Raw genomic sequence first — 112681 nt, 5'->3', positions numbered from 1 at the left:
GGCCAGCACCACCGGCTGCCGCAGCGGCAGGTTGAGCACGTTGCCGGCCAACCGGATCCGGCTGGTCGCCGCCGCCAGGTAGGACATCAACGTCCAGGTGTCGAGGAAACCCGGCTGGTAGGGGTGGTCCTGGAAGGTGACGAGGTCCAGGCCGACCTGCTCGCAGAGCCTGGCCCGGGCGACGACCTGCGCCGGCTGCCGGGCGTCGGGGGTCAGGAAGCCGCCGAACAGCAACTCGTGTCCGTAGTCGGTCATGACGCTGCCGTCACCTGATCCCCTCGTCGCGTTCCGGCGTCGCCCGTCGGCGCGTACCCCGTCGGGACGCGGCCACGGCGGTGGGCCGGGGCGACCGGCCCACCGTAGCGTCGTCCCACGGCGCTCTGCCGGGCGGTCGCGGAGTTCGGGCCGGTCAGGGTAGCAGCACCGGGCCGGTCAGCCGTCGATGACAAGGTGCTGCCGTCCGGCGCGCGACGATCACGACTGGCGGAAGTTGCGGCAGCTTGCAAGGCTGGGTGCCGTGTATGACTACGACCTGTTGGTGCTGGGCTCCGGGCCCAGCGGTCAGAAGGCCGCGATCGCCGCCGCGAAGCTCGGTAGGCGGGTCGGCATCGTGGACCGCCGCGACATGATCGGTGGGGTGTGCATCAACACCGGCACCGTCCCCTCCAAGACGCTGCGGGAGGCCGTGCTCTATCTGACCGGCCTGAGCCAGCGGGACCTCTACGGCAGCAGCTACCGGGTCAAGGAGGAGATCACCGTCGCCGACCTGGCCGCCCGGACCCAGCACGTGATCGAGCGGCAGACCGACGTGATCCGCAACCAGTTGTCCCGTAACCGGGTCGCGCTGATCACCGGCACCGGTCGGTTCGCCGACCCGCACTCGATCTGGGTGGACGGCGGCTCCGGACACGACACCCGGATCACCTTCGACAAGGCCGTCATCGCCGCCGGCACCCGACCGGCCCGGCCGGACAGCGTCGACTTCGACGACCGGACGATCGTCGACTCCGACGGGGTGATCAACCTGCGGGCCGTGCCGCGCAGCATGGTCGTGGTCGGTGCCGGCGTGATCGGTATGGAGTACGCCTCCATGTTCGCCGGGCTGGGCACGAAGGTGACCGTGGTGGAACGCCGCGACCGGATGCTCGAATTCTGCGACGAGGAGATCATCGAGTCGCTCAAGTACCACCTGCGTGACCTTTCGGTGACGTTCCGCTTCGGCGAGGAGGTCGCCGCGGTGGAGAAGCACCAGAACGCCGCGCTGTGCATCCTCAAGAGCGGCAAGAAGATCGTCGCCGACACGGTGATGTACTCCGCCGGCCGGCAGGGGCAGACCGACGACCTGGCCCTGGACGCGGCGGGCCTGGAGGCCGACAAGCGCGGCCGGATCTCGGTCGACGAGCACTACCGCACCAGCGTGGAACACATCTATGCGGTGGGTGACGTGATCGGCTTCCCGGCGTTGGCGTCCACCTCGATGGAGCAGGGCCGGATGGCCGCGCAGCACGCCTGCGGCGAGCCGGCCCGCGAACTCCAGGAGTTGCAGCCGATCGGCATCTACACGATTCCGGAGATCAGTTTCGTCGGCAAGACCGAAGAGGAGCTGACCAACAGCTCCACCCCGTTCGAGGTCGGCATCGCCCGGTACCGCGAGCTGGCCCGGGGGCAGATCGTCGGCGACTCGTACGGCATGTTGAAACTGCTCGTCTCCCCGCAGGACGGCCGGCTGCTCGGGGTGCACGTGTTCGGCACCGGCGCGACCGAGATCGTCCACATCGGGCAGACGGTGATGGGCTGCGGCGGCACGGTCGACTACCTGATCGACACGGTCTTCAACTACCCGACCCTGTCCGAGGCGTACAAGGTCGCCGCCCTGGACGCGGTCAACAAGATCCGCAACATCACCCGGATCGACGGCTGACCCGACGCCCGGTGCGGGCTCCGCGACCCGCGGGGCCCGCACCGGTGGGTGGGGACGGTCACCGGCCGGGCGCGCGAGGTGACGCACGGCGGCAGCGGCAACTACGCTCGACGGGTAGTCCGCCGCCGATCGACAGGGTCCGCCTCGTGATGCCGAAGAGTCCGACCGTGGACGGGCAGTCGGCGGGTGTCAGCCGTCGCCGGAGCCTGAGCGCCCTGCTGCGGCGGGTGCACCTCGGCGGCCCGGTGTCGCGCGCCGGGCTGGCCGAGTGGCTGGGTGTCAACCGCAGCACGGTCCTGGCGCTCACCACCGACCTGGTCGCGGCCGGCCTGGTGCGGGAGGGTTTCCCCGAGCTGACCGGGCGGGCCGGTCGACCGTCCCTGGTGGTCCGGCCGGCGACCGACCGGGCCTACGTGCTCGCCTTCGACATCGCGGTGGACCGGCTGGTGGCCGCCCGGGTCGGGCTGGGCGGGGAGATCCAGGACCGCCGGGAGGCGCACCGGGCCCGCGCGGGCGTCGATCTGGACACCGTGGTACGGGTGCTGGCCGACTTCGGGCGTGACCTGCACCGGACGGCGACACCGGGGGCGGTCTGCGTCGGGCTCGGCGCGTCGTACTGCGGGATGATCCGGCCCGGTGACGGGATGGTGCGGTTCGGTCCCGACCTGGGCTGGGTGGACCAGGCGTTCGGCGCGGAGCTGGGGCGTCGGCTCGATCTCGGCCTACCGGTCCTGGTCGGCAACGAGGCCCACCTGGGCGCGCTGGCCGAGCACCAACGCGGGGTGGGCGTCGGGGTGCGCAACCTGGTCTACCTGCACGGCGACGTCGGGGTCGGTGGCGGGATCATCGTCGGCGGCGAGTTGCTCGGCGGTGACGGCGGGTACGGCTCCGAGGTCGGTCACATGCTCGTCAACCCGTACGACGGGAGGCCGTGCGGGTGTGGCTCGCGCGGCTGCCTGGAGGCGGAGGTCGGTGAGCGGGCGCTGCTCGACGCGGCCGGTCGCCCCGCCGACCTGATCGGCCGTGACGCGGTCCGCGAGGTGGTCGAGGCGGCCGATCGCGGCGAGCCGGCGGCCCGCGACGCCCTGCGGACCGTCGGCGACTGGCTGGGCATCGGGGTGGCCAACGTGATCAACCTGTTCAATCCCGGCATGGTGATCTTCGGTGGCGTGCTGCGGGAGGTGTACCGGGGCGCGGCGACGCACGTCCAGGAACGGATCGCCGCCAACGTCCTGCCGGTCTCGCGTACCCGGGCGCAGCTGCGGGTCTCCGCCCTCGGTGACGACGCCACCCTGGTCGGCGCGGCGGAACTCGGCTTCGCGCGGTTGCTCGCCGATCCGCTGGGCGTGCGGGTCGGCTGAGCGCCCGGCCGACCGGAAAACCGGTTGGCGCGACCGGTCCGGCGGGCCATGCTGGTGGGCATGACGTTCTGACGGACACCACCCCCTTGTCCCCGCAGGCCCGTGACGCCGCATAGCGCCGTCACGCCGTCCGTCGACTCCCCGTTCCCGAAGTGAGCGTCCGTGCCCGAGCACCACCCCCGGCAGGGTTCCCTGCCGCAGCCGACCATGGCCACCGTCACCGTCTTCGCCTCCCCCGAGAGCTGGATCGAGTCCGACGCCGTCCGGCAGTGCCACCAGGTGGCCGCCCTCGACGGCATGCGCCACGTCGCCGCCATGCCCGACCTGCACCCGGGCAAGGGCGCCCCGATCGGCGCCGCGATGGCGTCGACCGTGCTCTACCCACATCTGGTGGGCTCCGACATCGGGTGCGGCATCGCCGTCTTCCCGATCAGCCTCAGGCGCGCCGTACCCGAGCGGCTCGCCGCCCGCTTTCCCGACCTGGACCGGGCGCTGGACCCCGCGCGGGACGCCGACGATCCGGCCTGGGCCGTCGCGGCCGGCGATCCGCCCGCCGGCCACGTCGAGGGCCTCGGCACGGTCGGTCGGGGCAACCACTTCGTCGAACTGGCCCGGATCGAGACCGTCTTCGCGGCGGACCACGCGCGCCGGCTCGGGCTCGACGCCGGCGACCTCGTGCTCATCGTCCACAGCGGATCCCGGGGCCTGGGCGAGCGGATCCTGCGGGCACACACCGAGGCCCACGGCGCGGGGCCCGCCCCCGATCCGGCCGCCTACCTGGCGCGGCACCACGACGCCGTCCGCTGGGGTGCGCTCAACCGGCGGCTGCTGGCTGCCCGGGTCGCCCACGCCCTGGGGGCCGAGCCCACCGCGCCGATCGTCGACCAGTGCCACAACCTGGTCGAGGTCCGTGACGGCGGCTACCTGCACCGCAAGGGTGCGGCTCCGGGCGACGGCCGCGACGTGCTGGTCGCCGGCACCCGGGGCACCCGGTCCTTCCTCGTCGCCGGCCACGCGGGGCCGGCGGCCAACCACTCCGTGGCGCACGGCGCGGGCCGCAAGATGTCCCGCGCCGACGCGCTGCGTCGGGGCCGGGCCAAGCACACGGTCGCCCAGTTGCGGCGGACGCCGGTCGGTTCGCTGGTGGTGTGCGGCGACCGGCAGTTGCTCTTCGAGGAGGCACCGACGGCCTACAAACGCATCGAACAGGTGATCGCCGACCTGGTCGACCACGACCTGGCCACTCCCGTGGCGAGCACCGTCCCACTGGTCACCTACAAGACACCCGACCTCGGGTCCGACCTGCGACCGGCACGTCGGGACGAACGTCGGCGGCGAGGTCGGACATGAGCGTCCACCTACTCCTGTCGGCCGGGCGGGGCCCGCAGGAGTGCGCCTGGGCGGTGGCCCGGCTGCTGGACCGGCTGGCGGCCGACGCCACCCGGCACCGGGTGACCACCCACCGGGTCGAGACCGTCGCCGGTGACCGGCCCGCCACCTACCGGTCGGTCCTGGTCCGGCTCACCGGGGCCGACGCGGAGGCGGTCGCCGCCGCGTGGACCGGCACCCTGTGCTGGCAGGCCCCCAGCCCGTACCGGCCCGCGACGGGTCGGAAGAACTGGTACGTCACCGCCCGGCCGTGCCGGGTGGACACCCCGGCCACGACGTTCACCGAGGCCGACGTGCACATCGTCGCCTGTCGCACCGGGGGGCCCGGCGGCCAACACCGGAACAAGGTCAGCACGGCGGCACGGGCGACCCACCGGCCCTCGGGCCTCGTCGTCGTGGTGGACACCGAACGGCAGTTCAGCCTCAACCGCGCCGCTGCCCTGCGGTTGCTGCGGCAGCGTCTCGCCGACGGCGACGTACGCGCCGGCCGCGCCGTCACCGCCGCCCGCCGGCGCATCCACGACGAACTCGTCCGGGGCGACGCCGTCCGGGTCGAACGTCCGCACCCATCCGGAGGATCGGCGGCGGCGACCGGGGCGCGGGTCAGGAGCCGTCGCGCAGGTCGGCCAGCCGGTCGCGGGTGAAGTGGATGTCGTCGAAGGTGACCCGGCAGCCCTCCCCGGTCGGCGACTGCGCCTCGAAGCCGATCGTGGTGGCGGTAGCCGCGCCGTCGACGGTGAAATACCTGACCATCCGCCAGGTCTGCCCGTCGACCGAGGCGTGGTAGGCGAAGGCGTGGTCGATCCGGGACACCCGCAGCCACACCGTACGGGCGTCGACGACGAAGGCGTTGGCGTCGTCGGCGACACCCCGGCCGACCACCGAGACGATCATCGGCTCACCGTCGGGGGAGAACTCGAAGCAGAGCTTGCCCCAGTGCCGCTCGTCGACCCAGAGCAGCAGCACCCCGGCGTCGTAGGTCGCCGCGAAGTCGACGGTGACCCGGGCGCTGAACTGGAAGTCGCCGTCCGGGGGGAGGCCGAGCAGGGTCGCCGCGGTGAGCGTCGGCTCGGCGTGGAGCGGGTCGCCCGCCGCCGGGTCGATGAAGATGTCGCTGCGCGGGGCCGCCGACCCGGTCACCACACCGTCCGCCTCGGCGATCGTCCACGCCTCCTCGGGAGACGGTGACAGGACGAACGGCAGACCCGGGACGTTCCAGGTGGTGGTCATGGCGTCCATTATCTGCCCACGCCCCGACGCGCGGTGGCCCGGCGGTGCATCCGGGTGCGTCGGTACGCGAGCGGTGGAACACCCGGACCGGCCGACGACACCGACGCTCCGGGGCGGGTTGTCCGGGCGGCGACGATCGGCCGAGGCCCGGCTCCCCCACCGGGCCGGTACCGACCGTCGTCGGTCGGGACGCCTAGGGTGAGGACATGGCTGAGCGAGGTCTGACCCTGATGGCGGTGCATGCGCACCCCGACGACGAGGCGACGAGCACCGGTGGCGTGCTGGCCCGGTATGCGGCGGAGGGCATCACCACGGTGCTGGTGACCTGCACCGACGGGCGGTGCGGCGACGGTCCCGGCGGGGTCAAGCCGGGTGAGCCGGGGCACGACCCGGCGGCGGTGGTGGCGATGCGGCAGGAGGAGTTGGAGGCCAGCTGCGCGGCGTTGAAGGTCAGCCACCTGGAGACGCTCGGCTACGCCGACTCCGGGATGATGGGCTGGCCGAACAACGAGCTGCCCGGCGCGTTCTGGACCACGCCGGTGGTCGAGGCGGCGGACCGGCTCGCGGAGCTGATCCGCCGCTACCGGCCGGACGTGGTGGTCACCTACGACGAGAACGGCTTCTACGGCCACCCCGACCACATCCAGGCCCACCGGATCACCATGGCCGCCGTGGCGATGACCGACATTCCGGCGAAGGTCTACTGGACCACCATCCCGCACACCGCGTTCGCCGAGTTCGGCCGGGTGATGAAGGAGCTCGGCGTCGAGTGGGCCGAGCCGGACGCGGGGGACGCACCGGGGCCGCAGCTCGGTCTGCCCGACGACGAGATCACCACCTGGGTGGACACCAGCAGTTACGGCACGCAGAAGTTCGACGCGCTGGCCGCCCACGCCAGCCAGACCGAGAACATCTTCTTCCTGCGGCTGGGCCGGGACCGGTTCGTCGAGCTGATGGGTCGGGAGACCTTCGTCCGGGTCCGCGACACCACCGGGGCGGCGCTGCCCGAGGACGACCTGTTCGCCGGATTGCGCTGACGGCGCGAGCGGGTGTTGCCGGGGTGTTCCGTCCGTAACAGGGATGGAACACCCCGGGCACAACTCGTCGGTCATAACATCGCCCGGATGGGCAACTCGGTATGAATAGCCATCGACAACCGTCTTCCCAGACTCTCCACAGCCGACGATGATCTCGATATCGATGGATGCGAGAGCATCTCGGATTGGGGAGGTCAGTTTGAGATCAGCCCTAGCGCTGGCCGGCGTCACCATGCTGGTCGGCAGCGGTCTCGTGGTCACCACCACGAGTGTGTCCGCAGCCCCACCATCCACCCCGGGGCCGGCGCTGGTCGCCGCCGCCGACACCGCCCTCAAGGAGCACGCCGGAGCCGTCAGGTCCTCGGCGAAGGACCGCTACGCCGTGCACAGCAGCCGGCGGGACGCCAAGGGCGGCGGCGCGGTCCGCTACACCCGCACCTACGACGGGCTGCGCGTCTACGGCGGGGACTTCGTGATCCGCACCGAGGCCGACGGCGACTACGCGGGCAGTTCGGTCGGCCTGGCCGCTCCGTTGACCCTCGCCACCACCCCGAAGATCAGCGCGGCGAAGGCGCGCAAGGCGGCGACCACCGCGTTCTCCGGCAAGGTCACCGACACCGGGGCGGCGGAGCTGTTCGTCGACGCCAGCAGCGGCACCGGCCGACTCGCCTGGGAGACCGTCGTCACCGGCTGGGCCCCGGACGGGCAGACCCCCTCCAAGCTGCACGTGATCAGCGACGCGCTCACCGGCGCCCGGATCGGCTCGTACGACGAGATCGAGTCCGTCGTCGGCACCGGCAACAGCGTCTACTCCGGCCCGGTCGCGGTCAACACCACGCTGTCCGGCTCGACCTACAGCATGATCGACCCGGCCCGGGGCAACGGTCGGACCTGCGACATGAACAACGGCACGTCGACCTGCACCACGTTCACCGACGCCGACAACGTGTGGGGCACCGGGGCAGCCTCGAACCGGCAGTCCGCCGCGGTCGACGCGCACTTCGGCGCGGCGGCGACCTTCGACTACTTCACCAACGTGCACGGCCGCAACGGCATCTTCGGCAACGGCACCGGCGTGCCGAGCCGGGTGCACTACGGCAACGCCTACGTCAACGCCTTCTGGGACGGCGCGCAGATGACCTACGGCGACGGCGCGGGCAACGCCAAGCCGCTGGTCTCGCTCGACGTGGCCGGCCACGAGATGTCCCACGGTGTCACCGAGAACGTGGTGCCCGGCGGCCTGACCTACTCCGGCGAGTCCGGCGGCCTGAACGAGGCCACCAGCGACATCTTCGGCAACATGGTGGAGTTCTACGCCAACACCACCGCCGACCCGGGCGACTACCAGGTCGGCGAAAAGATCAACATCAACGGCAACGGCACCCCGCTGCGCTACATGTACAACCCGACGCTGGACGGCTCCTCGCACGGCTGCTGGTCGAGCAGCACCAACAGCATCGACGTGCACTACTCGTCCGGCGTGGCCAACCACTTCTTCTTCAACCTGGCCGAGGGCTCCGGGGCTACCTCGTACGGCACCTCACCGCTGTGCGGCTCGGCCCCGCCGGTGACCGGGATCGGCCGGGGGAAGGCGGAGAAGATCTGGTTCCGCGCCCTGGACGCGTACTTCGTCTCCAACACCCGCTACGTGAACACCGCCCAGCCGACCAACACCGCGCGGCTGCACACCCTGTCGGCCGCCACCGACCTCTACGGCCTGTGCTCCACCGAGTACAAGGCGGTGATGGCCGCCTGGACCGCGGTGAACGTGACCGGCACCGAGTCCTGCGCCGCCAACGACTTCTCCGTCTCGGTCGCCCCGACGACGCTCACCCTCAACCCGGGCACCTCGGGCACCGCCACGGTCTCCACCACGGTCGTCCGGGGCACCGCCGAGACGGTCACCTTCTCGACCGGCCCGCTGCCGGCCGGGGTGACCGTCTCGTTCAGCCCGACGTCGGTCACCGCGGGTGGGTCGACCACGGTCACGGTCAGCGCCGCCGCCACTGCCGGCAGCGGCACGGTGGCGATCACGGTGGTGGGCACCTCGCCCTCGATCGCCCGGACGGCCACCCTGAACCTGACGGTGAACGGGCTGCCGGGCTGCTCCGGCACGAACGGCACCGACGTCCCGATCGCCGACAACACGACGGTGGAGAGCGCGATCGTGATCAGCGGCTGCGCGGCGACCCCGTCGACCGCGAGCAAGGTCGAGGTGCACATCGTGCACACCTACATCGGTGACCTGGTGGTCAGCCTGGTCGCCCCGGACGGCAGCGTGTACACGCTGCAGAACCGCTCCGGTGGCAGCACCGACAACATCGACCAGACGTACACCGTGAACCTCTCCTCGGAGGCGGCGAACGGAAGCTGGCGGCTGCGGGTCCAGGACACGGCGAGCCTCGACACCGGTTACGTCAACAGTTGGAGCCTGAACCTCTGACCGTGACACAGCGGGCGGGTCATCCGGGTTCCCGGGTGGCCCGCTTCGCGTTGCCGGCACGGAGTCGACCGCCCCGCACCCCGCTATAGTCATGGTTGTCGATTTGTGCCGCCGTCGGTGACGCCGGGCAGGTCACCCCACCACCACCCCCACCACCGAGGAGGTCCGGATGACTCCGTACCGCTCCCGCCTGCGGGCCTGGGCCGTCGCGTTCCTCGCGGCGGTCGCCCTGCCGGCCGCCCTGCTCGGCCCACCGGCACCGGCGGCGGCCGCGAACACCCTGACCATGCTCGGCGCGGACGTCTCCTCCGTGCAGCGCAGCCTGGACCTCGGGGCGCGGTACTACGACGCCGGCGGCACCGCCCGCGACCCGCTCGACATCCTCAAGGGCGTCGGCGTCAACTACGTCCGGCTGCGGGTCTGGAACAACCCGGCCAGCGGCTGGAACAACAAGGCGAAGGTGCTGGCGTACGCGAAGACGGTCAAGGCCAAGGGCCTCAAGCTGATGATCGACTTCCACTACTCCGACACCTGGGCCGACCCCGGCAAGCAGTACAAGCCGGCGGCGTGGGCCAACCACGGCATCGGCCAACTCCAGACCGACGTCTACAACTACACCTACGACGTGTGCACCAGCCTGCGCAACCAGGGCACCACACCGGACAGCGTGCAGATCGGCAACGAGATCAACGTCGGCATGCTCTGGAACGACGGCAAGGTCGTCAACAACGACTTCACCAACCTCAGCCTGCTGCTCAAGGCCGGCTACCAGGCCACCAAGCAGTGCAACGGTGGCACCCAGGTGATCATCCACACCGCCAACTCGGACAGCATGGACCACGCCCGCTGGTTCTACGACGGCATCCGGGCCAAGGGCGTGCAGTGGGACCTGACCGCGCTGTCCTACTACTGCATGTGGCACGGCACGCTGACCAACCTCTACAACGTCATCACCGACGTCCGTTCCCGGTACGGCAAGCCCGTCGTGCTCACCGAGACGGCGTACCCGTTCACCGCGGCGAACGCCGACAACGAGGCGAACGCGATCAACGGTGGCGAGCCCTGCGCGGGCCACCAGGCGAGTTGGAGCGGCCAGGCCACCGAGTTCTCCTGGGTGCAGGACACCGCCCGCAACGCCGGCGCGATCGGGGTCTTCTACTGGGAGCCGACCTGGTACGCGGTGCCCGGCAACGGCTGGGACCCGGCGAACATCAACGGCACCGGCAACCAGTGGGACAACATGGCCATCTTCAACTGGACCGGTCGGGTGAACCCGAGCATCCGCTGGCGGCCGTAGGCGTCACCGGCACCGGCCGGGGCGCTCCGTCCCGGCCGGCACCGGCCACCTCGGCGTCCCGCCGGGTGGCACGTGCCCACTGAGACGGACGTGGTGATCGTCGGGGCCGGGCACTACCCTGGCGCGGTGCGATACCACGAGTGCGAAGCGGCCATCCGCGAGTTGGTCGACGCGGCCGGCGAGGACGACCTGCGCACCTTCGGGTTGTCGACCATCACCCGCCTGGTTCGGGCCGATCTGCTCGTCGAGGCCGGTGAGGATGACCTCGACGAGGACGCCTGGGCAGCGCTGACCACCGCCCGGGAGCACATCGCCTCGGCCGACGCGACCGAACTGCGCGCCCACCTGGACCGCATCGACGAGGGCATCCTCGCCGAGGGCGACATGGACCCCGGACTGTTGATCGTGCTCTCGGCGCTGGAACACTGGACCACCTACCGGGAGGAGCAGCGGCGGGGCGAGCTGTACGAACTCGCCATCCGCTCCCTCGAGGAGGTCGACTACCGCGTCCCGGCCGCGCTCGACGACTTCCTGGCCACGCCGGAGATGGCCGCCGAGTACGCGCGGATCACGGAGTCGCTCCCCGCATGACGCGCGGTAGCCGCACCTCGTCGACCGGTCCTTCTGGATCACCGGGGGTCGGCACGGTCAGCGCCGCCCGGGCCACCGACCGGCGTGCCGCCACCCGGCGGACGGCAGCACGCCGGTGCGGACCCCGCTGTGGCCTGTTCGGCTCCGACCGGCACGTCCGCCACCTGCCGGTCGGAGCCGACGGTCACCGGCCGCAGGTCAGCGTCAGCCCGCCGGTCACCGCGCTGGTCCAGACGAGCATGCCGAACGTCGTGCCGCCACCCGGCGTCAGCGTCCCGTTGTAGGAGGCGTTGCGCACCGTGACGTCGGCACCGGAGGTGCTGGCCACGCCGTTCCAGAGCGCCGAGATGCGTTCGTCACCGGACCACCGCCAGGTGACCTGCCAGCCGTTGAGCGTCTGCTGGGACGTGTTGCGGACGCTGACGGTGGCGGCGTATCCGCCGGTCCACCGGTTGTCGATGGTGACCGTCGCCTGACACGCCGCCGACGAGACGGCGAGGGTCCGTACCGGCCCGCTGATCACGTACGGGTCGTGCTTGTCCCCGGCGCTGAACCGGAACCAGTACTCGCTGTCCGGGGTCAGTCCCCCAACGGTCAGGTCCCCGTACCGTTCCGGTCCGGACACCGCCGAGGCCACCGGGTTCCGCCACGCCGTGGCGTCCTCCCGGCTCGCGAAGAGGACGACGGTGATCGGCGGGTCGTATCCGCACGGCGGGCTGAGGATCATCGAGTACCTGATGGTGATGCTCGTGGTGGTGGCCGACAGGAACTGACCGGAGACCGGCAGCGCCGGGGGACACGTGTAGGTGGGACCGGGCGTGGGGGTGGCCGCCGGGGCCGGTTGCGCCTGGGCGCCGGTGAGCGTGCCGGCCCAGCCGGCCAGGGTCAGGGTCGTGGTAGCCAGCACCACGCCGAACGTGCGGAGCATCCGTACCTCCGAGGGGTTGCGGGGGCACCGGCGGCCGGGACAGGCTTGAGGTGCCGGATTCGGGACTGTCGTGAGGTGCTGCGCGACCGTCGGCTGTCGTGGCCGGGTGGACGCCGGACGACCACGATCGATGGACGAGGGCGACCTGCCCGACGGCGGCCCCCACCGGTGGTCACCGTCGCGGACTGCCCGGCGCGGGGTGGCGCGGCCACCTCGCGTGTCCGACGGATCGGCGCACGAGTGGTCACGCTGGCTCCCGAGCGTGACGACGCCAGAACAGTCTGGCATTCGATGACTGTCGATGCAATGCCGTCCGATCGGGCCGCCCGGGCCGTCCGATCGGCCACGACGCACCGCTCCCGGCGACGATCGGCCGACCGCAGACCCGGGTCGGATCGGATCGGATCAGCGGCTACCCGGTGCGGCGGCGCTGTCGCGGACGACCAGATCGGTGGCGAGCTCGACGCGGGGGCTCTCGATCGTCTCACCCCGGGCCAGCCGCAGCACGGTACGGGCGGCCAGCATGCCCATCTCGGCCAACGGTTGGCGGATCGTGGTCAGCGGCGGGGAGCACCACCGGACCTCCGGCAGGTCGTCGAAGCCGACCACGCTGACGTCGTCGGGCACCCGCAGGCCACGCTTGCGGACCGCCTCGTAGACCCCGAGCGCCATCTGGTCGCTGGAGGCGAAGATGGCGGTGGGCGGTTCGGGCAGGCCCAACAGGTGCATGCCGGCGGTGTAGCCGGACTCGTGGTAGAAGTTGCCCGGCCGGACCAGCCGGTCGTCGACGGCGAGGCCGGCGGCGTCGAGCGCGGCCCGGTAGCCGTCCATCCGGGCCCGGCTGCACATCAGCTGCGGAGGGCCGGCGATGAAGCCGATCCGCCGGTGGCCGAGGCCGAGCAGGTACTGGGTGGCGCGCAGGCTGCCCGCCCAGTTGGTCGCCCCGATCGTCGGGGCCTCCTGGGGGGCGACCCCGGCGGGATCGACGATGACCACCGGTAGCCGCAGCCGGCGCAGCTCGGCCTGCAACGGCGGCTCCACCATCGAGGTCACGAAGATGACGCCCTCGGTGGACCGGGTGCGCATGTTGTCGAGCCACTGCTTGGCCGACGAGGTGCGCCGGTGGATGGCCGAGACGACGGTGCCGGCCCCGCTGGCCTGCGCGACGTCCTCCACCCCCCGGATGATCTCCACGGCCCAGGGGCTGTCCAGGTCGTTGAAGACCAGGTCGATCAGGGCGGACTGGGTCCGTCGCGCCGCCGAGCGGGGCTGGTAGCCGTGCCGGGTGAGCAACTCCTCCACCCGTTCCCGGGTCTGCGGGGCGACGTCGGACCGGCCGTTGATCACCCGGGAGACCGTGGGCACGGAGACGCCCGCCAACCGCGCGATCATCGCGATGGTGACGTTTCTGCCGTTCTCGGAGCCCACGGTCGCCCTTTCGTCTGGTGGGAACTACGGTCGCAGAAGGCTATCGCAGCAGGTCGGCGTCACCCCTTCACGCTGCCGGACAGACCACCGATGAGCTGACGTTCGGCGATGGCATAGAAGCCCAGCGCCGGGATCATCGACAGCACGACGTACGCGAGCACCTTCGCGGTGTCGTCGGAGTACTGGCCCTGGAACGCCTGGACCCCGAGCGGAAGCGTCCACCAGCTCTGGTCGGTAAACACCACCAGCGGCAGCATGAAGTTGTTCCAGCTGCTCACCAGGGCCAGCACCGAGACCGTGGCCAGGGCGGGACGGGCCATCGGCAGCAGGACCCGCCAGAAGAACCCGAAGGGACCGCAGCCGTCGAGGGTCGCCGCCTCCTCGACCTCGCCGGGAATGGTCCGGAAGAACTGCCGCAGGATGATGATGGTGATCGGTAGGCCGAAGGCGGCCTGGGGCAGGATCACCCCGAGCGGGTTGTCCAGCAGCCCCATCCCGCGCAGCAGGATGAACAGCGGCAGGATCGCCACCGCGAACGGGAACATCAGCCCGATCGCGAAGATGGTGACCAGGAACTCCCGCCCCCGGAAGGCGAACCGCGCGAAGACGTACGCGGCCATCGCCGCCGCCGCGACCACGACGAACGTGCTGGCCACGGCGATCAGGACGCTGTTGCCCACGTTGCGCCAGAACACCTCGGCGGTGAAGATCTCGACGTAGTTGCCGGGCACCCAGGGGTCGGGCAGGCCGAGCGGGTTGGTGGAGAGCTGCCCGTTGTCCTTGAACCCGCCGATCACCCCGAACCAGACCGGCACGACGATGAGCGCGCCGACGACGATGCAGACGAGGTGCAACACGAGGCGGCGGGCCCGCTGGGCCGGGTTCGCCGGGCTGGTCATCGCTGGTCTCCTTGGACGGTGAGAGCGCCCTCGGTGTCCCGACGCAGGACGACGCGCTGGTAGATGAGGGCGAAGACGAGGCTCAGCAGGAACATGATGATGCTGATCGCGCTGGCGTAGCCGACCTCGAAGCGGCGGAAGCCGAACTGGAACATCGTCACGGCCATGGTCTCCGAGGCGTGGATCGGGCCACCGCCGGTGAGCACCCAGACCATGTCGAACAACTGGATGGTGCCGATGACCGACAGGAACACGCTGATCCGGATGGTCGGACCGAGCAGCGGCAGGGTGACGAGCCGGAACGCCTGCCACGCGTTGGCCCCGTCGGTGACCGCCGCCTCGTTGAGCTCCTTGGGGATGTTCTGCCGGGCGGCCAGGAAGAGAATCATGTAGAGGCCGAAGTACTTCCAGGAGACCACCAGGAAGACGGCGTACAGGACGGTGTCCGGGTCGGCGAAGACGGCGCCGGCATCGGCCCCCAGGAACCGGGAGATCGCGTCACCCAACCCCCGGTTGGGCGAGAACACCAGGTTGAACAGGACCGCGGTGGTGACCTCGGAGAGCACGTACGGGGCGAAGAAGATCACCCGGTAGATGGCGCGTCCCCGCAGCGGCTGGTTGAGCAGCATGGCCAGGCCCATCGCGACCGGCAGCTGGACCACCAGGGAGAGCACGATCAGCACGAGCCCGTGCCACAGGTCGCCCCGGAACACCGGGTCGCCGAACGCCCGGGTGTAGTTGTCCAGCCCGATGAAGTTCTCGGGCAGGCCGAAGCCGTTCCACTTGTAGAGGCTGGCGTAGCTGGCCACCACGATGGGCGCCAGCACCAGCAGCAGGAACAGCAGCAGGGACGGGGTGAGGAAGACGGCCAGGGCCCGGCGTCGGCCCGGCCGGGGCCGGCGGCCGGTACGGCGTACGCCGCCCGGCCCCGGCTCCGACGGGTCGGTCACTCGGCCGCCGGGTACCGCATTCGACACGGTCGATGGCGTGGTCATGCCTGCTCCACTCAGTTCTCGCCGGCGGCTGGTGATCGATGGGGTGGGGACGTCACTACTGGGTCTTCGCCACCTGGGTGATGTCCTTGAGGATCTGTGCCGGTGACTTGCTGCCGGCGACCAGGGCGGCGACGCTGTCGTTGACCTGCTGGCCGACGGCCGGCGGGTAGGCCTGGTCGAGGTAGAGCTGGAAGCCGGTGGCGGCGGCCAGCGTCTGGGCGACGACCTTGTTGTTCGGGTCGGCGACGGCGTCGGTGGCTTCCTTGACCGTCGGCAGCACCGCGCCGGTCTTGGTGCTCCGGCGCTGCACATCGACGCTGAGCAGGGTCTTGAGGAAGTCCAGGGTGGCCGGCGGGGCGTCCTTGCCGACGGCGAAGCCGTTGCCGCCACCGAACACCTCGGTGGCCGAGCCCTTGCCACCGTCGACGGCCGGGAACGGGAAGAACCCGAGCTTGTCGCCGAGCCCCTTCTTGCTGGTGGAACTGGACGCCTGCACCGACGGGGCCCACTGCCCCATCAGCTCCAGGGCGGCACGGCCGTTGCCCATCGTCGCGGCCTGCCCGTCCGGCGAGCCGTACTCCGCGCCCAGGAAGCCCTTCTGGAACGGCTGGAGGTCGACCAGTTCCTTGAGCCGCTCACCGGCGGCTACGAAGTCGGGGGTCTCGAAGTTCTTGTCCTTGGCGGCCTGCTGGAGCGCGCCGAGCCCGCCGATGCGCATGGACAGGTAGGCCCAGTAGAAGTGGGCCGGCCACTTGTCCTTGCCGGCCAGCGCGACCGGGGTGATCCCGGCGGCCTTGAGCTTGCGGACCACGTCGAGCAGCTCGGCCCAGGTGGCCGGCGGCGCGGTGATCTGGGCCTGGGCGAAGAGGTCCTTGTTGTACCAGAAGCCGACCATGCCGATGTCGAACGGCACCCCGTAGATCTTGCCGTCCACGGTGTAGGGCTCCAGGGACAGCGGCAGCAGGCTGTCCTTCCAGGGGGCCACCGTCTCGGTGAGGTCCTTGACCAGACCCGCGTCCACCTGCTGCTTGAGCACCCCACCACCCCAGGACTGGAAGAGGTCCGGCGGGGAGCCGGCCTGGGTCGCGGTGGTCAGCTTGGCCTTGAACGCCTCGTTCTCCAGCGGCTGGATCTCGATCTTCACGTTGCTGTGTGCGCCCTGGTACTCCTGGGCGACCGCCGCCCAGACCGGCAGCATCGGCTCGGTGTTCTGGATGTGCCACCAGTTGATGGTCTGCGGGGCGTCCGGGTCGTCGGAGGCGTCGTCGCTGCAACCGCTGAGCAGGTACGCGCCGGCACCGGCGCCGACGAGGCCGAGCAGCGATCTGCGGGAGAGGTGCGCGGTCATGATCAATCCCTTCGGGGGACTCACGAGGTGCTCGGGTGCCGGTCGAGCCGGCGATTTCGAAACGTGTATCTCCGGAACTTTCAGAGCGTCGCCGGTATTACCGATCGATGGCGGGCACGCTACGAGTTGTTTCCGCGCGGGTCAAGACCTCTGTCCTATCGCGAGGAAAACGGCTAGCGTGTGCAGGGCTTCACCGACCATGGCCATGATTCCGAAAGTTTCGAGAGCTGCCCCGAGGAGTGCCCGTGTCGACCGACACCGCTGAAGTGGCGACCGCTGCCCGGTCGATCCGCAATCCCGTCCTCGCCGGATTCCACCCGGATCCGTCGATCCTGCGCGTCGGCGACGACTACTACCTGGCCACCTCGACCTTCGAGTGGTACCCGGGGGTGCGCCTGCACCACTCGCGCGACCTCGTGCACTGGCGACAGCTGGGCGGGATCATCACCGACCGCCGCCTGCTCGACCTGCGCGGCTGCGGCGACTCCAACGGGGTCTGGGCGCCCGACCTGACCTACCACGACGGCCAGTTCCACCTCGTCTACAGCGACGTGGCCAGCTTCGCCAGCGGCTACTGGGACCCGCAGAACTTCCTGATCACCGCCCCCGACATCACCGGCCCCTGGTCCGAGCCGGTGAAGTTGCACGGGCGCGGCTTCGACGCCGCCCTGTTCCACGACGACGACGGCACCAGCTGGCTGCTCGCCATGAGCGCCGACTGGCGACCCGGCCGGGACCGCTTCGGCGGCATCGAGATCCAGCAGTACGACCGGGCCGCGCGCCGCCTCGTCGGCCGGCCCCGCATCCTGTTCACCGGCACCCCGGTCGGGGTCACCGAGGGTCCGCACCTCTACCGCCACGACGGCTGGTACTGGCTGATCACCGCCGAGGGTGGCACCAGCTGGGAGCACCAGGTCACCGTGGCCCGGTCCCGGGAGCTGTTCGGACCGTACGAGGTGGACCCGGACGGCCCGCTGCTCACCTCCGTGGGTCGCCCCGACCTGCGGTTGCAGAAGGCCGGCCACGGCAGCCTGGTGCGCACCCCGGACGGTGGGTGGTATCTGGCCCACCTGGTCGGCCGCCCCTACTCCCCGCTGGGCAGCTGCGTGCTGGGCCGGGAGACGGCCATCCAGCGCGTCGAGTGGCCGACGGACGGTTGGCCCCGCATCCCCGGCGGAGTGCCGGCGGACGAGGTCGTCGCGCCCGACCTGCCGGCGCACCCGTGGCCGGCGGAGCCCGCCACCGACGACTTCGACGCCGCCGAGCTGGGCCCGGCCTGGTCGACGTTGCGCCGACCGGCCACCCCGGACTGGATCGACCTGCGGTCCCGCCCGTCGCACCTGCGGGTGCACGGTGGGCAGTCCCCGGTGGGCCGGCAGGCCCCCAGCCTGGTCGCCCGGCGGGTCGGCGCGACGCGGTGCGCCCTCGACACGGTGGTCGAGTTCGACCCGGTCGACCACCGCCAGTTGGCCGGGATCACCGCCTACTACAACACCCTCAACTGGCATCACCTCTACCTGACCAGGACGGACGACGGGCGCACCGTCCTGGAGCTGCTCAGCTCCGACAACGGCCGGCGCACCGCCCACCCGGAGCTGACCGTCGACACCGACGGCGTCACCCGGGTCGGCCTGCGGGCGGAGTTCGACGGCCCGGTGGTCCGCTTCGGCTACGACCTGGGCGCGGGCTGGCAGCAGCTCCCGATCGACCTGGACGCGACCATCCTGTCCGACGAACACGCCGCGCTGATCATCGACGGTGAGCCGGCGGCCTGGGGGTTCACCGGGGCGTTCCTCGGGCTCTGGGTCCAGGACCTCGGCGGCGACGGCGGCCACGCCGACTTCGACCGGGCCACCTACCGGGAGCACTGACCGTCCCACACCCACCACGACCGGCTCCGGGTGGAGCCGGTCGTGGTCGTGCCCGGGGGCAGCATCCGATCGATTCTCGAAACTGTTGCGATGATCGATCAATGGGGTTGACCAGGAGTTCCGGAAGTTTCGATGGTTGACCCCGGGGGCTCGCGCTCGTAACGTTCCAGGCGGCTTCCGGAAATCGATGTTCAACTATCGGACGCTCCGGTGCGACCGGCCACCCCCACGGTGCCGGTGCCGCGCCCCTCCCCCACCCTCGCCGCCGTCGACCCGTCGACGCGCCTCGGGAAAGGACCGCAGATGATGCTCAGACGGTGGATGGCTGCCGGGTTGGTCGCCGTCGCGACCGCCGGCGTGTTGAACGCCGTGCCGGCCACGGCGCAGCGACCGTACGACCCGACCGCGCAGAGCCTGCGCGCCCTGGGCCAGCGCCACGGCCTGTACGTCGGCACCGCGGTCGACATGGCCGCCCTCGCCGACCCCGCCGAACCCCGCTACCGGGAGATCGTGCGCGACGAGTTCTCCTCGGTCACCGCGGAGAACGTGATGAAGTGGGAGTCCCTGGAACCCACCCGGGGCAACTACGACTGGTCGGCGGCCGACGAACTGGTCGCCACCGCCCGACGCAACGGCCAGAAGGTCCGGGGCCACGTGCTGGTCTGGCACAGCCAACTGCCGAAGTGGCTGACCGACGGGGTGGCCGACGGCTCCATCGACAACGCCGAGCTGCGGTCGATCCTGCGCCGGCACATCACCACCGTGGCCAGCCGCTACCGGGGCAAGATCTGGCAGTGGGACGTGGTCAACGAGGCGGTCAGCGACCCCTGGGACACCCCGTCCACCCTGCACTACAAGGGTTTCTGGGCCGAGCACCTCGGCCCGGGCTACGTGGCGGACGCGTTCCGCTGGGCCCGCGCCGCCGACCCGACCGCCCTGCTGTTCTACAACGACTACAACATCGAGGCGTTCGGCTCCGGCGACCCGGCCAACGACAAGACCCAGTTCGTCTTCGACATGGTCAAGGGCCTGCTGGGCCGGGGCGTGCCGATCGACGGGGTCGGCAGCCAGGGCCACCTGGGCACCCAGTACGGCAACTACGACACCCTCCAGGTCGCCGACGCGCTGCACCGGTTCGCCGGGTTGGGGCTGTCCACCGCGTTCACCGAGGTCGACGTGCGCAGCCGGTTGACCGACGGGGTGCAGGCCGGCGACTCCGAGGAGATCAACCCGCGGCTGCAGGCGTCCGCCGCGAACTTCCACGTGCTGTTGCAGGCCTGCCTGGCCGAGCCGCGCTGCCTGTCGTTCACCGTCTGGGGTTTCACCGACCGGCACTCCTGGGTGCCCGGCACCTTCGACGACCCGCCGCAGGGCCTGGCCACCATCTACGACGAGAACTACCAGCCCAAGCGGTCGTACCAGCTGATGAAGGCCGACCTGATCTACGCCGGCCCGCCCTACGTGCGGACCCGGGCGACGCCGAAGCCGCGCCGGTAGGCCGGCGGTGAGCGCCGACATCGTCGACACGGCCCGGGGCGGCGGACGGACGGTCAGCTTCACCTTCGACGACGGCCCCAATCCCACCGACACGCTGCGGCTGCTCACCGTCCTACGCCGGCACCGGATCGCCGCCGTGTTCTTCCTCTGGGGCGACCACGTCAGCGCACACCCCGAGGTGGTACGAAAAATCGTGGCCGACGGCCACCACCTGGGCAACCACAGCATGCACCACGACGACATGACCTCCTGGTCACCCGACCGGATCGAGGCGGATCTGCGGGCGACCAACGAGGCCATCCGGCGGGCCGTACCAGCGGCTCGGATCCGGTACTTCCGCGCGCCCTACGGGGCCTGGGGGGCGAGTCCCGCCGTGTCCGCCGCGCTGGGCATGCAGCCGCTCGGCTGGCGGCTGGCCGTCGGGGACTGGGAGCCGCCGGGCACCGACGAGCTCGTCCGTCGACTGCTCGACGGGGTCACCCCCGGCGCGGTGGTGCTGCTGCACGACGGCGGCGGGGACCGCAGCCAGACCGTCGACGCGGTCGACCGCGTCGCGCCCGTGCTGAGGTCCCACCGCTGGCGGTTCACCCTGCCGGGCAGGCAGACCTGACCGTCCGGTCCGCCTGCCCGGCAGGGCGTCGCCCGGGTGCGCCCACCGCCGGTACGCCTGCGGCCCGGTGTGCCGCCGCATCACCTCGATGACGCAGCGGCACACCGGTGCCGACGGGTTGCGGCAGAGGCTCCTGGCCCAGGTCGACGTGCAACCGCCAGGGTCCCCGGTGTCCCAGCACCAGGGGCAGGACCGCCGGCAGTGCGGCACGGTTGCCGTTACCGAGGGTACGCAGCGCGATGACGGAGAGGTGCTCCCGCTGCCCATCGACGGGTGGCCCCACCACGTTGTACCGGCCGGTCTCGGCGGGCACCGCACGCGCCGGCCCCGCCGCAACCACCGGCGCGATCCCGACCAGCAGCACCGTGCCGCAGGCCAGCAGCACCGCGACTAGGCTCGCCGCATCCCCACCATCGCTCTCCACACCCTCGATCCCACCGACATCCTCCTGTCCCGACCCCCTCATACGAACCGGGGTGCCGACGGTTCGACCCGAGCGGAATCGGCCTGCGCGACGGGGTGGTCCAGCGGTGGCGTCCCACCCCCGTCGGTCGTACGTCGCCCGCGCGGACCGTGTCCGGGGGCCATGCCAGGATGTGGCGGTGTCGTATCCCCCTCAGCCCTCGTACCCGGCCGCGCCCGGCGGCGTCACACCGATGATCGCCTACCCCCACCCGATCCCGCCGCCCCCGGGGCACGCGGTGCTGACCGTCTCGGTCAATCGGGGGCCCTACCTGGTGCCCGCCCCGTCCACCAGCCGGTTCAAGGTCGACGGTCGGTTGGTGGCGATCCCCGGCGAGGGCACCTGGTACGTGGCCGTGCCGGCCGGGCCGCACGATGTGCGCTACACCGACTTCATGGGCATCCCCGTCATCACCACCGCGCTGGTCACCCAGCCCGGGGTGGTGTACCCGTTGTCGTTCCGCTTCGGTGGCTGGCGCAACCGGGTCCACGACGGGCAGGGCACCGACGTGACGAAGTTCGGCATGTGGTCGAACTACAGCATCCTGCTGGTCACGCTGGTCGTGCTGGGGGTGCTCTGCTGCGGTGGCTTCGGTCTCGTCGCCGCGCTCTCGACGTCCCCCTGACCGTCGGCGCCCGCCCGGCCGGGACCCGGTAGCGTCGCCACCGATGCCTCCTGCGCCCGGACCGGCCGGTCTGACCACGACGGAACGTGCGGTCGATGCCCGCTTCCGCGCGGTCCTGGCCCGGCTGCCCCGACGTGGACCGGCCGGCTGGCTGGTGGAGTTCCTGGTCTTCGGGCTCAAACAGGCCTGGGCGTGTGTGTTCGGAGGGGCGATGCTGGCCGTCATCCTGGCGGCCCGGCTCTGGTATCCGCAGGACGCCGCCCTCGCCCGCAACGACCTGCTGACCGCCGCCGCGGTCGCCATCCAGGTGGCCATGCTGGCCGGACGCCTGGAAACCCTGCGGGAACTGCGGGTGGTGCTCCTGTTCCACCTGGTCGGGACGGCCATGGAGTTGTTCAAGACGCACGTCGGCTCATGGTCCTACGCCCCGGACGGCATGCTCCGGCTGGGCGCGGTGCCGCTGTTCAGTGGCTTCATGTACGCCGCGGTCGGCTCCTACCTGGTACGGGTCAACCGACTGTTCGACCTGCGTTTCGCCCGCTATCCCCGGCGTGGGGTGACGGCCCTGGTGGCGGTCGCGATCTATGCCAACTTCTTCACCAACCACTACCTTCCGGACGTCAGGTGGCCGCTCATCGCCGTCGTCGCGATGGTGTTCGGCCGCTGCGTGATGCACTTCCGGGTCTTCCGGTTCCGGCTGCGGATGCCGCTGCTGTTGGCCTTCCTCCTGGTCGCCTTCTTCATCTGGCTGGCGGAGAACATCGCCACCTGGTCACAGGCCTGGCTCTACCCGGGCCAGGTGGCCGGTTGGGACCCGGTGTCGCCGACGAAGCTCGCCTCGTGGTTCCTCCTCATGATCATTTCAGTGGTCCTGGTCACCTGGATCTCGCCACCGCGATCACCGGAGCCACCGCGACCACCGGGACAGGAACGGCCGTGGGAAGGAGAACGGCCGGGAGAGCCGGAACAGCCAGCGCCACGGGAACCCCCCGCAGGGGCCGGGCCCGCGGTTCCCGCCGGCACGCAACGATCTGGTGGCGACCGACCGGAACCCTGACCGGGGCTACCCGTGGACGGGGTCACGGGCCGGGGGCGGGGTCGACGCCGGGGTCCGGTCGCGGGTGCGCTGGATCAGCACGACGCTCACCAGCACCAGCAGGGCGGCGCCGAGTGAGGCCGCCGGGACGCGCTCGCCGAGCAGCAGCGCCGACCAGAGCAGGGTGAGCACCGGCTGGGCGAGCTGGAGTTGGCCGACCCGGGCGACCCCGCCTCGGGCCAGGCCCGCGTACCAGGCGAAGAAGCCCAGGAACATGGAGACCACGGTCAGGTAGCCGAACGCCGACCAGGCTGAGGCGTCCGCCTGCGGCGGGTGGGCCACGGCGGCGACGAGGGTGGCCGCACCGGTGACCGGCAACGCGTAGCGCAGCGCCCAGCAGATCGTCCGGGCGCCGCCCAGCTCGCGGGCGAGCGCGCCGCCCTCGGCGTACCCCAGGCCGCAGAGCAGGACCGCGACGAGCAGGAACAGGTCCGACGGGGCCAGCGCGCCGCGCACCGCGCCGCCGACTCCGAGGAAGAACAGCACCGCCAGCAGTCCGCCGCCGCTGGCGAACCAGAACAGCGGCGGCGGGCGTTCGCCGCTGCGCAGTACCGCGAACACGGCCGTCACGGCGGGCAGCGCGGTGATCACGACGGCCCCGTGCGCGGCGGTCCGGTCGATCAGCGCCAGCGAGGTGAACAGCGGGAAGCCGACCACCACGCCGAGGGCGACGACCGCCAGTCGCCGGCGTTGGGCGCGGGTGGGCCGTGGTGCGCCGGTGAACCGTAGGCATACCCAGGCCAGCAGCCCTGCGCCGACGGCCCGGCCGAAGGCGACGAACCACGGGTCGAGCTGCTGCACCGCGACCCGGGTGGCCGGTAGCGACATGCTGAAGGCGAGCACGCCCAGCGCGCCGAGGGCGAGGCCGGTCAACCGGTTGGCTGTTACCGCTGTCGGTGCGGTAGCGCTACTGTGGTCTCTCATGGATGACGGTAACGCAGCTGATCGTGTTATCCAAGATCTGCGCCGGTTGGTGGCCGCCGCCGATCCGGGTGCGCGCCTGCCGTCGGTGCGGGAGCTGACCGCCCGGCACCACGCCTCCCCGGTCACCGTCGCCGCAGCCGTCCGGCACCTCGTCGCCGAGGGCCTGATCGAGGCGCGCGCCGGTCGGGGCACCTTCGTGGCCGCCCCGCCCCGGCAGCGACACCTCGCCGACCTGTCCTGGCAGACCGTGGCGCTCGGCCCCGGACAGCCCGGCGAGGACGAGATGCAGGCGCTGCTGGCGCTGCCGCCCGCCGGAGCGATCGCGCTCTCCGGTGGCTACCTGGACGCCGACCTCCAGCCCGCCGCCGCGCTCGGCGCCGCGCTCACCCGCGCCGCCCGGCAGCCCGCCTCCTGGCAGCGCGGCCCGGCGCACGGGCGGGCGGACCTGCGCGCCTGGTTCGCCCGGGAGGCCGGGGGCGGGCTGCGCGCGGAGGACATGGTGATCTGCTCGGGTGGGCAGGCCGCCCTGTCGTCCACGCTGCGGGCCCTCGCCGCGCCCGGCGACACGCTGCTCGTGGAGTCGCCGACCTACCTGGGCGCGTTGGCCGCCGCCCGGGCCGCCGGGCTGCGGGTGGCCCCGGTGCCCGCCGACCCCGACGGGGTACGCCCCGACCAGCTCGCCGGCGCGTTCGCCCGGACCGGCGCGCGGTTGTTCTACTGCCAGCCGTTGTACGCCAACCCGCACGGCGCGACGCTCGCGGCCCACCGCCGGGCCCGGGTGGCCGAGGTGGTACGCGATGCCGGGGCGTTCCTGATCGAGGACGACTACGCCCGTGACCTCACCATCGACGGGCCGGCCCCACCGCCGTTGGCCGCCGACGATCCCGACGGACACGTCGTCTATCTGCGTTCGCTGACCAAATCCGCCGCCCCGGGGCTGCGGGTGGCCGCGATCGGCGCCCGTGGCCCGGCCGGTCACCGGCTGCGGGCGGCCCGGCTGCTCGACGACTTCTTCGTCGCCGGGCCGCTGCAACAGGCCACCATGGAGTTCGTCACCGCACCCGCCTGGGAGCGGCACCGACGTGCCCTGCGTACCGCGCTGCGCGCCCGCCGTGAGGCCCTGCTGACCGCACTGCGCCGGCACCTGCCCGCGCTCGACGGGCCGCCGGTCCCGCGCGGCGGCCTGCACCTCTGGATCCGCCTGCCGGACGGGACCGACGACGTTGCGGTGGCCGCCGCCGCAGCCGCCGCCGGCGTCATCGTCTTCCCCGGCCGCCCCTGGTACCCCGCCGAACCCCCGGCCCCGCACCTGCGCCTGAGCTACGCGTCCGCCCCGCCCGACCTGATGGACGAGGCCGTCCGCCGGCTCGCCCGCGCCCTGCCGGCCGGTGGGCGCGACGGCACGCCGGTCACCGCCGGCCGGTGAGGACACACCGGCCCGCGCGGTGGTCACCGCGACGGCGCGGGCCGGCCCTGCCGGCCAGGATGACGGCCAGGTCGCCGCGCCCGGCGTCGGGCGTTGTCGTGGCAGGACCTGCACCCGCCACGACCGGCGGCCGACTGGGTGCCTCCCGCCCCGGCCGGCCCGTCAGCGCAGCTTGCGGGCGGTGAACCGGGCCGGCGGGTCGGCGATGGCGTCCTGGGCGGCGATCAACTGGATCTCCCGGGTGCCCGCCGCGAGGGTCCGCTCCAGCACGGTGAAGACCGAGGCGATGGTCCGCTCCAGCGCCGTCGCGGGTGAGCCCGTGGTGCGCAGGTGGGCGAGGTAGAGCGCGGCGGTGACGTCACCACCGCCGTTGGGGCTGATCGGCAGCAGGGGCGTGGTCACCGCCCAGGCACCCTCGTCCGAGACGGCCACCACCTCCAGCGAGCCGTCCGGCACGTCGCCGTGCAGCACGCTGGTGACCAGGACGTCGTGGGGCCCGGTCGCGCGTACCACGTCGACGGCGTCCAGCACCTCGGTCAGCGTGGTGGTCGTCCGGCCGGCGAGGAAGTCCAGCTCGAAGTGGTTCGGGGTGATGATGTCGGCGCGCGGGACCACCACGTCCCGCAGGTACTCCGGGATACCGGGCCGGACGAACATCCCCCGACCGGTGTCGCCCATCACCGGGTCGCAGCAGTACACCACGTCCGGGTTGGCCGCCCTGATCCGGTCCACCGCGTCGAGGATCACCGCGCCCATCGCCGGGTCCCCCTGGTAGCCCGACAGCACCGCGTCGGCCGTGCCGAGCACCCCACGGTCGGCGATGCCCTCGATCACCTCCGCCACGTCGGCCGGGGCCAGCAACGGCCCACGCCACGCGCCGTACCCGGTGTGGTTGGAGAAGTGCACGGTGAGCACCGGCCAGACCTCGTGTCCGAGGCGCTGCAGGGGGAACACGGCCGCCGAGTTGCCGACGTGGCCGTAGGCGACCGAGGACTGGATGGACAGGATCTTCACCGGCCCATCATGGCCGCTCCCACCGACACCCCGGGTACGGGCCCACCGATTCACCCTGCCGACCCTGCTGGTTCATCCCGCCGGCCCGCCTCCGCCAGCCCGCCCGGCGCGGCCCCGGTGCACGCGGGCCCGCCGGGGGGACACGGGTCCCCCCGGGATCGCCGGGTACGGGTCGCCGGGACCGGCACCCAGGTCACAGGTCACAGGTCGAGGGTGTACTGCGCGGTGTGCACCTTCCCGTCGACCTGGAAGTCGAAGAACGCGCGGTAACGGCCCGTGCTCGGGGCGGTCAGCCAGAACCGGACCGTCCCGTCCACCAACTCCTGCTCCGGGTGCACGTGCACGTAGCCCAGGTCGCCCTCCCGCACCACGACCAGGTGCCCGTACGCCCCCAGGTAGCGCTCCAGCCGGGCCGGCTCGACGCCGTCGGGCCGGAACGACAGTGGCACCGTCACGCCCACCGTCGGCGTACCGGTCATCGTCACCGTGAACGGCCCGGCCGTGGACCGGGGTGCGGCCGGCGGCAGCGGGACCGGGGTGTGCGCGCCGGGCACCTGGTGGTCGACGCCCAGGACCAGCGGCACCGTGCTGCCGTCGGCGGCGGTTACCGAGAAGTCGGCATAGATGCGGTAGCCGCCCGGCCGGGCCAGTGTCAGTGGGACGGTCCAGGTGCCGTCCGCCGCCATGGTGGGATGCAGGTGCTGGTAGCCGCTCAGGTCGCGACCCACCACGACCAGGTGCAGTTGCTTGTCGTGGACGACGGCGAAGCGGGTCGCCGGCTGCCCGTCGGTGCCCACGATCCGGAACCGGTAGTCCGCCCGTACGCCCGCCGGCTGGGTCCTGGCCTCCGGCTGCACGGTGTAACCGCCGGCGTTCACCGACAACCCGGTCACCTGCGCCGCGCCGTCACCGGGATGGGTGTGCGCTCCGGTGCCGGGCCCGTGCTGATGCCCGTCCCCCGCCGACACCGCCGCCCCGGTGACCGGCGGCGCTGCGGCGGTGCGGTCGACGGGCCGGGTGCCGGAGCCGAGCCGACCGAGCCCGAACCCCGCCAGCAGGGCCACCACCAGCCCTCCGACGAGCAGTGCGAGACCCGTGTTGCCCAGCCGCGACCCCCGGGCCGGCGCGATCTCGGCCACAGCGGCTGTCGTCCCGGTCGTGGTGGCTGTCGTCCCGGTCGTGGTGGCTGTCGTCCCGGTCGTGGTGGGTGCGGCCTCGGTCACGACGGGTGCCCCCACCCGTTCGGTGACCACCGCACGCGGGGCGGCGGCGGGACGGGTCACCCCCTGGCGACCGCCCGCCGACTTCGACCGTCCGACCCGGGCACCGGTGCCGGACCGGGCGACCGCCCCCTGGCCGCGCGGCCGGCCACCGGCGCGGCCGGCGGGCCGACCGACGGGCCGGGCGGCCGGGACGGGGCGACGACGCCAGGCCGCGAAGCCGACCGCCGCCACCACCAGCACCGCGCCGCCGGTCCAGGCCAGCCACCCGAGTCCCCCTCGTCGTCGCCGGGGGCGGCGGCCGACGGGGAGGCCGCCGCGGCGGCCGTCGAGGGGGCCAGCGGGACGGCGGAGGCGGTCGGCCCGCCCGGTGCCGCGCCGCCGGAGTGGCCGGAGGTGGCGTGCTGCTCGGCGGCGGCCACCAGTGCCGGGTCCGGCTGGTCGACCGGTGGCCGCCAGCCCTGCGGCGCGGCGGTCGCCCGTCCGCTGTACCGGAAGCTCATGGTGCCCCGCACCGGTTCTCCGTCGGAGGCCACCGACAGGTAGCTCACCGCGTACTGCCCCGCCGCCGGCAGGTGGGCCAGCGTCACCACCGCCGGGAACCCGGTGCTGTACTCCTTCGGCTCGAACTTCCCGTTGACCAGCAGGTACTCCCGTACCGGCTTGTCCAGGGGGCGGGGCGAGCCCTGCCGCCAGCCGTTGTCGACCCGACCACCACCGGGCCCGGTGACGGTGAAGTAGGCGTTGGCGGCGACCTGCTCGGTGAAATAGAGCTCCACCGTCGTCAGCGCCTCGGTCACCGTGGCGTTGGCCGCCGGGATGGACATCGCCAGCGTGCCGTGCGCCTGCGCCGGGCGGGCGGTGGGGAGCAGGACGACCGCCGAGGCGAGCACGAACGCGAGGAGGGCCGCGAGGGCACGCCCGGTGGGCCCGGTGGCTGGAGGGGAACAGCGCATCGGATCATCCTCACGAAGAGTGGACTTCGATCAATAGTTCACCAACTTTTTACGCAGATGGCAAAAGTTTTGGCTACAGCGTCCCAACATGAGGCCGATGTGCTCAAAGCTCACCCACGGCTCCGGACCCCGCACCCGACGGAGACCGGGCGGATGCTCTCCGCCGTGGATACGGTGATCCGCTGGCGGTTTCCGCCCGTACCAGTGGGCGAGGGTGACGCCGGATATGCCGTACGCTCGCCCGGACCTACTACACCCCGTCGTGACCGTTGACGGGCGGCGGAACCGGACACGGAGGTGGGCAGGTGAGCGACGACGACGCGGAGGTCACCGCGTGGGCGTTGGCCGCGGGTCGGGGTGACCGGGAGGCTGCGGCCCGGTTCATCCGGGCGACCCAGCAGCACGTACGACGGTTCGTCGCCCACCTGATCAGCCCGGCCGAGGCCGACGACCTCACCCAGGAGACCTACCTGCGGGCGATGCGGTCGCTGCCGTCGTTCGCCGCCCGTTCGTCGGCCCGGACCTGGCTGCTCGGCATCGCCCGCCGCACCGCCGTCGACCACGTACGGGCCGCCACGTCGAGGCCGCGTACGGTGCCGTTGTCCGAGTGGCACGACACCCCGGACCCCCGGGGCAGCGGCTTCGACGGCGAGGTGGTCCTCAACGACCTGCTGCGGGCCCTGCCCGCCGACCGGCGGGAGGCGTTCGTCGCCACCCAGGTCCTCGGCCTGTCCTACGCCGAGGCGGCCGAGGTGTGCGGCTGCCCGGTCGGCACCATCCGGTCCCGGGTCGCGCGGGCCCGGGAGGATCTCGTGGTGGCGGTCGACGGCAACCCCCGGTCGATCCGACGCAGGCCGGGAAGCGCCGCCGGCTGACCGCTGACCTGGGCCGCGACGGCAGCCCGGGGGAACTTGCGGGAACCATGACGCTCTGCGGTACGACTACCGCTACATGGGGTGTGAGCAGTGGCGTGAAATCCTGTCGGCGCAGCTGGACGGCGAGGAGAGCACCGCCGAGCGGATCGCGGCCGACGCCCACCTGGACGGGTGCGCGGGCTGCCGGGAATGGTGCGACCGGGCCGCGACGGTGACCAGACGGTGCCGCCTGACCCTCTCCGCCCCCGGTCCCGACCGGCAGCGCCTCACGCTGGCCGTCCCCGGCCCCGACCCCCGCCCCGACCTCGCCGACGTCGTCCTGGCCGCGCTCCCCGCACCCCGCCGGCTCCGGGACCGGGTCGTGCTCACCCTGCGCACCGGGCTGGCCCTCATCGGCGCCCTGCAACTGGTGCTGGGGCTGACCCAGGTCGGGCGGGGCCCGGCGGCCGGCCACGCCCACGGCCCGCTCGACACGCTGGCGTCCGGGCACCTGTGGCACGAGTCCGCGGCCTGGAACATCGCCGTCGGCGCCGGTTTCCTCTTCGTCGCGACCCGGCGCACCCCGACCAGCGGGCTCCTGCCGACTCTGAGCGCCTTCGTCGGGGCGCTGGTGCTGCTCTCGGCCAACGATCTGGTCACCGGTCGGGTGGAGCCGGCCCGGCTGGTCAGTCACGGTTTCCTGCTCACCGGTTACCTGATCGTGGTCGCCCTGTCCCGACCCCGGCTGCGACCGGACGGTCCGGCGGGGCGTGGCCAGCGCGACCGTCCCGCGTGGCGGCTGACCGTGCACGACGTGCCCACCGCCACGCCGACGCTGCGCCTGGTGCCGCCGCATACCGGTTCGGCGCGGGTCCGCGACCGGTCGGCGGCCTGACCCACCACGAAACGACGATGCCGACCGGCCGGAACTTTCGGGGCCCGGTGACCGACCAACGGGACAGAGCACCAGCACAACGGAGGAAGAACCCATGCGCCCCACCGGTCCACTCGGCTCGAATCGACGCCCGTCAGTCGTCCTCGCCACCGCCGCAGCGCTGCTGGCGCTCGGCATCGCCGGCTGTGGCCCGGCCGATCCGGCCGCAGCTCCGCAGTCGAGCGCTTCGGCCCCGGCGAGCGCGGTCGCCGGGGTGGTCGACATTCGTGACCCATGGATGAAGGCGGCCGACAAGGGCATGACGGCGGCCTTCGGGACCCTGGTCAACGACAGCGACGCCGACGTGACGCTGACCGGCGCCACGACGTCGGTGTCGTCGATGGAGCTGCACGAGATGACCATGAAGGACGGAAAGATGGTCATGCGGCAGAAGGAGGGGGGCATCGTGATAAAGGCGAAGGGCACCCATGTCCTGGAGCCCGGCGGTGACCACCTGATGCTGATGGATCTGCGTCAGCCGGTGAAGGCCGGTGACGCCCTCACCGTGACCCTCACCTTCGGCGATGGTCGGACCCAGCAGTTCACCGCGGTGGCGAAGCCGTTCACCGGGGCGCAGGAGAGCTACGCCCCCGGCCACGGCGCGCCCATGCCGAGCATGAGCGGGCAGCCGACGGCGAGTCCGGCGTCGTGACCGCGACCCCGACCGCCCGGGTGGTGAGCCGGCGGGGTCTGCTCGCCGGCGGGGCGTTGGCTGCGGGCGGGGCGGTGACCGGTGGGGCGGTGGTCGCCGCCGCCACCGGTGACCGGGAGGCCGGTGGCCGGCCGGCGGTGGCCGCGCCCAGCCCGGTGGCGGCCGTCGGTGCGCTGGTGGAGCCGTTCCATGGTCCCCGGCAGGCCGGGGTCACCACCGAGCCACAGGCGCACGGAGCGTTCGTCGCGTTCACCCTGCGACCGGGGACCGACCGGGCGGCGCTGGGCCGGTTGCTGCGGCTGCTCAGCGACGACGCCGCCCGGCTCACCCAGGGCCGGCCGGCGTTGGCCGACACCGAGGCGGAACTCGGGTTGCTGCCCGCCCGACTCACCGTGACCTTCGGTTTCGGCCCCGGCCTCTACCGGGCCGCCGGTGTCGACGACCGCCGGCCGCCGTCGGTGGTGGACCTGCCGGCGTTCCGTGTCGACCGGCTCCAGCCGGCCTGGTCCGGTGGGGACCTGCTGGTGCAGATCTGCGCCGACGACGCGGTCACCGTCGCCCACGCCCAACGGGTGCTGATCAAGGACAGCCGGCCCTTCGCCACCGTCCGTTGGGTGCAGCAGGGTTTCCGGCGCAGCCCCGGCGTCGAGCCCGCCGGTCACACCCAACGCAACCTGTTCGGTCAACTCGACGGCACCGCCAACCCCCGCCCCGGCCCCCCGCTGGACACCGCCGTGTGGGTGCCCGACGGCCCGGCCTGGCTCAAGGACAGCAGCACCCTGGTGGTCCGCCGGATCAGCATGAATCTGGAGACCTGGGACCTGCTCGGCCGCACCGACCGGGAACTCGCCATCGGCCGTCGCCTCGACACCGGCGCCCCGCTCACCGGCACCGCCGAACACGACGAACCCGACTTCGCCGCCACCGGCGACGACGGCCTCACCGTCATCCCGGACTTCTCCCACCTCACCCGGGCGCACGTCACCGACGACCGGCTGAAGATCCTGCGCCGTCCCTACAACTACGACGGCACACCCACCCCGCAGGGGCACGCCGACAGTGGACTGATCTTCGCCGCCTACCAGGCCGACATCACCACCCAGTTCCTGCCCATCCAACGACGACTCGCCGACCGGGACCTGCTCAACGAATGGACCACCCCGATCGGCTCCGCCGTCTTCGCCGTCCCGCCCGGCTGCCCATCCGACGGCTGGATCGGCCAGCAGGTGCTCGGATGAGCCGGCCCCGCGGAGCGTCATGATCACCTCGACCTGCCGGCCCGCCGTCGTCCGGCCCGCCGTCGTCCGGCTCGCCGCCGCACTGCTGGCCGCCGGACTGGCGCTGCTCGTCGCCGCAACGCCGGCCTGGGCGCACAACAGCCTCAGCTCGGCCTCCCCGGCTCGGGAGGCGACCCTGTCCCGCGCGCCCACCGAGATCACGCTCGAGTTCCTGGCCCGGCTGGACCCGGCCTTCACCACCATCGTGCTCACCGACGGGACGAAACGGCGCGTCCCCACCGGCGATCCGGTGGTCTACGGGACGAAAAGCACCGTCCAGGTGACGGACACCCTGCCCAACGGGACGTACACCGTCGCGTACCGGGTGGTGTCCGCCGACGGGCACCTGGTCCAGGGGTCGTACCCGTTCACCGTGGCCGACCCCGCCGACCGCGCCGCGCCGACCGTCGCCCCCACCACCGTGTCGGCTTCCCCGGCCGCCGCCACGGCCGGGGACGACGGCGGCGGCCGGGGCACCGTCCTGGGCGTGGCCGGTAGCGCGGTGGTCGCCCTGGCGGTGGCGGTGGGCGCGCTCTGGTGGCGACGCCGGTCGCTGCGCCGCTGAGCGCGGGCCAGCGCGACGCCGGTCGCCGCGCCACCGAGGGCCGGTCGTCCGCCGGCACGACGACGGACCGTCCAGTGTCGACCCCGGTCGCTGTCGGCCGGCACCGTCGCCGCCGGTGCCGGAAACCCCTGCCGACACCGACACCGGCGGCGACGGTGGTCCTGCGGCGTCGCGTCCCGTCGGGACATTCCCGGGAACCGTAGGGGCGTCCGCTCCGACTATCTCACCGGGCGACGCCGGCACCACGAACGCGGGCTGACCCGTCCGTAGGCACGGGGCGACCATCGGGTACATCCCGACTATTCCGATCGGATGAGTATGTCTGTCACTGAGTTGCCCGGCACGTCGAGGCCGGAACCCGCGCCACCCGCCGACCCGCCCATCCGGCCGGCCCGTGGCGGCTCCCCGTTCGGCGCGTTGCTGCTGCGGCTGCACTTCTACGCGGGTGTGCTGGTCGCGCCGTTCCTGGTGGTCGCCGCGCTGACCGGGTTGGCGTACACGGTCGCGCCGCAGGTGGACGGGGTGCTCTACGGCGACCGGATGACGGTGACCGAGGTGGGTGAGCGGCCGCTGCCGGTGGCCGACCAGGTCGGGGCGGCCCGCAACGCCCACCCCGAGGGCAGTGTCGCCTCGGTGCAGCCAGGAGCGGGCGACCAGGCCACGAGGGTGGTGTTCGCGGCCCCGGAGTACGGGGAGAAGCAGCACACCGTGTACGTCGACCCGTACACGGCACGGGTGCAGGGGCAGCTGACCACCTGGTTCGGCTCCACGCCGGCCACCACCTGGCTGGACGACCTGCACCGCAACCTGCACCTGGGGGTGGTCGGCCGGCACTACTCGGAGCTGGCCGCGAGTTGGCTGTGGATCATCGCGCTGGGTGGGGTCGTGCTGTGGTGGCGACGCCGCCGGGCCCCCCGGGCCACCGTGCGGCACCTGCTCGTGCCGGACCTGTCCGCCGCCCGGGGTGTCCGCCGGACCCGGGGCTGGCACGCCACCCTCGGGGTCTGGCTCACCGTCGGCCTGTTGTTCCTCTCCGCGACCGGGTTGACCTGGTCCCGGTACGCCGGAGCGAACTTCGGCGCCGGCCTCGACTCCCTCGACGCCCGCGCCCCGCTGTTGTCCACCGCCCTCACCGCGACGCCGAACGGCCCGGCCGACACCGACGGCGGTGGTCATCACGGTGCGTCCGGGGCGGGCGGGGTGGTCGAGTCGGCCGCCTTCGACCGGGTGCTGACCGCCGCCCGGACGGCCGGACTGGCCGGCCCGGTCGAGATCGCCCCGCCCGCCGAGCCGGGCTCGGCCTGGACGGTCACCCAGGTCGACAACACCTGGCCGGTCGCGAAGGACCGGGTCGCCGTCGACCCCGCCACGGCCACGGTCACCGCCCGCAGCGACTTCGCCGACTGGCCGCTGCTGGCCAAGCTCAGCGGCCTCGGCATCCAGGCCCACATGGGTGTGCTCTTCGGCCCGATCAACCAGCTCCTGCTCGCCGCGCTGGCTCTCGGACTGCTCTGCGTCATCGTCTGGGGCTACCGCATGTGGTGGCAACGCCGCCCCACCCGCACCGACCGGCGCGCCCTCGCCGGCACCCCGCCGACCCGGGGCGGCATCCGCGCCCTACCGTGGCGGGTCCTGCTCGTCGGCGTGCCGTTCACCGCGGCGATCGGCTGGGCGCTACCCCTGTTCGGACTCACCCTCCTCGCCTTCCTCGCCATCGACACCGTCGTCGGGGCGGCGGCCCGACGGCGACGTCGCGCCGCCGCCCCCATCTCACCGGTGCCCGCCGGTCGATGACGTGCCGTCCCCGCCGGGTGTCTCACATTCGGCGGGGCCGGCGATTGACCGGTCGGGGGTCGCGCCGCTACGGTCGAGCCACTATCTGCGGCGTCGCGAGGTAAGCCGGTGAGATTCCGGCGCGGTCGCGCCACTGTGAGCGGTCCCGTCATCGACGGGTCCGCGAGCCAGGACGCTCGGTCGTCCGCAGCCTTGCGATGGGGACGCGTCATCCCCGGGAAGGTTCGTGTCCCATGTCGAGTTCCACTCCCGCCCAGCCGTTGGTCCACCCCGTCGGGTCGGCCCGCGTGTGGGGGACGGCTCTGGCCGTCGTCGGCGTACTCCTCCTGCTCACCTACCTGGTCGCCTTCGACCAGGGCGCGGTCTCGCGCAGCGGCATGTACCTGCACGAACTCATGCACGACGGCCGGCACCTGCTCGGTGTCCCGTGCCACTGACCACCACCCACAACCCACCCACGTTCGCCACCGTCCTGCTCCGCGGTCTGCTCGCCGGTCTCGTGGCCGGCCTGCTCGCGGGGGCGTTCGGCTATCTCGTCGGAGAACCGCGCATCGAGGCGGCCATCGCGATCGAGGAGGCGGCCACCCACACCGGTCCGGTGGCCGACGACCACCACGCGGACGAACTGGTCGGTCGGGACGGTCAGCGGGCCGGCCTGTTCCTGGCCACCGGGCTGTTCGGGACCGCGATGGGTGGTCTGTTGGCGACCGCGTACGTCCTGCTGCGCCGTCGCCTGCGTGCCACGGACGACGGCCGGTCGGCGCTGCTGCTCGCCGGCGGCACCCTGCTCGGCGCGGTGCTCGTGCCGTTCCTGAAGTACCCGGCCAATCCCCCGGCGGTCGGCGATCCCGACACCATCGATCAACGCACCGTCGCCTACCTGGCGCTGGTGGTGCTCGGCCTGGTGGCGGTCTGGGCGGGCACCCTCGGCTACCGGTCGGTCCGCGCCGACGCGCCGGTCTGGCAACGGTTCGGTGCCGGCATCGGCGGATTCCTCCTGGTCACCGTCGTCGGCTATGTGGTCCTGCCGTCGTTCCAGGAGGTTCCGGACGACTTCCCGGCGACCCTGCTGTGGAATTTCCGGTTGGCCTCCCTCGGTACCCAGGTGGTGCTGTGGGCCGCGATCGGCCTGCTGTTCAGCGCCCTGATGAGTCGGGGCGGCGGACGGCCGGAGAGCGCGCGGCACGCGGACGACCGCTCCGGCGAGCCGGCGATCGGTCAGGGAACACCGGCCCACCTGTGACCGCGACCAGCCTGCGGCTGGTCGCGCACGCGCACACCGCCGCCCTGCGGCGCGCGGTGTTCGGCGCGGGTGACGACGACCTGGACGAGGGCGGCCGGCAGGCCGCTCTCGCCCTGGTCGGCACCGGCCGCCACGCCACCCTGGGCAGGGTGGACGTCTGCCTGACCAGCCCGTCCCCGGCGGCGGTGCAGACCGCGTACGCCATCGGGCTGCGCCCCACGGTCGAGGCCGCGCTGGCCGACTGCGACTACGCCGGCTGGGCCGGGCGGAGCCTGGCGGACGTGGGGGCGCGGGAGCCCGAGGCGTTACGGCAGTGGTCGGGTACGCCGGAGGCCGCGCCGCACGGCGGGGAGTCCCTCGCCGCGCTGCGCGACCGGGTCGGGGGCTGGCTCGACGATCAACTCGCCCCGGGCGTCCGGATCGCTGCCGTGACCCATCCGATGGTGGTCCGGGTGGCGATCGTGCACGCGTTGCAGCTTCCGATGGCCGCGTTGCCCCGACTGGACGTCGCCCCGCTGGCGGTGGTACGGCTCAGCCGGCACGGCTCCCGGTGGCAGCTCCAGTTCACCGCGCCGCAGGTCGGATCGGGTTCGGAACGCCGGCCGCCAGGGTGATCACCCGGGCCGCCGGTCCCCGGCCGTGCTCCGGGAACTGCGCGGCCGGGGGCCGCGCCCACCACTGGTCCGCCGCCATTCCCCGTGTCGCGCAGTCCGCCGCCATTCCCGGTGGCGCAGTCCGCCGCCTTTTCCGGTGCCACGGTCCGCCTGCCTGGTCGGGGTGTGCCGCCAGGCGGGCGACCGCCGGCAAATCCGGGTGGCGGCCCGGGACGGTGGTTGCGAGACTTCGACCTGTGCGAGAGCCCGACCGTTTCCGCGCCGCCGTCGACGCCTGGGCGGCCGGCGGCGCGGACGCCGCGGGGGCGGCGGTGACCGCCCGCCGCCTGGCCGGTGACGGGGTGGCCACGGTCGTGCTCGTCGAGGGGGTCAGCGACCGGAGCGCGGTCGAGGCGTTGGCCGTGCGGCGTGGCCGCGACCTGACCGGCGAGGGCGTCTGCGTGCTGTCGATCGGGGGCGCGATGAGCGCCGGCCGGTTCCTGCGGCTGCTCGGCCCGCCGGGTCTCGGCCTGACCGTCCGGGGTCTCTGTGACGAGGCCGAGGAGGGCTGGTTCCGGCGCGGCCTGGAGCAGGCCGGCCTCGGCGTCGACCTGAGCCGGACCGCGATGGAGGCGCTCGGCTTCCCGGTGTGCGTCGCCGACCTGGAGGACGAGCTGATCCGCGCGCTGGGTCCCTCCGGTGTCGAGGACGTCCTCGCCACCGAGGGCGACCTGCCCAGATTCCGGGTCTTCCAGAACCAGCCCGCCCAGCGCGGTCGGTCCGTCGAGCGGCAGCTACGCCGGTTCCTGGGCACCACCAGCGGCCGTAAGGCGAGGTACGCCGCCGCACTGGTGCACGCCCTCGATCTGGACCACGTCCCCCGACCGTTGGACCGGCTGCTCCCCGGCGGCGGGTAGGGTCGCGGAGGTGACGGGTGACCTCCTGCTGCTCGCGGTCGACGATCCGCTGGCGGTCACGGTGACCGGGGCGATCCGCACCGGCGACCTCACCACGCTGCGGCGGCTGCTCACCGCACACCCGGGACTGGCCACCGCGCGTCTCGTCGACCGCACCGGCGAGGCGCCCGGTGCGACGTCCCGCACGCTGCTGCACGTCGTCACCGACTGGCCGGGCCGGTTTCCGCACGGGGCGGTCACCGTGGCCACCCTGGTCGCCGCCGGCGGCGACGTCGACGCCCGGTTCGCCGGACCGCACCGGGAGACCCCGCTGCACTGGGCGGCCAGCTGCGACGACGTGGACGTCGTCGACGCGCTGCTGGACGCCGGTGCCGACATCGAGGCGGCCGGTGGCGTGATCGCCGGCGGTACGCCGCTCGCCGACGCGCGGGCCTTCGCCCAGTGGCGGGCGGCGTACCGGCTCGTCGTCCGGGGGGCCCGCACCACCCTCACCGACGCGGCCACGCTCGGCCTGCTCGACCGGGTGGAGCGGGCCTGCACCGGCGTCGTCCCGCCGTCGGCGGACGAGATCGACGCGGCGTTCTGGGGCGCCTGCCACGGCGGCCGGCAGTCCTGCGCCGGGTACCTGTGGGAGCGGGGCGCACGGCTCAACTGGATACCGCCGTGGGAGCACCGCACCGCCCTGGACGCGGCCGTCCGGCGCGGCGCCACCGAGCTGGTCGTCTGGTTGCGGGCGCGGGGCGGCGTCACCGCCGCCGAGCGGGACCGGCAACCGCCCGGACCAACCCCCTAGCCGGTACGCCGACCGCGTCGCCGCGCGGACCACCGGCCGGACCGGCACCACTCGACGACGGTGGCGCGGTGTGCCACCTGCGGGGACGACGGCCGAGGCGGCCCGCGCGGGGCGCGGCTACTCTCCTGCGGGCAGTTGCTCCTTGACCTCGTCGTAGCCGACCGTGGCGGGCGCCTCGGCCGGCGTGTAGACCACCCGGATCACCCCGGTCGGGAACACCTCCGCCGTCGTCACCCGCAGGTGGTAGGGCGCGTCACCGTCGTCGAACAGCTTGCGGCCCTTCCGCGCCGCCACCGGGTGCACCAGCAGCCGCAGCTCGTCGACCAGTCCGGCGGCGAGCAGCTGCTGCACCACGGAGATCGACCCGGGGATGAGGACGCCACCGATGCCGGTGTCGTTCCGGAGCGCGGCGACGACCTCGAGGAGATCGCCGTCGAGCAGCTCGGAGTTGCGCCAGGGGAACTCCCGGGACTTCCGCGACACGACCACCTTGCGCAGGTCACCGAGCTGCTTGGCAAAGGGCGCGTCGTCGCCGCCGGCGCTCTCCCGGCCGGGCCACGCCCCGGCGAAGCTGTCGTAGGTCTCCCGGCCGATGAGCAACACGTCGGCGGTGTCGTAGTCCTCGCTGACGGCCCGGCCCATGTTGTCGTCGAAGTACGGGAAGTGCCAGTCGGGGTCGATCTCGGCCACACCGTCGGCCGAGATGAAAAGCGTGGAGATGACCTTTGCCATCGGAAAGGTCCCTTCGAGTCGGATGGATCACCTGCTGGACCGTCACAGCATCCCAAAGTCGCCGGCCGGGCACCGCCCGTCGGCCGGCACCGCGTGTCGCGCCGCAGGCCGTCGGCCCTACCCGTACAGCGTGATCCGGTAGCGTCGGGTGGGACCGAACCGGGTCTCCCCGATGCCCTCGAAGACTCCGCCGCACCGCTCGATCGTCCGTGCCGAGGCGACGTTGCCGGTTGCGCAGACGACCAGCAACCGGTCCCGCCCGAGCGCGCGCGCCTCGTCGAGCATCCGGCCCAGCGCCCCACTGGCCAGCCCACGGCCCCGTGCGGACGGGCGGCCGGGCGGGCATGCGGGCCTGACGCCCCGGTCCCGCCGCCAGGACGATGTCGGCGGTGTCGAAAAGATCGTGGGGTGGGGCTGAAACCTGGCGGCCGCGCCGAACGTCCTGAAAGGTGAGTCGGGCAACGACGTCGGCACCGGACCGGTGCGACGGCGGACCTGCCGACCACGTCCCCAGGTGGAGGAGCGGACAATGTCGATGAAACGATGGCTCGCGGGTGCCGGGTTGCTGGCACTGACCGGAGCACTGGCGGCCTGTGCGGTGGACACCCGGCCCGGGGCCGACGCCGCCCCGCCGGCCGTGGCGGGGCAGGACGTGACGGGCGTCGCGGACAGCGTCCCGGTGGGGTTGTCCGCCACGCCGCCGAAGACGAGCAGCGCCCCGAGAGGGTTCCCGGGCAACCGTCAGTACACGATCGTCCGGGTCGGCGCGTTCGAGAGCGGCCTGTCGCTGCCCGACTCCGGTCGGCTGGCCGAGGTCGACGACGACCAGGGCCGACAGCTCTTCGTGCCGACCCCGCTGGGCGGGGGGAAGTACCTCATCAAGGCGTATTCGCGGGCCAGTGCCGGCCCGCTCTGCTGGCGGGTGCATAATCCGGGCGACACCCGACCGCTGGAGGTCCGGGCTGCCACCTGCAAGACCGACGATCCCCGCCAGCAGTTCGAGATCGTCGCCGCGACCAGCACCACGCCGTCCTACCTGATCAGCAACGCCGGGGCGTTCCTGCGGGACTCCGCACGCTCCGGCCTCATCCTCGAGGAGCTGGGTGACGCCCCGCCGACGAGCAGCTTCCGGTTCAACGACAACGGACCGGCGCCCGCCAACCGCTGACGGCAGGCCGGTCGGACCGGGCGGGAGAGCGACCCCGTCCGGTCCGACCGGGCCGGCGCGGGGCAGGGCGGTACCCGGGCCGGGTGGGGCGGGATCAGAGCCGACCGGGCGCTGGGAGAGCGTGACCGATGCGTGACGCCGAGGAGTTCGACGCCTTCTACGCCTCGTCGGCGCAACGGGTGCTGGGGCAGGTGTACGCGATGCTCGGCAGTCGTACCGAGGCCGAGGACGCGGTGGCCGAGGCGTACGCCCGGGCCTGGAGCCGGTGGTCGACCGTGCGGGAGTGCGACAGCCCCGAGGCGTGGGTACGCAAGGTCGCCTACCGGGTGGCGGTGAGCGCGTGGCGCAAGGCGGTGAACCGGGTCAAGGCGCACCGGCGGGAGGCGACCGGGCAGGAGGTGGAACCGGTCTCCGTCGATCACGTGGTGCTGGTCGACGCGTTACGGCACATCCCCACCGAGCAGCGCCGGGCCATCGTGTTGCACCATCTGGTCGGCCTCAGCGTGGCCGAGATCGCCGCGGAGACCCGGGCGAATCCGAACACCGTCAAGACCCGGTTGGCCCGGGGCCGTCAGGGCCTGGCCAGATACCTGACCGGTGACGGACATCAGACGACGGCCGGGAGGAGCCATGGGGCCTGACGACATGCTCGACGAGGCCCTGCACGGGCTGGCCCGACACGCCCGACAGACCGGTCGGCTCACCGCCGTCGCCGAGGTCCGTCGACGCGGTGACAGCAGGCGTCGGCGTCGGCACCTCGCGACCGCCGCGCTGGGTGTCGCCCTGCTGGGGGCGGTGGGGGCCGGCGCCACCGTGGTCCACCTCGCCGGGCCTGCGCGCACCACCCTGCCCGCCGGCCCGAACAGCACGACGCCAGGCCCGTCACCGCAGTCCCCGTCCACGGGGCCGACCCCGGACACCCCGGAACCGACGTCCGGCTCGCCCAGCGCCACGCCCAGCGCCACGCCGAGCGCCACGCCCGACGCGCCGAAGAGTTCGGCGCCCACCGATCCGCTGCGGCTCGGCGGGCGCCGGTACGTCCTCCTGCGGCCAGCCGCGATGGAGTCCGTGGTGTCCCTGCTCGACGACGGCAGCCTCGGCGAGGTCGACGGCGACGAGGGCCGTCGCCTGTTCGTGTTCGTGCCCCAGGGGTCCGGCACCTACCTGGTCCGCACCGCCGAATCGAACGCCGACGGTGACCGGGACTGCTGGCAGGTCCGGTCGGCGGGTTCCGACCCGCTCACCGTCGTCGCGGCCGCCTGCTCGCCGGACGAGCCGAGGCAACTGTTCTCGATCGTGGTGCACGGCTCGGAGGGGGGCCAGCGGACCTATGCCCTCAGCAACAACTCCGCCTATCTCCAGTACTCCGACCAGCGCGGGCTGATCCTGGAGGAACTCGGCGACGCCCCCCTGGAAACGGTGTTCCGGTTCGTCGACAACGGCGCCGCGCCCAAACAGTGACGGGCCGGGGCGCGGGGGCGTCCCGGCCGCTCACCGTCGGGGCAGGGCGGCCAGCCAGCGCGAAAGCTCCGTCGGGGAGCGGAACAGCAGCACCGGCGGCCCCGACGGGTCGGCCTGCCAGGCCCGCATCCGTCGCCGGGCCCGACCGAATGCGCTGATGTGCCACAGCAGGACCGAGTCCCGGGACAGCACGCTGCCCAGTGACTCGCGGTTGCCGTTGCAGATCTCCTCCCCCGTGACCAGCCGGCGGAGGGTACGCCGCAGCAGCCGCCCGAAGGAACGCCAGCGGGGGTAGTCCAGGGCGACGACCAGGTCGGCGCGGTCCAGGGGCACGTCCCGCCACCCGTGGTACGCCCCGTCGAGGATCCACCGGTCGCCCCGGCAGACCTCGATGATCCGGCTGCGCTGCTCGGCGACCGGCACCTCGACCCAGCCGGGCTGCCACAGCAGGTCGTCGACCGGGTGCCACGGCAACCGCAGCCGGTCGGCCAGCACCGCCGCGAGGGTCGACTTGCCCGCGCCGTACACCCCGTAGACCAGGATGCGGGACGGTGCGCTCATCCGGGCAGCCTACGCAGCCGGTGCGGGGGCCGCTCGTCGTCCCCTGGCGTGGTTCCGGCCGCGGGTGCGCCGACCGGTGCGCCGCCGCGACGCGGGGTGTGCCACCGGCACCGGTACGGCGGCCATCGATGCCTCTTGTCGGAATCTCCCGCCGTCCATTAGTTTGTTTAACATCCAGACCAACTAGCTCCACCCCCAACCTGCGAACCCACTACCTAGCCCTTCTCGAAGGGGGACCGATGACACCCCAGAAACCCGGCTCGACAGCCTCGCGCCGACACTTCCTCGGCCTGGTCGGCCTCGGCACGGCCGCCGTCGCCGGCGGCCCGCTGCTCGCCGGGTGCTCCGAGAAGCCGGCCGGCTCCGGCGCCGCGCAGAACCTGGACGCCTACGCCGATCTGCTGCCGACGCACAAGGACCTGGCCCAGAGCACCAGGCCCGACATCATCGGCACCCGCCCGGTGCCCGACGGCTACACGAAGTACCCGACCTCGCTGGTCGACGCGATCACCGAACGGCCCGGCACCAGCGGCAAGCAGGTCACCGCGATGACCCCGGCGTGGGGTCCGGCCCCGCCCGGGGTAACCCAGAGCGCCTACCTGCAGGCGGTGAACGCCGAGCTGGGCACCCCGGTCGACTTCACCATCCAGGACGGCAACACCTACGCCGACAAGCTCAACGCGATGCTCGGCGCCCGGGACGTCCCGGAGCTGCTCTGCGTGCCCCAATGGGAAGTGGACAAGATCCCGCGCTTCTCCGAGGCGATCAAGGTGCTCTTCGAGGACCTCACCGACTACCTCAAGGGCGACGCGGCCAACGCGTACCCGATGCTCGCCTCGTTCCCGACCGGCGCCTGGCGCAACTCGCTGTGGAACGAGCGGCTGGTGGCCGTTCCCAACCCCACCGACGGGCCGTTCCCCTGGGCGCTGTTCACCCGCAAGGACCTGCTCGACGCCCGTGGGCTGGCCGTGCCGGCGTCGCTCGACGACCTGCTCTCCGTGGCCAAGCAGGTCACCGACCCGGCCAAGAAGGTGTGGGCGTTCGACAACGTCTTCGACATGATCCAGATGTACCACAAGGTGCCCGCCTCCAAGCAGGGCTGGCGGCTGAAGGCCGACGGCACCCCGGAGTTCAAGTACGAGACCCCGGAGTACCGGCAGGCCGTGGAGGTGATGGCCAAGATCTACAAGGACGGTCTGGTCCACCCCGAGATCATCGCCAGCAGGGGCGCGGACAACGCCCAGCTGTTCGCCAAGAACGGCGCGATCGTCTTCACCCGCAACGGTCTCGGCTTCTGGCAGGGCGCCCAGGCCGAGCACCAGAAGGTCAACCCCAAGCTGAACATCCAGCCGGTGCCGATCTTCTCCGCCACCGGCGGCGACCCGCTGGTCTGGGGGGACGACGAGCCGATCTCCTTCACCTTCGTCAAGAAGGGGCTGGGCAAGGAGCGGGTCGAGGAGTTGCTGCGGATCATGAACTGGTGCTCCGCGCCGCTGGGCTCGCAGGAGGCGCAGCTGCGTGACTACGGGGTGGCCGGCAAGCACCACACCAGCACGCCGAACGGGCCGGTCAAGACCGACCTGGCGTTCAAGGAGATCGCCAACCAGTACTTCTTCATCAGCGGTCGCAACCCCACCATCGGCCCGTACCCGGAGACCCCGAACTACGTGCCGGACCTGCTGAACTACTCCAACAATATGGTGAAGTACCTGGAGAAGGACCCCTGGGACGGGGTGAAGCTGGAGATGCCGGCCACGTACAAGGCCAACCAGGTGCCCACCGAGGACAAGATCACCGACATGCTGCGGGGCCGCCGGCCGCTCTCCGACATCGACGCCATCGTGCAGGAGTGGAAGGCCAACGGGGGCGAGGAAGCACGGCAACTGCTCGCCAAGTCGCTGCCCAAGGCCGGGCGATGACCACTCGCGACACCACCGTCGTGGCCGGGTCCGACCGGACCCGGCCCGACGGCCCCACCCGGGCGAGGCACCGCCAGCGCCCCGCCCGCCGGCGGCGGGTGCCGCTGCGCACCCGGCTCGCCCGGGACTGGCAACTGCTGGCCATGGTGACGCCCGGCTTCCTCGTCCTGTTGGTCTTCAGCTACCTGCCGATCCTCGGCAACGTCATCGCCTTCCAGGACTACAACCCCTACCTCGGGGACAACCCGTTGCAGGCGTTCACCCGCAGCAACTGGATCGGTTTCGGCCAGTTCCAACTGCTCTTCGAGGACTCGGCCTTCTGGGAAGCGTTCCGCAACACCCTGGCGATCACCGCCTTCCAGCTGGTCTTCTTCTTCCCGCTGCCGATCTTCCTGGCGATCATGCTGCACAACCTGCTCTCCAGCCGGTGGCGCGGCTTCGTGCAGACCGTCGTCTACCTGCCGCACTTCTTCAGCTGGGTGCTGGTGGTCAGCTTCTTCGTCGCCATGCTCGGCGGCGCCGGCCTGCTCGCACAGACCATGCGCGAGGCCGGCATGCAGCCGTGGAACGTGATGACCAACCCGGACACCTTCATCATCCTGGTCACCGCCGAGGCGGTCTGGAAGGACGTCGGCTGGGGGACCATCGTCTTCCTCGCCGCGCTGTCCACCATCGACATCAGCCTCTACGAGGCGGCGGCGGCCGACGGCGCCGGCCGATGGCGGCGGCTGTGGCACATCACCCTGCCCGGCCTGCGCCCGGTGATCATGCTGCTGCTCATCCTGCGGCTGGGCGACGCGCTCTCGGTCGGCTTCGAACAGTTCCTGCTGCAACGCGAGGCGGTGGGCCGGCAGGCCGCCGAGGTGCTCGACACCTTCGTCTACCACTTCTCCATCGCCACCGGGAACTACGGCTACGGCGCGGCGGCCGGGCTGTTCAAGGCCGCGATCGGGCTCGGCCTGATCCTGGCCGCCAACCGGGTCGCCCACCTGCTCGGCGAACGGGGGATCTACTCGAAATGACCGAGACCGTCGCACTGCGGGCCCGCACCGGGCGCGACCGCCGGCCCATCTGGGAGGAGCCACCGACCCGCATCGGCCAGGGGCTGAAGGCCACCTTCCTGACCCTGCTCGTGCTCAGCGTGCTCTTCCCGCTCTGGGTGATCCTGGTGACCAGCCTGTCCTCCCGGGAGACCCTCGCCGAGGCCGGCGGCATCGTCGTCATCCCCCGGGGCATCGACACCTCGGCCTACGAGACGATCTTCGCCGGTGGGGCGGTCACCCGGGCGTTGTGGATCAGCACGCTGGTCACCGTCATCGGCAGCGCGCTGGCGTTGACCGTGACCGTCCTCGCCGCGTACGGGTTGTCCCAGCCGCGTTCGGTGGGCTACCGCTGGCTGCTGATCTACTTCCTGGTCCCGTTCCTGGTCTACCCGCCGTTGGTGCCGAAGTACCTGGTGGTGACCGGGCTGGGCCTCAAGGACACCATCTGGGCGCTGATCCTGCCGCCGGCGATCAGCGTCTTCAACCTGGTCGTGGTGCGCGGCTTCTTCCAGGCCATCCCGCAGGAACTGATGGACAGCGCCCGGGTCGACGGGGCCAGTCACTTCCGTACCCTGGCCCAGATCGTGCTGCCGCTGTCCCGGGCGGTCATCGCCGTGGTGGGGCTGTTCTACGCGGTGAGCTACTGGAACGTCTGGTTCGACGCGCTGCTGTTCATCGACCGCAACGACATGTACCCGATCCAGCGGGTGTTGCAGAGCTACCTGCTGGCCGGCCAGGCCCCGCACACCTCCGGCGGCAGCGGCGGCGTCACCATGCCACCGACCGAGGCGATCAAGATGGCGGTGGTCGTGCTCACCGTCGCCCCGATCGTCGCGGTCTATCCGTTCATCCAGCGGCACTTCATCAAGGGTGTGCTGATCGGCGCCGTGAAGGGCTGACCGTCCCGCCGGGCCGAGCCGGGTCGACGGCCGTACCGGCCCGCGTGCGGCAGTGGGCAGTGGGCAGCACACTTGCCGTACGCGGGCTGACCCGCCGGTTCGGCGCGCTGGTCGTCCTCGACGACGTGCGCTTCCAGCTCGACGCGGGGCAGGTCGCCGTCGTCGTCGGGCCGAACGGCTCCGGCAAGACCACCCTGCTGCGCTGCGTCGTCGGGGCGGACCGCCCCGACGAGGGTGAGGTCCTGCTCGACGGCCGACGCTGCGACGAGACCGACCCCCGGGTCCGCGCGGCGGTCGCCGCCGCCCTCGACGACATCGACTTCTTTCCGGACCTGTCCGTCGTCGAACACCTCGAACTGGTCGCCTACGCCCACGGCGGCACCGCCGACCCGGTCGTGCTGGTCACCCCCGCCGCCCAGACCTGGCTGGTCAGCTCTCCGGTGGACCGCCGGGCGTGGCTGCTCCCCCGGTTCGGCGGGCTGGTCGGCGGTGTCACCGTCGGGGCGGGCCTGCTGGCGGTGGCCGCCGCCTTCGCCGGTGGCCACGACCGGCCCGCCGACCTGGGCTGGGCGGCGTTGGCCGGCCTCACCTGCGGGGCCACCGCGACCGGGTGGGCCGTCGTCGCCCAGAGCGCCCGCAGCACACCCCGCTGGGCGGAGCTGCCGCCCTCGGTCTGCCCGCCGCCGGTGCCGCGATCGCGGTGCTGATGGTGCTCGGGCACGCCGTCGGATGGTCCCTCCCACTGCCGCCGGTGCCGCTCACCGCCGGCGTCGGCCTGGCGTTGCTGCCCGTCGCGGTGGCGTCGACCGTCCGCGCGCACCGGCGTCTCCCCCGGGTGGACCGGGCGACGCTGACCACGGGGGCGCAGTTCGCCAACGCCGCCACCACCACGGCCGTACTGCTGGACCCGTCGCTGCTCGCCGCGCTGGTGGAGAGCCGCCGGTGGCGCGCGATCGGACTGGTACGCGGCCGACGGTTCCGCGCCGGCGGCCGGTTCCCGGCCCGCTCGACGCGGTGCTGCTGCTCGGGATCGTGACGGCCGCCTTCTGGGCCGGCACCCGCCCACCGATGCGCTACGGCGGGGCGATGGTCAACACCCCCTTCGCGATGGTGCCGGTCGACCTGGTCCGTCAGGTGCTGCGCGGCCCGGACCTGGTCGCCGTGCTGGTCGTCGTCCACCTGCTGTGGGGTTGACGCGGGGTCCGGGTCGGCGGACGGCGTGACGCGGCCGGGCCGGACGGTCATCCCGCCGGCAGGCAGACCTTGCCGGTGAACGCCGGATCGGGCTGCCGGTTGCCCGCCCAGGCCGGATTCGCCTCGATCGGCAACGGTGGCGCCTGCCAGGCCGCCGCGAAGCTCTGGAGCAGCGGATACTCGGCCCGGGTCTGCGCGATCGGCCTGCCCAGGAGGAAGTCGATCAGCCGATCCTGGACCAGCCTGCGGTCCAGCAGCCCGCCGTGCACCCCGGGGATCTGGAACACCGGAATCCGGCTGTACTCGCCCGGCGGCGCCTCGGTGGCCGTCGCGGTGGGCAGGAAGGCCACGATCCGCACCCCCGGCACGGGACACATCAGCTGGTTGCGGTAGAACGGCGCGTCGTCGAGCAACGAACGGATGAACGGCTCGTCCGGACCGCCGCCGACGTCGGCCAGCCCGAAGATGGCCCGTAGCTGCCAGCCGGTGGCCACCCCCCAGCCCCGGTCGTGGTGCGGCGGCGGGTAGTAGGCCCGGCCGGCGTAGATCAGCGGGCTGAACATGACGAGGGTGTCGACCACCGGGTCGGGGCGTCGGGCGAGGTACGTACGGGCCACCAACGCCCCCTCGCTCTCGCCGATCAGCGCCACCCGCCGCCCGGTGCGCCGGTGCAGCCGCTCCACCTGTCGGGCGAGCAGCGACACGCTGTCCGCCATCGACTTCGTGGTGTCCGACGACCGGTACGCCAGCGGTCTCCCGTCGGGGTCGAGCCCCCGGTAGGAGAACCGTTGCACCCGGGGGTCGGCCGGCTGCTCACCCCCGTAGTCCGAGCCGTAGCCGGTGAGCACGATCACCGCGTGGGTGACCTCGGACGGCAGCGGTCGTTCCAGCACCGCCGTCCTGATCCACTGCTCGTTCCCCGGGACCAGGTCCGTCACCGGTGGGATGACCAGCGGTACGGCGACCGCCAGCAGCGCCGCCAGCGGCGTCACCGGCACCCGGGCCCAGCGCACCCGCGACGGCAGCAGCGCCGCCCGGACCGTCCGGTTCCACAGCAGCCCGTTGAGCACCCCCGCCACGCCGGCGACCGGCACCGTCCACCAGCCGGGCGTGACCCAGCACAACGCGCCGGCCACCGTGAGCACCACGAAGTTCAGCAGCGACCAACCGACCAGGGAGATCGACGGCAGTCCGCGCCACCAGTGTTCCACCACGGCCACCCGTTGCAGGAACGGCGCGAGCAGGAACATCGGCAGCAGGGACGCCAGCAGCACCCAGGACAGCGCCACCACCGACGCCGCCACCGAGATCGCCGCCCAGGGCGCGACGAACACGCCGACCAGCACACCGAGCACGACGTTACGCCGCAGCAGCCACCCCAACGACGGCCGGCGCACCTCGGCCGGCCAGGCCAGCACCACCAGGCCGGTGGTGAACAGACCCCGGGCGACCAGTATGTAACACAGCCAGAGCGCGAACTCCCACCACGACCGGTGGTAGACGTAGAGCCACCGCAGATCGTGGTAGGTGTCGTACGGCCAGAGGGCGGTGACCTGGGGTGGCACCCCCTCGGCGGCCCGGAATCCCAGGATGACCAGCACGACGGCCTCGATCATCGGCATCAGGCCGGTCAGCACCAGCAGCCCGACGAACCTTCGACTCACGATCACCCCCGTGCCGCGACGGCCGTCCGCGATGGCGTCCCTCGCAGGCTCCACCGGAACGGGGGCCGGCGTCGGCGAATCGGGCATATTGCCCCGGTTCGACCGACGCCGGTCCGCCGTCGTCGACGGTGACCGCACGATCGCCTGGTCCCGGTGGGCGGTGGCGCGGCGCACGGCGGCCGACCGGTGGTGGTCCGGGCGGCCCCGGCGCGGGTCACTGGACCAGGCAGACGCCCCCGTTGAACTGGAAGGCGGCGGGGCGGGGGTTGCTCGCGCCGAAGGTGCCCTGGAGGCCGAAGCTGACCGTGCTGCTCTGCGGCAGGTTGCCGTTCCAGGCGGCGTTACGGGCGGTGACGGTGGCCCCGGACTGGGTCACCTGCGCGTTCCAGGCGTTGGTGACCCGTTGGTCGGCGCCGAAGGTCCAGGTCAACGTCCAACTGGTCACCGAGAAGCCCAGATTGGTGATCGACACTTCGGCGGTGAACCCACCGGTCCACTGGTTGGGCTGCCAGATGACCCGGCACGACACCGGCGGGGGCGTGGACGGTGGCCCGGTGGTGGGCGGGGCGGTGGTGGGCGGGGGCGTCGTCGGCGGGACCGTGGTGGGCGGTGGGGTGGTGGTCGGCGGTGGGGTGGTGTCCCTCGGCGGGAAACGCAGGATGCGGTCGTCGGTCGCCGCCGGGGTGCCCCGCCCGTCCCGGTTGCTGGTGGTGACCCAGAGCCAGCCGTCCGGACCGTACTCCACGGTGCGCAGGCGTCCGTAGGTGCCGGTCAACTCGGCCGTCGGGGTGCCGACCCCGCCGGTGCCGGTGAGCGGCACGTTCCACAGCCGGGTGCCGCGCAACGCGGCGACGAAGAGTCGGTTGCCGGCGACCGCCGCCCCGCTCGGGGACGCCTCCGCGGTCGTCCAGACCAGCAGCGGGTCCCGGAACCGGGGATCGTTGGCCCGCCCCTCGACCGTCGGCCAGCCGTAGTTGCCACCGGCCACGATGAGGTTGACCTCGTCCCAGGTGTTCTGCCCGAACTCGGCGGCGTAGAGCCGCCCCTGGGCGTCCCAGGTCAGGCCCTGCACGTTGCGGTGCCCGAGGCTGTAGACCAGGGAACCGGCCGTCGGGTTGTCCGACGGCACCGATCCGTCCGGTCGCATCCGGAGGATCTTGCCGTTGCGGCTCTGCGGGTTCTGCGCGTTGGCCGTCTGCCCCGCGTCGCCGACCCCGGCGTAGAGCATCCCGTCCGGGCCGAAGGCGATCCGTCCGCCGTTGTGGATGGTGGAGCGGGCCAGGCCGATGAGGACCGGCTCCTGGTTCTGGGGCGCGGTGAGCCGGAAGCGGACGATCCGGTTGTCCGTGGCGGTGCTCAGGTAGACGTAGACGTAACCGTCCTGGGCGTACCCCGGGGAGACCGCCAGGCCGAGCAGGCCGCCCTCGCCGGTCGCGGTCACGCCGGAGATCTGGGCCACCTGCTCCGCGGCCTGCCCGGGGCGGACCCGCACCACCTGGCCGGAGTTGCGCAGGGCCGTCAGGGCGCTGCCGTCGGGCAGGAAGTCCATCCCCCAGGGGACCGTCAGGCCGGTGGCCACGACCTGCGGACGGGTGAAGTCGAAGTCGCCGACGGCCAGGGTCGTGGCGGCCGGGGCCGGATCGGCCGGCGCGGCGCCGGCGAGCGTCGCGGTGCCGGCACCGGTGGCCGCGACCCCCGCCACGACCGCTGCCGCCACCATCGAACGGACTCTCACGTCGGGCACCTCCAGAGCAGTAAGTGACTTGCGTCAATATAGCCCGGCACGCCACGGTGATGGCGGAGTTCCGACTTCCGGTGCACTGGGCCGGGACGGCACCTGTGCCCGCGGGTCGGGCTGCTCAGCGCGATGACGTGACACCCCGACCCGGACACCCCCGATCCGTGGTCCCGTCCGGGCCAGGGTGAACGCGCCGTCGTGCTATCGGCCCAGGCCGGTGTCGCCGGACTGGGCCCACTCCTTCGCCAGCAGCTGATAGGACCGCACCCGGTCGGCGTGGTCGTGGGTGATCGTGGTGATCAGCAGCTCGTCGGCGCCGGTGACGTCCCGCAGGGTGCGCAACCGTGCCGCGACCGTCTCCGGTGCGCCGACGAACCGGGTGTCCACCCGGTCGGCGACGAGCTGCCGGTCGGCGTCGGTCCACGGCAGGGTGACGGCCTGCTCGGGGCTCGGGTAGGGGATCGCGCCGTCACCGCCACGGATGCTGCGCACCCATGACCCGTACGGGCTGCCCAGCCGACGCGCCTCGGCGTCGGTGTCGGCGACCAGCACGTCGGCGGAGACCACCAGGTACGGCTCGGCCAGCGCCGCCGACGGCCGGAACGCGGCCCGGTACGCCTCGGCCGCGTCGAGCACCGTCGCGGGGCTGACGTGGTAGTTGGCGGCGAAGGGCAGGCCCCGCACCCCGGCCAGCCGGGCGCTCTCCCCACCGCTGCTGCCCAACAGCCATACCTGCAGGTCCGCCCCCTCCCCCGGCACGGCGTGCGCGTCGAGACCGTCGGCGTCCCGGTAGTCGCCGCGCAGCAGCGCGAGGATGTCGTCGAGCTGCCCGGCGAACGCGGGCGGTTGCGCACCGGCCTGGTGCAGCAGCGCGGTGGCGAGGGCGTACCGGGGTGCGCCGACGAGGTGGGCGTAGGAGAACGGGGCGGGGATCAGCAGCCCGTCGACCACCCGGGCCCCGGTCGGTGGCGGGGTGGGTGCGGCGCGTTCCCGGGCGGCCTCGGCCTGTCGCTGACCTGACCGGCCGATGCCGAGGTCGATGCGGCCCGGGTGGAGGGCGGCGAGGGTGCCGAACTCCTCCACCACCGACAGGGCGGTGCGGTGGCCGACCTGCACCGCGCCGGAGCCGACCCGCAGCACGCTGGTGGCCGCGGCGACCTGCCCGATGAGCACGGTCGGGGCGGAGCTGGCCACCCCGGCGGCCAGATGGTGCTCGGCCAGCCAGTAGCGGCGGTAGCCGAACTGCTCGACCCGGCGGGCCAGGTCCACGGTGTGCCGCAGGGCGTCGGCGACGGTGCCGCCGGCGGACACCGGGGACAGGTCGAGCACGGACAGCGCGGTCGGTGACATGGGGTTCCCCGTTCTGGTCAGAGCGGCGCGGCGGCGGTCGCCGGCGGACGGAAGGGACGGCTGGGGATCTCCCGGCGCAGCACCGGCGCCACCTCGGCCTGGAACAGCTCCAGGCTCTGCCGGTGCTGCTCGTCGGTCAGCCCGTCGTGGTCGGCCTGGAGGTGGATGACCTCATGGCCGAGCTGCTCGTGCTGACGCAGCACCTTGTCGATGACCTGCTGCGGGCTGCCGACCAGCAGGGAGCTGCGGGCGACCGCGTCGGCGATGGTGGGGAAGACCGGTTCCACGCCGCGCTGGCGGAGCGCCGCGAGCCGGGCCGCGAAGATCGGCCGGTACGTCTCGACGGCCTCCTGCGAGGTGCGGGCGACGTGGAATCCGGCCGTGCCCGCGCCGACGAGGGCGTCGGCCGGGTCGTGGCCGTAGTGCGCCCACCGCTGCCGATAGTGCCGCACGAGTTCCGCGTACGGCTCGATGGGGTTGAGGACGTTGGCGGAGAAGATCGGGTCGCCGTGCCGGGCCGCCAGGTCGACCGACTCCCGGCTGGTGGCGCTACCGTGCCAGACCCGGATCGGTTGTTGCCGCGGACGAGGCCAGGTCTCGGCTTCGGTCAACGGCGGCCGGTAGCGGCCGGACCAGGTGACCCGGTCCTCCCGCCAGAGCCGGCGGAACAGCTCGTAGCCCTCCCGGTTGCGGTCCCACTGGTCCTCGACGGTGACGTGGAACAGTTCGGCCTGGGCGGTGCCGTTGCCCTTGCCGATGATCAGCTCCAGCCGGCCGTCGGAGAGGTGGTCGAGGGTGGCGTAGTCCTCGTAGGCACGGACCGGGTCGAGCAGGCTCAGCGTGGTGACGGCGGTGAAGAGCCGGATGGTGCGGGTCCGCGCCGCGATGTGGCTGAGCACCACCGGTGGCGAGGAGGAGATGAAGGGCCGCTCGTGGCGTTCGCCGACGCCGTACCCGTCGAAGCCGAGTTCCTCGGCGAGCACGGCGGTGTCGACGACGTCCCGGAACCGTGCGGTGGTGCTGCGCAGTCGGCCGGTGACCGGGTCGGGCAGGTGGGCGATCAGGGTGACCAGCAGGAACTTCATGCCGGGACCGGGGCCTTCCGTGGGGCGCAGGGATGGATCACCAGGGCGTAGCAACGGGAGTAGGGCAACGTGTCGTACGGCGGGAAGACCGGGACCGGCCGGTAGCCGGCCCGAACGTAGCGACGGACCGCGTCGGGCTGCCGGTCGCCGGTCTGGAGCACGATCCGGCCCGCGCCGAACTGCCCGGCCGCCTCCCGGGCGGCGTCCAGGAGCTGGTCGGCGATGCCCCGCCCCCGGTGGGCGGGCACCACGTACATCCGTTTCAGTTCCAGGTCGGGGCCGTGCCAGCGCAGCGCGGCGTGCCCGACCGGGGTGGCGTCGGCGGTGTACGCCACCCCGGTCCAGGCCATGGAGCCCGGCAGGAGCACCCGCGCCGGGGGCAGGTGGATCGGGTCGTACGGGCGGTCGGCGTAGCGCTGGCGCAGCTCCCCGGTCATCGCCGCGCGCAGCGCCACGGCCTCCGGGTCGTCCCAGCGCAGCCGGCAGACGGTGACCGGCGTCGACGCCGCCGGGCCGGTCACGCCGCACCGACCCGGGTGGCCGGTCGGGCGGGTCGCAGGCCGAGGTGCCCGCGCAGGGTGGTGGCCGTGTACTCGGTACGGAACACGCCGCGCTCCTGGAGCAGCGGGACGACCCGGTCGACGAACTCGTCGAGCCCGCCCGGGGTCAGGTGCGGCACCAGGATGAACCCGTCGGCGGCGTCGGACTGCACGAAGTGGTTCATCCGCTCGGCGACCCGCTGCGGCGTGCCGATGAAGGACTGCCGCCCGGTGACCTCGATGATCAGGTCGCGGATGCCGAGTCCCTTCTCCTGCGCCAGCGCCCGCCACTGCCGGGCGGTGCCGACCGGGTCCGGGTACATGCCGGCCCGGCCCCGGCTGATCGCGTCGGCGTCCACGTCGGGGTCCTCGGCCGGCAGCGGACCGTGCGGGTCGTACCCGGACAGGTCCCGGTTCCACAGCTGTTCCAGCAGCAGGATCGCGGTCTGCGGGCTGACCTGCTGGCGGCGGATGTGGTGGGCGCGTTCCTGGGCCTCGGCGTCGGTGTCGCCGAGCACGAAGGTCACCCCCGGAATGATCTTCAGGTCGTCGGGGGTACGGCCGTACCGGGCCAGCCGGGCCTTCACGTCCCGGTAGAACTCCCGACCCTCGGCCAGGGTGCCGTGCCGGGAGAAGATCGCGTCGGCGGTGGACGCGGCGAACTCCCGCCCGTCGGGCGAGTCGCCGGCCTGGAGGATCACCGGGTGCAGTTGCGGGCTGCGCGGCACGGTGAAGTGCCCGGCGATGTCGAACTGGTCGCCGTGGTGGGCGAAGGCCCCCGGGTCGGCCGCGCGGACGTACCGGCCGCCGGCGCGGTCACCGACGATCGCGTCCGCCGGCCACGACTCCCACAACCGCCGGGCGACCCGGACGAACTCGGCGGCCCGTTCGTAGCGCAACGACCGGTCGAGGTAGCCGCCCCGGCGGAAGTTCTCCCCGGTGAACGCGTCGGAGGTGGTGACCACGTTCCAGGCGGCCCGGCCAGCGCAGAGGTGGTCCAGGCTGGCCAACTGCCGGGCCAGCTCGTACGGCTCCCGGAAGGTGGTGTTCAGGGTGCCGGCCAGCCCCAGGTGGGTGGTGACGGCGGCGAGCGCGGCCAGCACGGTGAGGGTGTCCGGCCGGCCCACCACGTCCAGGTCGTGGATCCGGCCGCGCTGTTCACGCAGCCGCAGCCCCTCGGCCAGGAAGAAGAAGTCGAACCTGCCCCGTTCGGCGGTGCGGGCCAGGTGGACGAAGGAGGCGAAGTCGATGTGGCTGCCGGAGGCCGGGTCGCTCCACACGCTGGTGTTGTTCACGCCGGGGAAGTGCGCGGCGAGGATGATCTGCTTGGGCACGGGTCGTCTCCTGGGATCAGCGGGGGCCCGCGACGGCGTACCGGTTGGCCGGTCGGGGCAGACCGAGCAGGTCGCGCAGCGTGCCGCCGGGGTAGCCGGCACGGAACAGGCCCCGGTCCCGCAGCGCGGGCACCACCGCCCGGGTGATCGTGGTGAGGTCGTCGGGCAGCACGGCGGGGCGCAGCCGGAACCCCTGCACCCCGGCCCGCCGCCAGCCGGCGAGCAGGTTGACGAGCTGTGCGGGGCTGCCGGTGAAGCTCGCCGCGTCCGAGTGGAACTCCGCGCCGTGCCACTCGTCGAGCCGGGTGCGGCGACGCCGGGCCAGCTCCGGGGTGTCATCGAGCAGCACCTCCAGGTCGGCGAGGATCCGCAGGGGCGGGCCGGTGCGGCCGACCGTCTCCTCCGTCGCCCGCACCTCGGCGACGACGGCCTCGGCGTGTGCGGCGTCGGTGGGGGTGACGAAGACGACGTCGGCGTGCCGGGCGGCGAAGGCGTACGGCACCGTCGAGTGGACCAGCACGGCGACCACCGGCTGCCCCTGCGGTGGTCGGGGCACGATCGACGGCCCCTTGACCGAGAACCACCGGCCGGTGAAGTCGGTGTGGTGCAGCCGGTCCCGGTCGATGAACCGGCCGGTCGGGGCGTCCCGGATCTCCGCGTCGTCCTGCCAGCTGTCCCAGAGCCGGCGGACCACCTCGACGGCGTCGGCGGCCTCGGCGAACAGGTCACCGACGAGCTGTGCGGTCTGCGGTTCCCCCAGCCGGGTCGGGTCCAGCGGCGGGAGGTCCCGCCGGCCGAAGTGCCCGGCCTCGCTGCGGCGGGCGGAGACCCGGGGCCGCCACCCGGCCCGGCCGCCGCTGACGTGGTCGAGGGTGGCCACCGCGGTGGAGACGTGGAACGGCTCGGTGTGGGTGACGCTGGTGGTCGGGACCAGCCCGATGTGCCGGGTCAACGGGGCGACCCGGGCGGCGACCAGCAGCGCGTCGAGCCGGCCCCGGACCTGGTCGACCCGGCCGTCCGGCCCGTCGGGCAGCGACGACTGGAGGTCGAGCGAGTCCTCGATGGTGACCAGGTCCAGGGCGGCCTGTTCGGCCTGCCCGACCAGGGCGGCCCACCAGCGGGGAAACAGCGGCGCGGCCGGGTCGGCGTGGGACAGCCGCCAGGCGGCGGGGTGCCAGCCGAGACCGTCGAGGGCCACGGCCAGGTGCAGGGTGGGATCGGGCATGGGTTTCCTCCTACGGTCAGCCGGCGGTGACGAGCGTGGGCAACGCGTCGAGCAGGGACCGGGTGTGGTCGTGTCGGGGGTAGCTGAAGACGTCGCCGACCGGGCCCTGCTCGACCACCACGCCGCCGTGCAGGACCAGCACCCGGTCGGCGAGATGGTGCACCACGCCGAGGTCGTGGGAGATGAACAGCAGGGCGGTGCCGTCGACGGCGCGCAGCTCGCCCAGCAGGTCGAGGACCTGGGCCTGGATCGAGACGTCGAGGGCGGAGACCGGCTCGTCGCAGATGATCAGGCTGGGTCGGGGGGCGATGGCACGGGCGATGGCGACGCGCTGACGTTGCCCGCCGGACAGCGACCGGGGATGCCGGTGGAGCAGGTCCGGACCGAGGCCGACCCGGTGCAGCAGGGCGAGCACCCGGTCGGTCCGGTCCGGCCCCGGGTCGAGGTTCTCGGCGACCACCCGGCCGACGGTGTAGCGGGGGTCGAAGGAGCCCAGCGGGTCCTGGGAGATCAGTTGCAGCCGGCGGCGCAGCGGACGGCGGGTCCGCTCCGGCACCCCGGACCACCGGGCCGACTCGAAGGTGACGGTGCCGGCGTCGGCGGCGAGCAGGCCGGCGACGAGCCGGGCGATCGTGCTCTTGCCGGAGCCCGATTCGCCCACCAGCCCCAGCGTCTCGCCCCGGGCCACCCGGAACGAGACGTCCCGCACGACGGTCTGCGGGCCGTACCGCCGGGTCAGGCCGACCGCGTCGAGCACGGCGTCGTCCGGGCGGACGACGGGCCGCGCCGGCAGTGGGGTACGCCTCGGCACCGGCACCGCGCAGCCGTCGCAGACCCGGGCCGGTTCGCCGAGTCGACGCCCCCGCGACGAGGCCGACGGCACCGCCGCGAGCAACTGCCGGGTGTACGGGTGCTGCGGGGCCCGCAGCAGCCGGCCGGTCGGACCCTGCTCGACGATCCGGCCGTCCCGCATCACCAGGACCCGGTCGGCCACCTGGGCGACCACCGCCAGGTCGTGACTGATCAGCAACAGCCCCGCCCCGGTGGCCCGCCGTTCGGCGAGCAGCCGCAGGATCTGCGCCTGCACGGTGACGTCCAGCGCGGTGGTCGGCTCGTCGGCGATGAGCAGGGCGGGTTCCCCGGCGATCGCCGAGGCGATCAGGGCACGCTGCCGCAGCCCGCCGGAGAGCTGGTGCGGGTACTGCCGGGCCCGCCGTCCGGGTTCCGGCACGTGCACCTCATCGAGCAGGTGGACGACCCGGCCGGCGCGTTCCCGCCGACCGACGATGTCGTGTGCGGCGAGCACCTCGCCGACCTCCGCGCCGACGGTGCGCAGCGGGTCCAGGGCGACCAGCGCGTCCTGCGTCACCAGCCCGGCGAGCCGGCCCCGCACCCGCCGCCAGTCCCGCGGTCGGTAGCTCCGCACGTCCCGGTCGGCGAGGTCGAGCCGGGCGGCGCGGACCCGGGCACCGGCACCGGCGAGGCCGACCAGGGTACGGGCGGTGACGCTCTTGCCCGAGCCGGACTCCCCCACGACGGCGACACACTCACCGGTCCCGACGGTGAAGCTGACGCCCCGGACCGCCTCCACCACACCGGTCGGGGAGTCGAAGGTGACGTGCAGGTCCTCGACGGCGAGCAGCGGGGCCATCAGTGTTGCCGCCCGTCGAAGCGGGCCTGCCAGTGCCGGCCGACGACGGTCAGCGCCACCACCGTCGCGGTGACCGCCGCACCCGGCAGCACCGTCGTCCACCAGGCCACCTGGAGATAGTTGCGACCCTCGGAGAGCATCGCGCCCCACTCGGGTGACGGCGGTTGCGGGCCGAGGCCGAGGAAGCTGAGCCCGGCGGCGGCCAGGATCGCCTCGCCGAGCCCGATCACGGCGAGCACCGGGACCGGCCCGATCACGTTGGGCAGCACGTGCCGCAGCACCAGACGTGGCCGGGACAGGCCGAAGCTGACCGCCTGTTCGACGTAGCCGGCCCGGCGGACCAGGAGGGTCTGGGCGCGTACCACCCGGGCGTGGTGCGGGAGGGTGGCGATGCCGATGGCGACGATCAGGCTGGCCGTGCCGGGGCCGGCGACCGTGATCAGCAGCAGCGCCAGCAGCAGCAGCGGGAACGCCGACAGCGCGTCGAAGGAGCGGCTGAGCGCCTCGTCGGCGAACCGGTGGGCCAGCCCGGCGAGCAGCCCCAGCAGCACCCCGCCGGTGACCGCGATCGCGGTCGCGGCGAGCCCGATAGTCAACGAGTGCCCCGCGCCGTGCACCACCCGGGTCCAGACGTCGCGGCCGAGCTGGTCGGTGCCGAGCCAGTGCGCCGCGCCCGGGGCGGTGAGCGCGGCACGCGGGTCGGCGGCGAGCGGGTCGCCGGGGGCCAGCAGCGCCGGCACGACCGCCGCGACGACCAGCAGGATCAGGTACGCCCCGGCGGCGAGCAGTCCTGGTCGTGGCCGGCCCCTCCGACGGCGGGCCGGTGCGGGCGGGTCGGTGACGAGGGTGGCCGCCACGACGGCGGTGGGCGTGGTGCCCAGGGTGACGGTCATCGTCAGCTCCTTCGCAGGCGCGGGTCGACGAGCAGGTAGGTCAGGTCGGCGGCGGTGTTGACCACCACGTAGCCGGCGGCGGAGAGCGTCACCACGGCCAGCACGACCGGCATGTCCTTGCTGGTCACCGCGCTCAGGGTGACCTGACCGAGGCCGGGGCGACCGAACACCTGCTCGACGATGACCGCGCCGCCGAGCAGGATGCCGAACAGCCAGCCGGCGAGGGTGACCGCCGGCAGCAGGGCGTGCCGCAGGGCGTGGCGCAGCAGCACCGTCCGCTCCCGCACCCCCCGGGCCCGGGCGGTCAGCACGAACGGCTCGTCCCACGCCCGGTCCAGGCCGTCGCGCAGCACCTGGGCGAGCAGCCCGGCGATGGGCAGGGCGAGGGTGACCGCCGGCAGCACCAGGGCGGCCGGCCCCTGGTCGCCGGCGACGGGGAACAGCCCGTACCGGAAGGACAGCACGCTGAGCAGCACGATGCCGATCAGGAACGGTGGGGTGGAGACCAGCAGCAGTTCGACCCCGGAGCTGATCCGGCGCGGCCACCGCCGGCGACGGCCGGCGGTGCCGACCGCCACCGTGACGGCCAGCAGCACCCCCAGGCCGGCGGCGGTGACGGCGAGTGTCGCGGTGGGCGCGAGCTGCTCGCCGATGACCTCGGCGACCGGGCGTTGCCGCAGGTAGGAGCGGCCCAGGTCGCCCCCGGCCAGCCGCCACAGGTAGTCGAGGTACTGGGCGACCGCCGGCCGGTCCAGACCCCACTCGGCGATGATCTGGGCCCGGATCTGCGGGGTGTCCGCGCCGTCGCCCACGATGCTGTCCACGGTGTCCCCGGGCGCGGCCAGCAGCGCCAGGTAGGCCGCGGTGGCGGCGGCCCACCACACGACGAGGCCGGTGGCCACCCGGCGGGCCACCGCCCGCAGCAGGCTCATCGCGCGATCCACAGGTCGTACGCGCTGGCCGGCACGCCCGCGGTGGGCTCGAACCGCACCCCACCCACGGCGGTGCTGGCGGCGATCTGGTCGGCCGGGGCGTAGAGCGGCAGGGCGAGCGCCTGGTCGGCCACGACCCGCTGTTGCAGGTCGGCGTAACCGGCGGCCCGGCGGGTCGGGTCGGCGGTGGCCTGCCCGGCCTCCAGGAGCCGGTCGAGCTGCGGGTCGTTGATCCGGGTGCGGTTGATGCCGCCACCGGAGTGCAGCAGCAGGTTCAGCGCCGCGGCAGCGTCGGTGTCGGCGCGGGAGTTGTCGAAGACCTCGTACTCGTTGCGCGCGAACGCCTGCTGGGCGGTGCCCTGGTCGACCAGGGAGACCTTCAGGTCGATACCGGCGCTCTGTTTCACCGCCGCCTGGACGGCCTGGGCGAGCACGTCGCGGCGGTCCCGCACGTACGGGGCGGCCTGCACCAGCCGTACGGTGAGCCGCCGGCCGGCCCTGGTGCGGTAGCCGTCGGCGTCGCGGGTCGCCCAGCCGGCCTGGTCGAGCAGGCGGTTGGCCCTGGCGGTGTCACCGCCGTAGCTGCCCTCCAGCCGCTTGTCGTACAGCGGGCTGGACGGGCTGACCACGCTCCACGCCCGGGTGGCGGTGTCCCGGTAGACCGAGGCCAGCACGGTGTCGACGTCGACGGCCTCCCGGAACGCCTGCCGGACCCGCAGGTCGTCGAAGGGGGCGTGGGAGACGTTGAGGTAGTAGGAGTAGGCGGAGCCGGAGTTCAGCTGACGGCTCAGCCGTAGCCGGGGGTTGCCGGTGATCAGTGGCTGGTCGGTGGCGGGCACCCCCTCGATGAGCTGCACCTGCTGCGAGGTGAGGGCGCCGACCCGGACCGCGGACTCCTTGAGGAACCGGTAGGTGATCTCGTCGAGGTGGGCCGGCCCGGTGTGGGTGGCGGTCGGCGGCGCCCAGTCGTAGCCGGGGTTGCGCCGGTAGTGCAGTTCCTGGCCGGGGACGTAGCGGTCCAGCACGAACGGTCCGGTGCCGACGACGTCGACGCCGCCGGCCTTGAGGTTCCTGGCCTCCCGCAGCGACCTCGGGGACACCTGGGCGCCCTGCGGGGAGGCGAGGAAGTCGAGGATGAGCACGTCGGGGGCGGTCAGGGTGAGCCGTACGGTGCGCGGGTCGACGACCTCGACGGCCTTGAGGTGGCGTAGTTGCACGGCGGCGACGGCGGGTGCGTACCCGGGTTCGCGGAGCTTGTCGATGTTGGCCTTGACGGCGGCGGCGTCGAACGGGGTGCCGTCGGTGAAGGTCACTGCGGCGCGCAGCGACAGGGTGTAGCGCAGCCCGTCGGGCGTGACCTGCCAGCCGGTCGCCAGCCAGGGCACCAGTGCGCCCCGGGCGTCGTAGGTCAGCAGCGCCTCGAAGCTGTTCCACACCAGCAACCGGGCCTTGGCCTGGGCGTACTGGTGGGGGTTGAGGGTGATCGGTTCGGTCTCCACGGCCCAGGTGAGGGCGCCGCCGGAGCGGGGTTGTCCGGCGGCCTCGACGGCCGGGGTGGTGGCGGTGGCGCAGCCGGCGGCGACGGCGAGCACGGCGGCGACGGCGAGGGTCCGCAGCGGGCGGACGGACATGGCGGGGTCTCCTGTCCAGGCAGGCGGGAGCGGGTACGCCGACACCCGGCCGGGCACGGGGCACGGGCCGGTGGCGGGTGTCGGGAAAGGGGTGCGGCGGTCAGCTCGGCGGTGAGCCCCACCTCGACGGGCCGGTACGGCGCGTCGGGTCCGGGTGTGGGTGCCGGGTCAGGCCAGACAGGAACTCGACCACACCCGACCGAAGTCGATGTGGCCGCGGATCGTCAACCGCAGCTCGCTGGACATGAGGCGAGTCCACCTCTGGGGCGCCGGTGGTGTCAACGAATCGCACGGCGGATGTCGGCTATCGCACCCGGGAGTGTCGATCCGTTGACGCAATACCTACTAAGGCTATAGGATTTACGGGGATTGTGTCCCGCGCGGCGACCCGGCGCGGGATGCACACCGGGCCCAGGATGAGCGACGCCGGCGCCGGGACCAGCGGCAGGGACACCACCGGCACCCGGCGCAGCAGCCACCGGCCGCGACGCGGGCCCGGCCGGTCATCCCCGGTCAGGCCCGCGTCGGTCATCCCCGGTCGGTCAGGCGGCGGGACGGCGGGTCGCGCCGTCCGGACCACCGGCCAGGCCGGCGTAGCGGCCCCGGTGGTACAGCAGCGGCGAACCCACGTCGGCGTGCTGGATCAGCTCCGGCTCGGCGAGCACGATCGCGTGATCGCCGACGGTCACCCGCTCGACCACCCGGCAGAGCAGCCAGGCCAGGGTGTCGTCGAGAATGGGCGCGCCCTCCGGCCCGGTCCGCCACCGGGTCGGCGCGGCGAACCGGTCGATGCCGCTGGTCGCGAAGGTACGGGCCAACTCCTGCTGGTGGTGGGCGAGCAGGTGCACCACCACGTGCCGGCTCCGGGCCACCGTCGGCCAACTCGACGCGCCGAGGTTCAGACAGAACGAGACGATCGGCGGGGCCAGCGACACCGAGGTGAACGAGGTGGCGGTGAAGCCGACCGCCGGGGCACCGGGCGCGGTGACCACCACGACGGTGCTGGCCTGATGGCGCAGCAGCGTACGCAGCGCGTCGACATCGGCGTCGACCGGCGGTGGACGATGGTCGGGCGCGGTCATCTGGGAGACCTCCTACGCGCGGGTCGGCGGGTCACGGCTGCCCGGCGGACGCGTGCCGCTCGTACGGGAGCTTCTCGCCGGCCTCGACGGCGACCGGCAGCCGGTTCTCCACCGGCGGCAGCGGCCAGGTCGCGAAGTCGGTGTAGGCGCAGGGCAGGTTGGTCGCCCGATGGAGATCCGGCTGCCCGTCGACGGTGAGCTGCTCACCGTCGGCCAGGTCGACGACCACCCTGTCGTCGCCGGTGTGCCAGCGCCCCGGCAGGCCGGGGAAGCGCTGCGGCCGGGAGGTGGGCCAGTGCAGCCCGGTGACGGCGAGGAAGCCGTGCGGTGTCGCCAACGCCTCCTCGTGCCGCCGGTGCCAGTCCTGCCGGTCACGGACGAAGGGGGCGGTGTCGGGCAGTGTGTCGGTCATCGGGACTCCCCCGGTCGGACGACGAGGTCGTGGAAGAAGTGCGGGGCGGGGCCGGGCGGCCACGTGCGGGCGGGAGGGCCGCAGCCGGCCGCGCCGGCCGGCTCCGGGGCCGGCGGGAGGTGACCGGCGCGGCGGCGGTGGCACGGTCGGTCAGGCCGCGACGGGGGTACCGGGACAGCGCTGCGCGGCGACCCGCATCAGGTCGACGACCCGGCGGGAGGTGAGCAGCCGAACGGGCAGCATGGCCTCATTTTCCTATCAAAGCGATAGGATTTCAAGCCCCGGCCCGAAGCCATCCGGCCCGTGAACGCCACCTGACCCGCACCACCCTCACCTGCGTGCCCGACCCGCCCGTCGTCGGGTCACTGCCGCAGGGTGAGGGTGACGGTGCCGGTGGCCGCCCCGGACGGGTCCACCACGACGGTGTAGACACCGGTGGTGGGCAGGACGGTCGCGTCGATGCCACCGACGCCGTTGACCACACAGCCGGTGCTCACCGGTGTCCCGTCGGCGTCGCGCAACTCCAGCGGCGAACACTGGTCCGGCAGGGTGGCGTCGGTGGCCGTCACGGTCACCGACGTGCCGGCCGTGCCGGTGAACCGGTAGCCGAGCACCGCTCCGGGCCGGCCGACGGTGACGACGACCGGCGGGCCGCCGACCGAGATGTCGTCGATCCGGTCCTCGGTGGCGAACAGGCGCAGCGCCACGGTGCCGATGGTGCGGTCCACCGGGTCCACCAGCACGGTGTACGTGCCGTCGGTGGGCAGCACCGTGCCGTCGATGTCGCCGGTGCCGTTGACGACGCAGCCGCTGCTGAGCCGCTTGCCGTCCGGATCGCGCAGCTCCAGCGGCGAGCACTGGTCCGGCAGGGTGCTCTCCGGCACCTCGACGAAGACCCGCTGGCCGGCGACGCCGGTGAACCGGTAGCGGGCCTGGCCGCCCGGCGCGGTGACCGCCACGGAGACCGCCGGACCGTCCGGTCGCAGGGTGCCGGTGGTGTCCCGGGCCGCGTAGACCCGTACCGCGGCCCGGCCGGTGCCACCGGCGTCGTCGTCGACCACCACCGTGTACCTGCCGGCGCGGGTGAGGTCGGTGCGGTCGATGTGGCCGCGACCGTTGATGTTGCAGCCGCTGGCCACCTCCGTCCCGGTCGGGTCCAGCAGCCGGTACGGCGAGCAGCGGTCGGCCAGGCCGGGCGCGCTGATGTCGACGAACACGGCGTCGCCGGCCCGGCCGGAGAAGGTCAGCGGGTCGCCGCCCGGGGTCAGCGCCCCGGTGGCGATCGGGGTCGCGGCGATCGGCGCGGCGGCCGGCGGGGCGATCCGCTCGGTGCCGACGCCACTGACCGCGAACTCGGGACGGCCGGTCACGCCGACGTCGAAGACACACTCGGCGAGCTGCCAGGGGTCGGTGACACCGGCCCACCGGCACACCTGCTCGGCGCGGGCCCGTTGCACCGGGTCGAGGTCGTCGACGGTCACCGCCCGCTCCGGGAAGCCGCGATCGGTGAACGACCCGGTGTCCTGGCCGTCGGCGTAGCTGAACAGGGAACTGTCCCGGGTGACCCGCCAACTGTCCGCGTACGACGGGTAGAGCTTCTCGAACGGCACGGGCGGGGTGAGGGCTGCCCCGGACGGCGCGGCGACGTCGTCGGTCGGGTCGCCGTCGAAGTCGCCGAGCAGGCCCCGCACCTTCCCGGCCCGGCCGGGGGCCAGCCTCGTCAGCACCCGGTAGCCGTAGGGGCCGATCTGGTCGACGGCGGCGGCGGAGCCGTCGGGCCAGCGCAGGTCGTAGCCGTCGGCGGCACCGGTGTCGGAGTCGCGGCGGGTGAGCGTGCCGCCGCCGGGCAGGTCCGTCTCCCCCGGCGACGGGACCCGGGCGGCGCCGTCGACGCGGACCTCGGTGCCGCCGTCGACCAGGGTGAGGGCGACCCGGTGGTCGCCGAGCCGGAAGGCGACGGCGGAGTTGACCGACACCGTCCGCGAGTCGCCCATCGGCGTCTGTCGGACCTGCACCGCCAGCGGGTCACCCGAGGTGGAACCGACCAGCACGAACTCGCCGACGGCCTGGAAGTCGTAGTAGTGCCGGTCGAAGGTCACCAGGTGCGGGTCGCCGTTGGTGCCACCGCAGTCGGCCCCGTCCTCGCAGAGCTTGACCGGTCCCTTCGGCGGTGGGGTCTTCTTCGCGGGCTTCTTGCACTCGTCGAGGCTCTTCGGCAGGGTCTTGCCGTCGTACTCGGTGCGTGGTGGCAGGCCCTTGGCCGCGCGGTACCTGTTCTCCGCCAGGGTCGCCTTGACCTCGGCGGTCCTGATCCCGGTGCCGCCGCAGTCGCCCGGCGGCACCGCGTCGCGGGAGATGTCGTCGGAGTGGTTCAGCTCGTGGTAGAGCGCCGCGCACGGGTCCCGGGCGATCCCGTCGCCGTACGGCTCGACCGATGTCGGGTTCCAGGTCACCGTGGACGATCCCTTGCCGTCCTTGCTGCCCGGGGTCTCGAAGGACCCCGATCCGCCGGGGGTCGGAATGATCCGCACCCGGGGTGTCTTGGCGTCCTTGAGCCGGGGCAGGATGCCCGCCGGGTCACCACCGGCCGCCGCGAACCCCTGGAGGCAGCCGTCGACCGCCGCCTGGAAGTCGACGCCGCTGACCGGGACCCCGGAACTCGGATCGACCTGGTAATCGGCCCGGGCCGGCTTGCCGGTCCCCCCGACGACGGCCCCGACGCCGACGAGCAGCAGCGCCACGGCGGCGGCCGGGCGACGGCGACCACGCCGCAGGAGCAGGAGCAGGACCGTCAGCGCGCCGACGACGACCAGCAGCAGCACCGCCCCACCGAGCAGCCAGCGCCACCACACCGGGCCCGTCGGGTCGTCGCCGACGGTAAAGCGGGTGGTCCGCAGCGCCGTCGCGCCCGTACACGGGGCGTCGAGACCGGTCACCGGCAGCGCCGCGTAGCTCGCCGTCACCTCGTAGCGGCCGACTGCCCCGACCGGCCAGAGGGTGTCCAATCCCCCGCCGTCCGGGGTTGCCGCCACCGACCGCAGCACCACGGCACCGGCGTCGGCACCGTCGTGCACCCGCGCGCTGACCAGCGACACGGTCACGCTCGCGCCGGGTTCCACGATCGCCGCGCCGGCGGTGGCGGCGGCACCGATGCCGTCGCCGTAGAAGCTGCGGCCCAGGGCCGGCACCAGCTCCTGCCCGTCCCGGCGCACCGAGGTCACCTGCACGGTGCCGTCCGCCACGGTGGCCAGGCCGCAGGCCGCGCCGGTGGCGTTGGTGACCGCGAGCGTCAACCGGATCGCCGCACCCGGCGCGTATCCCGGCGCGGTGGTCCGCAGGTCCAGCCCGAGACCCCCGCCGGCCGGCGCGGCGGAGGCCGCCACCGGCCCCGCCGCCAACGCCGCCACGAGGACGGCGAACCCGCCGGCGAGTCGCACGATCAGCTTCATGCGCGGCACTCTAGGACCGGGGTGCCCGCCGTCCGCGCGACTGTCGTGGATCGGTCGCCGCCCCGGCCATTCCTGCGGTACGCGGGCCGCGCCGCCGGCCCCCGGACATCCGCCGACGCCCCACCGTCACCCGGCGATCACCGCACGCAACCGGACGGCGAACCCGGCGGGGTCGTCGGCGAAGCCGATGTGCCCGCCGGGGAACATCGTGGGTGGCACCCCCAGGGCGGCGGCCAGCGCCCGGGAACTGCGGTCGCACAACTCCCCGGCCGACTCCTCGCCGAGGCCGACCAGCACCCGGGTCGCGCCGTCGCGCAACGCGGCGACGTCCGGCTGGTAGCGGGTCGTGCCGCGCAGGGTGTGGACGTACTGGTAGCGCTCGTCAGCGGCGTCCTGCGGGTCGGGTTCGCGGCCGAACATGCCCTGGATCATCTCCTCCGGCATGGCGATGTTCGCGTTGGCGAGGAACTGCCGCCAGGCACCCAGCCGGTCCCCGCGCAGGTAGGTGGCGACCATGTCGTCCTCCCGGGCGAGGAGTTCGTCGCGGTCGTCGAGCAGGAGCAGCAGCGGCGGCTCGTGGGCGATCACGGTGTGCGCCGCCTGCGGGTGGGTGTGGGCGAGCGCCAGCACGGTGACCGCGCCGCCGCTGGAGCCGAGCACCGTCGCCGGGCCGGCATCGAGGTGGGCCAGCAGCCGGGCCAGGTCGTCGGCGCGCAGTTCCGGCGTGGAGTCCTGCTCGGGGTCGTGCAGCCGACTGCGGCGGATGCCGCGCGGGTCGGTGGTGAGCACGGTGTGGTCGGCGGCGAGCAGGTCGGCCAGCGGGGCGAAGGCCCGCGCGTCCATCGGGGCGGCGACCAGCGCCACCAGGGGGCCCTGCCCGCGCACCTCGAAGTGCAGGGTCCCGTCGGGGACGGCCAGGGTGGCGGTGGTCACCGGGATGGTGGTGGGACTGCTCATTGTGGGGTCCTCCGGGTCGTGACGTGCGGCTCTTACACGGTGCAGACTCCCGGCGTGGGGCAGAATCGTCGGTCGTGAGCATGATTCTCGCCGAGATTACGGCCGACGACCACGAGGCGGCGCTGACCCGGGCCCGGGGCGGGGACGACGCCGCGTTCACCGCGCTGGTCGCGCCGCTGCGGCCGGAACTGCACGCACACTGCTACCGGATGCTCGGCTCCCCGCACGACGCCGACGACGCGTTGCAGGAGGCGCTGCTGCGGGCCTGGCGGGCGCTGCCCCGGTTCGAGGGGCGCAGCTCGCTGCGGACCTGGCTCTACACCGTCGCCACCCGCACCTGCCTGGACCTGGCCACCGGACGCGGCCGGCGGGCGTTACCGGTCGACCTGGGGCCGGCCAGCGAGCACGCCGTGCCGGGCAGCGTCGCCGTCGAGCACGTCCGGTGGCTCGGCCCGTATCCCGACGCCGCCCTGGCCGCCGGCCCGGCCACCCCCGACACCCGCTACGAGCAGCGGGAGGCCGTCGAGCTGGCGTTCGTCGCCGCGCTGCAACACCTGCCCGGCAACCAGCGCGCCGCGCTGCTGCTGTTCGACGTGCTCGGTTTCACCGCTGCCGAGATCGCCGCCATGATGGGCACCACCACCGGCTCGGTCAACTCGGCGCTGGCGCGGGCCCGTCGGGTCGTCGCCGAACGGGTGCCGGCCCGCAGCCAGCAGCGGACCCTGCGGACGCTCGGCGACGCCCGGCTGCGGGAGATCGCCGCCGGCTACGCCACCGCCCTGGAGAACGGCGACGCCGACGCCCTGGTCGCCCTGCTCACCGAGGACGTCACCTGGTCGATGCCGCCGCTGCCGCACTGGTACGCCGGCCGCGACGCGGTGCTCGACTTCGCCCGGACGATGCCGTTGACCAGTTGCGGCAGTTGGCGGCACGCGACGGTGGCGGCCAACGGGCAACCGGCGGTGGCCAACTACCTGCGCGCGGGCGACACCGGCCCGTACCTGCCCTGGTCGATCACCGTGTTGACGGTGCGCGACGGCCGGATCGCCCAGCTCACCTCGTTCCTGGACAGCACGCTGTTCCCGGTCTTCGGCCTGCCGGCCACCCGCTGACGGCGCGGGTACGGCCGGTGGACGTGGCTGCGCCCACCGGCCGTACCCGCGCCGGGGCTCAGGCCAGCGGCGCGGTGAGGGTGAACGAGGCGTCCCCGGCGAAGGTGCTGCCGGCGGCGTACGGGTCGACCCGCAGCACGTAGTCGTAGTGCCGCAGGTAGCGGCCCGGGTGGTTCCACGACTCGAACGAGTAGCTGCCGCCTCCGGCCAGCCCGCTGCGGCTGCAGAAGGTGGCGTCCCCGGCGAAGACGGCGCTGCCGTCGTTGCCGGCGAGCCGCATCGTGAAGTCCCAGTGCCGCAGGTAGGAGCCGTTGACCGCGCGGAACGAGTAGCAGGAGGAGTTGGCGAGCCCGGCGACGATCTGGAAGGTGGCGTCCTGCCGGTCGGCGAGCGTGCTGCCACTGTTGAGCACGTCGATGCGGGCGAGGTTGTCGCGGTGGCGCACGTAGCGGTCGGGGAAGTTCGCCGAGCGCAGCGAGCGGTTGCCGGTGGGTGGGGCGGAGCTGTCCCCGACGCTCTCCCGCAGCACCGTGAAGTGCCGCACGGTGCCGGACAGGCCGGCCAGCTCGGTCTTGGCGGTGAAGCCGAACAGGTCGCTGCTGTCGGCGGAGTAGTAGCGGCCGGCGCCGTACTGGTCGAAGTAGATGCGCCAGCGGTTGTCGGGCAGCCGGACCAGGGCGGGGCCTTCGAGGCCGGAGCCCCAACCGGCCCAGTTGCCGGTGCCGACCCAGCTCCACGGGCCGGTCAGCGCGGTGGCGGTGGCGTGCTCGATGTACTTGGTGGTCTCGTTCTTCATGAAGTTGTGGTAGGTGCCGCCCACCTTGACGATGAAACTGTCGATGTGGTTGGTGCCGATGCCGCTGAGCGCCGCCGGGGCGCTCCACGCCGACAGCGCGGTGTTCGTCGCGGTGATCCGGTACGGCTGGAACTGCCCGGCCGTGCCGGTCTGCGAGACGGACACGACGATGTGCACGCTGCCGTCGCTGTCGACGAACCACTCGGGGGCCCAGGTGCTGCCGTTGGCCGGGGCGACACCGACGGTGACGTTGCGCTGGAACGTCCAGCTCAGGTAGTCGGCGCTGCGGGCGATGCCGATGGTGTTGCCGGTCCAGCCGGTGGTGTAGACGAGGTAGTAGTAGCCGTCGGTGTGCCGGATGACGCTGGGGTCGCGGACCAGCCCGGACGGCGGGGTGTACGCGTTGGCCCGCTGGAGGGTGAACCGGGTGGCGTCGGCCGAGTCGTAGACGTACATGTTGGATTCGCTGCTGTTGGTGAACGCGGTCATCAGGTAGTGCGGGACCGGCCCGGCGGCGTTGGCCCGCGCGGGTGCGGCGACCAGCAGGCCACCGAGCACGCAGAGCACCGCCGCCAGAGCGGCGTACCGGAGACGTCCCATCGACACACCTCTTCCATATAAATCGACAGTCGTCATCCTGCACTATTGCCAACGTTTTTCGTAAGTGTTGCGATAAGCCATGGCACGGACCTCCCGCGACATCCGCTCCGCCAACCGCCTCACCGTCGTCCAACAGGTCGTCGCCGCCGGCACCACCAGCCGGCAACGCCTCGCCGCCGACACCGGGCTCAGCCTCGGCACCGTCGCCACCCTGGTCGGCGAACTCACCGCCCTCGGGCTGCTCGTCGAGGCCGGCCGGGAGGACTCCGGCGGCGGCCGGCCCCGTGGCCTGGTCACCGCCGACCCGCACGGCGGACTGCTGGTCGGCGTCGACGTCGCCGAGACGTACGTGCACGTCGACCTCTTCGACACCACGCTGACCCGGCTGGCCGGGGCCGAGGAGACGCTGCATCCGCTGGAGCGCCGCCCCCACCAGGTGGTGCGGCACATCGTCAGCGGCGTCGACGCCGTCCTCGCCGGCACCGACGCCCGGGTGCTCGGCGTCGGGGTCAGCGTGCCCGGGCAGGTCGACCGGGAGGGCGGCGTGTCGGTCTTCGCGCCGAACTGGGACTGGCACGACGTACCGCTGCGGGACCTGCTCGCCGACGGCCTGCCGCTGCCGCTGCACCTGGACAACCCGCTGCGCGCGGCCGTCCTCGCCGAGCTGTGGGCCGGGGCCGCCCGGGGCCGCGACGACGTCGCCGTGATCAACCTGGGCACCGGCGTCGGTGCCGGGCTCGCCTTCGGCGGCGTCCTCTACCGGGGCCGCAGCAACAGCGCCGGCGAGTGGGGTCACACCACCCTGGTCCTCGACGGACGGCTCTGCCGGTGTGGCAGCCGGGGCTGCGTCGAGGCGTACGTCGGTGCGCCCGGCATCATGCAGACCCTGCGCGACCTGGCCCCGACCAGTCCACTGCTGCACCCCGAGGAGCAGACCGCCACCCTCGACGCCCTCGCCGCCGGGCTGGCCGCCGACGATCCCACCGCCGCCAAGGTGGTCGCCGAGACCGCCCGCTACCTCGGCGTCGCCGTCGCCGACCTGGTCAACCTGCTCAACCCGGAGGTCGTCGTGCTCAGCAGCTGGGTCGCCGACCGACTCGGCGACCGGCTGCGCGACGAGGTCCGCACCGTCGTCGCCCAGCATGCGCTGCGCCGCCCGCTCGCCGCCACCGAGATCGTCCGCTCCCCCGTCCCCGGCAACCCCGTCAGCCTCGGCGCGGCCACCCTCGCCCTGGAGGGCTTTCTCACGCAGGGAAGGTAGCTCGCCGTATCCGCGACACGGCTTCGACCCGGTGCGTCGATGCCGTCCCGGTGCCGGAGGCGGCAGCTCCCCGCCGCCCCCGGCACCGACCGGTCCGCGCCCCCGGCCAGCCGGCCCGGCCGGTGCGGTCCGGCGGGCGCAGGGTGGCGTCAGCGGCCGACGTAGGCCGCGAGGTGTTCGCCGGTGAGCGTGCAGCGGGCGGCGACCAGGTCGGCGGGGGTGCCCTCGAAGACGACCCGCCCGCCGTCGTGGCCCGCGCCGGGACCGAGGTCGATGATCCAGTCGGCGTGCGCCATCACCGCCTGGTGGTGCTCCACGACGATGACCGAGGTGCCGGCGTCGACCAGCCGGTCGAGCAGGCCGAGCAACTGCGCCACGTCGGCCAGGTGCAGGCCGGTGGTCGGCTCGTCGAGGACGTACACGCCGCCCTTGTCGGCCATCCGGGTGGCCAGCTTGAGTCGCTGCCGCTCACCGCCGGAGAGCGTGGTGAGCGGCTGGCCGAGGCGCAGGTAGCCGAGGCCGACGTCGACGAGCCGGCCGAGGACGGCGCTCGCCGCCGGGGTACGCGCCTCGCCCGCACCGAGGAACTCCGCCGCCTCGGTCACCGACATCGCGAGCACCTCGCTGATGTCCCGACCGCCGAGCCGGTACTCCAGCACGGCGGCCTGGAACCGGCGGCCCTCGCACTCCTCGCAGACGGTGGCGACCCCCGCCATCATCGCCAGGTCGGTGTAGATGACACCGGCGCCGTTGCAGCCGGGGCAGGCCCCCTCGGAGTTGGCGCTGAACAGGGCGGGTTTCACCCCGTTGGCCTTCGCGAACGCCTTGCGGACCGGGTCGAGCAGCCCGGTGTACGTCGCCGGGTTGCTCCGCCGCGAACCCCGGATCGCCCCCTGGTCGATCGCGACCACCCCGTCGCGCCCCGACACCGAGCCGTGGACCAGGGAACTCTTGCCCGACCCGGCCACCCCGGTGACCACCACCAGCACGCCCAACGGGATGTCGACGTCGACGTCGCGCAGGTTGTGGGTGTCCGCGCCGCGTACCGGGAGCACGCCCGACGGGGTGCGCACCGCCGGCTTCACGGCGGCCCGGTCGTCCAGGTGCCGTCCGGTCAGGGTGCCGCTGTCGCGCAGCCCGGCGACGGTGCCGGTGAAGACCACCTCGCCGCCGGCCGAGCCGGCACCCGGGCCCAGGTCGACCACGTGGTCGGCGATCGCGATCGCCTCCGGCTTGTGCTCCACGACCAGCACCGTGTTGCCCTTGTCCCGCAGCCGCAGCAGCAGGTTGTTCATCCGTTGGATGTCGTGCGGGTGCAGCCCGACGGTGGGCTCGTCGAAGACGTAGGTGACGTCGGTCAGCGAGGACCCCAGGTGGCGGATCATCTTGGTCCGCTGCGCCTCCCCACCGGACAGGGTGCCCGCCGGGCGGTCCATCGACAGGTAGCCGAGGCCGATCTCCTCGAACGAGTCGAGGAGCCGTTGCAGCCCGGTGAGCAGAGGGGCCACCGAGGGGTCGGCGACGCCCCGCAGCCAGTCGGCGAGGTCGCTGAGCTGCATCGCGCAGACGTCGGCGATGTTCTTCCCGCCGATCTTCGACGACCGGGCCTCCGGGCCGAGGCGGGTGCCGGCGCAGTCGGGGCAGGTCGTGAAGGTCACCGCCCGCTCCACGAAGGCCCGGATGTGCGGTTGCAGGGTGTCGACGTCCTTGGCCAGGTACGACTTCTGGATCTGCGGGATCAGCCCGGCGTACGTCAGGTTGATGCCGTCGATCTTGATCTTGGTGGGCTCCCGGTGCAGCAGGTCGTGCAGCTCGGTCTTCGTGTACCGGCGGATCGGCTTGTCCGGATCGAAGTAACCGCAACCCCGGAAGATCCGGCCGTACCAGCCCTCCATGCTGTAACCGGGGATGGTCAGCGCACCCTCGTTGAGCGACTTGCCGTCGTCGTAGAGCGCCGACAGGTCGATGTCGGTGACCGCGCCCATCCCCTCGCACCGCGGGCACATCCCACCGAGCCGGGTGAAGGTCGCCTTCTCGGTCTTCGTCCGCCCGGCACCCCGCTCGACCGTGATCGCACCGCTGGCCCGCACCGAGGGAACATTGAACGAGTACGCGTTGGGCGGGCCGATGTGCGGCTGCCCCAACCGGCTGAACAGGATGCGCAGCATCGCGGTGGCGTCGGTGGCGGTGCCCACGGTGGAGCGGGCGTTCGCCCCCATCCGCTCCTGGTCCACGATGATCGCCGTGGTCAGCCCGTCGAGCACGTCCACCTCGGGACGGGCCAACGTCGGCAGGAAACCCTGCACGAAGGCGCTGTAGGTCTCGTTGATCAACCGCTGCGACTCGGCGGCGATCGTGCCGAACACCAGCGAACTCTTGCCCGAGCCGGAGACCCCGGTGAACACGGTCAGCCGGCGCTTCGGGATCTCCACGTCGACGTCGCGCAGGTTGTTCACCCGCGCGCCCTGCACCCGGATCAGATCGTGGCTGTCGGCACCGTACGGCCCGGGTGAGCGGTCGTCCGTCATCGCGTCTCCCCCTCCGTCGGGCGGGTCCGGCCCGCCCTCGCTGCCCGCATGATCCTCCCCCGCCCCGACCCACCACCCTGGGCCGCCCTACATGATCGACCCAATGTCGGCGATCCAGCGGTATCGGAGCGGTGGGATACCGCTGGATCGCCGACGCGGTGAGCGACCCGTCTCCCCCGGACCGGGACAGTCAGTCCACGATCGCCGTCGCCTCGACCTCGACGAGAACGTCGGGCTCGAAGAGGTGGTCGACGCCGATGAGCGACGACGGGGGCAGCGGCTGCGGCAGGCCGAGTTCCCCCGCGACGTCCTCCACCCCGGCCATGAAATCGCCGATCCGCTCCGGCGACCAGTTCGTCACGTAGAACGTCAGGCGGACGACGTCTGCGAAGCTCGCTCCGGCACCGCCCAGACCGTGCCCCGTGCTGCGCAGCGCCTGGGCGACCTGGCCCCGCAGATCGCCGGTGGCGACCGGCCGGCCGGCCCCGTCCCGGCTGATCTGACCGGCCACGTGGACGTGGCGCGACCCCGACGCGACGGCGACGTGGTGGTAGGGAACGGGCTGCATCATGCCCTGCGGAGAGAGAAACTGGACCCCCATCGAACTTTCCTTCCTCGTGGAGCAGCTCAGGTCTCCTGGAGCAGCTCGCGTCTCTGAGTAGCTCATGGATACCTGGTGCGCCGAGGAAACTTCAACGAGACTAAGTGTCATGCCAGCTACCGACCCCCTCCCGGCGGAACGCCTCCAGATCACCCCACCGCACCGCGAACTCCTGGACCAGGTCCTCGACAAGTGGTCGCTGGAGGTGCTCCACCAACTCTGCGAACGGCCGTCCCGGTTCAACGAACTGCGCCACGCCATCCCCGCCGTGTCCCAGAAGTCGCTGAGCGCCACCCTGCGCCGCCTCGAACGCAACGGCATCGTCGCGCGGCACGTCCTCTCCTCCCGGCCGGTCGCCGTCGAGTACCGCATCACCCCGCTGGGCAAGACGCTCCGCAACCCGGTCGACGCGTTGCTCGACTGGGCCGACCAGCACCTGAGCGCCATCGAGGCCGCGCGCCGGACCTACGACCAGACCACGTAGCGCCACCGCCTACCGCAGGCGTGGGCGTGGGCGGGGGACACGCTTCGCGACCGACCGGTGTCGCCGATATCGCGACTTCCGCCCCACACCACACCCCTTTCGGTGGCAATTACCCGGAAGCCGGTCAATTAATGGGGCCAGGTGGCACCTGACCGGCCGGGCGGCATGGATAAAACAGTCTGGCTTCCCGCATAACCCTCCGCCTCAGACAATTACCACCAGTTCGCCGCACGCCTGATCCCACCGCACACCGCACGCCCGGCCAGCATCTGCCGATATGGCTGGACTCCGGTCGTTCTTCTCCAGCGAATGGGGGCTCTGAAGCCTGTGAGCAGGAATAACACCTGACCGTGCCCCTGATTCGACGAGCGGACCAATGCCGGATCGACCGTACCGACCGGTATCCGTTGCGTTTCCGAAAATGACAGGGATAACCTACGCACCGGATCACCCACCCCGGTCAATTTCCTCGGGGCCCGCTGACAGGAGATGACGTGCTCAAACGCGTTGCAACGGTCGCAATCACCCTGCTGTCCTGCATTGCAGGCGCCGGCGCGGTGGCCATACCGGCGTACGCCTCGGAACCGGAGTGTTCCCTAAATTGCGACGGCGGCGGCAGCGGTGGCGACCCAGTCCCGCCCACGCCCACGTCTCCGCCGGGACCTGCGTACAACCTGCAGGGCGTCATCCAACTGGAGAGCGTCGGCCACGAGGGGAACTGGCCGCTACGCGTCGGCGGAATCAAGGTCCGCGGCTACTCCCGGCTCGCCACCTGGGGCAACGACCGGGTGGACGCCAACTACATCAACGTCCGGTGCTCCGCCACCGCGCTCGCCTATGTCACCAACGACTACGACTCCGAGAACAACGGGGCGCTCGTCGACGTGACCTTCTGGTCTCCGACCGTCCCGGTCACCGGGGTCCCCGTCCAGTCCCGCACCGTCACGGTCCGCTGCACCCACCACGCCGAGAAGAACGGCGTCAACTACGACGCCATCAGCACCGCCCAGTTCGTCATCCCCGAGTGACCTGCGGTGGGGCCGGCCCGTGGTCGGGCCGGCCCCACCGGTCCGGGTCAGGGCGTCACTTGGCGTTGAAGTAGTTCGCCTCCGGGTGGTGGACCACGATCGCGTCGGTGGCCTGCTCCGGCACCAACTGGAACTCCTCCGACAGCTGCACCCCGATCCGGTCCGCCCCAAGCAGCTCCACGATCTTCGCCCGGTCCTCCAGATCGGGGCAGGCCGGGTAACCGAACGCGTACCGGCAGCCCCGGTAGTCGTTGCGCAGCAGGCCGGCCAGGTCGGTCGGGTCGCCGGTGGCGACCGTGTCACCGCCCGGCAGGGTCAGCTCGGACCGGATGCGCCGGTGCCAGTACTCGGCGAGTGCCTCGGTGAGCTGCACGGACAGCCCGTGCACCTCCAGGTAGTCGCGGTACTCGTTGGCGGCGAACATCTTCGCGGTGTACTCGCTGATCGGCTGGCCGACGGTGACCAGTTGCAACGCCACCACGTCCAGCCCGTCACCCTTCGGACGGAAGAAGTCGGCCAGGCAGAGCCGCCGCTCCTGCCGCTGCCGGGGGAACGAGAACCGGGCCCGCTCGCTGTTGCCGTTCTCGTCCAGGATCACCAGGTCGTTGCCTTCGGCGTACGCCGGGAAGTAGCCGTACACCACGGCCGCCTCCAGCACCTGGTCGGCGATGAGCCGGTCGAGCCAGTAGCGCAGCCGGGGCCGCCCCTCGGTCTCCACCAACTCCTCGTACGACGGGCCCTGGCCACCCCGCGAGCCGCGCAACCCCCACTGGCCGAGGAAGGTGGCCCGCTCGTCCAGCAGCGCCGCGTAGTCGGCCAGCGGCACCCCCTTGACCACCCGGGTGCCGAAGAACGGCGGGGTGGGCACGGCCACGTCGGTCGCCACGTCCGAGCGGACCGAGGCGTCGTGCAGCTCCGGCAGCGCCTCGGTGACCATGGTGCGCTGCTTCTCCCGGCGGGCCCGGCGGGCGGCCAGCGCGGCCTCCCGCTCCGGGTCGATCACCGGGGCGCCACCACGCTTGGCGGTCATCACCCGGTCCATCAGGGCCAGCCCCTCGAAGGCGTCCCGGGCGTAGTGCACCTGGCCGGGGAACATCGCCCGCAGGTCGTCCTCGACGTACGCGCGGGTCAGCGCCGCCCCACCCAGCAGCACCGGCCACCGCTCGGCGACCCCGCGCGAGGCCATCTCGGCGAGGTTCTCCTTCATGATGACCGTGCTCTTGACCAGCAGCCCGGACATCCCGATCGCGTCGGCCCGGTGTTCCTCGGCGGCGTCGAGGATCGCGGTGATCGGCTGCTTGATGCCGATGTTGACGACCTCGTAGCCGTTGTTGGACAGGATGATGTCGACCAGGTTCTTGCCGATGTCGTGCACGTCGCCGCGCACGGTGGCCAGCACGATCCGACCCTTGCCGCCGTCCTCGACCGCCTCCATGTGCGGCTCCAGGTAGGCCACCGCCGTCTTCATCACCTCGGCGGACTGGAGCACGAACGGCAGCTGCATCTGCCCGGAGCCGAACAGCTCGCCGACGACCTTCATCCCGTCCAGCAGGATGTCGTTGATGATGGACAGCGGGCTGCGCCCCTGCGCCATCGCGGTGTCCAGGTCGGCCTCCAGGCCGTTGCGCTCGCCGTCGATGATCCGCCGCTTGAGCCGCTCGTCCAGCGGCAACCCGGCCAGTTCCTCGGCCCGGGTGGCCCGCGCCGAGGCCGCGTCGACGCCCTCGAACGCCTGGATGAACCGCTGCACCGGGTCGTAGCCCTCGCGCCGCCGGTCGTAGATCAGGTCGAGGGCCACCTCCCGCTGCGCCTCGGGGATCTTGGACATCGGCAGGATCTTGCTGGCGTGCACGATCGCCGAGGTCAGCCCCGCCTGCACGCACTCGTGCAGGAACACCGAGTTGAGCACCTGCCGGGCGGCCGGGTTGAGCCCGAAGGAGACGTTCGAGATGCCCAGGGTGAAGTTGACCCCGGGGTAGCGGGCGGCGATCTCCCGGATCGCCTCGATCGTCTCGATGCCGTCCCGGCGGGTCTCCTCCTGCCCGGTGGCGATCGGGAAGGTCAGCGCGTCGATGAGGATGTCCCCCCGGTCCATCCCCCACCGGCCGGTCAGGTCGTCGATCAGCCGGGCCGCGACCCGGACCTTCCACTCCCGGGTACGCGCCTGCCCCTCCTCGTCGATGAGCAGCGCCACCACGGCCGCGCCGTGCTCGGCGATCACCGGCATCACCCGGGCGTAGCGGGAGTCGGGGCCGTCACCGTCCTCGAAGTTGACCGAGTTGACCACGCAACGCCCACCGAGCATCTCCAGCCCGGCCTCGATGACCTGCGGCTCGGTGGAATCCAGCATGACCGGCAGGGTGGACGCGGTGGCGAACCGGCCGGCCAGCTCCCGCATGTCCTGGGTGCCGTCGCGGCCGACGTAGTCGACGCACAGGTCGAGCAGGTGCGAGCCGTCACGGGCCTGGCTGCGGGCCACCTCCACACAGGCCTGCCAGTCGGCGGCGAGCATCGACTCACGGAACGCCTTGGAGCCGTTGGCGTTGGTCCGCTCCCCCACCATCAGCACCGAGGCGTCCTGGGCGAACGGCACCGGGTGGTAGATCGACGAGACGCCCGGCTCGTGCCGGGGCTCCCGGATCGCCGGGGTGGCGTCGTGCAACCGCTCGGCCAACGCCCGGATGTGCTCCGGGGTGGTGCCGCAACAGCCGCCGATCAGCCCGACGCCGTACTCGTTGACGAACCGTTCCAGGGCGTCGGCCAGCTCCGCCGGGCTCAGCGGGAAGTACGCCCCGTCGGCGGTCAGCACCGGCAGGCCGGCGTTGGGCATCACCGACAGCGGAATCCGGGAGTGCTGCGACAGGTAGCGCAGGTGCTCACCCATCTCGGCCGGGCCGGTGGAGCAGTTCAGCCCGATCAGGTCCACCCCCAGCGGCTCGATGGCCGCGAGCGCCGCCCCGATCTCGCTGCCGACCAGCATCGTGCCGGTGGTCTCCACCGCCACGTGACAGATGATCGGCACCTGCTGGCCCAGCTCGGCCATCGCCCGCTTGGACCCGACCACGGCGGCCTTGACCTGCAACAGGTCCTGGCAGGTCTCGATGATCAACGCGTCCGACCCGCCGGCGATCAGCCCGGCGGCGTTCTCCTGGTAGGCGTCCCGCAGCGTCGCGTACGGGGCGTGGCCGAGGGTGGGCAGCTTGGTGCCGGGGCCGATCGAGCCGAGCACGAAGCGGGGCCGCTCGGCGGTGGCGTACGCGTCGGCGGCCTCCCGGGCGATCCGCGCGCCGGCCTCGGACAGCTCCCGGATGCGCTCCGGGATGTCGTACTCGGCGAGGTTGGCGAGGTTGGCACCGAACGTGTTCGTCTCGACGCAGTCCGCACCCGCCGCCAGGTATTCCTCGTGTACGCCGCGGACCACGTCGGGTCGGGTCACGTTGAGGATCTCGTTGCAACCCTCCAGCCCTTCGAAGTCGTCGAGGCTGAGGTCAGCCGCCTGGAGCATCGTCCCCATCGCGCCGTCGGCGATGAGGATCCGGTCGGCCAGCACATCCCGCAACGAAGTCCGCACAGGTTCAGGTTAGTGCGAGGATTCCGAGGATTGTCGACGCCCGCCCCCGTCCCACTATGTGTCCATCCGCTCATCGGGTCGGTTCGTACCGGTTCGGGGCGGGGCGGGTCGGCGGACCGGCGCGGCCGACGGGCCACGCGCCGCGCCGGGACGTAGGCTGGCGGACGTGAAGGACATCAGGGACGCCACCGTGCACGGCGGGCGGGTGACCGGGTCGACCCCCGGCACCGTCGGCGACGAGCGGGGCGGGGTGACGGCGTGACCGAGTTCGACGGGCTGCCGGTGTTGCGGTCCCCGGTGGCGATCGCCGCCTTCGAGGGGTGGAACGACGCCGCGGACGCCTCCACCGCCGCCGTGGAACACCTGGAGCAGGTCTGGCAGTCGCGGCAGATCACCGAGATCGACCCGGAGGAGTTCTACGACTTCCAGGTCAGCCGGCCGACCATCACGATGTCCGACGGTGAGACCCGCCGGGTGGAGTGGCCCACCACCAAGTTCATGGTCGCCAGTCCCGAGGGCACCGAACGCGACGTGGTGCTGATCCGGGGCATCGAGCCGAGCATGCGTTGGCGCACCTTCTGCGAGCAGGTGCTGGAGATCTGCCACAGCCTGGAGGTGGAACGGGTGGTGCTGCTCGGCGCGCTGCTGGCCGACGTGCCGTACACCCGGCCGTTGCCGATCAGCGGCAGCGCCTCCGACGCCGAGGCCGCCCGGCGCTACCAGCTCACCCCGACCCGCTACGACGGGCCCACCGGCATCGTCGGGGTGCTCCAGGACGCCTGCACCCGGGCCGAGGTCGACGCGGTGTCGTTCTGGGTGCACGTGCCGCACTACGCCAACAACCCGCCCTGCCCGAAGGCCACCCTCGCCCTGCTGCACCGGGTGGAGGAGGTGCTCGACCTGCCGGTCCCGATGGCCGACCTGGCCGAGGAGGCCGCCGAGTGGGAGCAGCGGGTGCGCAGCGCCGCCGAGCAGGACGCCGAGCTGGGTGAGTACGTCCGCGAGTTGGAGGAGCGGGTCGGCGACGCGGGCATCACCCCGTTGACCGGTGACGAGATCGCCCAGGAGTTCGAGAAGTACCTGCGCCGCCGGGGCGGCTCCGCCGGCCCCACCGCCGGCTCCTGGTAGCGGCCACTCCCGCCCGCGCGTCGGGCTCGACAGCCACCGTTGCCGGCCCGGCGGCACACCGGCCAGCCGTCGCGGGCCGCCGGGCCCGACGGTTGCCTGCCGCCCGGCTGCTCCGCGCCGTGGTGTGCCGGCCGCGCTGGTCGACCGATCGTTGCGCCGTCCGCCCCGGATGCTGACCCGTCCGGGGTTTTCGCGTGTCCGGGGTGGCGCGGTCACCCCCTCTAAGGCATCCTAGGAACCTAGCTGTCAGGAGGAGGCGGGCGTGCAGATCAACCCGGGAACCGCCGAGTTCCCGCACCGGCAGATCGCCGCGCAGCTCAAGGCCCAGGTGCGCCGGGGTGACTGGGGGCCGGGCGAGCGGCTGCCGTCCATCCCGGCCATCGCCGAGCTGTTCGGGGTGGCGAAGCAGACCGTGCAGCGCGCCATCGACCAGCTGCGGGTCGAGGGCATCCTGATCACCAAACCCGGCTCCGGTACGTACGTCCGGGGCACCCGGCGGCGGCTCAACCGGCTCTCCCGGGGCCGGTACGGCGGCTTCCGGGGCTACCACGCCGACCTCGCCGCCCGGTACCGCCAGCAGCTCGTCTCGGTCGGTCGGGCACCCGCCCCGCCCGAGGTGGCCGACGCGTTCGGGGTCGCCGACGGCACCGAACTGCTCTGCCGGCGGCACCTGGTACGCACCGACGAGTCCCCGGTGGAGGTGGGCGCCTCCTGGTTCCTGCCCGGAGACACCGCCGGCACCTCGCTGGAGCGGGCCGAGGCGTTCGGTCGACCGCTCTACCAGGAGGCCGAGGAGGCGACCGGCCGGCGGTACACCACCGCCGCCGACACCATCAGCGCCCGCCAGCCCAGCCGGGAGGAGGCGGAGACCCTCCAGATCCGCCCGGACACGCCGGTGCTGCACCTGTTGCACGTCGCCTACGACGCCCACCGCAAGCCGATCGAGGTCGCCCAGGCCACCTGGCCCGGCCCGATGACCACGCTCACCGAGGAGTACCAGATCCCCGCCCCCGCGCCGGACCCCGACCCCGACCCCGGTCTGGTCCTCGGCTGAACCCGGCTGGTCCCGGGCTGCACTGGATCATGCGCTCGGCCGAGCGGACCGGAGGCGCGCACCCGACGAGAGCCCACCCTCGGCCGAGCGCGCCGGAGGCGGACACCCGATGACGGCCGCGCTCAGGCAGACCACGGCGGCCGACGGGTGCTCGCTGTCGGGGGTGCGGGGCAGGACAGCGGTCACGCCCCCGGTGCCAGCGCACCGACCTGGCTCAGCCCGGCCGGATGATCCACTCCCACGGCATCACCGTCAGAGGCGGATGCCGAGCAGGGCGTCGACGGTGCCGGCGAAGAGGGCGGGGGCCTGCGGGTCGTCACCGGTGCCGGCCAGCGCCGCGTCCGCCCAGTCGTCGGCCAGGGCCAGTGCGCCCGGGGTGTCCAGGTCGGCGCCGAGGCGCTCGCGTACCCCGGCGAGGAAGGCCGCGCCGGACGGCCCGGACGGCGCGGCGGCGGCCCGCCGCCACCGGTCCAGCCGCTGGTGGGCGGCGTGCAGCACGTCGTCGGTCCAGGCCCGGTCGGCCCGGTAGTGACCGGACATCAGGCCGAGCCGGACGGCCATCGGATCGACCCGGTCGGCACGCAGCCGGGAGACGAAGACCAGGTTGCCCTTGGACTTCGACATCTTCTCGCCGTCCAGGCCGATCATGCCGGCGTGTACGTAGTGGTCGGCGAAGGGGGCCGTGCCGGTGAGCCGCTCGGCGTGGGCGGCGGAGCACTCGTGGTGCGGGAAGATCAGATCGTTGCCGCCGCCCTGCACGTCCAGCCGGTCACCGAGCAGGTTGAGCGCGATCACGGTGCACTCGATGTGCCAGCCGGGTCGGCCGGGACCCAGCTCACCGCCGGGCCAGGACGGCTCGCCGTCGCGGGCGCCGCGCCACAGCAGCGGGTCGAGCGGGTCGCGCTTGCCGGCCCGCTCCGGGTCGCCACCGCGCTCCGGGAAGAGTTCCAGCATCTGCTCCCGGGTCAGGTTCGACTCGTAGCCGAACTCCGGGGCGGTGGCGATGTCGAAGTAGACGTCGCCGGTGCCGTCGTCGAGTCGGTAGGCGGCACCGTCCTTGAGCAGTTCCTGCACCCGGTCGGCGATGTCCGGGATCGACTCGACCGCGCCGACGTAGTGCGCCGGCGGGATGATCCGCAGCGCCTCCATGTCCTCGCGGAACAGCGCGGTCTCCCGCATCGCCAGGACCTTCCAGTCCTCCCCGTCACGCGCGGCGCGCTCCAGCAGCGGGTCGTCGATGTCGGTGACGTTCTGCACATACCGCACGGTCAGACCGGCGTCGCGCCACATCCGCTGCACCAGATCGAACGTGATCATGGTGGCGGCGTGCCCCAGGTGGGTGGCGTCGTACGGGGTGATGCCGCAGACGTACATGGTGGCCGGGCCGGCGGGGTTGCTCGGGTGGACACCGCGCCGCGCCGAGTCGTACAAGCTCAGTGGCCCGCCGTCACCCGGCAGCCGTGGCACCTCGTGTCCCGCCCAAGACTCCATGACCGTCAGCCTAACGAGCCGCCCCGCCGCCGGGAGCGACCGCCCGGGTGATCAACACGACAACGGCTCACATGGGTGGCCACGGCATCGCCGGCCACTCCTGCGGCGGCAACGGGAAACGGCCGGCGTCCCGCAGCCGCTGCACCCGGGCACCCACCTCGGCGACCTCGCCGAGGGTCAGATGCTCCGCCAACTCCTCGCCCAGCTCGCCAGCGAGTTGCCCGGCGAGGGCGTCGAGCACCTGCACCGCGTCCGCCGGGAGCTGCCGGCCGGCCCAGCCCCACAGGACGGTCCGCAGCTTCGCCTCGACGTGGAAGCAGACCCCGTGGTCCACCCCGTAGATCCGGTCTTCCGCGCCGACCAGCACGTGACCGCCCTTGCGGTCGGCGTTGTTGAGCACCGCGTCCAGCACGGCCAGCCGGGCCAACCGGGGATCGTCCGCGTGTGCCAGGGCGTACGCCGCGCCGTCGTCGTCCCGGGCGGCGGCCACCGGGAACCACCGCGGCGGCACCACCTCGGCCGGCACGAACCCGACCAGTGGCTCGGCCTCGTCCGGCTCGTCGATCCAGAGCTGGCACGACCCCGGCCCCAACGGCCCGTCCCGCAGCACCGTCGGCGGGACCAGGTCCCAGCCGGTGGCCCGGGAGACCAGGTAGGCGGAGACCTCCCGGCCGGCGAGGGTGCCGTCGGGGAAGTCCCAGAGCGGGCGCTCGCCACGGACCGGCTTGTAGACGCAGCGGGCCGTCCGGCCGTCCAGGGTCAGGATCGCCCGCAGGGTGGTGTTGGAGGCGTCGACCAGCCGACCCTCAAGCTCCAGTTCACCGTCGCACAGCAGCCGGAGCGCGGCGTCGGCGTCCTGCCGCCGCACCTCCGACGAGGTCACCGGTGGTAACCGTTGTGCCGGGGGCAGAGGTGCCCGGCCGGGTCGAGCGGCTGCCCGCAGAGCGGGCAGGGTGGACGCCCGGCGTTGACCACCCGGCGGGCCCGTTCGATGAACTCGCGGGTGGCCTCGGGCGTCAACCGCACCCGTAGCCGGTCGAGATCCTCGTCCGGTTCCTCGTCCTCGTCGGCCTCGTCGGCCTCGTCGTCGTCGCCCAGCTCGACCTCGACCTCCGACTCACCGGCGGCGATCGCTTCGATCACCACGGTGGCGGAGTCCACGTCGAAGGCCAGCCCGAGGGTGCCCACGCGGAACTCCTCGTCGACCGGGTTGTCCAGCGGATCGTTGTCGCCGACGGCCACGGGCGCCTCCGGCAGCTCGACACCGAACCGGCGCTGCGCCTCGGAGAGCAACTCCTCCAGCTTCTCGGCGAGCAGGGACACCTGCACCTTTTCCAGCGCGACGCTGACCAGGCGGCCGCCACCGCGGGCCTGGAGGAAGAACGTGCGCTCCCCGGGTGCCCCGACGGTCCCGGCGACGAACCGCTCGGGTGGCTCGAAGGCGTGCACCTGGTGGGTCATACCCACGACCCTATCCGGAGCGTGGAACGGTCGCGCAAGGCACCGACGCCGAATCAGCCGAGGGCGAAACGGCGCGGCCCGAGCGCGGTGGCGGGCGGCCCGGCTCACCCGGCGGTTCCCGCACCCCCGCCGACGGCCGCGTCGGAGTCGGCCGGTCGGGCCGCCCGCCGCCGACGCTTGGCCGGCGGGGGCACCAGTGCGGCCAGGTCACCGCCGGTGTCGTTGAGCCGGATCAGGAACGGCCGCAGCGCGGTGTACCGGATCACGGTGACCGAGGCCGGGTCGGCGACGATGCGCTGGAACTGGTCCAGATGCACCCCGAGGGCGTCCGCCACGATGGCCTTGATCACATCGCCGTGGCTGCACGCCAACCAGATCGCCTCCGGGCCGTGCTCGGCCGTGATGCGGGCGTCCCAGGTACGTACCGCCGTGACCGCCCGGGCCGCCATCGCCGCCATCGCCTCCCCCTCGGGGAAGACCACGGCGCTCGGGTGCTGCTGGACCACCGGCCAGAGCGGCTCCTTGGCCAGCTTCTTCAGCGGCTGCCCCTCCCAGGCGCCGTAGCCGCACTCGATCAGCCCGTCCTCGACCACCGGCTCGGCCTGCGGCAGCGCCAACTCCAGGGTCTGCCGGCAGCGGATCAGCGGACTGGTCACCACTGCCGCGAGCGGGACCGGCCGCAGCCGTTCGCCGACCGCGGTCGCCTGGGCCCGGCCCGTGTCGTCCAGCTCGACCGGCTGGCGGCCGGCCAGGCCACCGTCGGCGTTCGCGGTGGTCCGGCCGTGTCGCAGAAGCAGAAGGGTCGCCACGCCCCCACCCTAGGGGCAGCCCGACCCCCGACGACCCCCGACACCGGCGGTGGTGTCGAGGGCCGTGGGGCGGCGTCGGATCAGGTGGCGCTGATCGTGCCGGTGAGCAACAGCGCCAGTACCAGGGTGCCGAGCGCCACCCGGTACAGCACGAAGACGTACAGGGTGTGGTGGGCGACGTACCGCAGCAGCCAGGCGATGGCCGCGTAGCCGATGCCGAAGGCGATGATCGTGGCGACCACCATCTGCGCCACCGACGGCACCGAGGTGCCCGGCGCGGCCGGCTCGAAGACGTCCCCGACGCTGAAGATGCCGGACATCACCACCGCCGGGATGGCCAGCAGGAACGAGTACCGTGCCGCGGCCTCCCGGGTGAGGTTGAGCAGCAGGCCGGCGGTGAGCGTGCCGCCGGAGCGGGACACCCCGGGGACCAGCGCCATGGCCTGGGCGAAGCCCATCACGATGCCGTCGCGCATCCGGAAGTTCGCCAGGGTACGGGTCTGCCTACCCCAGTACTCGGCGAACGCCAGCACGAAAGCGAAGACGATCAACGTGGTGGAGACCACCCACAGGTTGCGCCCGGCGGTGCGGATCTGGTCCTTGAACAGGAAACCGAACAGCCCGATCGGGATCGAGCCGACGATCACGTACCAGCCCATCCGGTAGTCGAGGCTGGACCGCACCGAGGAGTCCCGGATGCCGACCAGCCAGGTCCGGGTGATCCGCCAGATGTCCTTGGCGAAGTAGATGAGCACGGCCGCCTCGGTGCCCAGCTGGGTGACCGCGGTGAAGGACGCGCCCGCGTCCCGGTCGAAGAAGATCGCCGAGGTGATCCGCAGATGCCCCGACGAACTCACCGGAAGAAACTCGGTGAGCCCCTGGACGATGCCCAGGACGATGGCCTCGACCCAGGTCACTCGCCGACTCCCGAGAGGTCGAGGGCCTCGGCGACGGTACGCAGGGTCTGCACGCCGCTGTCCCGGTCGGCCACGAACAGGGTGACCGACAGGGTGGTCACCCCGGCCGCCGCGTACTCCCGCATCCGCTCGGCGATGCGTTCCTTCGGGCCGAGCAGGGAGGTGCGGTCGATGAACTCCATCGGCACCGCCGCCGCCGCGTCCCGCTGCTGCCGGGCCAGGTAGAGGTCCTGCACCTGGCGGGCGGCGTCGCCGTAGCCCATCCGGGTGGCGAGCTGGTTGTAGAAGTTCTGCTGCCGGCTGCCCATGCCGCCGACGTACAGGGCGGCGTACCACCGGACAAGCTCGGCGCAGGAGGCCACGTCGTCACCGACCACCACCGGCACCGACGGCACCACGTCGAAGCCGGCCAGTTCCTTGCCCGCCGCCGCCCGGCCGGCCCGCACCGAGGCGAGCTGCTCCTCGGCGAACTCCGGGGCGTAGAAGACCGCCAGCCAGCCGTCGGCGATCTCGCCGGCCAGTTCCAGGTTCTTCGGGCCGACGGCCGCCAGGTAGATCGGGATCTGCTCGCGCGGCGGGTGGAAACCCAGCCGCAGCGCCTTGCCGGGGCCGTCCGGCAACGGCAGCGTGTAGTGCTCGCCGGCGTAGGCGACCTCCTTGCGGGCCACCGCCAGCTTCACGATGTCGACGTACTCGCGGGTGCGGGCGAGCGGCTTGGCGAACCGGACGCCGTGCCAGCCCTCCGAGACCTGCGGGCCGGAGACCCCCAGGCCGAGCCGGAACCGGCCGCCGGAGAGCGCGTCGATGGTCGCCGCGGTCATCGCGGTCATCGCCGGGGTCCGGGCGGGGATCTGCATCACCGCGCTGCCCACGTCGATCCGCGCGGTCTGGCCGGCCATCCAGGCCAGCATGCTCGGGGAGTCCGAGCCGTACGCCTCCGCCGCCCACACCACCGAGTAGCCGAGGCGGTCCGCTTCCTGGGCAAGCGCCAGGTGGTCTGCCGGCGTACTCCACGCCGTCTGATATCCGAGGCTGAGCCCGAGTCGCACTGATCCTCCCCATCCCGCACCACAGGTCGCATCAGGTTACGCAATGGCATGGGTCCCGCCGCCCACCGGCTCGCCACCGGGCACCGGGCCTGCCGGCGGGCGGGTGGGGTGGGTCTCGGCCGACGGCACCGCGGCCGGCGGGGTTCGACAACCAGCGACCGGATCGGCGCATCGGGTGCACAACGCGCCACCGGGGGCGGTGGTGACGGTCGGATCGGCGACCCGACAGGCAGAGATGCCGGGAGCGAGGATATCGGTTGCGCCGGGTTCGAAATAAGGTTCACCCATGCAACAGCGACCGCTCGGCCGAAGCGGGCTGGCGGTTTCCCGGCTCGCGCTCGGCACCATGACCTGGGGCCGGGACACCGACGCCGACGACGCGGCGGCCCAGTTGAAGAGTTTCCTCGACGCGGGCGGCAACCTGGTCGACACCGCCGACGTGTTCGCCGACGGGGACGCCGAGTCGGTGCTCGGCTCCCTGCTGGGCACCCTGGTCCCCCGCGAGGACGTGCTGATCGCCACCAAGGCGGGCCTGCGGCCGGGCAGCGGCCGACGGCGCGACGGTTCCCGCGGGCACCTGCTGCGGACCCTGGACGGCTCCCTGCGCCGGCTCGGCACCGACCACGTCGACCTGTGGCAGGTGCACGGTTACGACCCGGACACCCCGCTGGAGGAGACCCTCGCCGCGCTGGACCACGCCGTCGCGTCCGGTCGGGTCCGGTACGTCGGGGTGTCGAACTTCTCCGGCTGGCAGACCGCCCGCGCCGCCGCCTGGCAGGCCGCCTGGCCGGGGCGGGCCCCGGTGGTCGCCACCCAGATGGAGTACTCGCTGCTGGAGCGGGGGGTGGAGCGGGAGGTGCTGCCGGCCTGCGCCGCGCTGGGCCTGGGCATGCTGCCCTGGTCGCCACTGGGGCGGGGGGTGCTGACCGGCAAGTACCGCAACGGCCGCCCGGCGGACTCCCGGGCCGCCTCGGCGCACTTCGAGCCGTTCGTCGCCACCTACCTGGAGCCGCGCTGCTCCAGCATCGTCGAGGCGGTGAGCATCGCCGCCGGCGGGTTGGGGGTGTCCCCGCTGGAGGTGGCGCTGGCCTGGATCCGGGACCGACCGGGGGTGACCGCGCCGATCCTCGGCGCCCGCACCGTCGGTCAACTGCTCGGCGCGTTGCAGGTGGAACGGATGACCCTGCCGGAGGAGATCACCACGGCCCTGGACGACGTGTCCGCCGTGCCGGTCGGCTACCCGGAACGCGAAGGCTGACCCGCCCCTCCCCCGCCCCCTCCCCCGCCCGCCCGTACCGGACGCCGTCGTGACGCACGCGCAGGCCGGGGCGTCGATCCGCGCCGCCCGCCCCCGCCCGGTCGCGGGCGGGCATGCCCCCGGCGGCCCCCACACAAGGTGGCGGAACGCCTCAAAAGCGCACCGGAGCGCGTCAATTCCACCGATCATCCTTTACCAACTGTCACACCCCCATAATTCGATCCACCCACTGGTGGATGTTCCGTCCGAATAGGCGGCTTCGACTGCCCTGGCGCGCTTTTGGCCCAGCTTTCTCCGTCCAGTTTCTGGTGACCCTGTCCGAAAAGGGATTCCCGCCGTCGCGGGTAATCCGATCGGGTCCCGGGAAACATTGTGGCGAACCAATGACGGTGCTCTAATGATTGCGGCGTGAGCGACCCCCGCCGCGTCGTTTCTCCCATTTCGTTGGAGGACCCGTGGACCGTAAGACCGACGTCAAGCGCAAGCCCGCCAAGGTCGTCGTGCGCAAGCTCGAGCGGCTCGAGACCACCGTCGCCATCATCACCGACCCGGGCTGCCGCAACGACGTCTGCGGCTGACCCACCCCGTTTCGGCCGGGGCGCGGCGTGCCGCGCCCCGGCCGGCCATCTCCAGGAGGTCATCGCCCGATGCTGCGGCCCCGGATCAAGGGCATCCACAAGCCGGTACGCCTGCACCCGACCCTGATCAACATCGGTGGTCGTCAGGTGGGCATCGGCGCGGAGATCGACGACGAGGACGGCAGCCTCTGGGCGCTGCTCGGGCTGATGGACGGCACCCGGACCCGGGCCGAGATCGTGGCGGCGCTGCTCGCCGGACACCCGGGAATGACGGCCGACGAGGCGACCGACGCGCTGGAGACGATCGTCGACGCCGGGTACGTGGAGGACGCCGCCGCGCCACCCCCGTCCGAGCTGAGCCCCGAGGAGATCGACCGGTACGACCGGGCGTTCACGTACCACGCCTGGGTGGACCTCACCCCGCGCACCTCCCGCTACGAGGTGCAGGCCCGGCTCAAGGCGGGCCGGGTGGTGGTGCTGGGGCTCGGCGGCTCCGGTTCGGCGGTGGCCGCCTCCCTGGTGGCCGCCGGGGTCGGCACGGTGCACTGCGTCGACTTCGACGTGGTCGAGCCGGGCAACCTGACCCGGCAACTGCTCTACACCGAGGACGACATCGGCGCCGCCAAGGTGACGACCGCGGTGGCCCGGCTGCGCCGGATGAACTCCCACGTGACGGTGACCGGCGAGGAGACCCGGGTCGACTCGACGCAGGACGTGGCGGCGTTGATGCGGGACCGCGACCTGCTGGTGCTCTGCGCCGACCAGCCCCGGCACGCCATCCGGGAGTGGACCAACCGGGCCGCCCTGGCCACCGGCACGCCCTGGATGCTGGCCCAGTACGCCGGCCCGATGGCGGTGATCGGTCTCTTCGTGCCCGGTCAGACCTGCTGCGAGGCGTGCCTGCCGAGCGTCACCGACCGGCTGCGCGACGAGCACGGTGCCGAGCCGGAGGAGTTGTTCCCGTTCACCGGGCACGCGGTGATCGCCCCCACCGCCAACCTCACCGGGCACCTGGCCGCGCTCGACGCCGTCCACCACCTCGCCGGCATCCCGACCACCACCCGGGGCCGGATGTTCCACCTGAGCCTGACGGACCTGACCTACCACTACGTGGTCAATCCCCGGCCCGGCACGAAGTGCGACACCTGCGGCTGGTGGCAGGAGGAACGGTGACCGCGCTCGGGTTGGACAGCCGGCCGCCGGTGGCGCACCTGGTGGTCCGCCAGGAGGAGGAGGACGAGTACGTCGTCGGCGACCTGGCCAGCGGAAACTTCGTGGTGGTGCCCGAGGTGGGGGCACGGCTGGTGGCGCTGTTCGCCGCCGGTCGGACCGTCGCCGAGGCCGCCGACGAGGTGGAGCGCGAGACCGGTGAGCCGGTGGACGCGCTGGACTTCGTCGAGGTGCTGGTCGAGGCGGGCATCATCAGGGCGCAGGCCGACGGCCCGCCGCCGCCACAGGCCCGCCCCTGGTCGGTGTCCCGCATCCCGGCCCGGCTGGTCCGGCCGCTGTTCGGCCGGGTGGCCTGGACGATCTACGTCGGCGCGCTGCTGGCCACCCTGGCGATGTTCGTCGCCGAGCCGTCGCTGCTGCCGACCTACGAGGACACCTTCATCTTTCCCGACGTGGTGCTCAGCCTGCTGATCACCAACGTCACGGTGGCCCTGCTCACGGTGGTGCACGAGGCGTGGCACGCCTTCGCCGGCGCGGCCGTCGGCGTCCGGTCGCAGTTGCGGCTGGAACGCCGGGGGATCTTCCCGGTCCTGGAGACGGACCTGACCGGGCTGTGGGCGTTGCCGCCGGAACGCCGCTACGGTCCGTTCCTCGCCGGCATGGCCATCGACGGGATACTGCTGTTCGCCGCGGTCGCCCCACGCTTCGCCTGGTCGCGGGGCTGGCTGGAGCTGCCGCCGGAAATGGTCCGGTTCCTCGCCATGGTGGTCTTCAGCCAGGCCGTCAAGCTGGCCTTCCAGACCCTGGCCTACCTGCGCACCGACATGTACCTGGTAATGGCGACGGCGACCGGCTGCCGCAACCTGCACGAGGTGACCCGGCTCAGCCTCAAGAAATGGGTCCGCCGGCTGACGCCCGCCGAACGGAACGTGTTGCGGGACGCGCACGCCCGGGATCTGCGGGTGTCCCGCTGGTACCGATTGTTGTATGTCGCCGGAGTCATCTGGATGGTCTGGTTCGCCATCCATTTTCTGCTACCGGGCGCAAAAGTGACACTCGGGTGGGCCGCCGGAGTGCTGATCGGCGCACCGTTCGGCAGTGTCTACTGGTGGGAGGGAATTGCGTTGGCCGCTTTCGCGTCGCTCAACGTCCTGCTTCCGCTCGGGGTGATCGCCCGTAATCGTTACCGCGCCGGAAAGTTGGCCACGTGAACCGCAGATGGCTCGGCCCGGTGGTCAGTGTGGTGGTCACCGTGCTCAGTGTGGCGACCATGTCCAGCCTCGGGGTGGGGGTGCTGGTCGGCCTGGTCGGCGGGGACACCGCGCTGCCCTGCGACCGGCTGCCCGGCACGGCCCAGCCGTTCGAGGGCGACCGGCACATCGCGTACGAGGGGGCACCGCACGAGCCGTACCGGACGGTCCCGCCGACATCCGGGCCACACTCGCCCCGGGTGGTCGTGCCGGGCATCTACCGGGACGCGGTGCCGGAGGAACTCCAGGTGCACGCCCTGGAACACGGCCATGTGCTGGTGCAGTACGCCCCGGACATCCCGCCCGGCGACGTCGAGAAGCTGGAGCGGCTCGGCCGCCGCCATCCCCGTGACGTGGTGGTGGCCCCCTACCCACCGCTGGGGCACGGCATCGGGTTGACCGGCTGGCAGCGGCTGGACCGCCTGGACACCCTCGACGAGCGGGCCGTCGAGGAGTTCATCGAGCGGATCGCCGGCCGTTACGACCACTCCTGGCAGCACGGGGCGGCCGACTGCGTGTCGGGCTGAACGGAGCCGGGCGACCGGCCCGTCCGGGTGCCGTGGGCGCAAACGAAGCTCGACGGTGGCACGGCGCACCGCCCAAGGGGTGGCGGGTGGCCGCCGGGCTGGGCAGCATGGATGCCATGGACTACGAATACGCGCCGTTGCGGTTGCCGCCGAACGTCGACCGGTTGACCGCTGCGGCGCAGCTGGCGATCCAGGCGGAGTTCTCCGGTTGGGAGTTGGCCCGGGTGCAGCTGTTCCGGGACGGCACCCGCAAGGTCATGCTGCGCCGCCGCCTGGTCAGCCAACCACAGCCGGGCCTGTCCTACTGACCACCAGCCCGACGCGGCCGGCGCGTGCAGGGGGCACCGGCCGGCCCGGGGTCACGCCACCCCGGGCCGGTCCGCGCGCCGCCTAGTGCTGGTGCCCGGCGTGGTCGTGCTCGTCCTCGTCGAGGAACGGGTGCTCGTCGAGCCGGCCCACCAGCCGGTCGTCGGCGGCCGGGGCGAACGGTCCCACCGGGTCGTCGTCGTCGAACGACTCCAGGTCGACGGGCGTGCCCACCTCGCTGACCATCACCACGCCGTCCAGCGGCTCCAGCTCCGGCACGTCCAGGGCGCTGAGCGAACCGTCGCCGCTCTGCAGCAGCTCCAGCACCGCCTCGCCGACCCCCTCGACCGGCGCCGGTTCGTCGTCCTCGGGGGTGCCCTCCCGGCGGGCCACCTCGGCGACCCGCAGCAGCGCCGAGACGCTGGGCACCCGGTAGTCGCGGCGCTGCCGCACCGAGATGACCTGGGGGTGCGGATCGGTGGCCTCGGCGCCCTCGGCCGCGCCGCCGAACCGCTCGTCGGCCTCGTCCGGGTCGATCGACTCGACGTCCCAGGGGGTGACCTCGCCGAACGCGTCGAGCAACTGCTCGTCGTAGGCGAAGGAGGCGTTGTTCAACGCCACGTACGCCTGCCACACGTCGTCGTCGTCGATCCGCCCCTGGGCGGCGCGCACGGCCGTCAGGTGGGCGCGGGCCGCGTCGATCACGCGCTCCAGGGCGGCGTCCAGCTCACCGTGCTGGTCGGTCATGAGGCAGTCCCTTCAACAAAAATGGGGGGAGGTGCGGTGCCGGTGCTGCTCAGCAGTTGCGGAGGAACCGGTCGAGCACCCGCACGCCGAACTGTAGTCCGTCCACCGGTACCCGCTCGTCGATGCCGTGGAACAGCGCCGAGAAGTTGAGATCCGCCGGCAGTCGCAACGGGGCGAACCCGAAGCAGCGCATGCCGAGCTGCGCGAACGCCTTGGCGTCGGTGCCACCGGAGAGCATGTACGGCACCGGCCGCGCTCCGGGGTCCTCGGCCCGCAGCGCCGCCGACATGGCCTCGACCAGGTCGCCGTCGAAGGTGGTCTCCAGGGCCGGCTGACGCTGGATGTACTCGATCTCGATGTCCGGGCCGACCAGCTCGCGCAGTTGCCGCTCCAGCATCTCCGACTGGCCGGGCAGGCTGCGGCAGTCGATGGTGGCGGTGGCCCGGCCGGGAATGACGTTGTCCTTGTAGCCGGCGGCCAGCCGGGTCGGGTTGGCGGTGCTGCGGATGGTCGCGCCGATGATGTTGGCGATCGGGCCGAGCTTGGCGATCGCGGTCTCCGGGTCGTCCGGGTCCAACTCGACGCCGAGCACGTCGGACAGTTCGGTCAGGAACGCCCGTACGGTCGGGGTGACGGTGATCGGGAAGCGGTGCCGGCCGATCCGGGCGACCGCCTCGGCGAGCGCGGTGACCGCGTTGTCGTCGTGGATGAACGAGCCGTGCCCGGGGCGGCCCTTGGCGTGCAGCCGCATCCAGTCCAGGCCCTTCTCGGCGGTCTCGATCAGATAGAGCCGCTGGGTGTCGCTGATCGAGTAGGAGAAGCCGCCGACCTCGCCGACCGCCTCGGTGCAGCCGTCGAACAGGTCCCGGTGGTGCTGGGCGAGGAAGTGTGCGCCGTAGTCGCTGCCCGCCTCCTCGTCGGCGGTGTAGGCCAGCACGATGTCGCGGGGCGGGCGGACGCCGGTGCGCTGCCAGTGCCGCACCACCGCCAGCACCATCGCGTCGAAGTCCTTCATGTCGATCGCGCCCCGGCCCCACAGGTAGCCGTCGCGGATCTCCCCGGAGAACGGGTGCACCGACCACTCGTCGGCGTCGGCGGGCACCACGTCCAGGTGGCCGTGCACCAGCAGGGCGTCCCGGCCCGGGTCGACGCCGGGGATGCGGGCGACCAGGTTGGCCCGGCCCGGCGCGGACTCGTGGATCTCGGCGTCGACGCCGACCTCGGCGAGCTTCTCCGCGACGTACTCGGCGGCCCGGCGCTCACCCGCGCTGGTGGCGTTGTCACCGGTGTTGGTGGTGTCGATGCGCAGCAGGTCACGGCAGAGGTCGACGACCTCGGCGGTGGGGTCGGGCGGGGCGGAGGCGGCATCGCTCGTCATCGCCTCTTTCTACCAGTCGCCACCTCGCGCCGGAGCGCCCGCACCGGCCGGGGTTTGCCGAGCATCGGGTACGGGTACCGGCGCTGGCGTCCCCGTTCCGCCCGTCGCACCGGCCGGCGATCCGTGCCGGCCCCCGTCGAGGAGGGCGTCATGTCCGCCGTTCCCCTGCCCCCGCTGCCCCCGGCCGCCGACGACGCCTACCGCCCCGGTGGGCGGAGCATGGCCGACCTCGCCGACACCGAGCACCGGCAACTGCTCGAACTCGTCGACCAGGTCACCGACCCCACCCTGGCGGTCGAGCGGCGCCGGGAGGTGCAACAGGTGCTCACCGCCATGGTGTCGCGGCACCTGTCGGCCGAGGAGCAGTACCTGCTGCCCAGCGCCCGTGCCGCGCTGCCCGACGCCGCGGAACGGGTGGACCGGGAGATCGCCGCGGACGCGGCGCTGCTCACCGCGCTGAAGGCCCTCGGCGGGCCGGACGATCCGACGCTGGCCGACGTGGCGGCCCAGATCCGTCGGCACGTCACCGCGGTCGACGCGCTGCTCGTCCCGCTGCGCGAGGTGGCCACCGACGCGGAGCTGATCCGGTTGGGCAACCGCTGGGTGATCGCCGAGGAGGCGGCACCGACCCGACCGCATCCGGGCACCCCGGCCACCCCGCCGTGGAACCGGATCGTCGAGCCGGCCGTCGGAGTGGTGGACAAGCTGCGCGACGCGGTGACCGGCCGGCGTACCCAGTTGAGCGACCTCACCCGCCGCGCGCAGCGGTGACCGGTCGACTCCGATCCGTTCAGCTGGGCCAGCCGGTTACGTCCAGGGCCTTCCGTCTATCGACGAGTGGCCATACCGTCACCATATGAATCTGGAGCTGCGTCACCTGCGGGTGGTCTGCGCGATCGCCGAGACGGGCAGCGTGACGAAGGCCGCGTCCACCCTCGGCCTGGCCCAGCCGGCCCTGACCGCCCAGCTTCAGCGCATCGAGCGGACGCTGGGCGGTCCGTTGTTCGAACGGGACCGCCGGGGCGCCCGGCCGACCGCGCTGGGTGAGCTGGTGTTGTCCCGGGCCCGGGTGCTGCTGCCGGCGATGAAGGGGCTCCAGGACGAGGCGGCCCGGCTGGCCGGAGCCGACGACGCCCTCGGCCGGTACCGCTTCGGCGGGGTGAACAGCCCGATCCTGGGCCGGCTGGTGCACCGGCTCTCCGCCGAGCAACCGCACGCGCAGATCACCACCTACGCGTCGTGGTCGGCCGACGAGTTGGCCGCCCTGGTCGCCGGTGGCCGGCTCGACTTCGCGCTGACCGGGGTCTGCGGCGACGCCACCCCACCGGCGGAGTTCGGCCTGTCCTGGCAGGAGGTGGCGGTCGATCCGGTGCTGGTGCTGCTGCCGGCCGGCCACCCGACGGCCGACCAGGACGAGGTCGGCCTGGCCGAGCTGCGCCACGAGCAGTGGGTGGCCGCGCCGGGTGACGGTTGCTTCGGTGACTGCTTCGCCGCCGCGTGCGCCCGCGCCGGGTTCACCCCCCGCAAGGTGTACGAGACCGACGTGCGCGGCTGCATGGATCTGGTCGACGCCGGTGAGGCGGTGGCGCTGTGCCAGGCCACCTTCCGCCCGGTCGCCGGGCTGGTGACCCGTCGGCTGGCGGGCACCCCGCTGCGCTGGCGACTGCTGCTCGGCTGGCACCCCGAATCCGCGGCGGCCCGGGTCGCCGAGGCGGTCCTGAAGGACGCGCTGGCCGCGTACACCGACTCGCTGGCCGCGCACCCCGACTACCTGACCTGGTTGCTGCGACATCCCGAGTTCGGCGCCCGGGACACCGGCGCGGCCCGCCCGGCCGGGTGGGTGCGAACGGCGTGACGACGGGTATCAGCTCTGCATGACCGATCTCTATCCGGCCGCCGACCAGCGGGAACTGCTGCGCCGGGCGGCCACCGCGCACACCGCCGCCGTCCGCGACGTCGAGACGTTCCTGCGTCGCCTGCCCGACGTGCCCGACCCGGCCGACATCACCGAGTACGCGACGCTGCTCACCCGGGAGGAGCAGACCCGCGCCGCCCGGCAGGACGCCGCCGACGCCGCCGGCCTGCAACTGCCCAGCCTCGGGTCCGAGTAGCCCCACCGACGACCGGGCACCCGGGACGCCGTCCCGGGTGCCCGCGCCATGCCCGACCGGCTTTCGGGTCAGCGTTCGACGAGGACGTCGTGGCCCAGGTCGAGCAGGGCGTGCCGCCACTCGTCGTCGGCGTTGCCGCCGCCGGGCTTCTCGTCCACCAGCGACCGGATCCGGTCGATCGCCTCCCGCATCACCGCGATGTCGGCCGGGGTGAGGTCGACCTTGCGTTTGCGCAGCACGGCCAGGATCTGCCGGCCGGGCTCGGGCAGGTCGAGATCCGGGGCGGGGCCGAACGCCTCCTCCCCCGACCCCCGGGTCAGCAGCCACTGCCGCAACTGCGCGGAGGGGACGTTCACCTCGGCGTGGAAGTCCTCCCAGATCACCTCGACCTCGGGGTCGAGTCGCTGTTCGCGTGCCATCACGCCTCCTCTTCCGGTGGCCCGGGTGGTGCCGGGTCCCCGTCGTCGGTCCACTGCTTCAGGCCCTCCGGCGGCACCTGGACCCGGCCCGGGTTCGCCGTCGGGACCGCGAGGATGGGTGGGGTCTGCTCGGCGTACTCCTCGGTCTCCTCGGGTTCGGTCATCTCCGCCCTCCGGTCATCGGGGATGCGAGGTGGTGGCGGGGGTGTAGTCGCGGTCGCCGGCGGACACCTCGAAGGTGAGCTGTCCGTCCCGCGCGTCGACCGTGACCTTCTGGCCCGGTGAGAGCTGGTTCTCCAGCAGCATCCGGGAGAGCCGGTTGTCCACCTCCCGCTGGATCACCCGGCGCAGCGGGCGGGCCCCGAACTCCGGCTGGTAGCCGTGCTCGGCCAGCCAGTCGGTGCCGGCCGCGGTGAAGTCGACCTGGATGTCCTGGGCGTGCAGCCGGCGACGGGTCTCCTCCAGCAGCAGCCCGGTGATCTGGCGCAGTTGCTCGGCCTCCAGCCGCTGGAAGATGATCGTCTCGTCGATCCGGTTGAGGAACTCGGGGCGGAAGTTCTCCTGGAGCCGGCGCATCAGCCGCTCCCGCAGCTCGTCGGCCTCCTGCTGGTCGCCCTGCGCGCCGACCCCGAACCCGACCGTACGCTGGCTGCCGGTGATCAGCTCCGAGCCCAGGTTGCTCGTCATGATCAGCACGGTGTTCTTGAAGTTGACCGTGCGGCCCTGGCTGTCGGTGAGCCGGCCGTCGTCGAGCACCTGGAGCAGGATGTTGAACACGTCCGGGTGGGCCTTCTCGATCTCGTCGAGCAGCACCACCGCGTACGGGCGGCGACGCACCGCCTCGGTGAGCTGGCCGGCCTCCTCGTAGCCGACGTAGCCGGGGGGCGCACCGACCAGCCGGGCCACGGTGTGCCGTTCCTGGAACTCGCTCATGTCCACCCGGACCATCCGGTCCGCCTCGCCGAAGAGCGCCTCGGCCAGGGCACGGGCCAGCTCGGTCTTGCCGACGCCGGTCGGGCCGAGGAAGAGGAAGCTGCCCATCGGCCGGTTCGGGTCGGCCAGCCCGGCACGGGACCGGCGGACCGCCTCGGCGATCGCGCTGACCGCGTCGTCCTGGCCGATCACCTTCTGGTGCAGGTGCCCCTCCAGGCGCAGCAGCCGGTCGCGTTCCTCCTCGGTGAGCTGGCTGATCGGGATGCCGGTGGACCGGGAGACCACCTCGGCGATCTCCTTCGTGTCGACCGAGGGGACCCGGCTGTCCCCCCCGTCGCCCCGGGCCCGGCCGATCTGCGCCTCCACCTCGGCGAGCCGGTCCCGCAGCGCGGACGCCTTCTCGTACTGCTCGTCGGCGACCGCCTGTTCCTTGTCCCGGCGGACGTCCTCCAGCTGTTGTTCCAGCTCCCGGACGTCCGAGGCGGGGGTCCGGGTACGCAACCGCACCCGCGCGCCGGCCTGGTCGATCAGGTCGATCGCCTTGTCCGGCAGGAACCGGTCGGTGACGTACCGGTCGGACAGCTCGGCGGCGGCGACCAGCGCCTCGTCGGTGAACCGGACCTGGTGGTGTGCCTCGTACCGGTCCCGCAGCCCGCGCAGGATGGCCACGGTGTCCTCGACGTCGGGCTCGGGCACCAGCACCGGCTGGAACCGGCGGGCGAGGGCGGCGTCCTTCTCGATGCTGCGCCGGTACTCGTCCAGCGTGGTCGCCCCGATCACCCGTAGCTCGCCCCGGGCCAGGGCCGGCTTGAGCATGTTGGACGCGTCCATGCCGCCCTCGCTGCCGGCGCCGCCCGCACCGACCAGGGTGTGGATCTCGTCCAGAAAGATGATCAGCTCGTCCCGGTGCGCCCGGATCTCGTCGATCACCTTCTTGAGCCGCTCCTCGAAGTCGCCCCGGTAGCGGGTGCCGGCGACCAGGCCGGCCAGGTCAAGCTGGACGACCCGCTTGCCGAGCAGGGTCTGCGGCACGTCGCCGTCGCAGATCCGCTCGGCCAGGCCCTCCACGATGGCGGTCTTGCCGACGCCGGCCTCACCGATGAGCACCGGGTTGTTCTTGGTGCGTCGGGACAGGATCTCGATCGCCTGTTCGATCTGGTCGGCGCGGCCGATCACCGGGTCGATCTGGTCGTTGCGGGCCAGGTCGGTGAGGTCCTGGCCGTACTGGTCGAGGGTGGGGGTGCCCCGGTCGGGCCGGGGGCCGGTCATCGGGCCCCGTTCGGCACCGGCCGCCTGGAGCGACTCGGGCTGGATCCGCCCGGCGGCGAGCATCCGCCCGGCCGGCGACTCGGGGTTGAGCGGCAGCGCCATCAGGATGTGTTCGGGGCCGATGTAGTTCGCCCCCATCGCCCGGGAGAGCTGGTGGGCGTCGAGCAACGCCCGTTTGGCCGCCGGGGTGAGGGAGAGGTTCGGTGGCACCTCGCCGCCCGGGGCACCGTCGGCGCGTCCGCCGAGCGCGTTGACCAGGGTGTCCGGGTCGGCGCCGGCGCGGCGGACCAGGTCCCGCAGCGGGTCGCGCTGCAACGCCGCCCAGAGCAGGTGGTCGGTGTCCAGGTCGGTGCTGTGCTTCTGGGCGGCCCGCCGGGCCGCGTCGGCCAGCATCTCCCGGGCGTCGGCGGTCATCAGCCGGGTGATGTCGACCCGATGGGCCGGTCGGCGTCCGCCCTCACCCCGGCCGAAGTACCGGGCCAGGAACTCGTCCCACGGGTCGGAGCCGAAGTCACCGGGTCCCATCATGTCTGTCCTCCGCTCCTCGGGCGCGGCAGGGTCGCCGAGGGCGACACGTAGGCGCGACACGATCGCCGGTGGCTACCCGACGGTCGCCCCGACAAACGCCGACAGATGGCAGGGTGGGGGGCATGGACACCAACCCGCTGCTGATCGTCGACGGTGCGAACGTGGTCGGCTCCCGGCCGGACGGCTGGTGGCACGACCGGGCCGGCGCGGCGGCCCGACTACGCGACCGGCTGGTCCCGGTGGCCGACGCCGGCGTGCCCCCGGAACTGTCCGCGCCCGTCGAGGTGGTGCTGGTGGTCGAGGGCGCGGCGCGCGACGTGCCGGGAGTGGCCGGGGTACGCACCGTCGCCGCACCCGGCTCGGGCGACGACACCATCGTCGACCTGGTACGTGACGCGCCGGACCGGCGTCGGCTGGTGGTCACGGCCGACCGGGAGCTGCGGGGCCGGGTGGGCGAGCTGGGCGCCGAGGTGTACGGCCCCCGCTGGCTGCCCTCCTGACCCGACCGACCCGGATGCCGGTGGGCGGCCACCCCCACCCAGTGCCGTCAACGGGACCGGGCGTATCGCCTGCGGGACCCGCCGACGGCTTTTCCGCACGTCAGGGCGGTAACCGGACACCCGGGCGGCAACACCGACAGGGCGGATGTTCTCTCCACGTCGGGTATACGTTGTAATGGAGATCTCCCCGCCCCCAGGAGGTCACCGTGGCGAGCGTCGCCGAGCTGAAGGCCGCGATCGACATCGCCCTCCAACAGATCGGTGACGGGCAGACAGCCGTGCAGGCCGCCGGGGAGAAACTCTCCGAGGCGCAGCAGACCCTCGCCGGGGCGCTGGAGGGCAGCGGGCACGAGACCGTCGAGGCGGCCCAGGCCTCCCTCACCCAGGCCGGCCAGGAGCTGGAGGAATGTCTCGCCGCGACGCTCGTCGCGGTGGAACAGGCGCAGCTCTACGTGTCGTCGCTGTAGCGGGGCGTCGTGTCCATCATCGAGGACGTCGGAGCCCAGGTACGGGCTGCCGCCGAGGAACTCCCGCTCGCCCAGCTCGCCCTGGCCCTGGAGAAGTTCGGCCAGGCCACCGAGCGGCTGCGCTGGGTACGCCAGGAATCGGCCAACCCGATGGGGGTGCCGGAGCTGGCCGCCGCCACCGAGCATGCCGAGTCGGCCGGGCACGCCCTGCGGGTCGCCCAGGAGCAGCTCTCCGGATATCTGGCCGCGATCGGGTTGGCCCCCGACGGCCCGCCTCCCCCCGGGGCCACCGGTCCCGCGCCGCGTCACGACGGGCCGCGCGGCGAGACCACCGGGCCGGCCGCCCCACCACCGGCCACCGAGGAGGACCCCACCGTCAAGCGCTGGTGGGCGGTCCGGGTGGCCGAGCTGACCGGCGGCCGGGAGGGCCCCGCCGCGCAGCCGGACGAGCGGGTCGCCGACTCCCGGGAGCTGCTGCGTCGGGTGGTCACCGGCATCCGTTCCGGCGACCGGGACCGGCTGCACCGGGAGCTGCGCGCCGCGCACGCCGACGTGGGCCTCGGCCTGGCCGCGATCGCCCCACCGCTGCTGCGCGACCTCGCCGGGGAACTGCTCGGTCATCCGCCCCGCGCCGACGACCTGCCCCGGTTGCGCCGGGAATTGGACGGCCGGGTCCGCGACCTGCTCCCCGGCCTGCCCCCGCCGGTGCTGGACACCCTGCTCACCCGGGTCTGTCGGATGCCCCCGCCACGCCGGGGCGAGGGTGACGACGCGCAACCCCACGCGGCCGATCCCGCGGTCACCGCCGGCGTGCTGACCGGTGTGCTGCTGGCCCGGCTCGGCCGGGAGCTGCCCCGCGAGGAACCCGACCGGCAGCGGGAGCCGGTGCCGCAGCCGGCACCGGAACCCGACCGGTCCCCGCCCCGCCCGCCCACCGACCGTCGCGCCGGGCCGCGCCGGCCCGCGCCGGCCCCGCAACGTCGGCCCGAGCCGAGCCCGCCACCGCGCGTCGAGCCGCCCGCCCCGCGCCCGACGCCGGGCCGGACGAGCCCCTGGGCGAACGGTGGACCCCGTGGCTGATCTGCGTACCCAGTTGGCGGCGCGGGTGCGGGGGATGCTCTCCGAGGCGCTCGGCGTCACCCGTACCCGACTCGGCGCGGCGGAGGCGGAGCTGACCGCCGCCCGGGAGCGGCTGGCCCGGGTCCGGCGGGCCGCCACCACCGTGCCGGCGCGGGTCGGTGCCGAACGCGACCGGCGGCTGGTCGAGATCGACCAGCGACATGCCGCGCGGCTCGCCGAGCTGGCCCGGCGGGCGACCGAGGCCGCCCGCCGGGAGGCTCCCGGTGCGGCCGGCGCGCCGTGGTCCGGCTGGCAGGCCACCCCGGCGGGACGCGGCGAGAGCCCCGGCCCGCTGCGCGTCGGCACCCTACGGGTGCCCGGAGCGGAACCGGTCCCGGCGCTGGTGCCCCTGCTCGACGCCGGCCACGTGCAGCTGGCCGGCGACGACCGGGAGGGCGCCGACGCGGTGGTGTCGGCGCTGCTGCTGCGCGGTGTCGGCCGGGCCGACCCGGGCGCGGTCCGGCTCTACGGCTACGACCCCGAACACCTCGGCGGCGGACTGGCCGGCTTCGCCCCGCTCGGCACCGCGGGGCTGCTCACCTTCGTCGGGCCGGGCGGGCTGGCCCGGCTCCTCGACGATCTCGTGGAGCAGATCCGCCGGATCAACGAGACGGTGCTGGCCGGCGAGTACGGCTCGCTGCGCGCCCTGGCCGTGGCGACCGGCCGACGCCCGGAGCCGTGGCGGGTGGCGGTGCTGCTCGGTGGGGACGAGTTGTCCCGGCACGAACGCGGCCAGCTCGACCGGGTGGTCCGCACCGGCGCGGCCTGCGGGGTGCACCTGGTGGTGCGCGGCATCGACCTGCCGGACGACCCGAGCCTCACCCGGGTCCGCACCGGGCCGGGCGCGGCCCACATCGGTGACCCACCCGGCCCCCCGGTACGCCTCGACCCGCCCCCACCGGCCACCCTGGTCACCGAGACCTGCCGGGAGGTCGCCGCCCGGGTCAACGCCGGCCCGCCACCGACCCCCTTCACCGACCTGCTCCCCCCGCCGGAGCAGATGTGGAAGGACGACTCGGCGCACGGGCTGACCGCCCCGATCGGCGAGGGGCCGCACGGCCGGCCGGTGCTGCTCAACCTGGGCGACTATCCGCCGCACGCGCTGATCGGCGGCCCGTCCGGCACCGGCAAGACCAACCTCATCTTCGCCTGGATCGGCGCGCTGGCCGCCCGCTACTCCCCCGCCGAGCTGGAGTTCTATCTGCTCGACTTCAAGGAGGGGGTGTCCTTCGCCCGGTTCGCCCAGGGCCGCCGCGACCCGAGCTGGCTGCCGCACATGCGGCTGGTCGGGATCAACGTGAACACCGACCGGGAGTTCGGCCTGGCCCTGCTGCGCTTCCTCGCCGAGGAGCTGCGCCGGCGGGCCGACGCGGCCAAGAAACACGAGGTCACCAAGCTGGCCGAGCTGCGGGCGGTGGACCCGACCGGGCACTGGCCCCGGATCGTCGCGGTGGTCGACGAGTTCCAGGCGCTGCTCGCCGGCCGGGACGTGGTGGCCCGGGAGGCCGCCGACCTGCTGGAGGACCTGGCCCGGCGGGGTCGCTCGCAGGGCATCCACCTGGTGCTCGCCTCGCAGGACGTCCGGGGCATCGAGGCGCTGTGGGGACGGCCCGCCCTGGTCGCCCAGTTCACCCTGCGGATCGCGCTGCCCAAGGCGCTGCGCATCCTCGCCGAGCGCAACGACGCCGCGCAGGCGCTGCCCCGGCACCACGCGGTGGTCAACGCCGAGTCGGGGATGACCGAGGGCAACCAGGTGGCCCGCATCCCGTCGGCCAGCGACTGGGAGACCTGGAGCGAGTTGCAGCACCGGCTGTGGCGGATGCGGCCCGCCGACGCCGCCCCGGCGCGGCTCTTCGACGGCGACGCCATTCCCCGGCTCGCCGAGGCCCCCGACTTCCGGGCCCTCGCCCCGCCGCCTGACGATCTCCCGCCGCGCGGCCCGGTCGCCGTACTCGGGGAGATCATCGACGTGCAGTCCCGGTCGGCGGCGCTGCGGTTGCCCCGGGCCCCCGGCCGCAACCTCGCGGTCCTGGGCACCCGGGTCGACGAGGCATGCGCCGTGCTCGACGCCGCCGCCCGCTCGCTGGCCCGGCAGCACCGCCCCGGCAGCGCCCGGTTCTCCATCGCCTGCCTCGACCCGGACGCCGACCCGGCGGCCCGTGCCCTCTACGAGGATCTCGCCGACGACGCCGCCTGGTACGACGAGGAGACCGTCGCCGAGCTGATGGCCGAAACGGCGACCGCGCTGACCCGGCCCGGCACCCCGTCCACCCCGCACTACCTGCTGTTGTTCGCCGTCGATGCGGCGGCCGGCGCGCTAGCGACCGGCTCGCCCGGATCGACCGGGCTGGACCGGCTGCGCCGCATCCTGCACGACGGTCCGGAGCGGCGTACCCATGTGCTGGCCTGGTGGCGGGGGGTGGCCCGGATGCGGGCGGACCTCGGTGGGCCGGCCGCCCGGACCGATCAGATCGGTGCCTGGGTGGCCCTGGACGTGCAGGGCGGCGAGCTGGGCTCGGCGCTCTATCCGGGCTCCGGCGGGCCGGACTGGTACCCGCGTCCGTGGCGGGGACTCTTCTTCGACCGGGCGGTGCACCGCACCGGACAGGTGATCATCCCTTATGGTCCGTCCCGATGAACGAACCGGTCGCCAGTGACACCTACGCCGCCCACGTCCGCCGGCTCGCCGAGCTGACCGGTCGGGTGGCCACCCAGCGGGCCGAGGCGCAGGCCTGGCACGACCAGCAGTGTGCCGCCGCCGAACGGGCCGTGGCCCAGGCCACCGCACAGGTCCGCGACGCCGAGCAGGAGGTCACCGACGCCCGGTCGATGCTGGAGCGGGTCGACACCGAGGTGGGTCATCTCTGGGCCGAGCTGCGCTCCCGGCTGGGCACCCGTCGGCTCGGCGATCCGCCGGGGCCGGCCCGGGAGGTCACCGGCGACCCGGTGCCGCTGCTGCGTGGCGTACGCGAACTGCTGGACCGGACCGGCCAGCGCGGTGAGTTGCCGGGGTCGGTGAACCCGCTGCTCGCCCTCTGCGGGGTGGCCGGGGCGGTCGTCGCGTACGCCCTCGGGGCCGGCGCCCGGGCGGTCGGCCAGCGGTACGGCGGTGACCTGGCGGTGGGGATGCCGGTGCTGGCGCTGGTGGTGACGCTGCTCGGGCCGGTGGCCGGGCTGGCGCCGGCGAAGCGGCTGGCCGACCGCCGGCACGCGCTGCTCGGCCCCCGCCCGCTGGCGATCGTGCTGGCCGCCGGGGTGCTGACCACGGTGCTGCTGCTGGTGTCGACCCGCTGAACCGCCCCGGGGCTCCCGGTCCGACGCGCGCCGAGCGGCGGCTCGGGCCGGGGTGCCCCACGGCGGCACTGCCTCCGGGGCAGCTCAGGCCGGGACGGCGACCGCCTCGCGCAGCAGCCGGCGGGCCAGCACCAGCCGGTCGGCGTCGTCGTCCAGGCCGGGCAGGTCGCCCACCCGCAGACCGGTGGAGCCGAGCAGGGCACGCAGTGCCGGCGCGCACTGGGCGGGCAGGGTGATGGTGCGGTCGGTCAACCGCAGCGCCACCCGGTCGGCGGCGGTGGCGAGCTGCCAGCGCAGCCCTCCCCGGGGTGCGATCCGGCTGTCGGCGGTGAGGCTGGCGAGCGCGGCGGCCTGGGCGAGCGGCCGGATCGGGGCCGGCCGGGCGGCCGGCCAGGCCCGGTCCCGCAGCCGGGCCGCGACGGCGGCCGGATCGGCCCGCAGCAGCCAGGCGCGCAGCGCCTCCACGGTCTCGGTCAGCTCCGGTTCGATGGCGTCGGGGTCGGCGACGTCGGTGCCGAACGGCAGCCCGGCCCGCAGCCGGGGGTCCTCGGCGGCCAGCGCCAGCAGCTCCTCGACCAGGGCGTACCGGGTCAGTGCGCGGATGCCGACGGTCAGGTGCAGCGAGCGGGACTCCTGCGCCTGGGCGCTGTGCAGCCAGCCACGCGGCAGGTAGAGCGCGTCGCCCGGTTCGAGGACCACGTCCAGCGCGGCCGGCCCGTCGGCGGTGGCGGACACCTCGTCGGCCCGGCCACCCCACGGCTGCCGCTCCAATGGGTCGGTCAGCACGGGCGGGTGGATCCGCCAGCGCTTGCGGCCGTCGACCTGGAGCACGAAGACGTCGTGGGTGTCGTAGTGGGTGGCGAAGCCCTGGCTGCCCGGTGGGGTGAGATAGGCGTTGACCTGCAACGGCTGCGTCAGGGCGGTGCCCAGGTCACGGGCGAAGTCGACCAGGGCGGGCCAGAGCCGGTGCAGTCCCTGGAGCACCAGCGTCGCGCCGGCGGCGTACAGCTCCAGGATGCGCTCGTCGAGGACCTGGTCGCCGATTTCCGCGCCCGCGCCGCCACCGCCGGTGAACCGCGCCGTCGGCACCAACTGGCCGTCCCGGGCCACCCGCAGGAACGGGGTACGCAGACCGCGCCGGCTGAGCAGCTCGTCGGCGTCGTCCGGGCTGAGCAGGTCGGTGAACCCGGCGGGGTTGGGCAGCTCGTCGGCGCGGGACAGCAGCGGGGCGCGACCCCAGTGGGCGGCGGCGAACTTGGCCGGTTCGACGCTGACGCACCGTGCCAGGGCCCGCGTCGCGGCCGACGTGACCGCCGGGCGGCCGTGGCCGCCCGGCGGGTCGATGGTCGTCATGCTGCCGGTCAGCGCGCGCTGCCGTCGGCGCCACCGTCGTGCTGACCCGGGGTGGCCCCGCCGTCGGCCGGACCCTCCGCGCCACCATCGGCGCCACCGTCATGCTGACCCGGAGTCGCCCCGCCGTCGGCCGGACCCTCCGCGCCACCATCGGCGCCACCGTCATGCTGACCCGGAGTCGCCCCGCCGTCGGCCGGACCCTCCGCGCCACCGTCGGCGCCACCGTCATGCTGACCCGGGGTCGCGCCACCGTCGGCCGGACCCTCGAGGCCGCCGCCGCTGGTGGTCTGAATGTCGTCGTCGTTCAGTGCCATGGGTGCTCCCTCGGGTGTGCCGCCCCGCCACAGGGCGGGGTCTGTCGTGCGGGTGATACCCCCCACACGATCTTCTCTAACCACACCGTAGACGGCCCGTCCGACGCGCGGGACGGATCGCCGGGCCAGGTCGGGAGAAACACATGACCCGGGTCAGGGAATCAGCCGTTGCAGGTCCCTCGGCATGCCGGCCTTCACGTCCTGCCACTCGCCCTGGGTGACGTGCCGGCGCAGGGCGTCCAGCACCACCTGGGCCACCCGCTGGGGACCACCCTCGACGTCGTACGGGAAGCCCTGCCGGACCTCGTAGAGGAAGTCGTCCCGGTTGAGCTTGACCGGCACGTTCTCCGGCTGCCAACCGTCGAAGTAGATGCCCCGGACCAGCACCGGCAGTTGGGCGGCGAACTCCGCGCACTCCTGCACGGTCATCCGGTCGCGCAGCAGGTGCAGCACCGTGCGCAGCGCCGCGTACGACTGGTTGCGCTGCGCCCGGGGCCACCCGTATGCCTGCTCGATGTCCTTGAGGATCAGGTTGGTCTTGTCCACCGAGGACTCGAACGCCGAGATCAGTTGCTCCGCCATCGGGTCACCCCCCGGCCTTCGGTTCGCCGTCCCACCGCCGGTCGTCGGCGCGTCGGGGCGGCCCCGACGGGCCCCGCCCCTGCCGGGCCGGGCTGCCGCTGCGACCGACCCGCTCCGGTCGGCGGGTGTCCCCACCCGAGCCGACGACGTGCAGCACCGCGCCCCGCCGTGGATCCACCACCACCCGCACCGCCATCTCGGTCACCTCCGTGCCCGTGCTCGGTGTCCCGGCCGCGTATGACGACCGGGGTGTCGTCCCCGGCCGCCTGGCAGGGCCGGGGCATCGTCCCGGCCGCCAGACCGGGCCGGCACCATCGATGCTGCGCGGTGGCGGGGTGAGCCGTCCTCACCCGGACGAGGTGAAAGCCGAACCTCTCGCTGGCCCACCTGTCGCGGTGCGCGTGCCACCGCGCCACCACCAGGTCAGCGGTGGCGGTCAGCACCGGGGGCACCGACCTGCGGTGCCCCCGTGGCGTCCATGGCGACGTACGCCCACCGGTGCGTACGCGGGAACGTCAGGGGTCTCCTCGCGGTCGCCCCCGCCGACCAGGAGGCGTGCCGACACTCGGCGACCGGCGGGGAGGAACGGCAACGCAGCTCGAACCCCCGGCGCGCGCTCCACCGGGGACCCACGCCCGCCCGGTGGAGCGCGGAGACCCGGGTCGGCCGGGTACCCCGGCGGACCCGGGTCCGTGGCGGCCCGGTGGCAGTGGTCGGCGACCGGTCAGGCGGCCCGCCGCTCCCGGTTCTGCTTGCAGGTCACGCAGGCGGTGGCCGAGGGGTAGATCTCCAGCCGCTCCACCGGGATCGGCGCGGTGCAGCCCTCGCAGAAGCCGTAGGTGCCCTCGTCCAACCGGGTCAGGGCGTGCTCGAACTGGGCCCGCCGGTCGAGGATGGTGCGCAGCAGGGACTGGGCGGTGTCCCGCTCGGCGGTCTTGGTGCCGCTGTCGGCCTGGTCGTCGCCGGCGGTGTCGCCGACCTCCACCAGCCGCAGCACCTGGCTCTGCATGACGGCCTGCTCGTACTCCGCGGACAGCTCGTCGTAGCGGGCCCGCAGGGAGGTCCGGATCTGGTCGGCCTCCGCCGTGGTGCGGGCGGTGCCGACGGTGTCGTGGACGAGCATCGCTGCCTGCCTTTCCTGGGACCGGCGTGAGCGCACGGCGCACTCCGGACTCGGACGGCAGGATGAGATCATCCGTGCCGTGTGAGTCCCGCGATTACCCACCCTCCCGGTCCGGTAAACCACCGGACTTCCCGGCCCCGGTGCCCGTTTTTTCCGGTACCCCACGCCGCCTGGCGGCCGGGGTCAACCGGTCGCCTCGTCCCGCTGCACCCACGCCGGGTGGCGGGGGTCGTCGACCCGGACCACCACGTCGGCGAAGGCGGCCGGGACGACCTCGTCGGCATACCGGGCGAAGGCCGGGAGGGTCCACCGCTGCGCCGCATCGGTGCGCCGGGCCAGCGCGGCAGGCGAGAGCACCAGGTGCACGGTGACATCGAACGGCAGGCCCCCACCGAGCAGGAGCGCCCCGCTGACCAGCAGCACCGTGCCCGGCGACAACTCCTGGTAGGCCGCCCGGCTGGCCCGGTCGGCCGCCGCGTCCCAGAGTGACGGCAGCACCCGCCCGGTGCCACCGGGACCGGCCGGGTCGAGCACCTCCCGGCGCAGGCCGGCCTCGTCGGTCCAGCCCTCGTAGTAGGCGTCGGGGTTGGTCCGGCCGAATTCGTAGCGGACGGAGGCGGGCCGGAGGAAGTCCCCGGCACGCAGGTGCAGCGCCGGGCGGCCACGGGCGCGCAGCGGATCGATCAGCGCGGCGGCGAGCCGGTCGGGAGCGGCGGCCGGTGGGCCGTCGACCGCGACCCGCAGATGGGCCGACTGGGCGGACCCGGCGGAGGCAGGCGCGGACGCGGCCGTGAGGAGCCGTTCGGTCAGCTCGGCGACGAGCAGGACGGGCGAGATCGGACGGACGCGCATTCATCCATGGTGCCCTGCGCGTCGTCAGCCGGTCCGGTCGACGGTGACCCGGGCGTCGTCGGCGAGCCGGTAGCCCACCCCGTAGACCGTGGTGACCAGCGGGACGTCGATGCCGACCTTGCCGCGCAACCGACGGACGTGCACGTCCACCGTGCGCACCCCGGCGTGCTCGTAGCCCCACACGGCGTTGAGTAGTTGCAGCCGGGTGAACACCCGACGGGGGTGGGCCACCAGGTGCAGCAGCAGATCGAACTCCAGTCGGGTCAGCGGCAGCGGCTCGCCGTCGCGCAGCACCGAACGGGAGGACGCCAGGATGTGCAGCATCGGGATGGTGGCCGCGAGGGACCGACCCGGGGACCGGCCGGCCGGGACCTGGTCAGGTCGCCGCTCGGCGGGGACGCCGGTGGTGGTGATGGTGCCCTCCCCCCGTTCCAGCATCTCCCGGGCCGCCTCCAACAGCCGGCGGGCCGGCGCGGTGAGCGACTCCTCACTGGCCAGTGGGATGGACAGGGTCACCGTGAGCACGGGGGTGACGCCGTTGGCCGGGCGGCGCTGTCCGCCGGGGGGCCGACCCGGAACCGAGGGTTGGGACGTATGCCATCCGGCGCGCGACGATGCGGGGCTGACCGACATGGTCCTCCTAGGGCTGGTCCGGGTATCTCCCACGGCCCGGGACGCCGCTGCATCGATGCTTCCCGGCCCCTGGACGAGGGTCAAGGGGCGACCGCGTTGCATGAATGTGACAATTGACGAACAGTTCGCAGCCGAGCCCTCGCTCTGTGTACGAGCCAGATGATTACAGCAGAAGGGCGGAAGTGCCCCGGTACGGGGGGTGCCTGCCCGTCGGGGCACGGCCGGCACGACGCGACGCACCCGCTCGGACGAGCCGGGTGCGTCGCGAATTGGTCCGACGATCAGCGGAACCGGTCGACCCGCACCCTCACCTCGTCGGCGAGCCGGTAGCCCACTCCGTACACGGTGGTCACCAGGGGGGCGTCCGCGCCGAGCTTGGCGCGCAGCCGGCGGACGTGCACGTCCACGGTACGGGCGACGGCGTGTTCGTATCCCCAGACGCTGGCGAGCAACTGGAGCCGGGTGAAGACCCGGTGCGGGTGCTCGGCGAGGAAGAGCAGCAGGTCGAACTCGATGCGGGTGAGCGGGATGTCCCGGTCGCCCTGGCGCACCACCCGGGTGCCGGCGAGGATCCACAGGGTCGCCGGATCGTCGCCGGCCGGTGTCGGCTCCCCGGCAGCCGGCGTCGGGCGCGGGGTCGGCACCGACGACAGCAGGCGTGGCGCGGTCGGCTCGCTCAGCCGGACCGCCCCCTCCCCCGTCTCGACCAGTTCGCCGAGCAGGTCGACCAGGCGGGCCAGCCGGGGCGTCAGCGGCCCGGCGGTCAGGTCGAGGGTGATGGTCAGCGACGGCGTGGACCGGGGCCGACCCGGTGCCACCCGGTCGGGGCGGCCCGGCGGGTGCGGACGCGCGGTGAGGGTGACGAGGGACATGGGAGCCTCCTGTGTGGCGGTGCGTCCGCCACGCCCGGTGGGGCGCGACGGTCAGTGCGGCGTCCGGCCGGCGGTCACCGGCGGCGCGAGGGACGGGACACGGTGCGACGGCGTCGGCCCCAGGGTCGGCAGGCCGGCGATCCGCCAGGCGACGAAGCCGCCCACCACGTCGGTGGCGCGGCGCAGCCCGAGGTCCTGCAACGCGGCCGCGGCCAACGACGAGGTGTAGCCCTCCTGGCAGATCACCAGCACCGGCAGGTCGTAGCCGACCGCCTCGGGCAGCCGGGCCGGACAGCGCGGGTCGAGTCGCCACTCCAGCACGTTGCGTTCGATGACCAGAGCACCCGGTACGGTGCCGTGGGCGGCCCGCTGGGCGGCCGGCCGGATGTCGACCATCAGCGACCCACCCCGGTGGGCCAGGTGCGCCTGCTCGGGGTCGAGCCGACGCAGTCGGGTGCGGGCCTCGGCGAGGATCTCGTCGATGCCGCGCGAACCCGGTGGCGGGGCCGGACAACTCTCGGTACGGGTGGGGTGCTGCGGCATCGTCGCGGTCCTTCCATGGGCGAGCCGGCGGGCGGGCGGAACGGGAACGGGCAGTGTCACCAGGAGACGCCGGCCAGGGCGACCTCGGCGACCTGGAGTCGGCCGTCGACGAGGCGGTACTGGGTCATGTGGCGCAGCGCGGGCCGGTAGACGTGCACGCTGACCGCCGGCTGGTCACCACGGTTGGTCACCACGTGCACGTGGCGGGGGCCGAACCGACGCCCGGCCCCGGCGGCGAGGCGGTGCGGTCGTAGTCGTCCACCGGAGACCGTCTGTTCGGTCAGTTCCCCGGCGACGACCAGGAAGGCCCCGGATGAGCCGCCGTGATCGTGCAGGTCGGTGCCCTGGCCGGGCAGCCAACTCAGCGCCCAGACCTCGTGGTCGTCGGCCGAGGCGAGCCGGGCGTACCAGCGCTCGGCGCGGTCGAAGCGCAGCGGCACCGCCCAGGTGGTCGGGTCGGTGTACCGACCCGCGACGGCGAGCAGGTCGGTGGCGTGGATGCTGGTCATGGTCACTCCCGTAGTGATGCGTCCCGCACCACTCTAGACTTTAAAGCCTATAGGTTTAGTAGGTAATACCGCATGATGGGACGCGCGATGCGGAGGTGGCCACCGCCGGTCGCCGCCGGTGTGGCGAGTCCCCTGCCCAGCCGGCCCCTGCCGACCGCGCTACCGCCCGCACCCGGACATCTAGGCTGGACCGGTGACCGAGAAGTTCGACGCCGAAGCGCTGGCCTTCGCCCACCGGATGTTCGACCTGGCCCGGACGGGCGAGGCCGCCGAACTCGGCGGCTACGTCGATGCCGGCCTGCCGGTGAACATGACCAACGACAAGGGCGACACACTGCTCATCCTGGCCGCCTACCACGCCCACCCGGAGACTGTGACGGCGTTGCTGGCCCGGGGCGCGGACCACACCCGGGTCAACGACCGGGGGCAGACCGCGCTCGCCGCGGCGGTGTTCCGACGCAACGCCGAGACGGTACGGGCACTGCTCGACGCCGGAGCCGACCCGGAGCACGGCACGCCGTCGGCGGTGGAGACGGCCCGCTTCTTCGACCTGCCGGAGATGCGCACCCTGCTCGCCGCCGCTGACCCGCCACCGACCCGGCCCGACGCCGGGCGGGACCCATCCGCCCGGAGCAGGCCGACGCGCTCCAGCGCGGCCCGACCGGCCAGTCTTGATCCACTCACCTGGGCCGATGTTGCGGCATCCGGTCGCCGGAATACCGCAACATCGGCCCCCCTGAGTGGATCTTGTCGTCATCGACCAGGCGGCAGCCGAATGCTCGGCCCGGCCGATCCACCGGCTCCGGCTTCGACTCCACCACCCGACGGCGCTCGACCGCTTGCCGTGCGCTCCGGGAGGCCGCGCGGCCAGCTCCACCCACTCGTCCCATCCGGCTGGCCCGGCCCGGGGCTACGCAGCCGGCTTGACCGCCTCGATCAGGAAGCGTCGGGAATGGGCGACGAACACGCCCTCGGCCCGGATCAGGCGGTGCAGCCGTTCCAGCTGTGGCCGGTGACGGTCCACGTCGAAGTCCGGCACGGTCCAG

At 73.0% G+C, this 112681-nt stretch carries 110 protein-coding genes, 1 pseudogene and 1 riboswitch (2 of these 112 only partly in view); of the genes and pseudogenes, 55 read left to right on the top strand and 56 right to left on the bottom strand.

The genetic code is table 11. The features are described 5' to 3' along the window. A protein-coding gene (locus ACQP1S_RS14570; protein ID WP_432907051.1) for an LLM class flavin-dependent oxidoreductase crosses the window boundary here: on the bottom strand, positions 1 to 255 show its 5' end (the start). The gene continues 1452 nt to the left of window position 1, outside the view; the window shows 255 of its 1707 coding nt (coding positions 1–255); it begins with the start codon at positions 253 to 255; its stop codon lies off the left edge, out of view. Positions 256 to 517: 262 nt separating this feature from the next. Between ACQP1S_RS14570 and sthA the strand changes: the two genes are divergently transcribed. The 4 genes from sthA to prfH all read left to right on the top strand — a co-directional run bounded on the left by sthA (position 518) and on the right by prfH (position 5315). Next, positions 518 to 1921: a Si-specific NAD(P)(+) transhydrogenase gene (sthA, locus tag ACQP1S_RS14565; protein WP_432907050.1), complete on the top strand. Its 1404-nt coding sequence runs from the start codon at positions 518 to 520 to the stop codon at positions 1919 to 1921. A 149-nt stretch (positions 1922 to 2070) separates the two neighbouring features. Next, on the top strand, positions 2071 to 3282 hold the full coding sequence (locus tag ACQP1S_RS14560) for an ROK family protein (protein WP_432907048.1): 1212 nt from the start codon (positions 2071 to 2073) through the stop codon (positions 3280 to 3282). Between the two features lie 207 nt (positions 3283 to 3489). Then, positions 3490 to 4632: an RNA ligase RtcB family protein gene (locus ACQP1S_RS14555; RefSeq protein WP_432908032.1), complete on the top strand. Its 1143-nt coding sequence runs from the start codon at positions 3490 to 3492 to the stop codon at positions 4630 to 4632. Next, complete coding sequence (gene prfH, locus ACQP1S_RS14550) at positions 4629 to 5315, top strand: peptide chain release factor H (protein WP_432907047.1); 687 nt, start codon at positions 4629 to 4631, stop codon at positions 5313 to 5315. The genes ACQP1S_RS14555 and prfH overlap by 4 nt, the downstream gene beginning before the upstream one ends. On the opposite strand, the gene ACQP1S_RS14545 is transcribed toward prfH, so the two are convergent. Next, a complete protein-coding gene (locus tag ACQP1S_RS14545) occupies positions 5275 to 5901 on the bottom strand; it encodes a DUF1349 domain-containing protein (RefSeq protein ID WP_432907045.1) in 627 nt (208 codons plus the stop codon). The two genes, prfH and ACQP1S_RS14545, sit on opposite strands and share 41 nt — an antisense overlap. Before the next feature lie 206 nt (positions 5902 to 6107). Here ACQP1S_RS14545 and ACQP1S_RS14540 point away from each other — a divergent pair, with 206 nt between their 5' ends. The 4 genes from ACQP1S_RS14540 to ACQP1S_RS14525 all read left to right on the top strand — a co-directional run bounded on the left by ACQP1S_RS14540 (position 6108) and on the right by ACQP1S_RS14525 (position 11269). After that, positions 6108 to 6938, top strand: coding sequence for a PIG-L family deacetylase (locus ACQP1S_RS14540; protein ID WP_432907043.1), 831 nt, complete (start codon positions 6108 to 6110; stop codon positions 6936 to 6938). Between the two features lie 199 nt (positions 6939 to 7137). Next, positions 7138 to 9381 carry a M4 family metallopeptidase gene (locus tag ACQP1S_RS14535; protein WP_432907041.1) on the top strand — a complete coding sequence of 748 codons (2244 nt, stop codon included), beginning with the start codon at positions 7138 to 7140 and terminating at the stop codon, positions 9379 to 9381. Between the two features lie 169 nt (positions 9382 to 9550). Beyond that, positions 9551 to 10678, top strand: a complete 1128-nt coding sequence (locus tag ACQP1S_RS14530) for a glycoside hydrolase family 53 protein (RefSeq protein WP_432907040.1) — start codon at positions 9551 to 9553, stop codon at positions 10676 to 10678. Positions 10679 to 10750: 72 nt separating this feature from the next. After that, positions 10751 to 11269, top strand: coding sequence for a hypothetical protein (locus ACQP1S_RS14525; protein WP_432907038.1), 519 nt, complete (start codon positions 10751 to 10753; stop codon positions 11267 to 11269). A gap of 184 nt (positions 11270 to 11453) precedes the next feature. Here ACQP1S_RS14525 and ACQP1S_RS14520 read toward each other — a convergent pair whose 3' ends face one another. The 5 genes from ACQP1S_RS14520 to ACQP1S_RS14500 all read right to left on the bottom strand — a co-directional run bounded on the left by ACQP1S_RS14520 (position 11454) and on the right by ACQP1S_RS14500 (position 16867). After that, positions 11454 to 12197 (bottom strand): cellulose binding domain-containing protein, encoded by a 744-nt coding sequence (locus tag ACQP1S_RS14520; RefSeq protein ID WP_432907037.1) that lies wholly within the window; start codon positions 12195 to 12197, stop codon positions 11454 to 11456. A gap of 405 nt (positions 12198 to 12602) precedes the next feature. Continuing rightward, a complete protein-coding gene (locus ACQP1S_RS14515) occupies positions 12603 to 13589 on the bottom strand; it encodes a LacI family DNA-binding transcriptional regulator (RefSeq protein ID WP_432907035.1) in 987 nt (328 codons plus the stop codon). 95 nt (positions 13590 to 13684) lie between these two features. After that, the gene (locus tag ACQP1S_RS14510) at positions 13685 to 14524 is read right to left on the bottom strand and encodes a carbohydrate ABC transporter permease (RefSeq protein WP_091239601.1); all 840 of its coding nucleotides are present in this window, start codon (positions 14522 to 14524) and stop codon (positions 13685 to 13687) included. Beyond that, positions 14521 to 15474 carry a carbohydrate ABC transporter permease gene (locus ACQP1S_RS14505; protein WP_432907033.1) on the bottom strand — a complete coding sequence of 318 codons (954 nt, stop codon included), beginning with the start codon at positions 15472 to 15474 and terminating at the stop codon, positions 14521 to 14523. The genes ACQP1S_RS14510 and ACQP1S_RS14505 overlap by 4 nt, the downstream gene beginning before the upstream one ends. 100 nt (positions 15475 to 15574) lie before the next feature. Next, positions 15575 to 16867, bottom strand: a complete 1293-nt coding sequence (locus ACQP1S_RS14500; protein ID WP_091239593.1) for an extracellular solute-binding protein — start codon at positions 16865 to 16867, stop codon at positions 15575 to 15577. Between the two features lie 245 nt (positions 16868 to 17112). Between ACQP1S_RS14500 and ACQP1S_RS14495 the strand changes: the two genes are divergently transcribed. The 3 genes from ACQP1S_RS14495 (at position 17113) to ACQP1S_RS14485 (ending at position 20845) form a co-directional block, all read left to right on the top strand. After that, on the top strand, positions 17113 to 18738 hold the full coding sequence (locus tag ACQP1S_RS14495) for a glycoside hydrolase family 43 protein (RefSeq protein WP_432907031.1): 1626 nt from the start codon (positions 17113 to 17115) through the stop codon (positions 18736 to 18738). 303 nt (positions 18739 to 19041) lie between these two features. Next, positions 19042 to 20235 carry an endo-1,4-beta-xylanase gene (locus tag ACQP1S_RS14490; RefSeq protein ID WP_432907029.1) on the top strand — a complete coding sequence of 398 codons (1194 nt, stop codon included), beginning with the start codon at positions 19042 to 19044 and terminating at the stop codon, positions 20233 to 20235. A 7-nt stretch (positions 20236 to 20242) separates the two neighbouring features. Further along, positions 20243 to 20845 (top strand): polysaccharide deacetylase family protein, encoded by a 603-nt coding sequence (locus ACQP1S_RS14485; RefSeq protein ID WP_432907027.1) that lies wholly within the window; start codon positions 20243 to 20245, stop codon positions 20843 to 20845. On the opposite strand, the gene ACQP1S_RS14480 is transcribed toward ACQP1S_RS14485, so the two are convergent. Beyond that, entirely contained in the window at positions 20820 to 21311 is a 492-nt protein-coding gene (locus ACQP1S_RS14480) for a hypothetical protein (protein WP_432907025.1), read from the bottom strand. The genes ACQP1S_RS14485 and ACQP1S_RS14480 overlap by 26 nt on opposite strands. Before the next feature lie 136 nt (positions 21312 to 21447). On the opposite strand from ACQP1S_RS14480, the gene ACQP1S_RS14475 reads away from it, so the two are divergent. Continuing rightward, positions 21448 to 21933: a hypothetical protein gene (locus ACQP1S_RS14475; RefSeq protein WP_357890489.1), complete on the top strand. Its 486-nt coding sequence runs from the start codon at positions 21448 to 21450 to the stop codon at positions 21931 to 21933. Between the two features lie 43 nt (positions 21934 to 21976). Continuing rightward, a complete protein-coding gene (locus ACQP1S_RS14470; RefSeq protein WP_432907023.1) occupies positions 21977 to 22990 on the top strand; it encodes a DUF817 domain-containing protein in 1014 nt (337 codons plus the stop codon). Positions 22991 to 22996: 6 nt separating this feature from the next. Here the strand turns inward: ACQP1S_RS14470 and ACQP1S_RS14465 are convergent, their stop codons facing one another. Further along, positions 22997 to 23902, bottom strand: a complete 906-nt coding sequence (locus ACQP1S_RS14465; protein ID WP_432907021.1) for a DMT family transporter — start codon at positions 23900 to 23902, stop codon at positions 22997 to 22999. Between the two features lie 49 nt (positions 23903 to 23951). Between ACQP1S_RS14465 and ACQP1S_RS14460 the strand changes: the two genes are divergently transcribed. Continuing rightward, complete coding sequence (locus ACQP1S_RS14460; RefSeq protein ID WP_432907019.1) at positions 23952 to 25379, top strand: PLP-dependent aminotransferase family protein; 1428 nt, start codon at positions 23952 to 23954, stop codon at positions 25377 to 25379. Between the two features lie 162 nt (positions 25380 to 25541). Here the strand turns inward: ACQP1S_RS14460 and pdxY are convergent, their stop codons facing one another. The 3 genes from pdxY to ACQP1S_RS14445 all read right to left on the bottom strand — a co-directional run bounded on the left by pdxY (position 25542) and on the right by ACQP1S_RS14445 (position 28569). Beyond that, positions 25542 to 26393, bottom strand: coding sequence for a pyridoxal kinase PdxY (gene pdxY / locus ACQP1S_RS14455; protein WP_432907017.1), 852 nt, complete (start codon positions 26391 to 26393; stop codon positions 25542 to 25544). A 200-nt stretch (positions 26394 to 26593) separates the two neighbouring features. After that, complete coding sequence (locus ACQP1S_RS14450) at positions 26594 to 27676, bottom strand: hypothetical protein (protein WP_432907015.1); 1083 nt, start codon at positions 27674 to 27676, stop codon at positions 26594 to 26596. Continuing rightward, positions 27673 to 28569 carry a copper resistance protein CopC gene (locus tag ACQP1S_RS14445; protein WP_432907013.1) on the bottom strand — a complete coding sequence of 299 codons (897 nt, stop codon included), beginning with the start codon at positions 28567 to 28569 and terminating at the stop codon, positions 27673 to 27675. Before ACQP1S_RS14445 ends, ACQP1S_RS14450 begins: the two co-directional genes overlap by 4 nt. Positions 28570 to 28874: 305 nt before the next feature. Here ACQP1S_RS14445 and ACQP1S_RS14440 point away from each other — a divergent pair, with 305 nt between their 5' ends. The 11 genes from ACQP1S_RS14440 (at position 28875) to ACQP1S_RS14390 (ending at position 38191) form a co-directional block, all read left to right on the top strand. Next, positions 28875 to 29444 (top strand): sigma-70 family RNA polymerase sigma factor, encoded by a 570-nt coding sequence (locus ACQP1S_RS14440; protein WP_357890504.1) that lies wholly within the window; start codon positions 28875 to 28877, stop codon positions 29442 to 29444. A 76-nt stretch (positions 29445 to 29520) separates the two neighbouring features. Continuing rightward, entirely contained in the window at positions 29521 to 30318 is a 798-nt protein-coding gene (locus tag ACQP1S_RS14435) for a zf-HC2 domain-containing protein (protein ID WP_432907010.1), read from the top strand. A 94-nt stretch (positions 30319 to 30412) separates the two neighbouring features. After that, positions 30413 to 31009, top strand: a complete 597-nt coding sequence (locus tag ACQP1S_RS14430; RefSeq protein ID WP_432907008.1) for a copper chaperone PCu(A)C — start codon at positions 30413 to 30415, stop codon at positions 31007 to 31009. Between the two features lie 23 nt (positions 31010 to 31032). Beyond that, positions 31033 to 32247: a Dyp-type peroxidase gene (locus tag ACQP1S_RS14425; protein WP_432908029.1), complete on the top strand. Its 1215-nt coding sequence runs from the start codon at positions 31033 to 31035 to the stop codon at positions 32245 to 32247. Positions 32248 to 32266: 19 nt separating this feature from the next. After that, positions 32267 to 32851 carry a copper resistance CopC family protein gene (locus ACQP1S_RS14420; protein WP_432907006.1) on the top strand — a complete coding sequence of 195 codons (585 nt, stop codon included), beginning with the start codon at positions 32267 to 32269 and terminating at the stop codon, positions 32849 to 32851. 312 nt (positions 32852 to 33163) lie between these two features. Then, entirely contained in the window at positions 33164 to 34645 is a 1482-nt protein-coding gene (locus ACQP1S_RS14415; protein ID WP_432907004.1) for a PepSY-associated TM helix domain-containing protein, read from the top strand. 104 nt (positions 34646 to 34749) lie between these two features. Continuing rightward, a riboswitch (cobalamin riboswitch) is annotated at positions 34750 to 34818 on the top strand. Between the two features lie 60 nt (positions 34819 to 34878). Then, positions 34879 to 35082, top strand: a complete 204-nt coding sequence (locus ACQP1S_RS14410) for a CbtB domain-containing protein (protein ID WP_218108131.1) — start codon at positions 34879 to 34881, stop codon at positions 35080 to 35082. After that, positions 35073 to 35888, top strand: coding sequence for a CbtA family protein (locus ACQP1S_RS14405; protein WP_432907002.1), 816 nt, complete (start codon positions 35073 to 35075; stop codon positions 35886 to 35888). Before ACQP1S_RS14410 ends, ACQP1S_RS14405 begins: the two co-directional genes overlap by 10 nt. Further along, on the top strand, positions 35885 to 36502 hold the full coding sequence (locus ACQP1S_RS14400; RefSeq protein WP_432907000.1) for a histidine phosphatase family protein: 618 nt from the start codon (positions 35885 to 35887) through the stop codon (positions 36500 to 36502). Before ACQP1S_RS14405 ends, ACQP1S_RS14400 begins: the two co-directional genes overlap by 4 nt. A 236-nt stretch (positions 36503 to 36738) precedes the next feature. Then, a complete protein-coding gene (locus tag ACQP1S_RS14395; RefSeq protein WP_432906998.1) occupies positions 36739 to 37398 on the top strand; it encodes a TOPRIM nucleotidyl transferase/hydrolase domain-containing protein in 660 nt (219 codons plus the stop codon). A 10-nt stretch (positions 37399 to 37408) separates the two neighbouring features. Beyond that, complete coding sequence (locus ACQP1S_RS14390) at positions 37409 to 38191, top strand: ankyrin repeat domain-containing protein (RefSeq protein WP_432906996.1); 783 nt, start codon at positions 37409 to 37411, stop codon at positions 38189 to 38191. Between the two features lie 117 nt (positions 38192 to 38308). Here ACQP1S_RS14390 and ACQP1S_RS14385 read toward each other — a convergent pair whose 3' ends face one another. Both ACQP1S_RS14385 and ACQP1S_RS14380 read right to left on the bottom strand, forming a co-directional pair. Beyond that, entirely contained in the window at positions 38309 to 38923 is a 615-nt protein-coding gene (locus ACQP1S_RS14385) for a dihydrofolate reductase family protein (RefSeq protein WP_432906994.1), read from the bottom strand. Positions 38924 to 39040: 117 nt separating this feature from the next. Further along, positions 39041 to 39208, bottom strand: coding sequence for a hypothetical protein (locus ACQP1S_RS14380; protein ID WP_432906993.1), 168 nt, complete (start codon positions 39206 to 39208; stop codon positions 39041 to 39043). A 244-nt stretch (positions 39209 to 39452) separates the two neighbouring features. Here ACQP1S_RS14380 and ACQP1S_RS14375 point away from each other — a divergent pair, with 244 nt between their 5' ends. From ACQP1S_RS14375 to ACQP1S_RS14365, 3 genes are all read left to right on the top strand, one after another. Continuing rightward, positions 39453 to 40091, top strand: coding sequence for a hypothetical protein (locus ACQP1S_RS14375; protein ID WP_432906991.1), 639 nt, complete (start codon positions 39453 to 39455; stop codon positions 40089 to 40091). A 128-nt stretch (positions 40092 to 40219) separates the two neighbouring features. Then, positions 40220 to 40732, top strand: coding sequence for an RNA polymerase sigma factor (locus ACQP1S_RS14370; RefSeq protein WP_363672731.1), 513 nt, complete (start codon positions 40220 to 40222; stop codon positions 40730 to 40732). Beyond that, the gene (locus ACQP1S_RS14365) at positions 40722 to 41552 is read left to right on the top strand and encodes an RICIN domain-containing protein (protein WP_432906989.1); all 831 of its coding nucleotides are present in this window, start codon (positions 40722 to 40724) and stop codon (positions 41550 to 41552) included. Before ACQP1S_RS14370 ends, ACQP1S_RS14365 begins: the two co-directional genes overlap by 11 nt. A 30-nt stretch (positions 41553 to 41582) precedes the next feature. Here ACQP1S_RS14365 and ACQP1S_RS14360 read toward each other — a convergent pair whose 3' ends face one another. Beyond that, on the bottom strand, positions 41583 to 42113 hold the full coding sequence (locus tag ACQP1S_RS14360; RefSeq protein WP_432906987.1) for an adenylate kinase: 531 nt from the start codon (positions 42111 to 42113) through the stop codon (positions 41583 to 41585). A gap of 239 nt (positions 42114 to 42352) precedes the next feature. On the opposite strand from ACQP1S_RS14360, the gene ACQP1S_RS14355 reads away from it, so the two are divergent. The 6 genes from ACQP1S_RS14355 to ACQP1S_RS14330 are packed head-to-tail and all read left to right on the top strand — an operon-like array spanning position 42353 to position 47168. Beyond that, complete coding sequence (locus ACQP1S_RS14355) at positions 42353 to 44032, top strand: extracellular solute-binding protein (RefSeq protein ID WP_432906985.1); 1680 nt, start codon at positions 42353 to 42355, stop codon at positions 44030 to 44032. Beyond that, a complete protein-coding gene (locus ACQP1S_RS14350; protein WP_432906984.1) occupies positions 44029 to 45054 on the top strand; it encodes an ABC transporter permease in 1026 nt (341 codons plus the stop codon). Before ACQP1S_RS14355 ends, ACQP1S_RS14350 begins: the two co-directional genes overlap by 4 nt. Further along, positions 45051 to 45974 (top strand): carbohydrate ABC transporter permease, encoded by a 924-nt coding sequence (locus tag ACQP1S_RS14345; RefSeq protein WP_432906983.1) that lies wholly within the window; start codon positions 45051 to 45053, stop codon positions 45972 to 45974. Before ACQP1S_RS14350 ends, ACQP1S_RS14345 begins: the two co-directional genes overlap by 4 nt. Before the next feature lie 59 nt (positions 45975 to 46033). Continuing rightward, the gene (locus ACQP1S_RS14340) at positions 46034 to 46681 is read left to right on the top strand and encodes a DUF6297 family protein (RefSeq protein ID WP_432906981.1); all 648 of its coding nucleotides are present in this window, start codon (positions 46034 to 46036) and stop codon (positions 46679 to 46681) included. Continuing rightward, the gene (locus ACQP1S_RS14335) at positions 46681 to 47010 is read left to right on the top strand and encodes a DUF6297 family protein (RefSeq protein ID WP_432908026.1); all 330 of its coding nucleotides are present in this window, start codon (positions 46681 to 46683) and stop codon (positions 47008 to 47010) included. The genes ACQP1S_RS14340 and ACQP1S_RS14335 overlap by 1 nt, the downstream gene beginning before the upstream one ends. Next, complete coding sequence (locus tag ACQP1S_RS14330; RefSeq protein WP_432906979.1) at positions 46989 to 47168, top strand: hypothetical protein; 180 nt, start codon at positions 46989 to 46991, stop codon at positions 47166 to 47168. The genes ACQP1S_RS14335 and ACQP1S_RS14330 overlap by 22 nt, the downstream gene beginning before the upstream one ends. Positions 47169 to 47215: 47 nt before the next feature. On the opposite strand, the gene ACQP1S_RS14325 is transcribed toward ACQP1S_RS14330, so the two are convergent. From ACQP1S_RS14325 to ACQP1S_RS14255, 15 genes are all read right to left on the bottom strand, one after another. Then, complete coding sequence (locus ACQP1S_RS14325) at positions 47216 to 48832, bottom strand: esterase/lipase family protein (RefSeq protein WP_091240830.1); 1617 nt, start codon at positions 48830 to 48832, stop codon at positions 47216 to 47218. A 214-nt stretch (positions 48833 to 49046) separates the two neighbouring features. Beyond that, on the bottom strand, positions 49047 to 50567 hold the full coding sequence (locus ACQP1S_RS14320) for a PQQ-dependent sugar dehydrogenase (RefSeq protein WP_432906977.1): 1521 nt from the start codon (positions 50565 to 50567) through the stop codon (positions 49047 to 49049). Between the two features lie 204 nt (positions 50568 to 50771). Further along, on the bottom strand, positions 50772 to 51920 hold the full coding sequence (locus tag ACQP1S_RS14315; RefSeq protein WP_432906975.1) for an LLM class flavin-dependent oxidoreductase: 1149 nt from the start codon (positions 51918 to 51920) through the stop codon (positions 50772 to 50774). Between the two features lie 17 nt (positions 51921 to 51937). Further along, positions 51938 to 53005, bottom strand: coding sequence for an LLM class flavin-dependent oxidoreductase (locus ACQP1S_RS14310; RefSeq protein WP_432906974.1), 1068 nt, complete (start codon positions 53003 to 53005; stop codon positions 51938 to 51940). After that, positions 53002 to 53526, bottom strand: coding sequence for a GNAT family N-acetyltransferase (locus ACQP1S_RS14305; RefSeq protein WP_432906973.1), 525 nt, complete (start codon positions 53524 to 53526; stop codon positions 53002 to 53004). Before ACQP1S_RS14305 ends, ACQP1S_RS14310 begins: the two co-directional genes overlap by 4 nt. After that, positions 53523 to 54878 (bottom strand): NtaA/DmoA family FMN-dependent monooxygenase, encoded by a 1356-nt coding sequence (locus ACQP1S_RS14300; protein WP_432906971.1) that lies wholly within the window; start codon positions 54876 to 54878, stop codon positions 53523 to 53525. Before ACQP1S_RS14300 ends, ACQP1S_RS14305 begins: the two co-directional genes overlap by 4 nt. 16 nt (positions 54879 to 54894) lie before the next feature. After that, positions 54895 to 56103 carry an LLM class flavin-dependent oxidoreductase gene (locus ACQP1S_RS14295; RefSeq protein ID WP_432906969.1) on the bottom strand — a complete coding sequence of 403 codons (1209 nt, stop codon included), beginning with the start codon at positions 56101 to 56103 and terminating at the stop codon, positions 54895 to 54897. A 16-nt stretch (positions 56104 to 56119) separates the two neighbouring features. After that, complete coding sequence (locus ACQP1S_RS14290) at positions 56120 to 57754, bottom strand: dipeptide ABC transporter ATP-binding protein (protein WP_432906967.1); 1635 nt, start codon at positions 57752 to 57754, stop codon at positions 56120 to 56122. After that, positions 57754 to 58647, bottom strand: a complete 894-nt coding sequence (locus ACQP1S_RS14285) for an ABC transporter permease (RefSeq protein WP_432906965.1) — start codon at positions 58645 to 58647, stop codon at positions 57754 to 57756. Before ACQP1S_RS14285 ends, ACQP1S_RS14290 begins: the two co-directional genes overlap by 1 nt. A 2-nt stretch (positions 58648 to 58649) precedes the next feature. Continuing rightward, complete coding sequence (locus ACQP1S_RS14280; RefSeq protein WP_432906963.1) at positions 58650 to 59579, bottom strand: ABC transporter permease; 930 nt, start codon at positions 59577 to 59579, stop codon at positions 58650 to 58652. Continuing rightward, entirely contained in the window at positions 59576 to 61210 is a 1635-nt protein-coding gene (locus ACQP1S_RS14275; protein WP_091239476.1) for an ABC transporter substrate-binding protein, read from the bottom strand. Before ACQP1S_RS14275 ends, ACQP1S_RS14280 begins: the two co-directional genes overlap by 4 nt. A 542-nt stretch (positions 61211 to 61752) precedes the next feature. Then, positions 61753 to 62292, bottom strand: coding sequence for a flavin reductase family protein (locus ACQP1S_RS14270; protein ID WP_432906961.1), 540 nt, complete (start codon positions 62290 to 62292; stop codon positions 61753 to 61755). A gap of 31 nt (positions 62293 to 62323) precedes the next feature. After that, positions 62324 to 62704, bottom strand: a complete 381-nt coding sequence (locus ACQP1S_RS14265) for a DUF1684 domain-containing protein (protein ID WP_432906959.1) — start codon at positions 62702 to 62704, stop codon at positions 62324 to 62326. A 362-nt stretch (positions 62705 to 63066) separates the two neighbouring features. Next, positions 63067 to 66153, bottom strand: a complete 3087-nt coding sequence (locus ACQP1S_RS14260; protein WP_432906957.1) for a VWD domain-containing protein — start codon at positions 66151 to 66153, stop codon at positions 63067 to 63069. Between the two features lie 126 nt (positions 66154 to 66279). Next, positions 66280 to 67110 (bottom strand): alpha/beta fold hydrolase, encoded by an 831-nt coding sequence (locus tag ACQP1S_RS14255; RefSeq protein WP_432906955.1) that lies wholly within the window; start codon positions 67108 to 67110, stop codon positions 66280 to 66282. Between the two features lie 80 nt (positions 67111 to 67190). Between ACQP1S_RS14255 and ACQP1S_RS14250 the strand changes: the two genes are divergently transcribed. Further along, a complete protein-coding gene (locus tag ACQP1S_RS14250) occupies positions 67191 to 68222 on the top strand; it encodes a sigma-70 family RNA polymerase sigma factor (RefSeq protein WP_432908023.1) in 1032 nt (343 codons plus the stop codon). A gap of 58 nt (positions 68223 to 68280) precedes the next feature. On the opposite strand, the gene ACQP1S_RS14245 is transcribed toward ACQP1S_RS14250, so the two are convergent. Next, positions 68281 to 69618 carry a glycoside hydrolase family 43 protein gene (locus tag ACQP1S_RS14245; protein ID WP_091240826.1) on the bottom strand — a complete coding sequence of 446 codons (1338 nt, stop codon included), beginning with the start codon at positions 69616 to 69618 and terminating at the stop codon, positions 68281 to 68283. Positions 69619 to 69697: 79 nt separating this feature from the next. Between ACQP1S_RS14245 and ACQP1S_RS14240 the strand changes: the two genes are divergently transcribed. Beyond that, positions 69698 to 70879: an ROK family protein gene (locus ACQP1S_RS14240; RefSeq protein WP_432906953.1), complete on the top strand. Its 1182-nt coding sequence runs from the start codon at positions 69698 to 69700 to the stop codon at positions 70877 to 70879. A 149-nt stretch (positions 70880 to 71028) separates the two neighbouring features. Here the strand turns inward: ACQP1S_RS14240 and ACQP1S_RS14235 are convergent, their stop codons facing one another. Continuing rightward, entirely contained in the window at positions 71029 to 73407 is a 2379-nt protein-coding gene (locus ACQP1S_RS14235; RefSeq protein WP_432906951.1) for an ATP-binding cassette domain-containing protein, read from the bottom strand. Positions 73408 to 73597: 190 nt separating this feature from the next. Then, the gene (locus ACQP1S_RS14230) at positions 73598 to 74008 is read right to left on the bottom strand and encodes a RidA family protein (protein WP_091239452.1); all 411 of its coding nucleotides are present in this window, start codon (positions 74006 to 74008) and stop codon (positions 73598 to 73600) included. A gap of 109 nt (positions 74009 to 74117) precedes the next feature. Here ACQP1S_RS14230 and ACQP1S_RS14225 point away from each other — a divergent pair, with 109 nt between their 5' ends. Then, entirely contained in the window at positions 74118 to 74492 is a 375-nt protein-coding gene (locus ACQP1S_RS14225; RefSeq protein ID WP_432906950.1) for a winged helix-turn-helix transcriptional regulator, read from the top strand. A gap of 494 nt (positions 74493 to 74986) precedes the next feature. Then, positions 74987 to 75520 carry a hypothetical protein gene (locus ACQP1S_RS14220; protein WP_432906949.1) on the top strand — a complete coding sequence of 178 codons (534 nt, stop codon included), beginning with the start codon at positions 74987 to 74989 and terminating at the stop codon, positions 75518 to 75520. Positions 75521 to 75575: 55 nt separating this feature from the next. Here ACQP1S_RS14220 and metH read toward each other — a convergent pair whose 3' ends face one another. Next, positions 75576 to 79034 carry a methionine synthase gene (gene metH, locus ACQP1S_RS14215; protein ID WP_432908020.1) on the bottom strand — a complete coding sequence of 1153 codons (3459 nt, stop codon included), beginning with the start codon at positions 79032 to 79034 and terminating at the stop codon, positions 75576 to 75578. A gap of 315 nt (positions 79035 to 79349) precedes the next feature. On the opposite strand from metH, the gene ACQP1S_RS14210 reads away from it, so the two are divergent. Together ACQP1S_RS14210 and ACQP1S_RS14205 are read left to right on the top strand one after the other, a co-directional pair. Continuing rightward, on the top strand, positions 79350 to 80219 hold the full coding sequence (locus ACQP1S_RS14210; RefSeq protein ID WP_432906947.1) for a PAC2 family protein: 870 nt from the start codon (positions 79350 to 79352) through the stop codon (positions 80217 to 80219). A gap of 262 nt (positions 80220 to 80481) precedes the next feature. After that, positions 80482 to 81273: a GntR family transcriptional regulator gene (locus ACQP1S_RS14205; protein ID WP_363672666.1), complete on the top strand. Its 792-nt coding sequence runs from the start codon at positions 80482 to 80484 to the stop codon at positions 81271 to 81273. Between the two features lie 252 nt (positions 81274 to 81525). Here ACQP1S_RS14205 and mshC read toward each other — a convergent pair whose 3' ends face one another. The 6 genes from mshC to ACQP1S_RS14175 all read right to left on the bottom strand — a co-directional run bounded on the left by mshC (position 81526) and on the right by ACQP1S_RS14175 (position 87000). Continuing rightward, a complete protein-coding gene (mshC, locus tag ACQP1S_RS14200; protein WP_432906945.1) occupies positions 81526 to 82764 on the bottom strand; it encodes a cysteine--1-D-myo-inosityl 2-amino-2-deoxy-alpha-D-glucopyranoside ligase in 1239 nt (412 codons plus the stop codon). Between the two features lie 67 nt (positions 82765 to 82831). Next, positions 82832 to 83647 carry an SCO1664 family protein gene (locus ACQP1S_RS14195; protein ID WP_432906944.1) on the bottom strand — a complete coding sequence of 272 codons (816 nt, stop codon included), beginning with the start codon at positions 83645 to 83647 and terminating at the stop codon, positions 82832 to 82834. Next, complete coding sequence (locus ACQP1S_RS14190; RefSeq protein ID WP_432906942.1) at positions 83644 to 84225, bottom strand: DUF3090 domain-containing protein; 582 nt, start codon at positions 84223 to 84225, stop codon at positions 83644 to 83646. Before ACQP1S_RS14190 ends, ACQP1S_RS14195 begins: the two co-directional genes overlap by 4 nt. Positions 84226 to 84329: 104 nt before the next feature. Further along, positions 84330 to 85034: an MSMEG_4193 family putative phosphomutase gene (locus tag ACQP1S_RS14185; RefSeq protein ID WP_091239421.1), complete on the bottom strand. Its 705-nt coding sequence runs from the start codon at positions 85032 to 85034 to the stop codon at positions 84330 to 84332. 80 nt (positions 85035 to 85114) lie between these two features. Then, entirely contained in the window at positions 85115 to 85951 is an 837-nt protein-coding gene (locus ACQP1S_RS14180) for an undecaprenyl-diphosphate phosphatase (protein ID WP_091239418.1), read from the bottom strand. Continuing rightward, entirely contained in the window at positions 85948 to 87000 is a 1053-nt protein-coding gene (locus ACQP1S_RS14175) for an LLM class F420-dependent oxidoreductase (RefSeq protein ID WP_432906940.1), read from the bottom strand. Before ACQP1S_RS14175 ends, ACQP1S_RS14180 begins: the two co-directional genes overlap by 4 nt. Positions 87001 to 87286: 286 nt before the next feature. Between ACQP1S_RS14175 and ACQP1S_RS14170 the strand changes: the two genes are divergently transcribed. The 6 genes from ACQP1S_RS14170 to ACQP1S_RS14145 all read left to right on the top strand — a co-directional run bounded on the left by ACQP1S_RS14170 (position 87287) and on the right by ACQP1S_RS14145 (position 92091). Next, on the top strand, positions 87287 to 88258 hold the full coding sequence (locus ACQP1S_RS14170; RefSeq protein ID WP_091239412.1) for an aldo/keto reductase: 972 nt from the start codon (positions 87287 to 87289) through the stop codon (positions 88256 to 88258). Between the two features lie 455 nt (positions 88259 to 88713). After that, a complete protein-coding gene (locus tag ACQP1S_RS14165) occupies positions 88714 to 88836 on the top strand; it encodes a hypothetical protein (protein ID WP_281190395.1) in 123 nt (40 codons plus the stop codon). Positions 88837 to 88905: 69 nt separating this feature from the next. Further along, on the top strand, positions 88906 to 90009 hold the full coding sequence (locus ACQP1S_RS14160) for a HesA/MoeB/ThiF family protein (protein WP_432906938.1): 1104 nt from the start codon (positions 88906 to 88908) through the stop codon (positions 90007 to 90009). Then, positions 90006 to 91217 (top strand): PqqD family protein, encoded by a 1212-nt coding sequence (locus ACQP1S_RS14155; RefSeq protein WP_432906936.1) that lies wholly within the window; start codon positions 90006 to 90008, stop codon positions 91215 to 91217. The genes ACQP1S_RS14160 and ACQP1S_RS14155 overlap by 4 nt, the downstream gene beginning before the upstream one ends. Beyond that, positions 91214 to 91783: a DUF3105 domain-containing protein gene (locus ACQP1S_RS14150; RefSeq protein WP_432906934.1), complete on the top strand. Its 570-nt coding sequence runs from the start codon at positions 91214 to 91216 to the stop codon at positions 91781 to 91783. The genes ACQP1S_RS14155 and ACQP1S_RS14150 overlap by 4 nt, the downstream gene beginning before the upstream one ends. Before the next feature lie 116 nt (positions 91784 to 91899). Further along, positions 91900 to 92091 carry a DUF5703 family protein gene (locus tag ACQP1S_RS14145; protein WP_432906932.1) on the top strand — a complete coding sequence of 64 codons (192 nt, stop codon included), beginning with the start codon at positions 91900 to 91902 and terminating at the stop codon, positions 92089 to 92091. Positions 92092 to 92173: 82 nt separating this feature from the next. Here ACQP1S_RS14145 and ACQP1S_RS14140 read toward each other — a convergent pair whose 3' ends face one another. Continuing rightward, positions 92174 to 92836: a hypothetical protein gene (locus ACQP1S_RS14140; RefSeq protein ID WP_091239399.1), complete on the bottom strand. Its 663-nt coding sequence runs from the start codon at positions 92834 to 92836 to the stop codon at positions 92174 to 92176. Positions 92837 to 92885: 49 nt separating this feature from the next. Further along, the gene (locus ACQP1S_RS14135) at positions 92886 to 94214 is read right to left on the bottom strand and encodes a M20/M25/M40 family metallo-hydrolase (protein WP_363672644.1); all 1329 of its coding nucleotides are present in this window, start codon (positions 94212 to 94214) and stop codon (positions 92886 to 92888) included. A gap of 150 nt (positions 94215 to 94364) precedes the next feature. On the opposite strand from ACQP1S_RS14135, the gene ACQP1S_RS14130 reads away from it, so the two are divergent. From ACQP1S_RS14130 to ACQP1S_RS14120, 3 genes are all read left to right on the top strand, one after another. After that, positions 94365 to 94985 carry a hemerythrin domain-containing protein gene (locus ACQP1S_RS14130; protein ID WP_091239392.1) on the top strand — a complete coding sequence of 207 codons (621 nt, stop codon included), beginning with the start codon at positions 94365 to 94367 and terminating at the stop codon, positions 94983 to 94985. An 85-nt stretch (positions 94986 to 95070) separates the two neighbouring features. After that, on the top strand, positions 95071 to 96069 hold the full coding sequence (locus ACQP1S_RS14125; protein ID WP_432906929.1) for a LysR family transcriptional regulator: 999 nt from the start codon (positions 95071 to 95073) through the stop codon (positions 96067 to 96069). A 19-nt stretch (positions 96070 to 96088) separates the two neighbouring features. Next, positions 96089 to 96325: a hypothetical protein gene (locus tag ACQP1S_RS14120; protein WP_091239383.1), complete on the top strand. Its 237-nt coding sequence runs from the start codon at positions 96089 to 96091 to the stop codon at positions 96323 to 96325. Between the two features lie 68 nt (positions 96326 to 96393). Here the strand turns inward: ACQP1S_RS14120 and ACQP1S_RS14115 are convergent, their stop codons facing one another. From ACQP1S_RS14115 to ACQP1S_RS14105, 3 genes are read right to left on the bottom strand one after another with little or no spacing between them, the layout of a single operon-like run. Beyond that, on the bottom strand, positions 96394 to 96744 hold the full coding sequence (locus tag ACQP1S_RS14115) for a DUF3140 domain-containing protein (RefSeq protein WP_432906928.1): 351 nt from the start codon (positions 96742 to 96744) through the stop codon (positions 96394 to 96396). Further along, entirely contained in the window at positions 96744 to 96908 is a 165-nt protein-coding gene (locus ACQP1S_RS14110) for a hypothetical protein (RefSeq protein ID WP_176738832.1), read from the bottom strand. Before ACQP1S_RS14110 ends, ACQP1S_RS14115 begins: the two co-directional genes overlap by 1 nt. Positions 96909 to 96921: 13 nt before the next feature. Then, on the bottom strand, positions 96922 to 99474 hold the full coding sequence (locus ACQP1S_RS14105) for an ATP-dependent Clp protease ATP-binding subunit (protein ID WP_432906926.1): 2553 nt from the start codon (positions 99472 to 99474) through the stop codon (positions 96922 to 96924). A gap of 122 nt (positions 99475 to 99596) precedes the next feature. Here ACQP1S_RS14105 and ACQP1S_RS14100 point away from each other — a divergent pair, with 122 nt between their 5' ends. The 5 genes from ACQP1S_RS14100 to ACQP1S_RS14080 all read left to right on the top strand — a co-directional run bounded on the left by ACQP1S_RS14100 (position 99597) and on the right by ACQP1S_RS14080 (position 104854). Next, positions 99597 to 99974: a hypothetical protein gene (locus ACQP1S_RS14100; protein WP_091239375.1), complete on the top strand. Its 378-nt coding sequence runs from the start codon at positions 99597 to 99599 to the stop codon at positions 99972 to 99974. 206 nt (positions 99975 to 100180) lie between these two features. Then, positions 100181 to 100441, top strand: coding sequence for a hypothetical protein (locus ACQP1S_RS14095; protein WP_067305468.1), 261 nt, complete (start codon positions 100181 to 100183; stop codon positions 100439 to 100441). Positions 100442 to 100450: 9 nt separating this feature from the next. Beyond that, entirely contained in the window at positions 100451 to 101521 is a 1071-nt protein-coding gene (locus ACQP1S_RS14090; RefSeq protein ID WP_432906924.1) for a hypothetical protein, read from the top strand. After that, complete coding sequence (locus ACQP1S_RS14085) at positions 101514 to 104198, top strand: FtsK/SpoIIIE domain-containing protein (protein WP_432906922.1); 2685 nt, start codon at positions 101514 to 101516, stop codon at positions 104196 to 104198. The genes ACQP1S_RS14090 and ACQP1S_RS14085 overlap by 8 nt, the downstream gene beginning before the upstream one ends. Then, positions 104195 to 104854, top strand: a complete 660-nt coding sequence (locus ACQP1S_RS14080; RefSeq protein ID WP_432906920.1) for a hypothetical protein — start codon at positions 104195 to 104197, stop codon at positions 104852 to 104854. Before ACQP1S_RS14085 ends, ACQP1S_RS14080 begins: the two co-directional genes overlap by 4 nt. 84 nt (positions 104855 to 104938) lie before the next feature. Here ACQP1S_RS14080 and ACQP1S_RS14075 read toward each other — a convergent pair whose 3' ends face one another. The 10 genes from ACQP1S_RS14075 to ACQP1S_RS14030 form a co-directional block, all read right to left on the bottom strand. Then, positions 104939 to 106207: a cupin domain-containing protein gene (locus ACQP1S_RS14075; RefSeq protein WP_432906918.1), complete on the bottom strand. Its 1269-nt coding sequence runs from the start codon at positions 106205 to 106207 to the stop codon at positions 104939 to 104941. 8 nt (positions 106208 to 106215) lie between these two features. Further along, a complete protein-coding gene (locus tag ACQP1S_RS14070; protein WP_091239370.1) occupies positions 106216 to 106521 on the bottom strand; it encodes a hypothetical protein in 306 nt (101 codons plus the stop codon). Between the two features lie 153 nt (positions 106522 to 106674). Then, complete coding sequence (locus ACQP1S_RS14065) at positions 106675 to 107103, bottom strand: DUF2267 domain-containing protein (RefSeq protein ID WP_091239368.1); 429 nt, start codon at positions 107101 to 107103, stop codon at positions 106675 to 106677. 4 nt (positions 107104 to 107107) lie between these two features. Then, positions 107108 to 107299: a hypothetical protein gene (locus ACQP1S_RS14060; protein ID WP_091240810.1), complete on the bottom strand. Its 192-nt coding sequence runs from the start codon at positions 107297 to 107299 to the stop codon at positions 107108 to 107110. A gap of 528 nt (positions 107300 to 107827) precedes the next feature. Next, positions 107828 to 108226, bottom strand: coding sequence for a TraR/DksA family transcriptional regulator (locus tag ACQP1S_RS14055; protein ID WP_091239366.1), 399 nt, complete (start codon positions 108224 to 108226; stop codon positions 107828 to 107830). A gap of 183 nt (positions 108227 to 108409) precedes the next feature. Continuing rightward, the gene (locus tag ACQP1S_RS14050; protein ID WP_432906915.1) at positions 108410 to 109078 is read right to left on the bottom strand and encodes a uridine kinase; all 669 of its coding nucleotides are present in this window, start codon (positions 109076 to 109078) and stop codon (positions 108410 to 108412) included. Between the two features lie 24 nt (positions 109079 to 109102). Beyond that, complete coding sequence (locus tag ACQP1S_RS14045; protein WP_091239362.1) at positions 109103 to 109711, bottom strand: winged helix-turn-helix domain-containing protein; 609 nt, start codon at positions 109709 to 109711, stop codon at positions 109103 to 109105. Between the two features lie 281 nt (positions 109712 to 109992). Next, positions 109993 to 110583, bottom strand: coding sequence for a winged helix-turn-helix domain-containing protein (locus tag ACQP1S_RS14040; protein ID WP_091239360.1), 591 nt, complete (start codon positions 110581 to 110583; stop codon positions 109993 to 109995). A 51-nt stretch (positions 110584 to 110634) separates the two neighbouring features. After that, positions 110635 to 111126 carry a rhodanese-like domain-containing protein gene (locus ACQP1S_RS14035; protein ID WP_091239357.1) on the bottom strand — a complete coding sequence of 164 codons (492 nt, stop codon included), beginning with the start codon at positions 111124 to 111126 and terminating at the stop codon, positions 110635 to 110637. A 56-nt stretch (positions 111127 to 111182) separates the two neighbouring features. Then, positions 111183 to 111635 carry a cysteine dioxygenase gene (locus ACQP1S_RS14030; protein WP_357777101.1) on the bottom strand — a complete coding sequence of 151 codons (453 nt, stop codon included), beginning with the start codon at positions 111633 to 111635 and terminating at the stop codon, positions 111183 to 111185. A gap of 238 nt (positions 111636 to 111873) precedes the next feature. On the opposite strand from ACQP1S_RS14030, the pseudogene ACQP1S_RS14025 reads away from it, so the two are divergent. Next, a pseudogene (locus ACQP1S_RS14025) lies at positions 111874 to 112104 on the top strand (ankyrin repeat domain-containing protein); the annotation flags it as partial. Between the two features lie 441 nt (positions 112105 to 112545). Here the strand turns inward: ACQP1S_RS14025 and ACQP1S_RS14020 are convergent. Further along, positions 112546 to 112681: the 3' end of a class I SAM-dependent methyltransferase gene (locus tag ACQP1S_RS14020; protein WP_432906912.1), read on the bottom strand. 626 nt of this gene lie beyond the right edge of the window; only the last 136 of its 762 coding nucleotides appear in the window; its start codon lies off the right edge, out of view — the gene reads right to left on this strand; its stop codon occupies positions 112546 to 112548.

This window comes from Micromonospora matsumotoense (assembly GCF_050951065.1).
Taxonomy (GTDB): domain Bacteria; phylum Actinomycetota; class Actinomycetes; order Mycobacteriales; family Micromonosporaceae; genus Micromonospora; species Micromonospora matsumotoensis.
Note: the sequence above shows the minus strand (reverse complement) of the source record. Positions and strands in the feature narration are given on the sequence as shown.

Coding starts and splice junctions, on each gene's coding strand:
- ACQP1S_RS14235 (WP_432906951.1), bottom strand. CDS start 73,407: ATGACGGACGACCGCTCACCCGGGCCGTACGGTGCCGACAGCCACGAT.
- ACQP1S_RS14410 (WP_218108131.1), top strand. CDS start 34,879: ATGTCGAGTTCCACTCCCGCCCAGCCGTTGGTCCACCCCGTCGGGTCG.
- ACQP1S_RS14275 (WP_091239476.1), bottom strand. CDS start 61,210: ATGTCCGTCCGCCCGCTGCGGACCCTCGCCGTCGCCGCCGTGCTCGCC.
- ACQP1S_RS14480 (WP_432907025.1), bottom strand. CDS start 21,311: ATGAGGGGGTCGGGACAGGAGGATGTCGGTGGGATCGAGGGTGTGGAG.
- ACQP1S_RS14190 (WP_432906942.1), bottom strand. CDS start 84,225: ATGACCCACCAGGTGCACGCCTTCGAGCCACCCGAGCGGTTCGTCGCC.
- ACQP1S_RS14075 (WP_432906918.1), bottom strand. CDS start 106,207: ATGACGACCATCGACCCGCCGGGCGGCCACGGCCGCCCGGCGGTCACG.
- ACQP1S_RS14285 (WP_432906965.1), bottom strand. CDS start 58,647: ATGACCGTCACCCTGGGCACCACGCCCACCGCCGTCGTGGCGGCCACC.
- ACQP1S_RS14260 (WP_432906957.1), bottom strand. CDS start 66,153: ATGAAGCTGATCGTGCGACTCGCCGGCGGGTTCGCCGTCCTCGTGGCG.
- ACQP1S_RS14510 (WP_091239601.1), bottom strand. CDS start 14,524: ATGACCAGCCCGGCGAACCCGGCCCAGCGGGCCCGCCGCCTCGTGTTG.
- ACQP1S_RS14130 (WP_091239392.1), top strand. CDS start 94,365: ATGTCCGCCGTTCCCCTGCCCCCGCTGCCCCCGGCCGCCGACGACGCC.
- ACQP1S_RS14530 (WP_432907040.1), top strand. CDS start 9,551: ATGACTCCGTACCGCTCCCGCCTGCGGGCCTGGGCCGTCGCGTTCCTC.
- prfH (WP_432907047.1), top strand. CDS start 4,629: ATGAGCGTCCACCTACTCCTGTCGGCCGGGCGGGGCCCGCAGGAGTGC.
- ACQP1S_RS14435 (WP_432907010.1), top strand. CDS start 29,521: ATGGGGTGTGAGCAGTGGCGTGAAATCCTGTCGGCGCAGCTGGACGGC.
- ACQP1S_RS14370 (WP_363672731.1), top strand. CDS start 40,220: ATGCGTGACGCCGAGGAGTTCGACGCCTTCTACGCCTCGTCGGCGCAA.
- ACQP1S_RS14110 (WP_176738832.1), bottom strand. CDS start 96,908: ATGACCGAACCCGAGGAGACCGAGGAGTACGCCGAGCAGACCCCACCC.
- ACQP1S_RS14145 (WP_432906932.1), top strand. CDS start 91,900: ATGGACTACGAATACGCGCCGTTGCGGTTGCCGCCGAACGTCGACCGG.
- ACQP1S_RS14515 (WP_432907035.1), bottom strand. CDS start 13,589: ATGATCGCGCGGTTGGCGGGCGTCTCCGTGCCCACGGTCTCCCGGGTG.
- ACQP1S_RS14310 (WP_432906974.1), bottom strand. CDS start 53,005: ATGAAGTTCCTGCTGGTCACCCTGATCGCCCACCTGCCCGACCCGGTC.
- ACQP1S_RS14415 (WP_432907004.1), top strand. CDS start 33,164: ATGAGTATGTCTGTCACTGAGTTGCCCGGCACGTCGAGGCCGGAACCC.
- ACQP1S_RS14385 (WP_432906994.1), bottom strand. CDS start 38,923: ATGGCAAAGGTCATCTCCACGCTTTTCATCTCGGCCGACGGTGTGGCC.
- ACQP1S_RS14430 (WP_432907008.1), top strand. CDS start 30,413: ATGCGCCCCACCGGTCCACTCGGCTCGAATCGACGCCCGTCAGTCGTC.
- ACQP1S_RS14065 (WP_091239368.1), bottom strand. CDS start 107,103: ATGGCGGAGCAACTGATCTCGGCGTTCGAGTCCTCGGTGGACAAGACC.
- ACQP1S_RS14375 (WP_432906991.1), top strand. CDS start 39,453: ATGTCGATGAAACGATGGCTCGCGGGTGCCGGGTTGCTGGCACTGACC.
- ACQP1S_RS14140 (WP_091239399.1), bottom strand. CDS start 92,836: ATGACCGACCAGCACGGTGAGCTGGACGCCGCCCTGGAGCGCGTGATC.
- ACQP1S_RS14240 (WP_432906953.1), top strand. CDS start 69,698: ATGGCACGGACCTCCCGCGACATCCGCTCCGCCAACCGCCTCACCGTC.
- metH (WP_432908020.1), bottom strand. CDS start 79,034: ATGGGGACGATGCTCCAGGCGGCTGACCTCAGCCTCGACGACTTCGAA.
- ACQP1S_RS14045 (WP_091239362.1), bottom strand. CDS start 109,711: ATGTCGGTCAGCCCCGCATCGTCGCGCGCCGGATGGCATACGTCCCAA.
- ACQP1S_RS14540 (WP_432907043.1), top strand. CDS start 6,108: ATGGCTGAGCGAGGTCTGACCCTGATGGCGGTGCATGCGCACCCCGAC.
- ACQP1S_RS14520 (WP_432907037.1), bottom strand. CDS start 12,197: ATGCTCCGCACGTTCGGCGTGGTGCTGGCTACCACGACCCTGACCCTG.
- ACQP1S_RS14060 (WP_091240810.1), bottom strand. CDS start 107,299: ATGGCGGTGCGGGTGGTGGTGGATCCACGGCGGGGCGCGGTGCTGCAC.
- ACQP1S_RS14050 (WP_432906915.1), bottom strand. CDS start 109,078: ATGCGCGTCCGTCCGATCTCGCCCGTCCTGCTCGTCGCCGAGCTGACC.
- ACQP1S_RS14070 (WP_091239370.1), bottom strand. CDS start 106,521: ATGGCACTGAACGACGACGACATTCAGACCACCAGCGGCGGCGGCCTC.
- ACQP1S_RS14295 (WP_432906969.1), bottom strand. CDS start 56,103: ATGCCCGATCCCACCCTGCACCTGGCCGTGGCCCTCGACGGTCTCGGC.
- ACQP1S_RS14160 (WP_432906938.1), top strand. CDS start 88,906: ATGCTGCGGCCCCGGATCAAGGGCATCCACAAGCCGGTACGCCTGCAC.
- ACQP1S_RS14560 (WP_432907048.1), top strand. CDS start 2,071: ATGCCGAAGAGTCCGACCGTGGACGGGCAGTCGGCGGGTGTCAGCCGT.
- ACQP1S_RS14245 (WP_091240826.1), bottom strand. CDS start 69,618: ATGGGACGTCTCCGGTACGCCGCTCTGGCGGCGGTGCTCTGCGTGCTC.
- ACQP1S_RS14360 (WP_432906987.1), bottom strand. CDS start 42,113: ATGAGCGCACCGTCCCGCATCCTGGTCTACGGGGTGTACGGCGCGGGC.
- ACQP1S_RS14120 (WP_091239383.1), top strand. CDS start 96,089: ATGACCGATCTCTATCCGGCCGCCGACCAGCGGGAACTGCTGCGCCGG.
- ACQP1S_RS14055 (WP_091239366.1), bottom strand. CDS start 108,226: ATGCTCGTCCACGACACCGTCGGCACCGCCCGCACCACGGCGGAGGCC.
- ACQP1S_RS14230 (WP_091239452.1), bottom strand. CDS start 74,008: ATGGGGGTCCAGTTTCTCTCTCCGCAGGGCATGATGCAGCCCGTTCCC.
- ACQP1S_RS14135 (WP_363672644.1), bottom strand. CDS start 94,214: ATGACGAGCGATGCCGCCTCCGCCCCGCCCGACCCCACCGCCGAGGTC.
- ACQP1S_RS14365 (WP_432906989.1), top strand. CDS start 40,722: ATGGGGCCTGACGACATGCTCGACGAGGCCCTGCACGGGCTGGCCCGA.
- ACQP1S_RS14280 (WP_432906963.1), bottom strand. CDS start 59,579: ATGAGCCTGCTGCGGGCGGTGGCCCGCCGGGTGGCCACCGGCCTCGTC.
- ACQP1S_RS14250 (WP_432908023.1), top strand. CDS start 67,191: ATGATTCTCGCCGAGATTACGGCCGACGACCACGAGGCGGCGCTGACC.
- ACQP1S_RS14270 (WP_432906961.1), bottom strand. CDS start 62,292: ATGACCGCGCCCGACCATCGTCCACCGCCGGTCGACGCCGATGTCGAC.
- ACQP1S_RS14555 (WP_432908032.1), top strand. CDS start 3,490: ATGGCCACCGTCACCGTCTTCGCCTCCCCCGAGAGCTGGATCGAGTCC.
- ACQP1S_RS14355 (WP_432906985.1), top strand. CDS start 42,353: ATGACACCCCAGAAACCCGGCTCGACAGCCTCGCGCCGACACTTCCTC.
- ACQP1S_RS14445 (WP_432907013.1), bottom strand. CDS start 28,569: ATGCGCTGTTCCCCTCCAGCCACCGGGCCCACCGGGCGTGCCCTCGCG.
- ACQP1S_RS14035 (WP_091239357.1), bottom strand. CDS start 111,126: ATGCCGCAGCACCCCACCCGTACCGAGAGTTGTCCGGCCCCGCCACCG.
- ACQP1S_RS14105 (WP_432906926.1), bottom strand. CDS start 99,474: ATGATGGGACCCGGTGACTTCGGCTCCGACCCGTGGGACGAGTTCCTG.
- ACQP1S_RS14490 (WP_432907029.1), top strand. CDS start 19,042: ATGATGCTCAGACGGTGGATGGCTGCCGGGTTGGTCGCCGTCGCGACC.
- ACQP1S_RS14380 (WP_432906993.1), bottom strand. CDS start 39,208: ATGCTCGACGAGGCGCGCGCGCTCGGGCGGGACCGGTTGCTGGTCGTC.
- ACQP1S_RS14460 (WP_432907019.1), top strand. CDS start 23,952: ATGGATGACGGTAACGCAGCTGATCGTGTTATCCAAGATCTGCGCCGG.
- ACQP1S_RS14115 (WP_432906928.1), bottom strand. CDS start 96,744: ATGGCACGCGAACAGCGACTCGACCCCGAGGTCGAGGTGATCTGGGAG.
- ACQP1S_RS14315 (WP_432906975.1), bottom strand. CDS start 51,920: ATGTCACCGACCGCGCTGTCCGTGCTCGACCTGTCCCCGGTGTCCGCC.
- ACQP1S_RS14170 (WP_091239412.1), top strand. CDS start 87,287: ATGCAACAGCGACCGCTCGGCCGAAGCGGGCTGGCGGTTTCCCGGCTC.
- ACQP1S_RS14080 (WP_432906920.1), top strand. CDS start 104,195: ATGAACGAACCGGTCGCCAGTGACACCTACGCCGCCCACGTCCGCCGG.
- ACQP1S_RS14040 (WP_091239360.1), bottom strand. CDS start 110,583: ATGTCCCTCGTCACCCTCACCGCGCGTCCGCACCCGCCGGGCCGCCCC.
- ACQP1S_RS14545 (WP_432907045.1), bottom strand. CDS start 5,901: ATGACCACCACCTGGAACGTCCCGGGTCTGCCGTTCGTCCTGTCACCG.
- ACQP1S_RS14225 (WP_432906950.1), top strand. CDS start 74,118: ATGCCAGCTACCGACCCCCTCCCGGCGGAACGCCTCCAGATCACCCCA.
- ACQP1S_RS14420 (WP_432907006.1), top strand. CDS start 32,267: ATGATCACCTCGACCTGCCGGCCCGCCGTCGTCCGGCCCGCCGTCGTC.
- ACQP1S_RS14290 (WP_432906967.1), bottom strand. CDS start 57,754: ATGGCCCCGCTGCTCGCCGTCGAGGACCTGCACGTCACCTTCGACTCC.
- ACQP1S_RS14100 (WP_091239375.1), top strand. CDS start 99,597: ATGGACACCAACCCGCTGCTGATCGTCGACGGTGCGAACGTGGTCGGC.
- ACQP1S_RS14500 (WP_091239593.1), bottom strand. CDS start 16,867: ATGACCGCGCACCTCTCCCGCAGATCGCTGCTCGGCCTCGTCGGCGCC.
- mshC (WP_432906945.1), bottom strand. CDS start 82,764: ATGGAGTCTTGGGCGGGACACGAGGTGCCACGGCTGCCGGGTGACGGC.
- ACQP1S_RS14350 (WP_432906984.1), top strand. CDS start 44,029: ATGACCACTCGCGACACCACCGTCGTGGCCGGGTCCGACCGGACCCGG.
- ACQP1S_RS14265 (WP_432906959.1), bottom strand. CDS start 62,704: ATGACCGACACACTGCCCGACACCGCCCCCTTCGTCCGTGACCGGCAG.
- ACQP1S_RS14470 (WP_432907023.1), top strand. CDS start 21,977: ATGCCTCCTGCGCCCGGACCGGCCGGTCTGACCACGACGGAACGTGCG.
- ACQP1S_RS14030 (WP_357777101.1), bottom strand. CDS start 111,635: ATGACCAGCATCCACGCCACCGACCTGCTCGCCGTCGCGGGTCGGTAC.
- ACQP1S_RS14125 (WP_432906929.1), top strand. CDS start 95,071: ATGAATCTGGAGCTGCGTCACCTGCGGGTGGTCTGCGCGATCGCCGAG.
- ACQP1S_RS14345 (WP_432906983.1), top strand. CDS start 45,051: ATGACCGAGACCGTCGCACTGCGGGCCCGCACCGGGCGCGACCGCCGG.
- ACQP1S_RS14255 (WP_432906955.1), bottom strand. CDS start 67,110: ATGAGCAGTCCCACCACCATCCCGGTGACCACCGCCACCCTGGCCGTC.
- ACQP1S_RS14335 (WP_432908026.1), top strand. CDS start 46,681: ATGGTGCTCGGGCACGCCGTCGGATGGTCCCTCCCACTGCCGCCGGTG.